Source organism: Gardnerella sp. c23Ub_4, from assembly GCF_055804115.1.
This window is the reverse complement of the sequence record NZ_JANUYO010000001.1, coordinates 402,822-518,164: the sequence shown is the minus strand read 5'-3', so window position 1 is coordinate 518,164 and position 115,343 is coordinate 402,822. Positions and strand designations below refer to the sequence as shown.

Here is a 115,343-nt window from a genome sequence, read left to right as displayed (position 1 = left end):
ATCGAATGTTCGTCTGCTTTACCGCCGTACAAGAATACTACACGCTTTTTAGTCATTTTTTTCCTTTTATATTTTGAATTATTTTAGTTATTTTGAATTATCTATATATTTTGAATTATCTAAGCGCACAACTTTCGTGCTTCACTACTCTTCGCAAACATCGTTATCAAAAAGCATTGCAAGCATCTCTTGGCAAGAGATTCCTTCTTCCAGCACGCGAGCCATTGCGCTTGCAAGCGGAGTTGCAACTCCCAAACGCTTGCCCATTGCTACAACCGCGCTAGTAGTTGGAACGCCTTCCGCAACGCCATTACTCACAGCAGTTGCTTCTTCAACGCTCATGCCTTTTCCAAGATTTGATCCAAAAGTGTAGTTGCGGCTTAGAGGAGATCCGCAAGTTGCCACTAAATCGCCAAAGCCTGCAAGTCCTGCAAAAGTGCGAGAATCCGCGCCTTCCGCAACGCCCAATGCCGTCAACTCCGCAAGACCGCGCGTTTCAATCATCGCTGCTGTATTTTCGCCATAACCCGCTCCTCGAGCCATGCCAACTGCGAGCGCAACAACGTTTTTAAGCGATCCGCACATTTCTACGCCAATCACATCTGTTGAAACAAACGCCTTAAAGTAGCTGTTTGAGCAAGCTTTTGCAACCACTTCGGCATTTGCGCGATTCTCGCACGCCACAACCGCCGCAGCATGCTGCCTTAATGCCACTTCTTTGCTTAAGTTTGGCCCAGATAGTGCCGCAAAACGGTTGCGAGGTAAGTTCAAGGCCTCACACACAACTTCGTCCATACGCTTTCCTGTTGTGCGCTCAATGCCTTTCATAAGCGAAACAACAATCGCATTTTGCGGAATCTTGCCAGCAAATTCTTCGAGCGCAACGCGCGCAAACTGTGCTGCAATCGCAACTACTACAATGTCTGCGTTTGCTACAGCTTCTGCGCGATCCCCCGTAGCTGTAATGTTTTCTGGCAAACGCTCTACGATTGGCAGCCTAACTTCGTTGCGGTGATTGCTACGAATGCCTTCAACAATTTGCGGCTCTATAGCCCACATTGTCACTTGATTTCCCGCGTCTGCAAGCACCTGCCCAAACGCCGTACCCCAAGCTCCAGCACCCAACACCGTAACGTTCATGTTTACGCCTAGCCTTTCGATTTATGAGTTTGTAAACTACTTTGGTCGTAAGCCATTTGTAGCGATTTACAACTAGTCAAGTTATAGTCAACTTAGTCAACTCGTAGCAAACTTAGTTAATTTGTAGTCAACTTAGTCAACTTTTAATCACACTATTACATAATTCTACACAGTGCGCTTTACGGGCATTTTGTGAAAACTTTATTAGTGATTTATTAGTGATTTGCTTACGATTTTCTAATGATTTATCACTGATTCATCAACGATTTATCGCTTATCGAATCGCAAATTTACAATCGCTATTCTTTCACTCTTTTCATAAGCTTGTAATCGAAGTATCCAGCTGGCGATTTTTCGCCGCGAATCTCTTCCATAATTTCCGTCATGCGCACGCGTACGCGACGAGCCAGCTCTGCAGCAGACTCCATAGGCGGCAAATCGCCCCAATGCTCCATATCTTCAAGAAGATCCGAATAATCAAGACGCGCATCGTAGCACATTACAACGTTTTTCTTTGGCCACGGCCACCAATGATTAATGCTTGCAGCACCCCACGTAACAGCGCAAAATAGCGGAATTTGATGCCCAAGTCTGCGCGATGCTTCGAGCGCAATAATGCCGATTCCTGGCTTCATGCTCATAGGCCATTTTTGAGGGTCGCGCGTAACTGTTCCTTCTGGCCATACGCTAAGCGGCCTGCCATTTGTTAGGATTTTAATCGATTCTTCTTCGATTTCGCGCGCTTTTCCGCTTCTGCGCGGAACTGGTTGCATGCCAACAAGCTGGAACCATTTTCCCATGATTGGCCAATTCGCAAGCTCTGCTTTTGCCATGTATCGCGGACGGCGGCCTTGGTGGAATAGAGAAGTCATTGGCACAAAAACGTCGAACATTGTAACGTGCGTGCAAGCGGTTATAAACACGCCTTCTTCTGGCACATTCTCTAATCCCCATGCGCGCACTTTGCAACGAGATCTAAGCACGCGAGATGTTCCTTCAAGCAATCGTTCGGTTGCCTTTGGATTTTGCGCGTTGATTTCTGCCGTATTTGGCGTCCGCGCGCCCGTTGGGTAGTAATAAGTAGGGTCAACTAACTTGTGTGCGCGCGCTAAGCGTTCTACTTGCTCATCGCTGAGCGGCTTAACTGCGCTTCTAGGCGAAGGTTTTCCTTTAGATACCATACGTCTATTGTGCCGCAAACTATAAACCGCAAAATCTTCCATAAGCACACTACATGATTACGCCAGGTGCTGTAGAGATTCGAGATTTTTCGCAGCGGATGAAGCGTTTCGTTCGCGCGGTCTGAGCGCGCGAACGTCTTCGCCGCACGTAAAGTCCACTGGACTTTACGTTTGAGCGGCTCAGCGAATCGAAGTGCATTCGCGCGCTACGCTTTAAGCGCTCATGCAAGTCGATTCGCAGTCCTCCGATGGTGATTCGCTGAAGCAGCAAGAAAAATCGAGAATCTCGGTGATAAAAGCCACGCAAAAGTCCTAGATATCCAGAAGGTTTGATGTATTTCTCTACGAGCAATAAATAGCGCCGTACTAAAACCTAAAACCTTAGAATATTAACGTTCATAAGCTATACGCAAAAGTGTTTCGTTCGCGCGGTCTGAGCGCGCGAACGTCTTCGCCGCACGTAAAGTCCACTGGACTTTACGTTTGAGCGGCTCAGCGCGCCAAATTGCCTTCTCGCGCTACGCTCTAAGCTCGAAGGCAGGTTGGCGCGCCTGCGAGGAGAGAAATACTCAAACCTCGCGCAACAGCAAATAGAGAAAATCGCTCGCGCGGATTAGCCGCGCTCACGTCTTCGCCGCGCAGAAGCAATGCTTCTGCCTTGAGCGGCTCAGCGAATCGAAGGAGCTTGAAATGCATTATGCAATTTCAAGCTCAGTCAAATCGTGCAACAACTGATCGTAGTTTTGGCACAATCCTCGCTACCAACCCGTGTTTAGGCGAGCACACCCACGCTAGAACAAACATAAAAGTCGCAACCAAAACGATTGTTCCGCCAGTGGCAGTGTCTAAACTCCAAGACAAGTACATTCCAAGAATCGAAGAAGCGCACCCAATAGCAGGCGCTAAAATCATCATCTTTCCAAGTCGGTCAGTAAGCAATCGCGCAGTCGCCGCAGGCGTAATCAAAAGCGCTAAAACAAGCACGTTTCCAATTATTTGCACAGATACCACTACAGCAATCGCAACTAAAACGTATAGCATTCCATCCAACCACGCTACTGGCAACCCCATTGCGCGGCTTGTTTCGCGGTCCATCGAAACGCATACTAGCTCTTTGTGGAACATCATTAAAAGCGTTACGATTATTAGCCCTGTTATTGCTACTACAGCAATGTCGGAGTCTGGGATTCCTGTAATGGAGCCAAATAGGAACGATTCCAGGGATCCTGCATAGCCCGAAGCTTTTGATATTACTACGATTCCAAGTGCAAAGGCAGACACAAAAAATACGCCTATAAACGAGTCTTCGCGAAGCCTGCGATTTTGGCTAAATATTGATACGATTAGCGCGGTTGCAACTCCTGCTAGCGCGCCGCCAAATAGCAAGTTTCCTTGCAAAACAAACGCGATTGCGAGTCCTGGGAACACGGAGTGCGCTACTGCGTCTCCAATAAACGCCATTCCGCGCAGCACTACGTAGCATCCTACAACTCCGCATATTACGCTAGAAAGGCACGCCACTATAAGCGCTTTGAGTAAGAACCAAAGGTCTGGGTTTGTAAGGTCTTGTATAAAGTCGATTGGAGATAGCATTATTTTTCTACCACACTTTCATGCGCCATAACGCGCTCAACTGCTTTGATTAGTGGATTTTGCGGAGCTACGTGGAAGGTTCGTACCCACTGTTCTGTTTGCAAATTTTGCGGCTCATCGTCGCCCACAATAGTGCCATCAAATAGCATTATTCTCGAACATGAGTTAATTGAGCCAATAATGTCGTGCGAGCTCATCAAAATCGCTTCTCCCGACTTTGCTAAGTCCAAAAAAAGACTCGTGAGTAGCTCTTGAGTAGGCATATCTAAGCCTGTAAATGGCTCGTCTAAAAGCATTAATCGCGGCTGCCCTGCAAGAGCGCGCGCAACGAGTACGCGCTGCCTTTGTCCTCCTGAAAGCTCGCCGATTGTGCGATCTCTAAAATCCGCCATTCCTGTGCGCTCAAGAGAAGCAAGCGCTATCTCGTAGTCCTCTGTTTTTGCGCGACGAACGTAGCCAATATGACGAATGCGACCCATCATTACTACATCTAGTACAGAAAGCGGGAAATCCCACGCAATATCGTGGCGTTGCGGCACGTATCCAACGTTGCTTACTCGCGGATTAATCAAAGATTCACCGCTTTTATTAGCGTGTACTTCCAGCTTTCCAGAATGCGGTATTAGCCCCATAATCGCGCGGAAAAGCGTTGTTTTCCCAGCTCCATTTGCGCCAAGAAGCCCCACAAATTCGCCACTTTTAATCGTAAACGAAACGTCTTTTACAACAGTGCGGCTGCCGTAACTTACGCTTAAGTTTTGCGCATTTATAACAGTATTCGCGTCCATATTCGCATCCATATTTCCCTCATCAATACTCATCGCTTAAATCTCACTTAAATCCAACTTAAATCTCACTTAAATCCACCATCAATCTCACTTCAAACACTTTGCTAAAGAATCCGCATTCGCTCGCATCATATCCGCATAAGTTCGCACTTTAGAATCGAAAGCGTCTCCATAAATCGGGCAAACTTTTACGTGCGCTTGCGCCGCAAGCTCTTTAAGCACAGACGAACGCGAGATCAAATTCGGCTCCAAAAACACAGCTGGAATCTCTAAATCGCGCAAAATCTGCTGCAATCTACGCCTATCTTGCACACTCGGCTCGCTCGAAGGATTAATCGTTACAAATCCTGCAATATTCACGCCGTAAGTCTTACCCAAGTACGCAAAAGCGTCGTGCGTTGTAACCAAATTGCGCTTCTCTTTTGGTATTGACGCCAATTTTTTCCGCATATACGCGTCTACATCTAACAACTTGTTAATGTATCGGTCCGCATTTTCGCGATATTTACGAGCATTTTTAGGGTCCACTTCGCAAAGGCGATCTGCGATTGTTCGCACGTATGCTATGCCATTTTTTACGGATTGCCACAAATGCGGGTCAATATCTCCGTGAACGTGCTTTCCTAAAACTGCTTGCGGCAGCTGATAAATCTTCTGCCTTGCAGCTCCCAAAAACCTGTATCCCTGCTCGGCTGGTATCTCTTTTAGCGCGTTAGTCGGAACTTCTACAACAACATCGCGCGGCGCATAATACACGCGTTTTTGCGCAGCGGAGCGTTTTTCTTGCAAAGTATCTACGCGGTACACAAATCCGCGTTTTGCTAAGTCGTAAGCTAAATCTGCATGACCTTTGTTCAGCACTACGCTAGCTCCACGCTTTTTGGCTATTTTTTGCGCGTTTACGCCTACAGCAAATCGCATTTTGGTGTTTCCAAGGCTAGAAACTACCTCGTTTTGCGCGTTTAGCATGTCGGCGTGCAAGTCAAGTGTGTATTCGCCTGGCTTGCTAAATGCCCAGCTTAAATGCGTGTGCGCGTCTGCTGGCAAGTCTACGTGGTCGTTTGCGCTTATTCCGTTTGCGCTGTTAAAGTATGTTTCTACGCTTCCAAAAGTGCCAGTCAAATATGCAAATAGCGCGCCAGGCCCTTTTACTTTTGTTGCTGTTAAGCGTATTCTGTCGGACCTTTTCATGCTGTATGCGTTTGGCTTTATTACAGTTGCGCGACCTTCTTTTGTTGCGGTAGATGGCGCGTTTGATTGTGAAGATTGACCTGACTTTTCTAGTTGGCTAGCTTGTTTTGAATTTGTTTTTGTTTTATTGAGATTGTTTAGCGAAGCTAGTCCACCAGCCGCCGCCGAGGGCGATTCTTCCGCACGCTTTTGCGTATTTTCACTTGTAGCGCCTTGCGCGCTATGCGCTTCCTCGCTCGGCTGCGCAGCCATGCGTTCTGTAGCAAGCCCTAGCCAAATCGTGTCTAAAGACACGTCTTCTATCATCGGAATAATATCTGCCGCGTGCTTAACACTTTCTTCCGCAAGTTGCACATTTGGCACACCTTTTCGCAAATTCGCATCTAAAGCTGTAATTACGCCGTGTTCTTCCAGCATCATGTAGTTGCTAAAAGCTACATCCGCGTACACAACATCTCTAATTGAGCGCAAACGCGGCTCGTACGAATGTGGATCCGCGTTGTCTGGCACAATCGCGCTCACATTTGCCGCGTCTCCTGCCACATTCGCAACCATATCTCGCAAAACGCCTGTAGTTGTAACTACATTAATGCGACCATCGCGATGTACTGCACGATTCCCATTAGCACTACCACAAGCAGAAAGCGGCAAAATAAGCGCAACGGCTGCAATTGCAGCAAGCGAAGAGAACAAAGTTTGCTTTACTTTTTTGGGCTTACGAATCACCCTTACACACTCCTACTACTAATAGCGCAACAACCAGTTGAAGCTAACAAGTCCACGCTTGTGTAGATACCAAATTCCTGCACCCAAAACGCCAAGCACAGCAATAATTCCACCAGCAAGAAGCGAATAAGCAAGTGAAGGATTTCGCTTAAATAATCCTGTTACACCTTTTGCTTCAGACTTCACAACATCGTCATTATCGTTCAACTTCTGTCGGTACAAACTTTTAGCAAGTCTCTTGTTACTAATTTTTGAAACAAGACCTTTATGCTTTTTAGCTTTTCTTGGCAATTGTTTTCCAGAGTGTGAATTATTTGATCCAAAACCACGACCACCAACAAAAGAATTTCCACCACCAACGGCACCTATTCCATGGCCGCCATTATTTCCGCCGGAACGAGGCAAATTAGCAGGTTTTGGTGGATTATAAGGTGCAGAAGGATCAACCTTTTTGCCTTGTGTATCCTTTCTTTCATTACCTTCGCCGCCGTCAGCATACCCCATTGGTGTTTCTTGTGGATCTACACCGACAGCAACATGAATATTGCGAGTTACTGTAGAATTCCCGTCAGAAGCTTGGAATTGCAATGTGTAATATCCCGGTTCGTCGAAATCCCAATTCGCATGAGCATGCGTATTTGCAGGTATCGTATAATCTGTTGCTCCTTGAGTGGAGAAAATCTCTTGATCTCCACCGCCCAAGCCGCCAAACATCCAGACACGTACATTTCCAGGACCTTCAACTCCTGTTAGGCTCAATTGAGTTGGCTTATGCGGATTCATAGACTGATTATTCCAACCCATCCATGGCACACCATCAATTTGTGTTTGCGGTATACGATACACGCCGTTAGTTTTACCAGCATCACCAACTGCGAATACAACTGTATCCGGGTCTCTAAAGACGTGGCTTCCTGTCACATCTTCTTGCACAGCCATATCAACTTTATTTGAATCGCCCGTATATACAGCGATATCAACGTGACCATGATCTATAACAAGTTTGTCGCCCTTGATGTCTTTGAACTTTGTCACAGCAGATTGCTGACTTTGAGAAACTTGCTTTCCGTTTTTAGCGTTATGTTCCCCATTAATAAGACCACCATTATTACTTCCAAAAAGTCCTTGTTGCTGCATTTTTGCTCCAGGCCATGGAGTCACATACACAGTGTTGTTGTTACCGTTAATGAAGAAAGATCCGTTACTTTGTTGCACATTAATGCTGTGATCCTCACTTTGAGAATCATCATTATCATCTGAATCTTCTTCGCCATCTTCGCCACCGTCAAAAGATGCGCCATCATAATCAGCAAAATCCCCAGCTGTTACATCATGATTAGTGACGTGGAATGTATAGACTTGCTCAGAACTTTGCTCCTCGTCACCAACGGTAGTAGTAGCCTTCATTTTTAGCTTGTACACACCAGGACGGTTAAAAGACCAATACATGTGCGAATGCTTTCCACTACCACCATCATCAGTAATGTCAACATCTTTCGGCCAGTTTTCAGCAGAGCCGAGCATTTTCTCATAATCGTCACCGCTGCGACTGTACATAAAAACTTCGCCGTTGTGGGGTGCTTCGATACCAGTTAATGACAGTTTGACTGTTGGATTAATTTTTGTAGAACCAGCTCCCTCATATAACGGTCTAGTATCTAAACCAGGCCATAATGCACCAGTATTTCCAGCTCCAGATTGATCAAAGAACCAGACTACACCTTCGCGAGTTGTTGCGTAGATTTCTTTTATTATCGGATCGTTCTCATCTTTGGAAAACTGCATGATATTTTTAGAGCCGACTTCAAAAATAAGTCGATTCGTATCATACCGAGTGCCATTATGATCTTCACTTTCAAACGCATCGCCCAAGGTACCTAATACCATGCGCTTGCTTGTAGCATCAAAGAAAGTTGCAAAAACGTCAGTATGACCTTTATACGCGTGGCATATTGTAGCTTTACTATCAGCCGCAGGTTGCGAAGCAGTTTTATCTAAGCGAGCAGCGGCACACGCCTCACAATTAGCTTTCTTTATTTCGGCAAAATCTTTAGAAGATTTCTTTCCGCTTACAACAGTTGCGTCACTACCATTGTCAGCAAAAGCCGTGGGAGTTCCCATCATCATGCCACACAAGCACACGCCCACAAACAAAGCGCGAGATAATTTCTTTATACTATTACGAACCATTTTCGTCACACCATTATTTCCACTGAGTACCATCAGATTGCATATTGTCTGATTGAGAATATTGAGAATTATTAATTGGTGACATTATTGTCGTTTCTTGATCACTCACTAGATTTGACAAAGTATTGTCACCATTTGCATTATTCACAGAATTTGCATTATTTGCATACTGTTGATTAGCTTGTGCAGAAACTTGCTTAGCAAGCGCAAGATTTCGTGCTTTCTTGCTTTTAACTACAGCTATTAGTACAAAAATCACAATAATTACGGCAATAATAGCCACGAAAATACCTACGATTTGAAGAACTAAAGCTGTATCGTCACTTTTTTCAGATACTTTGTGAGAATGCTTATGCTTGTTGTGAAGGAGTTCGTGATGATGATTAGCTTCATCTTTTTCGGATTCATCGTTATCTTCTTCATCTTGACCCTCTTCATCGCCCTCGTTGCCACTTGCTCCAGCAGCACTCGCACCTAAAGCAGCATTAGGATCGGTATTATCTCCAACCGCAAAATTAAGAACACGCGTATCGCTTACTGCGCGTCCATTTTTAAGCTTTCCTGAAAAAGTAAGCTTCACATGATAAATTCCAGGCTTAGAAAACACCCAATTCACGTGAGTATGAGCGTTGGCTTCAATCCAGCTGTTTTGCGGATATCCTTTAGTACTATCCCAAAGTTGCTGTGGATTGTTGTTGCCATTTTCTAAGTAAACATGCAGTTTACCTGGGCCGCTTACTCCTTCAAGAGAAAGGTTTGCACCGCGATCGAGCTCGTTAAGCACGCCACCTTCCTGCGTATTCCAACCAAGCCACGGCACATCAGGATTTTGAGTTTGTGGAATTACGTAAAGCTTGGTTCCAGGCTTTTCGCCAATAAAACTGTAGGCAGCATCATCAGGCATAGGAATTATTGAATTGCTACCTAATTTAAATACCACATTTTCTGGGTCTCGCCACACTGGTTCGTCACCAGTATCATCGCGAATCTTCAATTTCCATTTGCCGTCGATTAGCGTTGGTCCAAAATCAGCATGACCTGCTTGAATCATAACTGGCTGATTGCCTTCATTAGCATAAGCAGTTTCCTGCATTGGATTTGGTACACATAAAGATGCAACCAAAGTTACTAAAGAAAATATGAGTGCAAGCAACGCAGTAGAATATACATGCTTTCGTTTTACTTGCAATGTTTCATTTTGTTTGTAATTCATTATTTAAACTTTCTAGTAATAATACGAATATTATTTACAACAATTTCAATTTAGAACGTATCAATGCTCCGCATGCGCCAGTTATTGTGCATAAGCCGACGCTCGCACCTGAAGCTGCAACCGCAACCCACTTAGTCGAGGAACCATCACCTTTTGTATCATCTGAATCATCTTCATACGCTTCATCAGATTCTTCGTTGTATTGCCTTGCACCTTGCAAAGCATGACGTTCAGTATTCTTAACAAAATCAGAGTTATTGACAGAACTATTTTTAGACTTATTGCCAGAATTATTATCTGTTCTTACGAAATTACGAATAGTCTGTCCACTTTTCTTAGAGCTCTTGTTCTTAGTATGAGTTCCGCTTGAATTTTCTGTTCTTGTAAAAGAACTAGAATCAGAACTAGCACCACTTTGCGTATTATTTTTAGAATTATTCTTACGATTAGTGCGGTTAATCTTATTGCGATTCTTCTTTGTGCGCTTGAATTTTCTGTTGGATTTCTTAAAGAAATTAGATTCGAATTGGAATCCACCATTAGAACTAGATCCAAATAGTCCCGAATTTGCAGTGCCGCCGAATACACCTTTCAAAAAGTTCTTTCCACCAACAAAATGCTTAGTCTTATTTTTGCGCTTATTATGACGCTTCTCATGGTGCTTTTTCCCGTGAGGGTTCTCATCATCTTCAGAATCAGAACCGCTTTGATTATCATCGCCATCATTGTTATGAGAGTGAGGAACGCCCTTCATCTCAATAACATAATCGCAAAACTCATCAAACATTTTATTGCGGTAAAGTTCACCGTTCTTTAAAACTAAGGAAGGACGAATCGTTGCACCTTGCATTGACGCATCAAGTTTTAGCTCCAACTTGCTGTTCACGGCACCAGGAATGCGCTTAAATTCGCTTTCTCCTTCCTTTTTTATCAACCAAACATAATCTTTAACAATGGAAGTTACTGGACTTGTCGGATCGTCAATTGGCGCACCGGTAACACCGTCGGTTGCAACATGAGGGTTAAGCAATAATGTTTTCGCGTGTAAAGTATCCCCTGGTTTGAAACGCTTATAAGGAGCAATTGCTTTTACTACAGGATGTCCGTCAGCACCGTGATCTTCAACGGCGATGGTTGCAGACGCAGTATCTTTGCCAACTTGCGTTTCACCTTCAGTTGCGTGAGCATACACTTTCATCTTGTTCATTGCAGGCTCAGCTGGAAGCTGCAATCTCTCAGCAAAAAGAGTGGTTCCATACGCGTCAGGACCTTCGTCAGCACGCACATATCTCCACTCAATACGAGCGCCCTTTGGTTTGTTAACTACTTTTAAGTCTAAACCACCATAACCTTCGTATGAATGATAATGCGGATGAGGTCCGGAATCACGAATATTGCCGATGCGCATATCGCCGCCATCGTCTTTATCCGTGTCTTTATGATCTTTGGAAGCTTCGTGCGCTTCTTCATCATCGTCAGGATTAATAAAATCACCGCGACGGTGCAAATCAAGCGTTTCCGTAATGCCAGAAGCAGGTACTTCGCCTGAATATGTATCTTCTACTTCAAAAGTGTATTCTGCAGGTTCGGTTGTGATCTGCTTCTTAGTGTTCTTATTTGTAATAGTTGCTGCTACTTTTAGTTTGTAAACGCCAGGCTGCGTAAATCCCCAGTTTGCATGCACGTGGCCAGCAGTATGTTGGTGAATTACGCCAGGTAGCATAAATCGACTGCCATCAGTATCAGGTTCGTCGTCTAAATCGTTCTCTTCAAACGATAATTTCTTCGAATTTTTACCAGCACCATCGGTAGTCCAAAGCAGAATGCGCCCGTTCATTGGTCCAGTAACTTGCTGAATTGCAATATCTGCTGTTGCGTCATCTGCGTGAGGTGCGCCAACTAAAGTTGCAGCATAACCTGTGTCCCAACCCGGGAAGAGAGGATTTCCTTTTTGATTTCCGGAGCTATCGAGATAGTAGTATTCAGTAGCGAGCGCAGGAAGCTGCGATTTTGTAGTATACGTGTTTTTTGCTACGTGCAAAGTAGTGTTTTCAGGCTTTAAGAAAGTGGCACCGTCTTTTTCGACGGCCATAATGAACTTACCATTGTATTGAATTGGGTAAAATACGTCCGTATGGCCGTGACTTAGCACTTCCTTTTTTGTAGGATCGTATTTTTCACCAGGATTACTATTTTCTAATGCAACTGCCGGTAAAGCTGCACTAAATCCTGATGCGAGCACGGCAATGGCAAGTATTGCAACACTTGCCATTGCAAAAGCACGTTTCACAATATTCCTAATGACCTTAGTCATAATTATTATTTCGCTCTCTACACTTCATCTTCTCTATTTCGCCTATTCGCGCTCTTCTTTCACGAATGACTATGGAAGACATCTTTACAACGTCTATCAATAATAATAATGATTCTCATTAATAGTCAAGTCGACACTCCGAATAAACAAAAACGCTGGCAGCTCAAAGCAACCAGCGTCGATTATTTTTAATAACTATTTATTAATTATTTAAATAGTTTGTAGCTAAAATTCTCAGCCTTCTACAATATCTGCATTAAGACAAGTCTTAAAGTGACGCAAAGCCCACTCGTGACCTTGTGGATCAAAGCTTGCAACTGCATCTTTGTGAACCACAATCTTGAAGCCAAGATTATACGCATCAACAGCAGTGTGGAGTACGCAAATATCCGTGCAAACTCCCACCAAATGCAGCTCCTCAATATGACGTTCGCGCAGCTTAATCAGCAAATCCGTGCCATTAAACGAAGAGTAGCGAGTTTTATGAATGTAATACACGTTGCTTTTATCTTTATTTGCCTCATAAAAATCACCAAGAGTTCCATAGAGCTCCTGACCATGAGTTCCAGCAATATTGTGAGGTGGGAAAAGCTTAGTTTCTGGATGATACGGGTCGTTTAGATGATGCGTGTCGATTGCAAAAACCACGAACTCTCCAGCGTCAAGAAATTCCTGCGAAATCTCAGTAATACGCTTCTCAAGCTTTTGCGCAGGTTCTCCTACTGTAAGCGAGCCGTCACTTGCAACGAAATCATTCGTGTAATCAATGTTGATAAGAGCCTTTTTCATACATACTTCCGTTTAATTGTGTTAAAGCTACACTTACACATTACTCTTTAGACTAACAAGATTCTTTACACTAACATGTTTTGATACAATCGCACTATGGCAGCTTTTCGCTTTTTGTTGCTCTAAACCGCAGAATCAGGAACAAAACGCGGAAAACAAAAAAGCGGGGAACAATCAAGTTCCCCGCTAGAAAGAATAATGCGGCAGCGTGTTAGTCTCCCACACCCTATCGAGTGCAGTACCCTCACCGTGTCAGGCCTTAGCTTCCGGGTTCGGAATGGGACCGGGCGTCTCACCTGAGCCATGACCACCGCAAAACTAGATTATACACTCACTATAAGCGAGCGGCAAGCTGGCGGTTTGGGAACCGGACATGAACGCGAGCAACAAGAAGAAACAATCATCAAAATCAACAACTTAACCATAATCATGACCGCTTAACACTCCCTAATGTTAAGAGAATTAAACGATAAGCAATACAAGTAGTATCACAATCGCCCATTAGTACTGGTCAGCTCCACCCCTTACAGGGCTTCCACATCCAGCCTATCAACCACGTGTTCTACATGGGGGCTCACACACAAAGTGCAAGGAATGCTAATCTTGGAGCAGGCTTCCCGCTTAGATGCTTTCAGCGGTTATCCCTTCCAAACGTAGCTAACCGGCAGCGCCACTGGCGTGACGACCGGCATACCAGAGGTTCGTCCACCCAGGTCCTCTCGTACTATGGGCAGGTCTCCTCAACATTCCAACGAGCGCAGAGGATAGAGACCAAACTGTCTCACGACGTTCTGAACCCAGCTCGCGTGCCGCTTTAATCGGCGAACAGCCGAACCCTTGGGACCTGCTCCAGCCCCAGGATGCGACGAGCCGACATCGAGGTGCCAAACCATCCCGTCGATATGGACTCTTGGGAATGATCAGCCTGTTATCCCCGGGGTACCTTTTATCCGTTGAGCGATGCCACGTCCGTACGCCGGCACCGGATCACTATCTCCGACTTTCGTCCCTGCTCGACCCGTCAGTCTCACAGTCAAGCCCGCTTGTGCGATTACACTCAAAACCCGATTGCCAACCGGGCTGAGCGGACCATTGAGCGCCTCCGTTACTCTTTAGGAGGCAACCGCCCCAGTTAAACTACCCGCCAGGCACTGTCCCTAACACGGATAACGTGTCGAGGTTAGACGCCAGATATGGAAAGAGCGGTATTTCACTTGTTGACTCCACGCAAGCTAGCGCCCACGCTTCAAAGCCTCCCGCCTATGCTACACGATCCACACCTAACGACAATACCAAGGTATAGTAAAGGTCCCGGGGTCTTTTCGTCCTTCTGCGCTTAACGAGCATCTTTACTCGTACTGCAATTTCGCCGGGCTCCTGGCCGAGACAGTGGGGAAGTCGTTACGCCATTCGTGCAGGTCGGAACTTACCCGACAAGGAATTTCGCTACCTTAGGATGGTTATAGTTACCACCGCCGTTTACCGGGGCTTAAATTCACCGCTTCACCGAAGCTAACGGATCCTCTTAACCTTCCGGCACCGGGCAGGCGTCAGAGCGTATACAGCGGCTTACGCCTTCGCACGCTCCTGTGTTTTTGGTAAACAGTCGCTACCCCCTAGCTTGTGCCACCCCCAACAGCTCCGCATGTAAAAAACATCACCATCAGGGGTCTCCCTTATGCCGAAGGCACGGGAGTAATTTGCCGAGTTCCTTGGCCAGGATTCGCCCGATCGCTTCGGTATACTCTACCAGACCACCAGTGTCGGTTTAGGGTACGAGCGGAATCACACCTCACGTCGAAGCTTTTCTCGGCAAGCAGGATCACCGGAATCAGCCATACGGCCTACCCATCACGCCTCAGCTTAAACATCCCCCGGATTTACCTAGGAGACAGCCCACACGCTTAGCCACGGAAAACCACCTCCGCAGCCGGCTACCTACCCGCGTCACTCCCACGCTAACCTACTACCGATACGCTCCCAACACTAAACCAGAAGAAAACCCCGAAAGGCAATCAACCAGAATAACGAAGGTTAGTACTCTCAGATTCAGTTCGAACGGTGTAACACCGGTACGGGAATATCAACCCGTTCATCCATTCGACTACGCCTGTCGGCCTCGCCTTAGGACTCGACTCACCCGGGGACGACGAACGTGGCCCCGGAACCCTTAGTCATTCAGCGGACAGGATTCACACCTGTCTCTCGCTACTCATGTCTGCATTCTCACTCCCGTATAGTCCACGACAAGTTCACACTGCCGCTTCACCCCATACAGGACGCTCTCCTACCCCGCGTGAAATAAATCACGCAGTCGCGTCTTCGGTGGCGTGCTTAAGCCCCGCTACATTGTCGGCGCGGAACCACTAGACCAGTGAGCTGTTACGCACTCTTTCAAGGATGGCTGCTTCTGAGCCAACCTCCTGGCTGTCTATGCGACTCCACATCCTTTCCCACTTAGCACGCGCTTCGGGACCTTAGACGACGATCAGGGCTGTTTCCCTTTTGACGACGGAGCTTATCCCCCGCCGACTCACTGCCATGATAAACCTAACAGGTATTCGGAGTTTGGCTGCTATTAGTACCCGGTATGGGCCCGCAAGCATCCAGTAGCTCTACCCCCTGTAAGCAATAACATGACGCTGCACCTAAATGCATTTCGGAGAGAACCAGCTATCACGGAATTTGATTGGCCTTTCACCCCTAACCCCAAGTCATCCCCCCAGTTTTCAACCTAGGTGGGTTCGGTCCTCCACACGGTCTTACCCGCGCTTCAACCTGCTCAGGGCTAGATCATCCCGCTTCGGGTCCAGGACATGCGACTAAAACGCCTTTTAAAACTCGCTTTCGCTACGGCTCCCCCACCCGGGTTAGCCTCGCCACATACCACTGACTCGCAGACTCATTTTTCGATAGGCACGCCGTCACCCCACAAGAAGGCTCCGACGGATTGTAAGCGCACGGTTTCAGGAACTATTTCACTCCCCTCCCGGGGTGCTTTTCACCTTTCCCTCACGGTACTAGTACACTATCGGTCAGACAGGAATACTTAGGCTTACCCAACGGTCTGGGCAGATTCACGCGGGATTCCACGAGGCCCGCGCTACTTGGGAATAAACATAAAGAGACATCGCACGACCTGCTACGGGGCCATCACCCTCTACGGCTGGGAATTCAATCCCATTCACATAACACGATGTTTTATCACTCTCCTCAACCCCGTCAGAGGCTGAACAGTCAATCCCACGACCCCGAATACGCAACACCTGACGGTTATCACACGTACTCGGTTTAGCCTGATCCGCTTTCGCTCGCCACTACTCACGGAGTATCCTTTCCTGCAGGTACTGAGATGTTTCACTTCCCTGCGTACCCCCCACAAAACTGTGGTGACCACCCATAACAGTGGCCGGGTCTCCCCATTCGGAAATCCTCGGATCAAAGCCCACTCGGCAGCTCCCCGAGGCATATCGCAGCCCGTCACGTCCTTCATCGGTCCTGTCTACCAAGGCATCCACCATACGCCCTTACCAGTGATACACCAGTAAAAAGCCTATCGCTTAACTCTCTAGACAATAAATCATCACACTAAACGATCACAAAACGATCAAGCGACTCCACCAAAATGGAGCCGGTTGAAATTGATAAAAGTAAAAACAAGCAAAACCAAAAAATAGTCTCACTATTCTTACTCGCGTCCACTATCCAGTTCTCAAACCACCAAACACCAAGAACACAAGCCAAAACCAAAAAGCCTCAACCTGTAATCCAAGGGCTAGGACCGCAACCCCAAACAAAAAAGGGGGGTGGCAATCCGGGAACCCAAAAGCATGCCCAACATACTCACACAAAAAACGTTAACTATTGTTTTCCACACCAGTAACCACACTCAAACCGAGCGTGCACAAAAACTCCGTAGAAAGGAGGTGATCCAGCCGCACCTTCCGGTACGGCTACCTTGTTACGACTTAGTCCCAATCACGAGCCTCACCTTAGACGGCTCCATCCCAAAAGGGTTAGGCCACCGGCTTCGGGTGCTGCCCACTTTCATGACTTGACGGGCGGTGTGTACAAGGCCCGGGAACGCATTCACCGCGACGTTGCTGATTCGCGATTACTAGCGACTCCGCCTTCACGTAGTCGAGTTGCAGACTACGATCCGAACTGAGACCGGTTTTAAGGGATCCGCTCCATGTCACCATGTCGCATCCCGTTGTACCGGCCATTGTAGCATGCGTGAAGCCCTGGACGTAAGGGGCATGATGATCTGACGTCATCCCCACCTTCCTCCGAGTTAACCCCGGCGGTCCCCCGTGAGTTCCCGGCATAACCCGCTGGCAACACAGGGCGAGGGTTGCGCTCGTTGCGGGACTTAACCCAACATCTCACGACACGAGCTGACGACGACCATGCACCACCTGTGAACCTGCCCCGAAGGGAAACCACATCTCTGCAGTCATCAGGCACATGTCAAGCCCAGGTAAGGTTCTTCGCGTTGCATCGAATTAATCCGCATGCTCCGCCGCTTGTGCGGGCCCCCGTCAATTTCTTTGAGTTTTAGCCTTGCGGCCGTACTCCCCAGGCGGGACGCTTAACGCGTTAGCTCCGACACAGAACCCGTGGAATGGGCCCCACATCCAGCGTCCACCGTTTACGGCGTGGACTACCAGGGTATCTAATCCTGTTCGCTCCCCACGCTTTCGCTTCTCAGCGTCAGTAACAGCCCAGAGACCTGCCTTCGCCATTGGTGTTCTTCCCGATATCTACACATTCCACCGTTACACCGAGAATTCCAGTCTCCCCTACTGCACTCTAGCCCGCCCGTACCCGGCGCAAACCCACCGTTAAGCGATGGGCTTTCACACCAGACGCGACGAACCGCCTACAAGCTCTTTACGCCCAATAATTCCGGATAACGCTTGCGCCCTACGTATTACCGCGGCTGCTGGCACGTAGTTAGCCGGCGCTTATTCGAAAGGTACACTCACCCGAAAGCTTGCTCCCAATCAAAAGCGGTTTACAACCCGAAGGCCTTCATCCCGCACGCGGCGTCGCTGCGTCAGGGTTTCCCCCATTGCGCAATATTCCCCACTGCTGCCTCCCGTAGGAGTCTGGGCCGTATCTCAGTCCCAATGTGGCCGTCCGCCCTCTCAGGCCGGCTACCCGTCGAAGCCTAGGTGGGCCATTACCCCGCCTACAAGCTGATAGGACGCGACCCCATCCCATGCCACTAAACACTTTCCCAACAAGACATGCGTCAAGTTGGAGCATCCAGCATTACCACCCGTTTCCAAGAGCTATTCTGGAGCATGGGGCAGGTTGGTCACGCATTACTCACCCGTTCGCCACTCTCACCAACCAGCAAGCTGGTCGGATCCCGTTCGACTTGCATGTGTTAAGCACGCCGCCAGCGTTCATCCTGAGCCAGAATCGAACCCTCCACGAAAAACTTCAATGAAGAGCCAACATAAGGCTCCAATATAAAAGAAAAAGACGAGACATTCTTTAAGGAAAGAACATCCCAACAAAAAACCTCACCATCATTTAACCATCTCTCAGGCACCCCACAATCTGTGAGGCTGACAATGAACTGGCAATAATTAACTAAATAAGTAGTACAGACACGCTCTTGAGTTCTCAAACCACCACCACACCAGCCGGCTCATCAACCTCAACCGAGGAGAACCAGCCGCGCTGAGCAGCAAGAGATAAACTTACACCAAAGCAAGCCCAAAAGCAAATCACACCCAAACCAACAAGCCAAAACCATTGAAACAAAGCCAAAACATCGGCGTGTTGAAAACACGATAAAAACACGCAAAAACGCCACGCAACCACACACCAACAAAAACACAACAAAAATAATCCAAAAAAACAAGAAAAACACCCCCAAAAACCAAAACACGGGAGTGTCGCAAACAAAAATAGATGGGCAATTAACACATAACTGCCCATCTATACAATCTTTATCTATTTTTTACCTATTTTACCTATTTTTACCTTAGATATTTTCTACTTACTTTGACTATTTTTTAGTCACATGGCCACCAAACTGCGCACGCAACGATGAAACTACTCGCAAAGTGTCATCTCCACCTCCGCGAGATACTTGGCGAGCCCACAATGAGCATGCGGTAACTGGGGTTGGAACACCAAGTTCAAGTGCAGCTTCAACCATCCACTTTGCTTCACCAGACTCATTAGCAACAGGAGGCATAGATTCTAATGTAGGATCGTCTTTTGCAGCGCGTGCGAATAAGTCAAGCAGCCAAGACTGAACAACAGAACCTTGACGCCATGAAGACATAACCTTAGCTGGATCATCTATTAATTCTGAACGCATCATTGTTGCAAAGCCTTCACCAAAAGCCTGCATCATGCCGTATTCGATTCCATTGTGAACCATCTTGGCAAAATGACCACCACCAACAGCACCAGCATGAACTAGTCCGTCAGGACCTTCAGGCTTCAAAGTCTCGAAAATTGGTAACATTCTCTGATAATCTTCATCGTAGCCGCCAGCCATCAATGCGTAACCACGAGTAGATCCCCAAACTCCGCCTGAAACTCCAACATCCATAAAATGGATTCCTTTTGTTTTTAATTCAGAAGAATGACGCTGATCATCAACATACCTAGTATTGCCTCCATCAATTACTAGGTCATTATCTTCAAGAAGATTGCTTAATTTTTCGATAGTTGTGTCTGTAGGAGAACCAGCTGGAACCATAACCCATACAATACGCGGACTAGAAAGTCTTTGTACCAATTTTTCTAAAGAGTCAACATCTCGATTTGATTCGGCACTAACGTCGTATCCAACAACTTCATGACCTCCTTCGCGCAAGCGCTTAACCATGTTTCCGCCCATGCGCCCTAAACCGATAACACCTAATTGCATAATAAATTCCTTCTTTCAAATTTTTTAATAACTTTTAATAACTTTTAATAACTTTTAATAACTTTTAATAACTTTTGCAAAACTGTCACAAAACTTATTCAGACAATCTTTTTAATTTCATATGAACACAGGAACAACAGCAGAAACTAGCATAATAATTGCAAGTCCAACAACAGACAATACTGTTTCCATCAATGACCATGTTTTAAACGTTTGCCCTACGCTCATACCGAAATATTCTTTAACCAACCAGAATCCAGCATCATTTACATGAGATAAGAAGATTGATCCAGCACCAATAGCTAGTACGAGTAACGCTAATTGTACTTGATTTAGATTTGCAGCCAAAGGTGCAACAATTCCAGATGCTGTTACGGTTGCAACGGTTGCAGATCCAGTCGCTAATCTAATTAGTACAGCAACAATCCATCCAGCCAGAAGAGGATTAAGATTTGCCTGAACAATGTCAGTAGCAATAACTTTACCAATTCCAGAATCTACAAGGGTTTGCTTGAATCCACCCCCAGCAGCAACTATCAACAAGATACTTGCAATTGAGGAGAACGAAAGACCTACCAGAGAATTCAATGTATCTCTACTCCATTTTGCGCGAATAGCAAATAATATCATCGCAAAAATAGTAGTGATTGTAAGAGCTTCAAGTGGTGTTCCAATCCATGCGATTACACTACCAAATGTAGATTTTGATTGCCCCGTAATATCAACAACACTGGCTGCAAGCATAAGAATTACTGGAAGTAAAATTACGCTAGACGCTTCCGCGAATGTAGGACGATTTTGTGGCTTATCTTCCTTCTTATTGTCTTCTTCTTGCTTAGCTTGAATAGGAACCATTTTTACCATCCAATGAACCATTAGAGGCCCTGCGATTGCTACAGTTGGTATGGCGATAATCAAACCAAAAGCCAAAGTCAATCCAATGTTTGCATGCAAAGCATCAATAGCAACAAGTGGTCCAGGATGTGGCGGTACAAAAGCATGCAAAGCCGATAAGCCTGCGAGCGCTGGTATGCCGAGAGCAATTACTGGCATTTTTGTACGACGCGCAACAAGAAGAATAATTGGTATAAGTATCACTACACCAACTTCAAAGAACAGTGGAATTCCAACAATAAATGCGCTCAGAGCCATGGCCCATGGAAGCTTATGTTCTGGAGCTTTCTTCAGTATGGTGTCACAAATCACGTCTGCTCCACCTGAACGTGTAAGAAGAATTCCAATAATTCCGCCTAAAGCAATGAGTAATCCAACTCCTGATGCTGTGGAACCAACTCCATTAGTAAAGCTTGTAAGACTTTTATCATATGGAACTCCTGCAATGATTGCAGTTGCAATCGAACCAATCATTAACGATAGGAAAGGATGTACTTTTACCACTGCAATAAGTACGACAATAAGCGCTATACCTAATATTGCCGCAAGAATTAACCCACTCATAAATCCTCCATGATTTTGTGAATTGTTTTAATTATTGTGATGCTTTGTTTATAATTCCTTGTGATCTTTTGTTTACGATCAATGCGCTAACAACTTTGTTATTTGCGTTAGTAATTTTTGAATGTATATTTTTGTGCTGCTTTACAATTGTTATGCTTTACAATTGCGACTATTTTTACATTTACAATTGTTTTTGCAGCTGCGATTGTTCATATGTTTTCACTGCTTTGATAGCTCTATGAACCATATCTTCAACAGAACCTTCAATCGATATAACGGTTCCGTTTTCTTCTTTACCTAGAGGCTCCAAAATTGCGAACTGACTTGGCAATAAAGATGGTGGCATAAAGTGTCCTTTACGATCTTTTAGCCTCTGCGCTATTAACTCATGGCTTCCGTTTAAATGCAAGAAGTACACGTTTAGATTTTTAGAAAGAACTTCGCGATATGACCGTTTTAATGCAGAGCTTGAAACAACTGTGTTTTCTCCAAGACTTTCACGCGCAACCATCCATTTGTTAATAAGATCCAACCAAGGCCAACGATCTTCATCTGTTAGCGCAATTCCTGCGGACATTTTATCTATATTAGCTTTTGGATGAAAATCATCACCTTCTGCCAGAGTGTAACCAAGTTGATCACGAATTGCCTCAGAAACAGTAGACTTGCCGCAACCAGCAACGCCCATCACTACAATGTGAATCGCCATAATAGCTCCTTTGTTATTGACAACACTATAAGAATACCACACAAAGACTCTTTGTCAAAGAATTAAGAGTCTTTAATGTGTTATTTTTTGAGCATAACTATATTTTCATTTTCTATTTGCTAGGATGAAACCATAAATATACATAAAACTGCGAGGCAAATATGGTGTCTAATACCACACAAAGTCAAATTTCTAGTGACTTAGTGACCGAAAACGCTCCTTTACATCTATCTATATCAGATTCTCTCGCAGATGAAATAGTAAATAACAAATGGGAGCCAAAAACTAATCGAAAACTAGAAGATATTCAAAAACAATATGGAATATCTAGAACAGTAGCTCGAGAAGCAACAAGACTATTAGCATCTTTGGGTTGCGTACAATTTCAACGCGGAACAGGCGTAATAGCTTGCAATCCAGAAAATTGGGACGATTTAAATACACGAGTAATCACATGGAAACTACATTCACCATACAGAGAAAATGAACTACGAGCATTAACAGAACTTCGTCTTGTTGTAGAACCTGCCGCAGCAGCTGGATGTGCATTACGCGGAGATGTAGAAATACGCTATAAATTGGGCGTAATTGGTCACGATATGGTAAAAGCGGTAGAAGAAAATAGACTGGCAGATTTTCATGAATTAGATATCCAGTTCCATACTCTTTTGCTTGCAAATAGCGGTAACCCGATTTTTGCAAAACTTAGTTCAATAGTCGAAAGCGTATTACGAGGCAGAGTTGAACTTAATCTTTATCCACAAAAACCAAACAAAGAAGCGATATTAAACCATAAAAAGGTAACACAGGCAATTATGGAAGGTGACGCAGCTGCAGCAAGCGCTGCTATGCACGATATTGTAGCCGAAGTAAACACTGCACTTGGATTAGCGGCTTTATAGCCATAAAAGCAAAGCTTAATCAACCTTGCTTAATCAACCTTGCTTAATCAACCTTAAGCCCAAAGAAATCTGCAAGCTTGCAAACACTCGGCCTGCCGTATTTATTAACCAAGCACATCCATCGCTTTGCGTTCTCTTCACCAAAGCGCGCAGCCTTACGCCTATACGTATCTACAGTTAAAAATCGCGGCGGAATCGACTTACTGTTGTATTTATCAGCAACCATCACAATTTCTTGCTCAACTGTACGCGGAACATAATCGCCAGCAGGAAGCGGCAAATTTTGCGCAACAACTTGCTCGCGAGTTAGTCCAACGCCCGTATGATTACGCGCAAATTGCGCAGTATCTTCGCTAAAGCCGTTATCAATCAAATAGTTGTAGCCGCGCAAACCGTGCAAAATATAATTCGGCCCGTCAAACTCCAACTTGCCATTCGCTGCTTTTGAACCGTCTTTAGCTAAAACAAAATACGTTCCAATATCGTGCAACAATCCGCCAGCAAACGCCGCATACTCGTCTACATAATCTTTCGGCGCGATTCCGCCACTAACTTTAGGAAGCTCAAGCAGATTTGCGTCAATCAACTTTTTAAGACACGACTTTGCTAAATCACACCTGTTTTTTAAATCTTCATTGATTTTAGACATTTGACTAAGCATAATTTGCTCAACATCTGCTTGCGACTTATCCGCAAAATCAGCAAAATCCGCAAAATTCTCAAAATCATTATTCAAATTAAGCTGCTTAAAAGCCAACATCTGATTTTGGTGTCTTGCGATCATCCAAGAAATCGTAGCAATAACAACACAATGGCAATGAATAAGATTATAAGCGTCTTCGCTAGGCGAGGCAGCGCGATGCAACTTTTCAATCGTATTAAAATCAGGAATATTTGCAAGCATAACAATCGCACTCCTTAAATCCCATCAATCACAAAACGGCCGTTATTGCAAGCAAGCACACAAGCAAACATAAGCACATGCGCAAGCCAACGCAAACGGCCGATTAGCAATAAAGCAATAATATGGATTTTAGCTATTTTTTAACTGCTTTAATCTGACCAGTATCTATTCTAGCGATTTTGCCAGTATTAGATATTTTAGTCTCCTTATTTTCGGACTTGCTTCCAGACTTATTTTCAGACTTTACTTCTGCAGAAACATTCGCTGCAGCAATATCTCTAGCGTTCATAATCGCAGTTTGCTCGGCATCAACCGAAGCTTGTGCAGCAACATCGTTGCCTTGCAAAGACTGAACAGCTCTAGAAGAAGCAACCTCTTCTCGCTTTAATCGAGGAGGTCTACGAGTGGAAACAAACAACGGCTGAACTTCTACAACAGGATTATACGGAGCTAAGCCAAACCACTTAACTGGCGTTCCAGCAATATGGCGAATCGCATACTTCATTTTTAGCGACAATGCGCCACGCAAAGAAATATTCGACTCCGGCATTAACGCCTTGTGCAAAAGAACGTAACGAATTGGGCCAATATCTGGATCCGCATCTACCTTAGGATACACAGACTGCTGCTGCGGAAGCTCGCCCGTATGCGACAAATCGTGCATAATTTGATGCAAATATGCAGGAATCGAAGGAGAAACCTTAAATCCAAGCTTGATTTTAACGCGGAACAAATAATCCGTTCCAAAATTCTCCACGCAATATTCGCGAGTAAACGGAGCATCATCCGTTTCTACAGAAACAGCCCACCACGCGCGAGCGCGCTTAGGATGATCCGCAAAAATCGAGAAGAAAATGCCAGTATCTAGGCGCTTCATCTCCTTATCGGAAGTCAAATAAACAATATTGTCTGCAAAATAAGGGATTCTAAAATCACTGTGCAACTTATCTAGAACAGGCAAAAAGTCCTTAGGCTTCATGTGCAAACGCTGCGAGCGCTCAATCTTAGTGCCATCTTTCCAAGTGAGCATAATAATCAAAATCGAAGCGCCAAGAAGCATGGTAAACCAGCCGCCGTGCATAAACTTTGCCATAGAAGCTATAAAGAACAAAATCTCAATAATCAGGAATACTGTGGCAAATACCAGAGCGCCAACCTTCTTCTTTTGATACCACATGTGAACCGTAAGAAGTATTGTTGTTGCAATCATGGTAAGCGTAAGCGCAAGACCGTACGCTCCAGATATATGCTCAGAATCCTTAAACACAGCTAAAACTGTAAGAGTTGCAAGACAGAGCACAAAATTAACAACAGGAATATAAAGCTGACCGCGAGTTCGCGCAGGGTATCGCACTTGAAGATGAGGCATCCAGTTAAGGCTGGTAGCTTCCGAAACCATAGTATAAGCACCAGTAATCAAAGCCTGGGATGCAATAATGCCAGCTGTTACAGAAAGCACAACGGCAACGTAACGTAAATTCGGGCTTAGCATCTGGAAGAACGGGTTTAAGCCTTCTATAGACCACAATGCTTTATTGTTTTGATGCTGAAGCATCCAGCTGCCTTGACCGAAGTAGTTTAGAATAAGCGCCACTTTAATAAACGGCCACGTAACATAAACGTTTCCGCGACCAACGTGACCCATATCGGAATACAGCGCTTCTGCACCAGTTGTAGAAAGGAAGATAATGCCCATTAAGGCCATTCCTTGCATATTGTGCGAACTAAACAAGAACTTTAGGCCGTAAATCGGGTTCAAAGCCTCAAAAATCGCCAGATTTTCGCCAATATTCATGATTCCAACAAGCGCTAGGAATCCGAACCAAATCATAACGACTATGCCGAAAACTTTTCCAATTCTTTCAGTTCCGCGCTGTTGAACAGAAAACAGAATCACAATAATAATTACCGTGATCATTAAAGAAAGATTGTCGTTTTCTAAGAAGATAGGCCTAAACGCAGATATTGTGCGCAAGCCTTCTACTGCAGAAGATATTGAAACTGCTGGAGTTAGAACAGAATCCGCAAGGAACGCCGCACCACCAATCATTGCTGGAATCGCAAGCCATGCGCCTTTTCGCCTAATAAGCGAGTAGAGTGCAAAAATTCCGCCTTCGCCCTTGTTGTCTGTTCGCATTGCAACAAACACGTATTTTACTGTTGTGATTAGCGTAATCGACCAAAACACAAGGGAAAGCATGCCATAAACCGCTTCGCGACTAATGTTTTGCAATCCGCCTTGACCTGCCAAGAATGTTTGAGCAGTGTACAAAGGAGACGTTCCAATATCTCCATAAACAACGCCCAATGCCACAATTGACATGCCCAAAGTGAATTTATCGGAGCTGGTTTGTATCTTTGCCCACAATCTTCCAAGCGGGCCTCTAACAGCACTATCCGCAAGCTTTTCGGCCTCTTTAACCTCTTTTGCTTGCTGATACGCCAGCGCCTCTCGTTCTTCGCGAGTGGTGGTTTTCTGAGAAACTTTTGGCGCTTTTGTAAAAGAAGCGGCTTTTAGAATCGCCTCTTTAGGGTTCGTTACTCCCTTAGCAGCCTTCTCAGACTCCTTCGCCCCGTTGCGAAGATCCTTAGCGTTATCGCCAGATAACGCTGAAACGCGTGACTTAGTCATGCTTGATTTTTCCTCCAAAAAGTAAGACCTCTTCTTTGCAATAATCTGCCATAATAAGAAGTCGCATACGGTCTTACTGCTTACAGTTTTATTTATTTGTACCTAAATATTGTATACAACAACAGATATATAAAGCAAAATAAGCGTAGAATCCTTGGAAAATAAGGCTTAATCAAAGAAAGAATATAAGACTAAATCGTCTAAAAACCATAGATTTCTTTCGTTGTTTTTAAGGTTGACTTTGCTACCTCCATCAAAGAACAATCAAGCGCGGTTGCTAACGATTCAAGAGTGTAAGGCACCATATACGGCGCGTTAGGCCGCCCGCGGTAAGGCATCGGCGTAAGGTACGGCGCATCCGTTTCAACAGTTATGTGGTCTTTGCCAATGATTCGCGCAGACTCTTGCAAATCCTCATTTCCCTTATAGCTAATCGTTCCAGAAAAGCTTGCGTACCATCCGTTTTCTTTTAGCACTTGAGCTAAGTCTTTTCCGCCAGAATAGCTGTGAAACACTGTTCGCTCTGGCGCTCCGTCTTTTAGCAAAATTTCTACAACATCGCTATGCGCATCTCTATCGTGAATTTGAAGCGGCAAATTAAGCTCTTTTGCAAGCGCTATATGCGCGCGGAACGAGTCGCGTTGGTAAATTCTTGCGCGTTCACCTGTGCGGAAATAGTCTAATCCCGTTTCGCCAATCGCAACTACTTCTTTTGAGTTATGTACAACCAGCGAGCGCAAGTGTTGCATTGCTTCGTCAAATGGAATATCGTGGTACGGCTTATAAACTACTGGCAAGCCGTCTGGCCCTTCTGCTCCCCTATGACCATGTAAAGGCGCTTCGTTTGGGTGAATCGCTATTGCAGCATGCACGCAATCTGCATGAGCTGCCGCAAAGTCTATTGTTGGCTGCCAATCTGGGTATTCGCAGCCCACTTCAATCATTTTAGAAACGCCTGATGCTTTTGCGCTATTTACTAAATCGCTTGCATTAGGCTCAGCTATTAAATCTCGACCTTTTTGCGCTAATTCTTGATTAAGATTTTTTGCAAAATCCACTACGCTTAGCATATGCGTGTGGTCGTCTGCGATTGTTATGCCTTCTTTAATTAGATTCTGCCATATTTCAGACTGCTCTGTTAAAGAAGGCGCCCAATTGTGCTCACGATGATGCTTACTCATGATTTACAAGTGTAGTCGCAGATTTAACGTGACTTAAAACGTGACTTAAAACGCGGATTAATACAACACATAAAACGCGACTTAAAACGCGACTATTTCGCCTCTTAAACACCACTTTGCGCTTACGCAATCGCCGCACTAATCGCAGCGTATTGCGATTCCACAAGTCTGTAATACGCACCTTTTTGCGCCATAAGTTGCTCATGGCTTCCGCGCTCCACGATTTGCCCATGGTCAATCACGCAAATCAAATCCGCATTCTCGATTGTAGAAAGCCTGTGTGCAATCACAAAAGAAGTGCGATTCTTAAGTAATTGAGCTAATCCCGCTTGCAACGCCTCTTCTGTACGCGTATCAATATTGCTTGTTGCTTCGTCTAGGATCAAAATTCGCGGGTCTGCTAAAAGCACGCGCGCAAACGATATAAGCTGCCTTTGGCCTGCAGAAAGAGTAGCTCCTCGCTCCTCAATCTCCGTATTGTAGCCATTTGGCAATTCTTCAATAAACTCGTGCGCGTGAACAACTCGAGCTGCAGCCTCGATCTCCTCGTCCGTTGCATCAAGCTTGCCGTAGCGAATGTTTTCTTTAACAGTTCCGCTAAATATAAAGCTATCTTGAAGCATAACGCCCATTTGCTTTCGCAAAGATGCTAACGTTACCGAGCGCACATCGTAGCCGTCAATGGTGATTGAGCCTTCGGAAACGTCGTAGAATCTAGAAAGAAGACTTACAAGCGTTGTTTTACCTGCTCCAGTAGGGCCAACAAGCGCAACTGTTGTTCCAGGCTCAATGTGTAAGTCAACTAAATTCAAAATCGGCTTTCCGCCCTCTTCGTAGCGAAAAACAACATCGTTTACGTCAACCTTGCCTTTAATTTTCGGCAATTCTTTTGCATCTGGCTTATCTACAATATTTGGCTTAATGCTTAGAGTCTCAAAAATACGCTCCAAATACACTGAGCATGTTATAAGTTGCGTGTAGAAGTTACCAATGTTTACAACTGGCTCCCAGAAAGTGCTTGAATACCACACAAATGCTATAAGCGTACCCGTGCTTATGTTCATACTGCTCGCGTTTGTTATGCCAACGTAGTAGAGCAGCGAAATTGCTGCGCTTTCAATAATCGAAGCTCCAGGCCAAAGCAGCATTTGCACTCTAACATTTTGCATCCAGGCTTTTCTAACTCCCGACTGCTGCTCCTGGAATGTAGCGTATTGCTCCGATTCGCGCGCAAAAGTCTGAGTTGTTTTTACGCCTGCGATTGATTCGTGCAAATATGCGTTAAGATTGCTTTGCTTATTTGATAGTTTTTTAGACGCTTTTCGTTGCAAAATTTGCAAAGTGCGAGTCCAGATTATAAAAACTGGGAATAATACAAGACTCCACAACGCCATTCGCCAATCTATAGCAAACATTGCGATTAGCGTAATGATTAGCACAAAAACATCGGAAAACACGTTGATTAAACCAGAAGAAAGCGTGTCGGAAAGCGTGTTTATGTAGTTTACTATGCGAATCAAAATCTTGCCGTGCGGACGCGAATCAAAGTAGTCAAACGACAACGATTGCACATGCGTAAAAATATCGCGCCGCATATCTTTAATTATCATTTGGCCGAGTCGCGTAATTGCAAGCGTTCTGTAGGCTAACCCAAGCTCATACAGCACAATAAGCACGCCAAACAATGCAATAAGCACGTACAAATAAGAAACGTTTTTATTAGGCAAAACTACGTCTATAAGTGTTTTTGTAATCATTGGCGTTGCTGTCATAATACAGCTTCCGCTAATAACAACTAAAACTATTTTGACTAATTGCCATGCGTACGGCTTTATGTATTTGCGAACGCGCATAAGCTCGTGCAAATTTACGTGCTCTTCTTGGCTTTCGTCTTCTCTATAAGTGTTGCGCTGCGCCATTCTACTCCCCCTTAGCCTCGTGTGAATCTTCAAATCCCAAAGCTTTGCCCGTTTGCATACCAAGCTGCTTTTTGTAGATTTCCCAATATCTTCCATGCGACGCAACAAGCTGCTCATGTGTTCCGCGCTCTACGATTTTGCCGTGATCTAGCACAACAATCATGTCTGCATCTTTAACAGACGAGATTCTATGCGCAATTGTGATTACTGTGCGCAAGCCGTCTAACCTTTTTAGCTCTTTTTGAATATGCTCCTCAGTTTCCATGTCTACTGCAGAAGTTGTATCGTCCATAATCAAGATTGCAGGATTGTTTGCTAGCGCGCGAGCAAGACTTAAACGCTGCTTTTGACCGCCCGAAAGGCCGACTCCTCGCTCGCCTACAACAGTTTCGTAGCCTTCTGGCATGCTCATAATAAAATCGTCTGCATCTGCGATTCTTGCCATACGCCTAATCGTGTTATCTAATTCTTTGCAATTTTCCTCGTTTTGAGGCAATCCAAAGCTAATATTTCCTGCAATCGTATCGGAAAACAGGAATGTTTCTTGCGCGACTATGCTAACTTGATTCCTAACAGTTTCTAGAGGCCATTCGCGCACGTCTTTTCCATCAATCAAAACGCGGCCGCGCGTAGGATCATAAAAACGCGCTATAAGACTTACAAGAGTTGACTTTCCAGATCCCGTTTCGCCTAAGATTCCAAGCTTTGTGCCTGCTGGAACATCTAAATCAATATCGCTTAAAACTGGGGAATCAAGATCATCTGGGAATGCAAAATCAACGTGTTCAAAAGTTACGCGACCCTTAACTTTAACGTTTTTCTTGGCAGCGCTTGGCAAATCAATATGCGATTCTTGCGTAAGAAGCTTACGAATATTCACGCATCCTGCATTGAATCGCTGCCAATCGTTAATAAGCCACCCAACCATTCTTACTGGCATGTGGAGCATCCAAAGAAAACTGTTAAACGTTACAAACGCGCCCAAAGTCATGCTTCCATTAAGCACAAGCCATCCGCCAAATCCTACTGTTACAAGCTCCAACGCAAAGCCCATGCCGTCAAGCCATGGCATGTATTTTTGCGTGTTTTTTGCAAGCGTAATATTGCGATTAAAGTAGTCTTCATTGCATTTATCGAATTTCTGGGTTTCAAAAGGCTCGCGAACAAAAGCTTTTACAACGCGATTGCCTTCAATGTTTTCTTCTACCATTGAGTTCATGCGTGCAAACGATTCTCGAATCGCAAGGAACTTTGGCCTAGCATTCTTGCCCATAAGCTTTGCAAGCCAGAACAAAAATGGCGTAATCGCCATAAGCGCTAGAGCTAGCTGCCATTGGATTGAAAACATTATAATTAGCGCAAACACAAACATCACTACGCAATCCAGCGCCATATAAGATACCCAGCTTAAAATGTGGCGAATCGCATCCGTATCCGAAGTCATGCGGCTCATAATGTCGCCTGTGCGCGTGTGATTAAAGTACGTAAAGTCAAGTGAATGTAGCTTCTCGTATTCGTCGCTTACAAGGCGATACACGGCGTTTTGGCCGAATCTTTCCATTTGAAGCTGGTAAATATATCTTGAACCTACGCGAACAATCATCATTGCAACCATTAGCACGCATACGTTAAGAAGCAAGTCATGCTGTTTTCCAATAATGACTTTGTCTACAATAAAGCCAGAAAGCAGAGGCATTGTCATTGCCATTGTGTCGTTGATAGTAAAAAGAACTAGCGATACGCCTACTCTCCACATATCTGGCTTACAATATTGTAAAACCCAGCGCACATTGCTCGCGTCTTTGCGTTTACTTGGATTTACATACATGCGCTAGATTCTCCCTTATTTTTGACTTTGCGATTTATTTTTTTTATTAAGTTTTATTAAGTTTATACTATTTTTCTGAGTTTATTTTTGCGCGACTATTTTTGCGCGATTATTTGCTGCGGATTACACGCACGCGACTACGCGCAAAAGCATGTGGCGTGCAGCCCAAAGACCACACGCCACATGCTATAAGTTAAGCAATCAGCTTAGTAAACTTGCGCGAGTTATCGCTACAAATTTACTCACTTCTGCCAACCAATGTTTTCAACAAAAACGTTAGCATATCCAGCAGGACCGCCGTTAGCGAAGCCCTTCTTGTATGCCTGATAGGTTGGAGGAGCAGAAACTGGGAGTGTACCATACTCGGCGAAAGCCATGGACTCACCCTTGTTGGCCAATGCAGTCTGTTCCTTGTAATCGTAGGTCTTGCCAATCTTGGCTAGAACGGCATCAATCTTCTTGCTGCCAGTGCCAGTAAAGTTGGAATCGCTCTTAGAATCGTATACCTGGGAAGCGGATGCCAAGAAGCTCAATGGAGATTGGGAAACCCAAGCCATTGGAAGAACCTGGAAGTCGAAGGAAGCAACAGTCTTAGAGAACTTAGATGCAGGCTTGTTTACAGTCTTGCACTTCATTCCAGCCTTCTTCATCATGGCCTGGAATGCGTTAGCAAGAGCTGCCTGAGTGGAGTCATCGCCGAAGAAGGTAAATGTGAACTGAACGGTCTTACCATTCTTAGCGTAGTAACCGTCTTTGCCCATCTTGTAGCCAGCGGCCTCAAGAGTCTTCTTAGCGTTTTCTACGTTGAACTTACCATCAGCTGGGAGGTTGTTCTTGTAGCCAGCCTGGAACATGGAGAGAAGCTCCGAACCTGGCTGCTCGCTCTTCCAGTTCATACCCTGGAACTGAATCTTGTTGTAGGTGGCAACGTCGAATGCCTGGACAACGGCCTTACGCACGGCCTTGTCTTTGAATGCGCCAGCCTTTGCGTTTAAGTTAATAACACGAATCTTGGTGCTGTAGCCGTAACGGAGCTGAGCGCCCTTAACGCTACGAGCAGCCTTAACCTTATCCTTGGTGGAGATGGAATCCACGGAATCGATTTCGCCGTTCTGGAAGGCGTTCATTGCAGCGGTATCTTCCATACGCTTTACAACAACCTTGTCAAGCTTTGCCTTCTTGCCCCACCACTTTGGATTGCGCACGAAAACAACCTGATCTTCGGTTGCGGACTGAATCTCGAATGGACCTGCGCCCCACTCGTTGTGAGGATTACCTACCCAACCCTGGTTGAACACGGTTGGATCGGTTGCCTTTGGATGAACCAATGGAGCGAAAAGCAATTCCCAAGTTGCGCATGGCTTATTGTACTTAACGATTACTTGCTTAGGATTTGCGCCCTGCTCAACGGACTCAATGCAGTCGTAGCCCTCGTGAGATGGAACGGAGTAGGCTTCGTTCTTGCCATTCATAACTTCCCAAGTGGCCTTAAAAGCAGTGTAATCAATGTCTGTGCCGTCGTTCCACTTAGCCTTTGGATTCAAATCGTACTGAACTACGAGTGGCTTGTCGCTAACCTTCTTAACAGAAGTAATGTAATCAGGGTTGTACTTAACCTTCTCGCCCTTAACGGTATCGTAATAAGGAAGCGATGGCTGGTAGAAGCCCCACAAAGTGGCCATATAAGCGGTGTTACCGTCGTTAGAAGCGTAGTTCCAGTTTGGACCCATGTCGGAAAGCGAGAACGTGTAAGTACCGCCATCCTTAACATTGTCACGAGGCTGTGGATTGTCGTAACGCTTGTCAACCTTAGGCATTGGAAGAGCGCCAGTGTAGGAAGTATCCACACCTGCGGCTGGCTCTTCGGTCATTCCGCCCTTAGCTTTATCTGCCGTAGTGGCGGTTGTACCACCACAAGCGCCGAGCAGCATTGCAACAGAAAGTGCAGCTGCGGCGAATACAGTTAATTTACCTGCATTAGTTTTTTTCATGATTCCTCTCATTCCCCAGAAATGATGTCCACTTTCTGGTATGTGTGTAGAGTATATCTAATCTTTTGACATTTTGTGTTACGACTTTTTTAACAAATGCTGAATTTAAGCTTTTGTTACTTAAGATTTAATCCAGAAAAAAGAAAATTAAATGCAGAAAACCACAAAACAGAAAATTTTTTAGTTTATTTTGATTAAAAAACAAAATATATTACTTTTTTTAGAATTTATGTGCTTGTAACAAAAAATCGCGTGTGTCTTGCATAACACACGCGATCAAAATTGCCCTAAACAAAAGTTTAGGCGTATTCACAAAAGATTAGAATCAGACGCTTGCAACGTCATCAAACGAATCTTCTTCGTTGAGAATAATACGCTTGCGATTCTTCTCAATAACAGGATCTGGAATTGGCACAGCGCTAATCAAAGCCTTAGTGTACGGATGCTTAGGATTATCGAATACCTCATCCGTTTCGCCAGATTCAACAATGCGTCCGTGGTACATAACAGCAATTCGGCTAGAAATATGACGAACAACCGCCATGTTGTGAGCCACAAACAAGTAGGCAACGCCCAGCTTATCTTGCAAATCTTCAAGCAAGTTGATAATTCCAGCCTGAATAGAAACATCCAAAGCCGAAACAGGCTCATCAAGAAGAAGAAGCTTAGGGTTTACAGCCAAAGCGCGAGCAATAGCAATACGCTGACGCTGACCACCAGAGAACTGCGTTGGGAAGCGATCAACCTGATCTGGATTCAGCTCAACAAGCTGCATAAGCTCCGCAATACGCTGACGAATCTCTTCCTTCGACTTCTTTTGAACATGAAGAGGCTCTGCCAAAATATCGTAAACAAGCATACGAGGATCAAGAGAGCTCATAGGATCCTGGAACACGTATTGAATCTTAGAACGAAGCTCGCGACGCTGCTCTTTAGTCAACTTATCGTTAAGCTCGGTGCCGAAGACGGTAATAGAGCCAGCTTCTGGCTTCTTTAAGCTCATGATTTCCATCAAAGTAGTTGACTTACCAGAACCAGATTCGCCAACAAGAGCCACAGTTTCGCCTTCGCGAATCTCAAGGTCAATGCCATCAACAGCGCGAACTTCGCCAACCTTGCGTCGCAAGAAACCGCCACCTGTAATTGGGAATGTTTTAACTAAGCCCTTAACATCCAAAACAACCTTGCGATCCTCGCGAGGAATGCCTTCAAACATTGGCTTAATCGTTTTTTCGGTTTCTGCATGAAGCATCGCGCGAACAGTTTCGCTTTCTGCCTCAAGGCCCATCATATCGCTGGTATCTCCACTCTTTTCTTCTGCAATCAACATATCCATTGTTGGCTTAGAGATTGGAGTTAAGCGGCGAGTACGCTTTTGATCAACGCGCGGAACAGCGCCAAGCAAGCCGATTGTGTATGGCTGAGTTGGGTGAGCAAAAATCTCCTCAACGCTATTATGCTCAACCAAATGACCCGCATACATAACAATAACTTCGTCTGCAACGCCAGCAATAACGCCCAAATCGTGAGTAATGAAGATCATTGCGGCGCCAGTTTCTTTCTGAGCCTTCTTCAAAACATCCAAAACCTGAGCCTGAATCGTAACATCCAAAGCGGTAGTAGGCTCATCAGCAATAATAATATCTGGGTTATTCGCGATTGCCATTGCAATCATAACGCGCTGACGCATGCCACCAGAAAACTCATGAGGGAACGCCTTTAAGCGCTCAGCTGGCTTAGTAATACCAACCAAGTTAAGAAGCTCAATAGAGCGATCACGAATCTGATCTTCGGTCATATTTGGATTATGAATAACCAAAGCTTCCTTAAGCTGATCTCCAATAGAGAACACTGGAGTTAAAGCAGAAAGAGGATCCTGGAACACCATTGCAATGTTCTTACCGCGAATCTTACTCATCTCTGCATCAGACTTTGTTAAAAGCTCTTCGCCCTTATAAACAACAGAACCCTTAACAGAAGCATTCTTATCTAGCAAGCCCATAACAGCCAAAGAAGTAACAGACTTACCAGATCCAGATTCGCCAACAATACCAATTGTTTTGCCGCGATACAAATCAAAGTTCATATTGCGAACAGCGTGAACTGTACCAGCTTCCGAAGCAAAGCTAATTTGCAAGTTGCGTACAGAAAGAAGTGGTTCGTTGTTCTGATTTTCCATTGCAAAGTCTTCCTTATTTGCGTTATTACCCATATCAGTCATGTTTAAACCTCCACAAGCCTTACTCGGCCTTACCAACAGACCTAGAATATGGATCAATCGCATCGCGCAAGCCATCTCCAATAAGCTGAACGGAGAAAGTCAAAACAACCAAAACCGCAGAAGGAACCAAAAGAACCCAAGGAGATGTCATAACGCTACTTTGACCAACGTTAAGAAGAGTACCCAAAGAAGTATCTGGAGCCTTAATACCAAGACCCAAGAAGCTCAATGCTGTTTCGCCATTGATTGCGCCGATAACACCAAGAACCGTGTTAATAATCAAAACGGAACCAAGATTTGGAACAAGATGGCGAACAATAATGCGGAACGAAGAAACGCCTTCAAACTTAGCGGCACGCACATATTCGCGTTCGCGCAAGCTCAAAGTCAAAGTTCTAAGCGTACGAGCGTAACCAATCCAGCCAAAGGAAGTCATGCCAAATGCAAGCCACAACCAATCGTTGCCGCCAGTAGCAGAGCTAACAATCAAAGCAATAAGCAAGAAGGATGGAACAATCAAAAGCATGTCTAGAAGCCACATGCCAACCTGCTCAAACCAACCTTCAAAGTAAGAGATAGCAGTACCAACCAAAGCAGCAATAATCGTAATCGAAATGGAGCTTACAATACCAATAGAAAGCGAGCGACCAAGTCCGCGAACAACCATTGCATACATGTCTGATCCGCCAGGCGTTGTGCCAAGCCAATGTTCGGCGCTAGGAGGAGTTGCAAGAGCTGTAAAATCAGGCTCGTCGTAGCCCCACTTGCTAATCTTAGAGCCAAACAAAGCAAGAAGAATCAAGAGAACAAGTAAAACTAAGCCAACAACAGCGGATGGACGCCTAAAGAAGCGGCGCGTATAAAGCGTTATTTTGCCTGTGCGCTTAAAATTACCCCAAGAATTAGCAGTTGCCTTCTTATCAGCAGCAGACTCTTGAGCCTTTGAAGATACATCTTTTTTACTCATATCAATACACCTACACTATTGCGCAATTAGCTCAAACGAATACGAGGATCAAGCCAAGCGGAGAAGATATCTGCCAACAAGGCCCCGGCCAAAGTACACACGGCTCCGAACGCAGCAATAGCAACAGAACCATTAATGTCGTTATTAGAAATAGTTTGTACGAAGTAGCTACCCAAACCGTTAATTGCAAACACGGTTTCGGTAATCACAGCGCCCGTAAACACGCCTGCAATAGAGAAGGCAACGTCTACGGCAGTAGGAATCAAAGAAGTACGCAAAGCGTGACGACGAATAGCCACATTTAGAGGCAAACCCTTAGCGCGAGCAGTACGAACGTAATCAGCATTCATAGTGTCGAGCAAATAGGTGCGCTGCGTAAGATGGTAGCCAACCATGCCAGGAACAGTCATAACAATTGTTGGCAAAATCAAATGTTGCAAGAAGTCAAGAATAAAAGCAACAGGATTAGAACCCTGGTAGGAATGTAATCCAGTAACAAAGAATAAACGAGAACCAGCAGCGTTGTTAATGCTAATCGCAGCTAAAACAATAAGTAATCCAAACACGGCGGCTGGAACAACAAGCAAGAACGTAGCAATAGAGTTAAGAACCCTGTCTTGCCACTTATATTGGCGAATAGCAGTATAAACGCCAACGCTAACGCCTAAAACAATGCCAAGAACAGTTGCGCAAGTAACCAGCTGCACCGATGCGCCGATTCGCGCTGCAATCGCAGGACCAACAGGTGCTTGTTCTGGGCTTAATCCCCAATCCCAACGAGTAAGAACACCAGTAATCCAACGCAAATACCTTGTAATAACTGGAGTTTGGTCATTAATGTTTGCCAAATCCAAAGAACGGTTAATTGAAGGAATTGGTGGATGCGGATGCCTAGACATATAGTTCGATCTCGGATCCATAAATGCACTTGCCAAGAAATACGTCATGGATACGGATACAAACAGCATCACAACATAATTCAGGCATCGTTTAACGATGTATCGTATCATTGTGACTCTTTTCTACGTCTAAACATTGTTACCTCCATCTGGTAACTGCAAACTTACGCTTGCACACTGCCATCATTTAATCACTAATTAAAAAGGCAAATCATAAGCGTTTAAGGCACACTTAAGCAAGCCCTAATAATTTGGACGTGTAATTAGTATATTTTTAGCTAACCTATGTACATTGCTTAAAATAAACATGTAATAACACGTAATAAATAGTAATCTTAACCAAAATTAATACATAAAATTAGCAAAATATCAAAATATTTAACGAAATTACTTAAAATTTACGAAAATTAGTCGCGCAAATCGCCATAAACGCATAAAAATAGCATGTTTTACATAAACGAAACGCGAAAACTCACGAAAACTAGCGAACACTCACAAACACTCGCGAACAATTGGAGCCGCGCAAAACGCGACTCGTGCATTGAGCAAGCTACAATAACGCTTATTCACTGTTTTTAACAAAATAAAGGAGATATATGTCTGAAAACGTAAAAGCCGTTACACTAAACGACGTGCGCGAATATTCTAAGCATTTTAACGAACAGCGCGCAAATCGAGTAGCAGCAAACGCTTCGGTATCGAGCGGCGTTCTTAAAGCAGCAACAAGCTACCAGGGTCAGCGCGAGCTTCCACGCGAATTTTCTGTAGAACTAAAGCAAGGAACAATAACAAACCAACAGCATTCTGGACGTTGCTGGATGTTTGCATCGCTTAACACTTTGCGCTACGAGCTTATGCATAAGTGGAATCTAGAAGACTTTGAGTTTTCCGAAAGCTACTTGTTCTTCTGGGACAAGATTGAAAAAGCAAACGCATACTTGGAAAACGTTTTGGCGACTTTAGATGAGACATTAGATAGCCGAATTTTTGAGAGCATTAACTACAGTCCGATTGACGACGGCGGATGGTGGCAGATGTTCGTTAACTTGGTAAACAAGTACGGACTTATGCCAAAGAGCGCATACCCAGATTCGCAAAACGCTACCGATTCCGAAGCCTTCGTGCAATACATTAACAGCAAGCTTCGCGAGTTTGCATGCGAGTTGCGCGAAGCACACAAGAATGGCACTTCTATGGAAGAGTTGCGAAAGATGAAGATTCGCGACTTGGAAACCGTGTACCGCATGACTGCAATCGCGCTTGGCGAGCCACCAGAGCGTTTTGACTTCTTTGCGCGCACTAAAGATGACGACGATAAGAAGGACGATAAGAAGAGCGGCGAAAATAGCGAATCTAAGGGCGGCGAAAAGAAGGATGATAAGCCAAAGAGCGGCAAAGACGATCGCCCAATGATTTGCGAATACGGCATTACGCCACTCGAGTTTGCAAAGAAGTACGTGCCGGTAGACGTAAACGACTTTGTAAGCTTGTGCAACTCCCCAATGGAACGCACTCCGTTCAACAAACTCTATCAACTTAAGTACACAACAAACGTTGCAGAGACTAAGGAAATGGAGTTTGCGAACGTTGCGCTAGAAGTGTTCCGCAAAGCCGCTGTTGACCAGCTAAAAGACGGACACCCAATTTGGTTTGCTTGTGATTGCACGCAATTCTCACTAAGGCAAGAGGGCTTCTTTGACCCAGCAGTTGTGCGCGTAGACGAGCTATTCGACGTAAAGTTTACATTCGACAAAGCTAAAGGTTTGGAGTACATGGATTGCCCAGGCAACCACGCAATGACCTTTACTGGCGTAAATCTTAATAAAGATGGCGAGCCAGACCGCTGGAAGATTGAAAACAGCTGGGGCAAAGATAACGGCGAAGATGGATACTACGTTGGATCCGCGCAGTGGTTTGACCGCTACGTTACAGAAATCATTATTAACAAGAAGTATCTTGATGAAGCAACGCGAGCCATACTGGATCAAGAGCCTGTAATGCTTGACCCATGGACGCCACTTACAAAGCGCTGCCGCTAAACTTTATTTAGCACACGCTGATTTACAAACGTAGATTGCATTCGCAAATTACAAATGCAGTCTGCGTTTTTTGTTACTGAATGCATGCTATTTAGCGTTGCGAGATTTCCTATTTAGCGTTGCGCGACTTCCTATTTGGTGTGTAGGAGGGCTGGGTGTTTCTACGCTCGCGCGATTGGCCGCGCTCACTCCTTCGCCGCATGTAAAGTCCACTGGACTTTACATTTGAGCGGCTCAGCGAATCGAGGTGACTTCTCGCGCGCTATGCAGCTCGAAGTCGTCGATTCGCACAACGCTTCGCCTCTTACTTGTTTTTTGTTGTTGCGGTTGTTCCGATTTGGCTTTGATTTTGTTTTTGGTTTGAAGTTTGTTTATAGGCGTGAGTCATTGGATTATTTGGTATCGGCTGCCGCTCTTATACTGTTCGACCAAGAATCACCCAGCCCTCTTACGTGCTTGAACAATTGCGTATTGCTTAATCACCGAGATTCTCGAGTTTATGTAGTGCGATTGTACCGAATTTCCGTATTTTTTGATACAAACGCACTACACAAACAAACAGAACTGTAGTGCGATTGTATTTGATTTTGGTGTTTTTTGATACAAACACACTACACAAACAAGCAAAACTGTAGTGCGATTGTATGGCGACACGCCGTATTTTAGGTACAAACGCACTACAAAATGCACAACAGAAAGAGAAAAATGACACATTTTGCAGATTGAAGTCATGAGTAAGCGGCGAACACTTGAAAAAGATAAAAGATAAAAAGAAGCCCGGTGGGAAAGAGAAAACCCACCGGGGCAGAGAGAAAGAGAGAAGAAGGTTTCAGTTATGGGGTTCGCGAACGAACCTCACTGGTGGAAGAACCATCAGCAATATTCATTATAACCACATTTTTCTCGCAAAACACGCATATAAACTAAAAATTTCCTGAAAATTTTTTCGTATTCCTGACAGTATGCCAATTTTTTGTTACATGCGTCACTATGACTTAAAATTTTTCGCTAAAATCACTCAGATTCCAACGATTTTTTTGCAGCAGCCAATCTTTCTTCGTCAGCTTTACGACGAGCAGCAAGTGCAGACTCAAAACGCTCAAGCTCCTCATCAATCGCCTCTTTAGGAATCTTGGCAAAAATCGGAGTTGGCTTAGCAACAGGAGTGCCAGTAACCAATTCCTCACTTTCCCATGGATGAACAGTTTTTCCAAGCTCATAGTCGCCAGTAATAATCGGGTACTTAAAATCTGGATTATCTAAGTCGCTCACCTCTTCGATTCTTGGAAGCGGCGAGAACACTCCCGTTCCACCAAGAGCTTCCCAAACTTTTTGCGCAGAATGAGGCAAGAATGGAGCAAGCAAATGATTAGCGTCCGAAACAGCTTGTGCAGCAACATGCAAAACCGTTCCAAGACGAGACTCGTCATCCTTAATCTTCCAAGGCTCCGTAGCAGAAATATACTTGTTGATATCCGACACAACGCGCATAGCCTCATTAAGAGCATTCTTTTGATGATGACGCTCAATCAAACCACCAACAATCTCAAAAGCATTAGAAGTTTGATCCAAAAGCGCACGGTCCATATCTGTCATTGAATTTTCATCCAACGGCGGAATCTCTCCAAAATTCTTATTAATCAAATTTGCAACACGATTAACAAGATTGCCCCAACTTGCTGCAAGCTCCTCGTTATTGTGACGAACGAACTCTGCCCAAGTAAAGTCGGCGTCAGAATTTTCTGGACCCGCAACGGAAATGTAGTAGCGCACAGCATCCACTGGGTAGCGCGCCAAAATGTCTTTAACATAAATCACGATTCCGCGCGAAGAGCTGAACTTCTTGCCTTCCATGGTCATAAACTCGGAAGCAACAACCTGCTCTGGCATGTTAAGTGGGCCATAAACGCCAGCCTCGCCACCTTTAGAGCCAGCGCCGTTATACGCAAGCATCTCTGAAGGCCAAATTTGAGAATGGAAAGTAATGTTATCTTTGCCCATAAAGTAGTAGCCAGGAGACTTAGGATCGCACCACCAATCGCGCCAAGCGTCTGGCTTGCCCTGCCTACGCGCCCACTCAATGGATGCAGACAAGTAGCCAATAACGGCGTCAAACCACACGTACAAGCGCTTATTTGGGTTATCAATCCAGCCTTCTACAGGAACTGGAATGCCCCAATCAATGTCTCGCGTAATTGCTCGAGGCTTAACTTCCTTAAACAGACCAATTGAGAAGTTAATAACATTTGTACGCCAACCATCCCTGGAATTAAGCCACTCCAAGTTTGCGTTTGCTAAAGCAGGCAAATCGAGGAAGTAATGCTCTGTTTCTTCAAATCGCGGAGTTTCGCCGTTAATCTTAGAAACAGGATTAATAAGCTCGTCTGGGTCCAGCTCGTTTCCACAAGCATCGCACTGGTCGCCTCGCGCGCCGTCAGCGCCGCAAATCGGGCATGTGCCCTCAATGTAGCGGTCTGGAAGAGTGCGGCCTGTAGAAGGCGAAATCGCAACCTTTTGAGTTCCCTTGTAAATATAACCATTCTTAAGGCACTGGCGGAACATCTCTTGAACAACATGCTCATGATTTGCTGTTGTTGTGCGCGTAAACAAATCGTAGCTTAAACCCAAATCGCACAAATCTTTAGTAATCACGCGATTATAGCGGTTTGCAAGCTCTTGCGCGCTCACGCCTTCTTTATCTGCCTCAACTAAAATCGGCGTACCGTGTTCGTCTGTTCCAGAAACCATAAGCACGCTGTTTCCCTTCATGCGCTCGTAACGCGCGTACACGTCGGAAGGTACACCAAATCCTGCAACGTGACCAATATGACGAGGGCCATTTGCGTAAGGCCATGCAACATTCACCAAAATATGACTCATAGCCAAATATTATCTTGTTCAGCGAGGACACATTAAATAACACACCGAAAAATCACACTAAAAAATCACTATAAAAATCACTATAAAATCACATAGCAAAGTAGATAAATCAAGCATAATCGCGTGTAATCAAGCGCAATCGTACACGACCACATTTAGTCACATATGATTTAGTCACATATAATCACATTTTTTGATGTAAAAAACTAAAAATCCACTTTTCCACAATTACGAAAAATCGCGTAGACAAAAAAGTAAAACACGATATTGTGTATAAAACTTAGAAGATTAAAACCTAGAACAGCAGAACATTACAGAATTACAGCACTAAAACATTACAACACTAAAACATTACAGCACTAAAAAGTTGTCGTATTAAGCACATTACGCAGAAAGGAGAAACATGAGCACTTCAACGTTGAACAAAAAACGCACAATACACAATGACGAAAAAAATAAAAAAGCAATAAAAGACTACAAAAGACGCAAAGAATACAAAACTCGCGAAGAATACGAAGAATACAAAAACTATAAAGAATACGAAAACTACAAAAACGAAGAGATGATTTTATTTTCGGAAAAACAAAACGAGGAGCTGCCTATTCTTATAGACACAAAACACCTACCAGGGCCACTAAGCATGAAGAAACTATGCAATTTTGGAGCATTCAACAACGTTTCAATACGCACTGGATTTACGCAATCTACCGCAAAAACCCCAGAAGGACGATGCAACGTGCTAAAAAATCTGCTTCCAAACGGAACAGTTGCATGCGCATTTACAGCATCTTGGATTTGGCTTGGCGGAAAAATCCCAAACATACTAGAGATAATATCCAAAAGTCATTATCGAATAAAGCCGTACGATCACCGACTACAAGTGTTTAGAAGAAAACTAATGAAAAAAGAACAAAGGGTGATTAAAGACTTGCACGTAACTTCTCCAGCGCGAACTATTTGCGACATTGCACTAACGCCATCAAAAAACATTTACGAAGAAATAAGAAGAGTAGATACTGTGTGCGAATTGGCGCAAAAATACAACACCAGTTTTAAAGATTGCGAAAAAATCATAGACAGCAATCCTTATTTTCCAGGAGCTGCGAAGGCAAAAGAATGGATTAAATACATAATAGACAAGGATGACGTTCTTTATGACTATTAAAGAAAATATTAAGAATTATAGAGCGAGCGCAATGCCGCCCGCAATGCCGCCAAAACCGCCAATTGTGCTTACTGCGCAAGTAGCGTGCTGCGAAAACACAAGCAAAGACGTGCTATGGCATATTGCTAAGAACGTGCCTGCATTAAGAAAATGGGTTGTTGCAAACCCAGTCGCGGACGCAAAAATGCTGGAATACATATCTCAACAAGGCGGGCCAGGCGTTAAACAAAGTCTAGATGTGCTTTTAGAAGCATACGAATATGCAAAAAATGGTGGTTAATTGCTGCTTAATTTTCCACATTTGAACATTTTTCGCTTTTATTGCTGCAACTTTTCCACATTTGCACATTTTTGGCTTAATTTACTACTTAGTTGTCCACATTTTCCTTGATTTTTAAGCAAGCTGCATAAACTTCTTTGCGATTAGCAAAAGAGCCATCATCAAGCGGATTACTGGAAACAACTCGAGTTATAGCGTCTTTGATTCGCAAGCCCTCGTTTTGTGAAAGATCGCAAGCCATTTTAGCAAGCTGATCCACACTTAAATCAACGCTTTGTTGCACAACATCACTTTCGCTAGCGCCCGAAAGTACAAGCACAATCTCGCCACGAGGAGGATCATTTTCTACGCTTTTTGCAATCTGCTCAATAGTTCCGCGACGCACTTCTTCAAAATCCTTAGTAAGCTCGCGGCATAACGCCATTTTGCGATCTGCTCCAAAAACTGCAAGAAGAGCTTCCATTGACTCCGCAATCCTGTGCGGAGCCTCGTAAAACACGATTGTTCGCCTCTCTAAAAGAAGCGAGCGCAAATGCTGCATGCGCTCCCCCGACTTGCGTGGCAAGAAGCCTTCGTAGCAAAAACGGTCTGTTGGCAGGCCAGAAAGCGCCAAAGCATCCAATACGGCACTCGGTCCAGGTGCGCAAGTAACAGGCAAGTCGCGCTCTATTGCGCGGCGAACAATCGCAAGCCCTGGGTCGTTAATTGTAGGCATGCCAGCGTCGGAAACAACAAGAACAGTGCTTCCTTGCTCAACCTTGTCTAGTAAACCATCTGCCTTATTGCGCTCATTGTGATCGTGATACGCAACAACTTGCCCAGAAACGTGCACGCCAAGGCGATTTGCAAGGTCGTAAAGCCTGCGCGTGTCTTCTGCTGCAACAATATCCGCGGTTTCTAGAAGATTAATCAAGCGCGCAGAAGCATCTCCCATATTCCCAATCGGAGTGGCCGCAAGAACAACTTTGCCTAAACTATCTTCACTACTCATCTTAAATCTCCTTATAAAACCTCTTAAGACTCTACACGAATTTATAAAATAACGCACATAATGCACTTAACGCACATTAAAAACAAGGTATTTGATTAGAATTATGCTTAAGTTTATGCTTAATAATGCTTAAGTTTATGCTTAGTAATTATGCTTAACATAAATTGCAATCGCGCAAAACGAAAAGAGATACTATGAAGATTATAGAACGCCAAATTAAAGGTATTGACGGCAGCAACGCGCTTCTAACTGCATATGTTTTAGATGATAATTTAGATAGCGAAGGCGATCAAACGCGACCAGCAGTGCTGATTTTGCCAGGCGGCGGATTCTTGCGCGTTTCTAATCGAGAAGCAGAGCCTATTGCTATGAAGTTTGCTGCCGCTGGATTCCACGCTTTTGTTTTGCGATACTCGCTTGTGCCTAGTGCACACCCTACTCAGCTTTTGGAAGCCGCAGAAGCTATGAGCTTAATTCGCGAAAACGCAAAAGAATGGCATGTAGATGCGCAAAAAGTGGCGATTATTGGATTCTCTGCAGGAGGCCATGTTGCCGCGAATCTTGCGACTAGCGTTAGCGACGATGTTGAAGAAGCAAATGGATACAACGCAAATGATGTTCGACCAAATGCTCTTATGCTTGCTTACCCAGTGATCTCCGCTGGCGAATACGCGCATAAGCCAACTTTCGATCGTCTTTTTGGAGACGTAGATTCTAGTACTCGCGAGCAACTAGTGGAGCAGCTTTCGTTGGAAAATCACGTGGATTCTAAGACTCCGCCTGTGTTCGTTTGGCAAACAATTACGGACCAGACGGTTCCAGTTCAAAACTCGATTATGTTTGTAGATGCGTGCGTTAAAGCTGGCGTAAGCGTGGAAGCGCATTTGTTCCCTAAGGGTCCGCACGGCTTGGCTTTGGCGGTTAAAGAAACAGCTAAGCGCGATGAGAATGGCGCAGTAATTCCTGAATTTGTGCAGCCAGAAGTTCAACAGTGGATTGATCTTGCTTGCGATTGGCTGAATCGCACTTTTGCATAATCTAACTTCGATGCGCGCTTAGACCGCGCAAACGATTACCTGCCATGTAGTGCGTTTGTACCTAATTTACGGCGTGTCGCAATACAAACACACTACACAAACACACAAAACTGTAGTGTGTTTGTATTTGATTTTGATGTTTTTTGATACAAACGCACTACAGAAATTTTAATCACACGATTTTTGGCATAGGAGTTGTTAGTGAAGCTGTAAGGTTGACTTGCACAACCCCAGCTCCAGCGTGAACTTCTACTTTTTTAAGCGTTACAGTGCGAGAATCCGCAGGCGCGTGATCGTCATCTGTCATGGTTGCTGGCGACTTTACAGCAACAAGAGCCAAGCTATCAAAATCAACACCAGCCTTATTGCACAAATCCTGCGCTTCCTTCAACGAATCAGCAAAACCTGCTTTGTCGATTACGCGCTCAACAGGCACACCATACGCCTCGGAGCAAAGCAGATTAATACGCTCGCGAAGCGACTTTCCGCGGCGGCTTTGCGGAACTTTCGTTTCAGCATCCGCAGTGATTACAGACACAAAATCGTCTAGCTGATCTGCCAATCCATCTCCGCCGTCTCGGAAAAGATTGCCAACAATCGGCTTACGGAATCCTAAAGTCTTAGCTTGCTCAAGCAAATCTGGAACCTGCTCATCTTCGCCTTCCCACAAATTAATAAGAGGGAACGTAGGAATATTAAGCGACTCAAGGCGCGAAACGTGGAACGGGTAACGCCATGCAAGAGTTTCGTCATCTTGCCAAGTAGTGGCTCGAGTAACAACAACCGCAGCAGCAGGCCACTTTGCCCCAAACTCGCGAGCAGCAATATCTAGCCACTTTTGCGCGCCGGCATCCGTTCCATACCCTGCTTCCACAACAACAACATCGTGCAACGCGCAAGCCATCTCAACGCTCACAAGGCTTGGAATACCAAGCGAAACGTTGGCAAATGGCCCGCAATGAACGTAAATCGGAGAACCATTAATCGTCTCAGTTTTTGCAGGCTTTACAGCATCTGCAAGAATATTTGTGATTCGCCACAAGTCAACAAAATCGCCAAATTTAACAGGATTCCCGTCTTTTGTACCAGCAATCATAGAAGATACGCGATTTGCTATTTCTTCCATGCTTCGCGAAAGAACTACGATTTGCATAAGCTCACAAGTTGGCGTTAACACAACGCGCTCCGCAACCGTGCCCTTGCCAAAATCAACAGCAATGCTACGTAAAGATCGCGAAGGCACTTCGCTTACACGCGGCACTAAAATCGTGTCTAAAATACCCTCGTCAATCGCCTTTTCTGCAAAAGAAACAAGCAAATTTTGCGCGCATTCAATAGCCGCCATTTCTCCGCACAATCCCCAGTCAATCAACTCTGGGTGCGAAAGCGAGGACTTTCCGCCGCCGCTAGCGCCGCCTTTTGAACCAGCTGCAGTAATTCCCATGCTTGGCTGCCTCAAAACAGCCGCAGCATCTACTCCACGTTCGCGCAACGCGTCTACAAGCGCAATAGTGGTGGTTGTTTTGCCCTCTCCTCTAGAAGCCTTAAGAGGAGTATCAGCTGTAACAAGTAGCACTTTACCGTGCTTTTTTTGCTCGCTTGGATTCCTCTTTAGATAATCCATAAATCCAAAAGCGTCGATTTTTTTAACCAATCCAAATTGTGCAGTAAACGAATCAAGAATGCTCATATTCCCCACTTTCATAAGCGAAAAGCCTAGTTGATGCTGATAGTGTTCAATAACAGACGTTCAATAATAAAACGCGCATAGCTAATGTAAATGAACAATTTTTATACTATACGATTGCATAGGCGTGGTATAGCAATATTACATTAAAACTATGCGCGTTATTAGTAACGTCTATAACAGTTTGCGATTAGTGATCGGATCAATTAAAACCATTCTTCATACGCATGCTAGTTATGTACAGAACTGTATCGAGCAAAGAATCGGTTTCTTTCTTCAACTTTGCAGACATATCTTCATTTGCTTTAGCCAAAGCCGCGCGCACGTCTTCGTTTCTAAGCTCTGCAATAATAGCTTCAGGATCGCGAACTAAATCATCGCAATCTTTGCCTTCACAACCTTCGCGCTCTGGCTCGTAATCAGCCAAATCAACGCCAAGAAGCTCTGCTACAGCAGCATCCGTAGCCTTAACCATTGCGTGACCAAGCGAACCAACAACTTCTTGGTAGCGCTCAATCGCGTTTGCAGTATCGTTAAATGCGGCATCCGCAAGAGCTGCAATAATGCGATTTTCCCAATAGAAGTTTTCGCTTGTTACGCGAGTAGTTGTATCTTCCAAATACTTTGGAGTTTCGTTTACATTTGGATAGAACGGCACAAGCGCATTAAACGGGTTAGAGCCATACGCCATCCACTGAATTGCGCGCATTGGCTCTGGCATGTAAGGGCGGATTTGCATAACAGCAAGCTGGCTTTGGCGATTGATGCCGATTGGTCGGAAAAGATGACGCGTATGCTCATCGCCAAGCTTGCCGTAAGGATCGTACTCAGTTCCCTGATAGTGCGAGCTTAAAACGTACTTAATATCTTCAACAGTCACTTTGCGCTCAGGCTGACGCGCCCACGGAATATCGTTGCTATCTGGCTTGTGATCCGCATCTTTACCATCCCACACTTCGTCATAAGGATTCAAGAAACGCTCCATAAACCACGCGCGCGGCGTGTTGTACACATGATCGGCGTCCGAATGAGAGCCGAAAGCATCTCGAGGATTAAACGGCGAAGCGTTTTCCACAGACAAATCTAAGTGGTTTTCTTCAATAAACTCAAGCAAATCAGCCGAGCACATGTGCTCTTCTTGGTCTCCCAAAGCATCTTCCAAATCGAACTCGTCAATTCCAAGCTGGTTTGGCATAACAACATACGCCTCGTCTGGAACGCGCTTAGCAATCCAGTGGTGTCCGCCAACAGTTTCCATCCACCAAATCTCGTTTACATCCGAGAACGCAACGCCGTTCATCTCGTAAGTGCCGTACTTTTCTAGCAACGCGCCCAAACGTTCAACGCCTTCGCGAGCGCTACGAATATAAGGCAAAACAAGCGTTAAGAAGTCTTCTTCGCCAATTCCGCCAGACACTTCTGGCTTATAATCAGCGTCACCTTCTTTGCCTTGCGCTTTTTGAAGCTCCACCATTGGGTCTGCGCCCAGCACGCGCTCGTTGGATGTAAGCGTTTCGGTAGCGCTCATTGCCACGTTTGCTTCGTTAACGCCAGCTTCTCCCCAAATTCCTTCGCGCAAGTCTGCGTTTGGAACGCTTGTGTATTGCATTGGATTATCTGGAAGCTCTACTGTTACGTGGCTAAGCACGGACTTATAAACGCGAGGCTGGTCTTGTGGCTTTACTACCACTAAGCGCTTTGGGTTAAACTCTCCATTTGCGGAGTCTTCGTTACGCGCAATAAGCGTGGAGCCGTCGTAGCTCGCTTTGCGTCCTACTAAAATTGTTGTGCATGCCATATTTGCATCCTCATTTTTCTAATTTTTGATTATTTTGGTTATTTGATTATTTTAGATAATTTTGTTTGTTTAGATTAGTTTTGCTTAGTTTTGACTATTTTACACACGCGCATCTAGTCGTAAGCTGCTTGCGATTTGCCAGCGCGAAGTCATATAAAGCCTAAACCTAAAGCCTAAATCCTATACTCTAAACTCTAAATCCTAAACTCTAAATCTTAAACTCTAAGCTTTTCCTCGCAAATATAATCCGTTAACGTCTACATACGAATCATAATGCCTGATTTCATTCATCATTTCGTTAAGGTAGAAGCCCTCTTTAAGATTTGCAAGAGGCTTTTGCGTGCCGAACACTTCTAGCATGTAGTCGTGATCCTTGTCTGGCGGCTGCGGGCCATTGTAGCGCATTGTAATCGCAGGGTCCGTGCATCCAACAAATCGGCTAGCTTGCGAGTTTCGCCCTTGTACAACTTCTGGAATCATGGTTGGCATTGTGCGAGAAAAGTCTTGCGGAATTTGCAAAGCGCGCGAGTCGTTAAAGTCAAACATAAGCGCTTCCACTGGAACATTTGCTACAACCCAATGAATCCACTGGAATCCGCACACTGGTATAGCGTCGTCGTCTACAAATCGCCAATGCAAGTAGTGCACAAAATCAGGCAACTTGTCTACATAAAATGGAAAAGATACGACTGGAACGCCGTTAATCTTGTTTTCTTCCGGCGCAGCTTTTGCAAAGTTGTCTGGAATAGTGGTGAAATCTGCAGAAATATTCATAATTTAAGTATCTACTACCGCTGTGACTATACGAAAAAGCAGATCATGTCGCTCGCGCGGTCTATGCACTAAAAAGCGCGTAGAAAAAACTTCCGCACTTTGTACCAAATTTGACCTAAAAATGGTACAAAACCCGGAATTATTTTCCGCACTTTGTACCAAAATCCACACAAATTTGGTACAAAACCCGGAAAATCGTTCGAGCGCGGTTACGCCAAGCTAGGTAGAGATTCGAGATTTTTTGCAGCGGATGAAGCGAACCTCAGCGCCGAAGGTGGTGATTCGCTGAAGTAGCAAGAAAAATCGAGAATCTCGGCGATAAAAGCTACGCAAAAGTCCTAGATATCCAGAAGGTTTGATGTATTTCTCTACGAGCAATAAATAGCGCCGTACTAAAACCTAAAACCTTAGAATATTAACGTTCATAAACTATACGCAAAAGTGCGCGTCACTTGCGAGGAGAGAAATACTCAAACCTCGCGCAACACCAAATAGGAGAATCACTCGCGCGCGTTACAGCGAGCATAAAAGCGCTTCAAAAACAAGCGTTGCGTTTCCATTGCCAGCAAGCCGCTTTTTTGCCACCGCAAGCGCATCAAGGCATTTAAGCGCGCGCTCTGCTGTAATTTTTTTAGAAAGCTGAATAATCTCTGCTTTAAATTCTTGATTCACAAGTGGCGTTTGTAATTGCGCATTGTTTAGCACAACAAGCACATCTCTGTACACGCTGCAAATCGCGTCTATTGCGCGGTTTAGAACATCTCTTCTTACGCGAGTGACTTTGCGCTTAACGTCGTCTTTTTTGCCAATCGCATTGTATGCGCTACGAATTTTAGGCGGAATTTTATCTGTTGGCTTAATGCCATTTATGCGCAAAAACTCGCTTTGCTCTTCTTCCACGCACTTTTGCACTTCGTCTTCTGCCTGCGCTTTAGCATCTTCGATTAGCGTTTGCGCAAGCATAATCGCATCTATTGCGCTGCTAAGACGCAAAACACTTGCAACAAGCTCTTCCCGCCCGCTTCTAGCACGCTCGCTTGTAGCATAAAGCATTGCCAAATCAACGTTTCCTTGCGCAATTCGTGCAACGCTCTCCGCTGTTTTTGCATCAACGTTCGAGCGTTTTTGCACGTATTCTTGCACATCTTTGTCGCTTGGTTGCACCAAATTCACTATTTGAGACCTGGAACGAATTGTTGGCAAAACATCTGCCGCGCTTGCAGCGCAAAGAATCCATATTGTGCGAGGTGCTGGCTCTTCGATTTCTTTTAGCAAAACGTTTGTTGTTCGCTCAAGCATGCGCCCAACGTCTTCGATTATTATGATTCGCCACGGTGCAACACTTGGCATTTGCTCGGAAATTGACACAATTTCGCGCACTTCGTCAATGCTTACTGTAACTTTGTCTGTGCTTAAAATGTTTACGTCTGGGCTTGTTCCAGCTAATACTTCACTTGCGATTTTATCTGTATTTATTTGAGTATTTGTATTTATTTGAGCCTTTATTTGAGTTGCGGAGTCTTCAGCGGCGCGGAAGCTTGCGACTTTTCCGCGCGATTGCAATGCTGCTGCAAAAGCTCTTGCTACTTTTGCGCACCCAAATCCCGAAGCGCCACAAATAAGCCACGATTGCGCAATTTTGCTTGAATCGCCTTGCGCTACTTTTTTAAGACGCTCAACAACTTGCGCTTGACCAACTACCGATTCCCAAACGTCCATTGCTAAAATCCTAGAGTCCTAAAATCCTTGATTTTCTTGCGATTCTGGCGATTTTTCGCAACAGTAACGCACACCAGCATCATCCATCAACTCGCACACGTCTTTAGCAATCAACTTCGATAAGTCGCAAGCTGGCAAAGTGGCGTCTAAAACGCAAAATCTTTGCGCGTTTTGTTTAGCAAGATCCAAAAACGCTTCACGCGTGCGGCGTGCAAAATCAAGCCCTGCACTTTCCATGCGATCCGCCTGCCCATGCAATCGCACAGCAGCATCTTTCTCGCTCATATCTAGCAAATACGTGCGATTTGGCCAAAGGCAATTAGACGCCCACTCGCTTAAATCACGCACGTCTTGCATAGTGAGTTCGCGCCCACCCGATTGGTACGCTAGCGAAGAATCAATGTAGCGATCCGTTATAACAACCGCACCGCGCTGCAACGCTGGAATAATGATTTGCGCAGCATGTTGAGCGCGATCCGCCGCAAAAAGCAGCGCCTCTGCACGCGCAGAAATCGCTCCGCCGTGCAAAAGAATCTCTCGCAACTGTTTTCCTAATTGCGTGCCGCCAGGCTCTCTAGTAACAACAACCTCGAGTCCGCGCGCGTGCAAAAAATCGCGCAAAGCTTCAACCTGCGTGGTTTTTCCAACGCCATCTATGCCTTCAAAAGATATAAAAATACCCTTAAGACCATTGTTTAAGCCGCTAATCCCGCTGTTTTTAACACATATAGCCATTTTGCATACCTCTACCAGGTTTACTCGGCTTTAGACGTGGACTTTTTTGCTGTGCTCTTTTTTGCAGCAGGCTTTTTAGCTGCAGTTTTCTTAGCAGCCGTCTTCTTTGTTGCCGTTTTCTTAGCGGCCGTTCTCTTGCGCTTTACAGGCCCTGCCGCGCGTTTTTGCGCCAAAAGCTCAAACGCAACTTGCGGCTCAATCGACTCAGGCGTGTATTGCTTTGGAAGCGTGCGATTCGTAACGCCATCCGTAATATAAGCTCCGTAGAAGCCGTCTTTAATTACAACTGGCTTGCCGCTTTCTGGGTCTTCTCCAAGCTCCCTAAGTGGCGGTTTTGCAGCTCCACGCGTGCGCTTGCCGTACTTTGGTTGCGCAAAAAGCTCCTTAGCTTCGTCTAAAGTCACGCTAAAAATCGCGTCTTCGCTTGCAAGTGAGCAGTTATCTGGCTTAGAATCCGCAGCTGAATCGCCAGAATCCGTTCGCTCGTAAGTCTTAGTCAAATACGGGCCGTATCGCCCATTATTCGCCTCAATCCTTGCGCGCTTAACCTCGCCCTGCTCGTCAACTTCTTCTACAACGCCAACTAATCGCGGCAAATTCAAAAGTTTCAAAGCGTCTTGCAAAGTTATTGTTGCAGGGTCCATTGTTTTGAACAAAGACGCCATTTTTGGCTTAGCTTTAGCAGTCTTCTTGGATTTTGCAGATGACTTTGCAGAAGACTTTGCGCCAGTCTTAGCGGAATCGTCGGTTGCTTGCGACTTACCCTCGCCCGAAGCCTCATCCGCAGCCTCAACAAGCGCAACGTACGCTCCAAAACGCCCGTTCCTAACTTCTACACTGCCGCCAGTTTGCGGATCTGTTCCCAAAACGCGCGGGCCGTCGGAGTTGTTCTCAATCAAATCTCGCGCAACCTGCTCACTCAACTCGTCTGGAGCTAAAGTGCTTGGAATCGAAGCTCTGCGCGCATTGCCCTCTTCGTCTAGATTCTTAGTATCTTCCAAATACGGGCCGTATCTGCCTACGCGCACGTGCAATCCGCCGCCAATATCAATCGTGTTAATCTCTCGAGCGTCAATCTCGCCAAGCTGATCAACCTGCTTTTGCAAGCCTTCACGCATTGCAAAGTCGCCAGCCGCCGCAGAATCGCCAGCAACCGCCGCCTCGTCATCTCCAAAGTAAAACTTGTAAAGCCAATCTTTACCAGCTTCCTCGCCATGCGCAATGCGGTCCAAGCCATTTTCCATGTCTGCCGTAAACGCGTAGTCAACGTAAGTTGGGAAATTAGATTCCAAAAGCTTAATAACCGCAAAAGCAAGCCAGCTTGGAATCAACGCGCGCCCACGCTCATACACATATCCGCGGTCAATAATCGTAGAAATAATGCTAGCGTAAGTCGACGGCCTACCAATCTCTTTAGCTTCAAGCGTTTTAACTAAAGACGCTTCCGTATAGCGAGCTGGCGGCTGAGTTTCATGACCATCCGCGCTAACTTGCAAAGCTTTAAGAACATCGCCATTAGCCATAGGCGGCAAAGCCTTAGACTGCTCGTCTTCGCTAAATCCGCCAAACACCTTCATAAATCCAGCAAACTCGATAACGGTTCCAGAAGCTTGGAAATTAGCCGTTCCAAAGCTGCCAGCTAAAGCGTCTAGCTTAACTGTAGCTGTAAAACCAGTGGCATCCGCCATTTGAGACGCAAGCGTGCGCTGCCAAATAAGCGTGTAAAGCTTAAGCTGATCGGCAGGAAGCACGCCAGCCAAATCCGCAGGATTCCTAAAAGTAGATCCAGCAGGACGAATACACTCGTGCGCTTCTTGAGCGCCTGCAGAAGTCGTAGCATACTGCTTTGGCGAATCCGCTAAATACTCGCTGCCAAAACTAGACTTAACGCAATCTCGAGCCGCAAAAATCGCCTCTTTAGAAAGCGTTACAGAATCCGTACGCATGTAGGTTATATAACCGTTTTCGTACAAAGATTGAGCCGCGCGCATAGTTTGGCGAGAGCTCATAGACAAGCGGTTTCCAGCAGTTTGCTGAAGAGTAGACGTTGTAAACGGAGGCAACGGGCGGCGGCGATACGGCTTAGTGTCCATTGAGTTTACAACAAAATCGGCCGCGCCAAGGATTTGTGCAATCGCGCAAGCGTCTGCCTCGCTTAAATAGTGCGCTAAAGCAGATTCGCCCTTGGCTTTTTGAAGCTCTCCAAGCGAGTTAAAATCTTTAGAACCAGCCAAACGCGCTCCGTTTAGAGCCGTCATTCGCGCCGTAAAATCAACGCCGTTTGCACTCAAATCCGCGCAAACATCCCAGTAGCTTGCTTTTCTAAACGCCATTCGCTCGCGCTCGCGCTCAACAATCAAACGCGTTGCAACAGATTGCACTCGACCAGCCGAAAGACCTGGCCCAACTTTACGCCACAAAACTGGCGAAAGCTCGTAGCCGTACAATCTATCCAACACGCGGCGAGTCTCTTGCGCGTCAACCATATGATTGTCAACGTCTCGCGTGTTAGCAAGCGAAGCTTGAATCGCGGGCTTTGTAATCTCGTGAAACACCATGCGCTTTACTGGCACTTTTGGCTTAAGCGCTTGCACAAGATGCCAAGCAATCGCCTCTCCTTCGCGATCCTCATCAGTCGCAAGGAACAACTCGCCCGACTTTGCGAGCGCAGCCTTTAAGTCCGAAACTGTTTTCTTTTTATCTGCACCAACAACGTAGTATGGCTCAAAACCATTGTTTACATCTACGCCAAACTTGCCAAATTCCGCCTTTTTAGCAGCTGGCACCTGACTTGGCTGCGCTAAATCTCGAATATGGCCTACAGACGCCATAACCGTGTATCCGCTTCCAAGATATCCGCCTATTTTACGCGCTTTAGTGGGAGACTCCACAATGACAAGCTTATTCTGCTCTGTCATACTCTCTCCTTTCATTCATATGCATTCTATATGCAATTCCGCGCTTTTATTACTAAATCCACGCCAACTCTAACGCAATATGCGCTGCAAATTCTGCAAAATCAACAAAATCAAACTTTGCGAAATATCAGCATATACTCCTATATATACCACTTTACTTATTTTTTATTCAATTTTAATTATTTTTTTATTCAATTAGACGATAGTTTTTATTTAATTAGACGATAGAATCTTCAACAAATCGCTTTCATCAGGCTGACTTTGCTCATCGCTTTTTGCTGAAGATGCAGGCGCTGAAGATGTAGGAGGCATAGGAGGCGCGCCGACTAATCCGAGTCTACTTAAAGGAGCAGCCGCGCATTGCTTAATAACCATTAAAACGCCGAAGGTTAGGCTACACGCACCTGCAACAGCCCAATATGTTAAAACGTGCGAAACGCCAATCGCCCATTTTGCGCCCAGCTCAATGCCTGGCATGATTTGATAAAACATGTATGCAAAATACGCTATGCAAATAACGCCCATTGTGATCATTGCAGTTCCAACAATTTGCACGCTTATAGACGACTTTCTGCGACCAGGCAAATCCATTGCAGAACCGCGCGTAAAAGCCATTACAGCACAAGAGATTGCGCCCACTATTAGTACCGACATTACAACGTCTGCAGGCCTATGCCAGCGGCCTCCCATAAGTGCCACAGCCAGCAAAAACGTTATTAACGCTGCTCCAGCTGCAGCCCATGCTCTAAACGCGCGAGACGCCGCGCAAACAAGTATTGCGCAAGCAGCCGCCATTAAAAGAGTGTGGCCAGAAGGTGCGGAATTTTTTGCAAGAGTAGCAATGTTTACAAGCATTTGCCTAGGAAGAACGCGTTTTAACGGCTCCGCAGCAAGCGATAGCGCGAATATTGCGCAGCATTGCGCAAGCAGCAACCATCGTTTTCTTATGATTGATATTATTAATGCCGCAACGCAAATTAGTGCAGATAAAACTATAACGATTATGGAACTTCTAAGCGGCGCTAAAATTGCGGCGAATGTTGGCGGAATGGCACTATATCCAAAAGTGCTGATTACCATTTCTTCGTACGATTGGCCGATTGGTGTTCTAACAGCTAGAAGCCACACAAGAGCAGCAGATGCAGCAAAAATCAATGCGAATATAGCGCATAACACGATTGTTGATATTCTAGGGCGATTCATCAATGGATCGAGCTTAGAAATATCTTGGTTAGCTGCGCTGCTTTGAGAGTTTTGGCTATTTTGGATATTTTCGCTAATATCGCTAATCTGGCTGCCTTCTAATAGACTCATACCAAGCATTTTATCAAACAACACTCCATGCGCTCCATAGCGCTATTCCTCACGACTATTAAGCCGTGAGGAATAGCACGCTCTAAGCGCACAGACAGGTCATGTCGCTCGCGCGGATTAGCCGCGCTCACGTCTTCGCCGCGCGTAAAGTCCACTGGACTTTACGCTTAAGCGGCTCAGCGCTTTGAAGGAGCTTGAAATGCGTTATGCAATTTCAAGCTCAGTCAAAGCGCCGAGCGTCTACAGCGTCGAAGTTGTAATCAAATGTAAAGTCACTTGGCGTTGCGTTTGAATCAGAATCATTAGCTGGAGCTTCATCAAAACTTGGCGAGAAATCGAAATCAGACGAAGTCTCAGTATCCTCCGAAGGAGTCACATCAAAGCTTGGCGTGAAATCGAAGTCCGAAGGAGTATCCTCACTTGGCGTTACATCAAACGAAGGAGTGAAGTCAAAATCAGAAGGAGTATAAGTATCCTCACTTGGCGTCACATCAAAACTTGGCGTGAAATCAAAGTCAGACGGAGTATAAGTATCCTCAGACGGAGTCACATCAAACGAAGGAGTGAAGTCGAAATCAGACGGAGTCTCATCCGAAGGTGTCACATCAAAGCTTGGAGAGAAGTCAAAGTCAGACGGAGTATAAGTATCCTCAGAAGGCGTCACATCAAAACTTGGCGTAAAGTCAAAATCAGAAGGAGTATAAGTATCCTCAGAAGGCGTCACATCAAAACTTGGCGTAACGTCGAATGAAGGAGTAACGTCATGCTCAACACCTGGCTCCTCCGAAGGCGTCACGTCCGAAGCGTCAGGCGCAGCAATCGCAGCGCCACGCGAAATATCACCAACGCTCTCGCCCTCTTTATCAACATTTATTGTGGTCCATCCAAGCTGCCTTCCGTTCTCACCTACAAGCAAAAGCGTATATAAGCCGTGGCAGCCTTCTGGAATTGAAACATCAAAGGCCAGATCGTCATTATTAGGATTGCCTGAATAGTCCTTAGCAATAAGGATATCGTCATCTTTATAACTTGACGAAGTCAGCAGCACTGGTTTCTCGCCGTACGCATCCCCAAAATCGTCTACACTGCCCTTATAGAGGTATGCGCGAGATAGAACCAAAAGAGGATCACTTATAATCTTGTTCATATCTGCGTTAGGATATATTCTTCTTGTTTTAATCCTAACATAGCTAGGCATTCCAGCTTCTGCACCAATGCTTTTATCTAAGACTAAGTTGCCTTTTAAGTTTGGATCAACGTCACTCAACGATGCAGGCGCTGGAGCATGCGGATAGGAATCGTCTCTAGAGACTACTGGCGAAAAGTTATCTAAGTACGAAAGATCATAATTGCCAAACTTAGATTTTGTAGGAGTTGGGTCTACAAAACTATTTGACTTTGGATTTTGCATGCCATTCGTAACATTATTTAAACCATAATGAGCACTGTAATTCCTAATAGAAAAGCGCATAGCCTCTGCAAGATCTTTGTATGCTTTCTTCAACTCTTCTTTGCTTTTAGCTGCATCAATACGCTTCCAGTGTTTTTCAAGCAAATACGAATCTTCGCCATCTTCCTTAGTAAAAGAATGAAAATGATATTCGTATCTTCTAATTTCCTCTTTTATTGAATTAAGAAGCTTTTCGCTAGCAGCATCAAGCTTGCCAGTTTTACTTGCCATTCGCGTATTGTTAGACGCCATTAACATGTCGTAATACAGCTGAAATGCGAATTTGCCTTCTCCAGTTGGATTTTTGCCCAAGTCATAATGACTATAGATAAGACCAACGCCATCCGTTGTGCCATAAAGCTTTGCAAGGTTAACATTCGTGCTTCTTTGAACGCTTGCGTACGAGTCAGCAAACGCAGGCGCGCCCGCAATAAAGCAAGGAGCCGCCATCGAAAGACCTGCTACCACTAACGCAATCTTTTTTGCGACTAAAGTTTTATTTTTCATAATATTCTTCCTTTTTCTTACTTACGATTTTTGATACGATAACGCTTTTGCGCTCCGAATTGGAAAGTCGTTAGCGCGGTCTAAGCGCGCTAACGTCTTCGCCGCACGTAAAGTCCACTGGACTTTACGCTTAAGCGGCTCAGCGCTTTGAAGGAGCTTGAAATGCGTTATGCAATTTCAAGCTCAGTCAAAGCGCCGAGCGTCTACAGCGTCGAAGTTGTAATCAAACGTAAAGTCACTTGGCGTTACATTTGAATCAGCGTTTGAATCAGAATCACTAGCTGGCGCTTCATCAAAACTTGGCGAGAAATCGAAATCAGACGAAGTCTCAGTATCCTCCGAAGGAGTCACATCAAAGCTTGGCGTGAAATCAAAATCAGAAGGAGTATAAGTATCCTCACTTGGCGTCACATCAAAGCTTGGCGAGAAGTCAAAATCTGGCGTCACATCCTCAGAAGGCGTCACATCAAAACTTGGAGTGAAATCGAAGTCCGAAGGAGTATAAGTATCCTCACTTGGCGTAACGTCGAATGAAGGCGAGAAGTCAAAGTCCGAAGGAGTATCCTCACTTGGCGTCACGTCGAATGAAGGCGTGAAGTCAAAATCAGAAGGAGTATAAGTATCCTCAGACGGAGTCACGTCAAAACTTGGAGTGAAGTCGAAGTCAGAAGGCGTCACATCAGGTGTCACGTCAGGAGTCACGTCAGGAGTCACATCCGAAGGCGTCTCCTCCGAAGGAACAGGCGCAGGCGCAGGCGTAACATCACTTGGCGTTACGTCCGAAGGCGTCTCCACACTTGGAGTCACATCATAAGGCTGCCCATTAACGTATGCATTAATAAGCTTTTGATACTCGTCCAGTGTAAATGGCGCCTTATTGCCTTCCAAGTAGCTAGCTGGAACAGCTTCCCAAGATATAACAGTGCCGTACTGGTCGCTAATGTTTCCGCTAGTAAGACCCATTGCCGTAAGCGCTGGATGTATAAAGTTTAGGTAGTGGCCAACTTTAAGATAATATTTCGAGTTTATTTCTTCATCAGACACGCCCTTAGCTATAAAGTCATCGTACTTGGCTTTTTCGTCCGTAATCCACAGTTTCATTGCACCAGTCATGGTATCCGTGGTGTTTCCGCCGTCGTAGATTCCGCTATCGTATGAACCCCAAGCCAAATTCTCAAAAGTCTTATAGTGCTTTGCGTGGCCAAAAACATTGGCAGAATAGAACGCGTCATTTATTGCTACTGCCGTCGTATAAAGACTTACGCCAAGAGGCTTAAGCCCACGACTCTTGCGATACTCGTTAATCGCGCGCATATACGATATTGAATTATTCAAGCGCGTAATGTTATCTGGAGAGTCTTCGCCGCTATTAAGCTTTACCTTTGAATCGTACCAGTCTGGCTTTTCTGTAAAACCATGCAATATGTCAAAAGCTTTAGCTGCATCATCGCGCTGAGCACGCGTAAAGGATTCATTATCCATTACGCTTGCAAAAAGCCCGCTAGCAGTGCTTTTTGCGCTGGTGCTATCGTAACTGGTTGCTGGGTGCGCGTAGTTAGATACTGTTACATCGCTAGCAAAAGCGGTGTTTGCAGTAGCTCCAAACATAGAAACCGCTGAACCAGCCAGAATTGCGGCTACGGTTGCAGCGGTGAATTTTTTAGAAAATGAACTGAAAGAGTTGTTAGAAAATGAATTGAAAGCCATTTTTTCGGCAGATTTTGGAGTTTGCTTTTTCATGGATTCTCTCTTTTACTATAGGGGTTTACTATAGGCCTTTGCTATAAGACCTCCGCTATAGGCTTTTACTATAAGCCTTTGCTACAGAGACAAATAACAAAAAAGCTTTCGGCTTTGAATGCCCCTAGTAGCAAACAAAACCGAAAGCAACACGCTCAACACCTAAAACACACTATCTAACGTTAAAACTCCAAGAAGAAAGAAAATTAATAGCAAATCAGAGTTTAAGCAATTAGTAAGCACGCAATTGGCATATCAGCAAGGCGCTTCCCTACAAAACCCCTTACCAACCGTTGAGCGCAAGTATAAACGCTCTTAAATTTCGAGCCGAGGGTATTTATCTAGCTGCGCAATTAGCAACGCGATTAATAATGCGATAAAGCGATTTAAGAAATTATGCGCATCAATCGCAATGCTTAAACTACGCAGCTAGACAAATTTAGTTTTTACGCTTTTAGCTTAGTGACGAGCCTTGCGAACAGCAGCACCCATGCCAGCGAGCATGGTGGCAGCCAAAGCGGTCAAAGTTACGCCAACACCAGTACCAGGCAACTTCTTACCGCCATCCTTCTTCTTCTCAACCACAGTGGTCTTAGCACCAGCAGCAGCACCATTAGCACCAGCCTGGCCTGGCTTAGCAGCACCTGGCTTGCCAGCATAGCCTGGCTTTACAGAACCTGGGGTAACGTGAGAAACGCCTGGCTGGTAGTTAGCAGCAAGTGGCTCTAAGTCATCTGGCAAAGCGTAGCCAGCAACCAATCCGGCGTCCTTAGCCTTAGCAGCCTTGAATGCACCCTTGTAAGCAGCCCAAGCCTTCTTAGCACCAGTAAAGGCCTTAGTAAACTCGGTCTTAGCATCGTTGAAAGCCTTAACAGCGTCGGCCAAATCTTCCTTAGCGTCCTTAACAGCCTTCTCAAGCTGAGCAAGCTCAACCTTATCAGCCTTGGTAAGCTCGTCATGAGCAGTCTTGAAACTTGCAAGAGCAGCATTTGCGCCATCAAGCTTTGCCTGAGCAGCCTTGGCTTCAGCGTACGCAGCATCGTACTTGGCGTAAGCCTTCTCGAGCTTGCCATTAGCTTCGTCGAAATCAGCGCTGGTCTTTACCAAAGCAGCCTTAAGAGTGGACTCAGCTACTTCAGCTTTTGGTGCTTCTGGCTTGTAGTCGCGAAGAGCAGCCTGAGCAGTAGCCAAGGCAGCCTCAGCGGTATCTACAGCCTTCTGAGCATTAGCAGCAGCTTCAGCTGTAGTCTTAACAGCAGCCTGCTTAGCCACGAACTCGTTAACCTTGTTTATCTCATCTTGATTCAACTTAGCAGTTCCATCCAAGGAGTATACGCCAGTCTTGTCGTCTTTCTTAGCACCAGTTGGAACAGTATTCTCAACAGCTTTCCAAGCATCGGAAGCATCCTTAGCCTTCTTATCAGCAGCAGTCTTAGCATCCTGAGCAGTCTTAAGACCCTCTTCAGCGGTCTTAACAGCAGCCTGCTTCTCCTCGAGAGGAGTAAGCTTCTTTTCAGCTTCCTTCTTAGGAGCTTCAGTCTTGTCAGCAGCGAATGCTGGGGTTGCCATTGCGAAGCCAGCAAGCAAAGTTGCGCCAGCAGCGAAAGCGGCGATAGCCTTCTTATTCATCATTTTATTTCCTTTCTTCTTCTCCCCCACTCGCAAAGCGAACAAATCGCAATGCGGCGAGGAAAATATAAAACGCGCGTTTACGCATTCCATCAACGGTTATCCACCGTGTGATGTTGCTATTAACATACCCCCCCCCCCGTTTGAAAAAGTCAAGCACCAGCCACACATGCTAAACCGAAAAAAATGATGTTATACACAAACTAATCCACAATAAAGGCCACATTGCCGTAAAATTTGTGGATAAACAACTCTTAAACCGTAAAAATACGCATTTCAAGGTTTTTGAAGAATTTTCCCAGCTTTTTTTAAGGAAAGACTTTTCGCGCGTGTCGTATACGCAAACAATCTTCCACACTTTGTTTCTGATTCCGCTTTTTGTACGTAATTTAGGTCAAAATTGGTACAAAGTGCGTCAACCGTTCGCGCGTTACAGCGCGCAAACGTCTTCGCCGCGCAGAAGCAATGCTTCTGCCTTAAGCGGCTCAGCGCTCCGAATTACCTTCTCGCGCGCTTTGGAATGAAAAACCTATTTTTTTGTTGCTTCTTATCTATAAAATCTTATAAAATGACATTTATGCGCTGATGCATGCTAGTTTTGCTAGTTGTTATATGTTATGTGTCTTGTGTTTGATTTTGGGGAATAACCCTGATTGCTTGTGATTCATGGGTTTTGTGTTAGAAATGTAGTTTTTGTTGCATGGCGCTAGGTTTACGCACATTTTTAGGAGGGTCTTATGGTAGATGGGAATAAAAATTTAACGATTGCGGAATCTAAAAACGCGTCTGTTGGAATGATAATAGATGCTAAATCAATAAAAGAGAAAATCTACAACATTCGCAATCAAAAAGTCATGCTTGATGTGGATTTAGCTGAAATATACGGATACAGTACAAGAGCGTTCAATCAACAAGTAAAAAATAACATAGAAAAATTTGATAACGACTTTATGTTTCAGCTAACCGCTGATGAGTTCAAAAACTTGATGTCAAAAAATTCTACATCAAGTTGGGGTGGTCGCAGAAAGCTTCCATATGCTTTTACTGAGCAAGGTATTTATATGCTCATGACAGTGTTAAGAGGCGAACTTGCCACAATGCAGTCGAAAGCGCTTATTAGAACTTTTAAGCAAATGAAGGATTATATTGTTGAAAATAAGGATTTTATTGGCGCGAACGAGTTAGCGCAGCTTGCGATTCAAACAAGCCGGAATACTAAAGACATAGCGGAAATAAAATCTAAAATGGCAACGAAGGAAGATTTTAATAAGGTAATGGATAATTTTATTAATCCAGATTCGTATAAACATTTTCTTCTTATGGACGGCAATAAAATAGAAGCGGATCTTGCGTATTGCAAAATATATAAGTCAGCTAAGAGAAGCATTTATGTTGTAGATAATTATATTGGTCTTAAAACGTTGGAATTATTACGCTTTGCTGGTGAAGGTGTTGAAATTGTAGTTTTTAGTGATAATGCTAGGAATAAGAATATGCTTACGGAAAGTATGTTGAGCGATTTTGTAAGCGATTATCCTAGTGTTGATTTGAAGTTTAAGACTGCTGGTAGGAAGTATCACGATAGGTATGTTGTTATAGATTATGGTACGGATGATGAGACTGTCTACCTTTGTGGCGCTTCGTCGAAAGATGCTGGCGGCAAAATCTCGACTATTATGCAAATAGAATCTTTTAATTTGTGCTTGTATCATGCGATGTTTGATGAGTTGTTAAAGAATCCCGAGTTGGAGTTCTAAGCGCGCGGGCAAGGCGCATGGCGCAATACAAAAAAGCCCTCTCCGTGGTCCGCATGTAAAATACATTAAGCGTGGAGAGATTCTGTTAATACGATTTTCCCATGGAATTTTTCAAGAGTCAATATAGACACGCCATATTTTAAGTACAAACACACTACGGTTTTGCGTGTTTATGTAGTGCTTTTGTATCAAAAAACGCCGAAATTCGGTACAAACGCACTACAAAAAATGAACAAAACATTGAACAAAAGTCAACATAAGCAACAAAAAGTGGGAAGCTGCTTGAGCGCTTAAAGCGTAGCGCTAAGGCAAGTCGTCGCGCAGAATACAGAAAACCCCCGCGCACCCACCAGAGGCCACTTACCCTTGCTGCATTCCTGCCCTGGGGGGATTGGGTGACGTAGTGCCACGCGGAGGCTCTACCTATATTACACGATTCTGTATAAAAGTCGAGCGCAAGCCAAGCGCGTGCCGAGCGCAAGTCGCAAGCAGCCGAAGATGGAGCGCGCAACAAGATGCATCGCTAGACGCAATCACAAGTCGCAAGTAACCGCAACATTAGACACGCCACTAAGCGCGCCACACGCTTTTACCGCTCTTCTTTGCATCCTCAACATCTGCATTAAGCTGCGACTCGTCTGCCTCAACATCTCCATTAATATAGCGCTCAACAAGCTCGCGCGCCTCACTATCTTCATGCTGAACAGCTGGCGACTTCATAAAGTAAGAGCTAGGAGCCAAAATAGGGCCCGAAAGCTTGCGATCCAGCGCAATCTTCGCCGCGCGCACAGCGTCTATAACAATACCTGCAGAATTAGGCGAATCCCACACCTCAAGCTTATACTCCAAGCTAAGCGGAACATCGCCAAAAGTGGTGCCCTCCAAGCGCACAAACGCAAACTTGCGGTCGTCAAGCCAAGCAACATAATCCGAAGGGCCAATGTGCACGTTGTGGTCATCCATATCGTGCGGAACAATCGAAGTAACCGCGCGCGTTTTAGAAATCTTCTTCGACTCAAGCCTAGAGCGCTGCAACATGTTCATAAAATCCATGTTTCCGCCAACATTAAGCTGGTAAGTGCGGTCCAAACGCACTCCTCTATCTTCAAAAAGTCGCGCCATAACTCGGTGCGTAATCGTAGCACCAACCTGGCTTTTAATATCGTCGCCAATAATCGGAACGCCTGCATCGCGGAATTTTTGCGCCCAAACTGGGTCGGAAGCAATAAAAACAGGAAGGCAATTTACAAACGCGCATCCAGCTTCCATAGCTGCCGTAGCATACGCCTTGTCTGCCTGCTCGGAGCCGACTGGCAAGTAAGACACAAGCACATCTACGTGCAAATCGCGCAAAACTTCGGCAACATTTACAGGCTCTTCTTTAGATTCGTCAATCATTTGCTTGTAGTAGTCGCCCAAACCATCGTAAGTAGGGCCGCGCTGCACAGTAACGCCAAGATTAGGCACATCCGCAAAGCGAATCGTGTTGTTTTGCGAAGCATAAATTGCCTCGCTTAAGTCATGGCCAACTTTTAACGAGTCAACATCGAAAGCGGCTACAAACTCAATATCTCGCACGCGATATTTCCCAAAAACGGCATGCATTAATCCTGGAATTTTATCGCCATCATTGGCATTTTTGTAGTATTCAACGCCTTGAACTAACGACGAAGCACAATTGCCAACACCGGCAATGGCAACGCGGATACTCATATAAACTCCTTAACAAAAATCATCGGCACAAAAACGCCGCACTAATACACTTTTATAATACTAGCTTTTACAAATATTACATACGATATTGCATATGATTGAAACGATATTACATATGGTTAAAATTCCTCGTTACGCATGATTAAGCACGATTACATATGGTTAAAATTCCTCGCCAAGCGCTAACTTGGATTGTATGGTTGCAAATAGTAATGGACGAAATTCGCACTCTTCTAGCCAAAGGCGCACTATAAGAAGCGCGGGCGATGGCACTGGAGCTGGCGCTGGCGCTGGCGCGCGCACAAGGCGACCATACAACCGACAATACAATCGCTCATACAATCGCAGAAGCCACAGAAGAATCCAAAAAAACTTTAGGACAAAACACCCGATTATTTTTTGGGCGCTAATCGTAGTTTTTACGCCAATAATCCTTGGAATTTTAACGGTTGCGTGGATGTACGTAACAACAGACATTCCGCAGCCAGACAAAATCGCAATGGCGGATAAAACAAAGGTGTACTACGCGGACGGAAAGACGGAAATCGGCAGCTTTGCGGAGCAAAATCGCGAAATCATAAATTGCTCCGTTCTAAAGCCGTATGTTGGAAACGCAATAATCGCAAGCGAAAACAGGTCTTTCTACAAAGACGGCGGAATTGATCTTAAGGGAATTGGTCGCGCAATAATCCACAACGTAACGTCTAAAGGCCGTTGGGGCGGCTCTACGATTACGCAACAATACGCGGAACGCTACTATCTTGGCGAAACAAAAACGTATTTAGGCAAGCTGCACGAGGCCATTCTTGCGCTAAAAATCGCGCAAACACAAGACAAAAGCACCGTGCTATGCAATTACATGAACACAATTTATCTGGGACGCGGAGCGTACGGAATCCAGGCGGCAGCAAAAGCGTACTTTGGCGTGGAAGCGAAGGATCTTACGCTATCTCAAGCGGCAATGCTTGCTGGAATAATCCCTGCGCCAAGCAGCTGGGACCCTGCAATCATGCCTAAAGAGGCGAATATGCGATTCAAGCGCGTGCTAAAAATCATGCTTAAAGACAAGTACATTACAAGCGAAGAATACAAAAACGCAAAAATGCCGCAAACCATTAATCAAACTAAGCAAAACATGTACGCGGGGCCGCAAGGATACCTATTGCAAATGGTTCGCAGCGAGCTTACAAGCAGCGGCGCGTTTACAAAAGAAGACCTAGATACGGGCGGATACCGTATTATTACAACAATCGACAAAGCTAAGCAAGATTTAATGTTTAACGTTGCAAGCCCGACGGCTGGCGCGCGCGGAATTACGCCGCAAGGAGTGCAAACGGGCGCAATGAGCGTAAATCCTAAAGATGGGTCGATTATATCTGTGTACGCAGGCGACGACTACCTTTCTAAGCCGCTAAATAACGCCACTCAAGCGCTTTACGAGCCTGGAAGTACCATGAAGCCGTTTGCGCTGATTGGCGCGATTCAGGCTGGCACGAATCTAAACACGCTGTTTAATGGAAATACGGGGCTAAAGTTTAAGGGAATCGAAAAGCCTGTAAACAACTTTGCAAACACAAATTGGGGAATGATCAACCTTTATAAAGCAACAGCAAACTCTGTGAACACGCCATTTATGGCTTTGCAAGAAAAGCTTGGGCAAAAAGGCGTGGCAAATACGGCTGTTATGGCTGGTCTAAATGCGCAGCGCGTTAACGGCAAGAATCCGTTTACTGTTCTTGGAAACGACCCCGTGCATATTAGTGAGATTGCGCGCGCGTATTCGACGATTGCAAACCAGGGGCGCAGGCCAGATTTGCACATTGTTTCTAGCGTTAAGAACCCAGACGGCAAAGAGTTTTATAGGGCGCCGACCGTTGGAAAACAGGTGTTTGCGGCTGCAGACATGGCGCTTGCTATTAAGGCCATGCAAGGCGTTGTGCAATACGGTACTTCGCCAGAGGTTAGAGGCGTTGGAAAGCCGATTGCTGGAAAGTCGGGAACCGCTAACGATGCTTCGGCGTGTAGTTTTGTTGGATTTACGCCGAGTGTTTTGACTGTGTTTGCTATTTGGAATCCAGATGCGCAAGGAAATCCTTTGCCTGTGCCAACTTTCCGCGGATACCCTGGAGGAATCGGATATTCGGCGCATTTGTTTACGCGATACATGCGCGCGGCTCTGGCTGGAACGGCTGCGGAAAAGTTCCCAGAAGCTAAAGATAACGGCAAAATTGGAGGTGTTGACGGCACTTGGGGGCTTGGCGGAAGCAAGCACGAATTTGCGGACGACGATAGCAGCGAAAATAAAGAAGATAGCAAAGATAAAGATAAAGCAGATAGTGCAAGTGGCGCAAGTGGCGCTAATAAGGAAGATAGTTCTAGTAGTGAAGATCGTGCGAATGGCGCAAATGGGTCGAATGGGTCTGGCGAGAATGGGCCGAATAACGGGAACGGCTCGGCTGGCGGCGGCACTACTAGTGGCGGAAGCGCAGGCGATGGGTCTGGCGCGGCATCATCTTCTGGAGAAAGCGGAACTACACAAACGCAAAGCGGCAGCGATTAATCGCGCTACAAACTTCCGCTTTTTGTAGCGATTCACAGCGTGTCGAACAACAAAAAGCGGAAATAGTTGACGTATATTACTGCGCAATGCGCTCAATAACGTAGCGCTCAAGCGCTTGCGGCGTAAGGTCTTTATATCCGTCTAAGTCCGCAAACTGAGGCCCGTCGCTAACGTCTAAGTTAGAGTACGCTCTTTGCGCAAGAGTCGTAGCTCCCGAAGCTGCAGCCGACTTTAGCCCTGCAAACGAATCCTCAATCGCAATGCAATACTTCATGTTTTGCGCGCTAATGCCAAGCAATCTGCCTGCCGCTAAATACGGCTCTGGGCTTGGCTTTGTAGGGTATCCGTCGTCTCCGCAAATAAAACCAGCGAAGGCACCTTTAGGCGCATGATCCACAATATTTTCAACAAGTCGCCTTGGCGAATTGCTCACTAAAATCGAAGGGATTTTTGCGTCGGCAAGCTTTTGCAAAAGATCTAGAACGTCTGGCACCCATGGAACTTCCACGCTCTCGCGCTCTGCAACGTAGTCCACCATAGCATTGCCGATTTCTTCAACGCCCATCTTTGTTCCGCGCGCAATCATAGCTTCGGCAACGTCTTTTAACGAGCCGCCCGAGTATTGCCACGCAAGCTCTTCGCTCCACTCGCCGCCATGTTCTTTTGCGATTTTAATCTCGGATTCATGCCAATACGGCTCGGAGTCGATTAGCGTTCCGTCCATATCCCAAAAAACTGCTGCCAGCTTGCGATTTGCCGCAGCTGCCATCTCAATTGCCGATTTTTCTGCAGCTAACTCTGTCAATGCATTTTCCTCGGTTGCGCTCGTTACCATTAATCCCCTTTATATTCTTATACACTTATGCACTTATACACTTAAGTGCTACTTAGATTACGCACTTATCCACTTATGCACTTATTGGCGCATATGATTTTGCGATTATCCACATATCCACCATCTATTTAAGCATTTGACTAGTATTTAGAAAAATCTAAACTAATGTTGGCGTATGCACTTGTTGATATAGGCGCAGGCGCTTGTTTACGTAGGCGCTATAGCCCAAACGCGCGCCACAAAACAATCGACTTATCGTCTTCTAAATCATTGCTTGCATAATCATTGTATTGCGAATAGCCATTCGCGCCTCTTGAATAAGAAGACGGCAACTCGCGCTGAGGCACACGAATATCTCGGCGCCAATCCTTTGCGCGCTGCGAGCGCTGAACTTCCACAATATTCCCGTCTGCACTCGCTGCAAAAATGTTTCGCTCCGCACTCGCCGCCTCGTCCACCAAGCGCCTCACTTGCCTTTTAAGCTGGCGATTTTCTTCTTGAAGCTCCAAAATCCGCATTATTCCAGCAAGATTCACGCCGTTTTCTTGGCTCAGCTTTTGCGTTTGCACAAGCCTATCTATGTCTCTAAGCGAGTATCTTCTGGCTCCGCCTTCTGTGCGCTGCGGCATAATCAATCGCAATCTATCGTATTGCCTAAGCGTTTGCGGATGCGTGTCGGTTAGGTTGGCTACGTAGCTTACTGTAAAAATCGGCATGTCGATTTTAAAGCCCACTTCGTCCGCGCCGTCAAGCGTTGCATTTCCGCGCACTAACGCCACTGCACACATCTCATACAGCGCCCTAATTTGGCGATCCAACCTAGCCATGACTTTCCTTTCTACACGCAAACGCTATTCTACGAGCAAACACAAAACGCAAACGCTAAGCGATTTGTTGCTATGCGCGCAAATCCTTCACTTCTTGCTCGTAATCTTCGCCACACGCCTTTTCAAACTCTTTTGCAGCATGTTTTACCGCCATTGTTGACTTTTTTGGAACATGTATTTGCGCAATTCCAACAAACGCGCCATCTTTTCCTGGCACGCCTGCTCCTTCTACGCGTATTCTGCTGCCGCCCGAAGTTCCAGATGGCACCTTAAACACAATCGGTTCGCCGTCTACGTTTTTAAGCGTGACTTTTGCTCCGTGCACAGCTTCGCTTAAAGTGAGCGGCAAAGTGGCCACTAAATCGCATCCTTCAATCGAGAATTGCTCCGACTTTTCCACTTGCACTTGCAAATACATGTCTCCAGAAGCGCCGCCAAACTTTCCTGGCTTTCCTTTTGACTTTAGGCGGATTTTTTGCCCATCTTTTACGCCTGCAGGAATATGAGTTTTGAACGACTCTCCGCCCGATCGAAGCGAAACAGTAGCGCCTTTGAACGCCTGCTTAAAGGTTAGTTTTATAGCCGTTGTAATGTCTTCGCCGCGTTCAGGCGTGTTTTGTGGAGCAGATTGAGCAGATTGAGCATACTGGCCATACTGACCATAGTCTGCACCGCCAAATCCTGCTGCCGATTGCGCGCCAGCGCCGCCCGTAAACATGGAGAATATGTTTTGTATGTCTGGACCCGCGCCGCCCGCGGAAAATCGCACGCGTGAGCCGCCGCCCATTGGCGATCCGCCAAACATCGATGAGAAAATGTCATTAACTCCGCTTGCGTCGAATCCGCCTGAGCCCGTTCCGCCAGCGAATCTTGCTCCGCCTGCACCAAACTGGCGAATCGCGTCGTAGCGAGCGCGCATCTGCTTATCTTTCAAAACGTCGTACGCTTCCGACACGTCTTTGAATTTTTCTTCTGCTTCTTTAGTTTTGTTTAAGTCTGGGTGATATTTTCTAGCGAGTTTTCTGTACGCTTTTGTAATTGTGGCTTCGTCGGCATCTTTGGAGACTCCGAGAACCTTGTAAAAATCTTTGGCTAGCCATTCATTCTCAGCCATTTAAGCTCCTTTTTCTTTGAGCCACTGGCATTTATCTAAACAACTTATATCTAAATAACCTACTCGCGCTGACTGTTTAGAATCTAAACCGACAACACGAGTAGGCATGGGATTTGCATAAGTAAACATTTGACGAAATGCGCGAGCTAAACAAGCGATGACATTAGCGATGACATTAGTGCTGACACTAGCGATGTTTCACGCATTGTTTCACGCTGTTTCATTCTGCGCACACTGCTATGCATTGCTTGGAGACGCCACTACGACTCTCGCCGCGCGTATAACGCGATCGCCAATCCTGTAGCCCGACTCCACAACAACGTCAACCGTTTCCTTCGTAGCATTTGCATCTGGCTTGTGTAGAATCGCATCGTGCTTTGTTGGGTCAAAGTCTTCACCCTTTTCGCCAAACTTTTCTACACCAAACTTTTCAAACGCCTTGTCTAATTTTGCGGCCACGGCTTTGAACGAATCGTCCATTGCGCCGTGTTCGCGAATCCTATCAATGTCGTCTAAAGCTGGCAATAAAGCCGTAAGCACGTCTGTTATTCCATGCTGCCTGAACCGATCTTGCTCCTTGGCTGCGCGGTTGCGGAAATTGATGAACTCTGCTCGCTCGCGCTGCAACGCTTCCAAATACTCCGCTGCCTCTTTTTTGGCTTTGCCAAGAGGCGTTAAGGAATCTTCTTCGCTGCTTTGAGCATCTGCAGAATTGTTATTTTCTTTAGATTTACGCGCGTTGGATTCATCTGCGGTTGCTTGCGATTTTTCAGTTGCGGCGTCTGCGCTAGCGGCCGCGTCTTGCGCAGCACAATCCGCAGAACAATCCGCCGCCGTATCACTAGCCGCATCACTCGCCGCGTTATTCACCGACGCATCGTTAGCAGCTGCAGCGTGCTTCGCTTCGTGCTTTGCCTCATGAGCTTCCTCATGCACTGCACCCTGCGCCGCAGCGCCATCTGCAGCGCTATAGGCCGCATTATCGGCCGCGCTAGCAGACGCCGCACGCGAATCGCCAGAATCCGAAGGCACGTCTTCCAAACCACTCAAGTAGTCGTTGGCGTTAAACTCGGACATTACTTATTATCCTTATCGTCCTTGTCGTCGTCCACCACTTCGGCGTCAACCACGTCGTCATCCTTAGAGGCACCTGCATTTGCATCAGATGCAGCACCAGCACCAGCCTGAGCTCCCGCAGCACCTGCAGCGCCAGCCGCACCCTGCTGAGCGTAAAGCTGCTGACCAATCTTTTGCGCAGACGTCATAAGCTCGCTTTGCGCGCTCTTAATCTTCTCAAGGTCATCACCCTTCAAAGCTTCCTTCAAAGCATTCACCTTGTCGGTAACTTCCTTAGAGATTTCGTCGGAGAGCTTATCCTTATTGTCGTTCACAAGCTTTTCAGTCTGGTAAGCAAAGGATTCTGCCTGGTTGCGAGTATCCGCTTCTTCCTTGCGCTTCTTATCTTCTGCTTCGTGAGCTTCCGCTTCCTTAACCATGCGGTCAATCTCGTCCTTTGGTAAACCAGAACCGCCCGTAATCGTCATGGACTGTTCCTTGCCTGTGCCCTTATCTTTAGCAGAAACGTGCACAATGCCGTTAGCATCAATGTCGAAAGTCACTTCGATTTGTGGAACGCCACGAGGAGCTGGAGCAATACCCGTCAACTCAAAAGTGCCAAGAGGCTTGTTATCGCGCGCAAACTCACGTTCGCCCTGATAAACCTGAATCAAAACGGATGGCTGATTGTCTTCTGCAGTAGAGAACACTTCGGATCGCTTAGTTGGGATTGCGGTGTTACGCTCAATAAGCTTTGTCATAATTCCGCCCTTGGTTTCAATGCCCAAAGAAAGTGGAGTTACATCAATAAGCAGAACGTCTTTACGGTCTCCCTTAATAACGCCCGACTGCACAGCTGCACCAACAGCCACAACCTCATCTGGATTCACGGACTGGTTCGCTTCCTTACCACCCGTAAGCTCCTTTACAAGTTCCTTGACGGCTGGCATACGAGTAGAACCACCAACAAGCACCACGTGATCAATCTGGCTTACGGAGATGCCAGCGTCGGAAAGCACGTTGTTAAATGGCGTACGGCAGCGACCGAGCAAGTCGGAAGTCATTTCCTCAAAGTGAGCACGAGTCAAAGTCTCATCCAAATGCACTGGAGTGCCGTCAGGAGTCATTGCCAAGTACTGCATAGAAATTGAGGTAGATGTTGAAGAGCTAAGCTCCTTCTTTGCCTGCTCAGCAGCCTCCTTCAAGCGCTGCAAAGCAATCTTATCCTTGCTCAAATCAACGCCGTACTTGTTCTTAACTTCGCCAACAAGCCAGTCAATAATCTTCTGATCCCAGTCATCGCCACCCAAGTGGTTATCGCCATTAGTGGCCTGCACCTGGATTGTGGAGAAGCCGTCGTCATCCTTACCAATCTCAAGAAGCGACACATCGAAAGTACCGCCGCCCAAGTCGAATACCAAAATGCGCTCATCTTCCTTGCCTTTTTCAAGGCCATAAGCCAATGCTGCAGCAGTTGGTTCGTTAATAATACGCAGCACGTTCAAGCCTGCAATCTTACCTGCATCCTTAGTTGCCTGACGCTGAGCATCGTTGAAGTATGCTGGGCATGTAATAACGGCATCGGTTACTGGCTCGCCAAGGTAGGCTTCAGCATCGCGCTTCAACTTCATCAAAACCTGAGCGGAAATCTCCTGAGGAGTCCACTTCTTGCCATCAATCTCAACAGACCAATCCGTACCCATATGGCGCTTTACGGAGCTAATCGTGCGGTCAACGTTAGTAACAGCCTGACGCTTAGCGACTTCGCCAACCAAGATTTCTCCCGACTTGCTGAAAGCCACCACGGACGGTGTTGTACGCGCACCTTCTGCGTTAACAATAACTGTTGGGCTGCCGCCTTCAAGCGTTGCAATGCAGGAGTTCGTTGTTCCTAAATCAATACCTACTGCGCGTCCCATAATATCTCCTAGCTATCTTATCTATGTACCTTTTAATCTATGTACTCAAATTCTTGGCAGCCAGCCTTGCGACTAGCCGCTTTTTCTTTTTACAAAACTTGAGTCTAACACACTCAAGTTATTAAAGTCAAGCATTTTTGTGCGCGTTTCGCAAAAACTTAACACTCTCCCACTCAAGTTTTAACCTATTTATATAAATTACGCCGAATGCAGCGGAGATTCGAGATTTTTCTTGTAGTGCGTTTGTATCAAAAAACACCAAAATTCAGTACAATCACACTACAGTTTTGCGTGTTTATGTAGTGCGTTTGTATGACGACACGCCGTAAATCAGGTACAATCGCACTACATAGGTTGCATGGATTACGCCAAACTGAGTAGAGATTCGAGATTTTTCGCCCTGAATGAGATGAACCTCAGCATCTTTGATGGTGATTCATCGAATGAAGAAGAAAAATCGAGAATCTCGGTGATGAAAGCTACGCAAAAGTCCTAGATATTCAGAAGGTTTGATGTATTTCTATACGAGCAATAAATAGCGCCAACCTAAAACATTAGAACATTAACGTTCACAAGATATCCGTAAAGGTGTTTCGCTCGCGCGGATTAGCCGCGCTCACGTCTTCGCCGCCGTAGAAGCACACTGTGCTTCTACGCTAAGCGGCTCAGCGCGCCAAATTGCCTTCGCGCGCTACGCTCTTTAGCGCTCAGGCAGGTTGGCGCGCCTGCGAGGAGAGAAATACTCAAACCTCGCGCAATACCAAGTAAAGACGCGAGCGCGGTCTAAGCGAAAAGGCAGGTCCTGTCGCTCGCGCGTTACAGCGCGCTCACGTCTTCGCTTGCGTTGAAAGCACACAGTGCTTTCAACCTTGAGCAAGCTCAGCGCTCCGAATTGCCTTTTCGCGCTACGCTTTAAGCGAAAAGGCAGGTCGGAGCGCAAGCCATTTTGTGCTATATCGGTTATTAGCTACTAACAGACATCAGCGCAAGCGCGCATCACAGCCAACTACCTAGCGTGCTTACGGCGCTTAGCAGACACTCCAAGTCCCGCCAGCCCAACAAACACGGCAGCAAACGCGCTTAACGTTGCGGAATCAACGCCAGTTTGCACTCCCATGTTTCCACGCGAGTTGCTGCCCTTGTTTGCCTTTGCTGCATTAAGCGCAGCACGAGCCGCACGAAGTCGCATAGTCGCAGCTTCAACCTGCTCCTGCGTAGCGTTAGGATCAGCGAGCACGCGGCGCGCGTTTTCTAGAGCATCATTAAACTCCTTGATCACGCTTGCGTCTACAAGTGCACCCTTAGAACCCTTAGCGCCATTGGCAACATCCGCAAGCGCGCCATTAACTTCTGCATGCAACATAGACTTATCAACCGCGTTCGCATTCGCATTCGCGTTGTTTGCGCCCGTGCTGCCGCCATCGGAATCGTCATCACTACCCGAACCAAGCGAGTTGTAGAAGTCAATTATCCTCTGCTTTATAGCTTGCAACTTTCTGAGCGCCTCATCAACCTGCGCCTGTGTAGCGTTTGGATCCGCGAGCACAGCATTCGCATCGTTCAGCGCCTTGTTGTACTCAGCTATATCCTTGCTATCTGCAATCAAGAACGGAATCGACTTGCGGAATGTAGGGGCATTGCCCGTCTCTTGGTAGAGCTTGTTCTTATCCGTCTTGTAGTCATCCGTAAGCTTAGACTTAGCATCCTGGAGTTTCTTCAAAGCATCATCAACCTGCTTCTGCGTAGCATTCTTATCGCCAAGAACCTTATTCGCATCCTCAAGCGCCTTCTTATAAGCCTCAAGATCCTTCTTAGATGCGTCATCACCCTTAGCTTGAGCGTTTACATACTCAGGCGTCTTGGTGAAGTCGCCATCTTTATCAGCTTCAGACTTCAACTTAGAAGGATCAGTCTTGTAGTCGTCAGTAATCTTCTTCTTGGCGGCTTGGAGATCCTTCAGAGCATCGTCAAGTTGCTTTTGAGTTGGGACTTTAGTACCATCTGGAAGATCAGTCTTTGGCTTTCCAGTAGTGCGATCAAACTTATCAAGAAGATCCTTGGCAGCCTTGAGCTTCTTGTTATAGTCGTCAAGATCTTTCTTAGACGCTTCATCACCCTTAGCATCGGCGTTCTTGAACTCAGGCGTATTCTCAAACGTGGTGTCACGCTGGTCGTCGTCGCCATCCTTTGACAGGTCAACTTCTTCTTGCAAGTCGTGAGGATTGGTCTTGTAGTTAGCAAGAATCTTGTCCTTGATTTCCTTAAGAGCCTTTTTAGCTGCGTCAACTTCTTGCTGAGTTGGGATTTGCTTTCCAGCTGGGATATCAGCCTTCGGGTTGCCATCATCACCGAACAGTTCAAGAAGCTCATTAGCTTTCTTTAGAGCATCTTTGTACGTTTGTACATCTTTTTTGCCGTCAGCATCAGTCTTTGCAGATGCATTCTTGTACTCGGTAGAGTTTTCGAACTTATCTTTGTCTTCCTTTGCTCCGCCGTCGTCCTTAAGCTCTTTTGTTTCTTTCTTAAGAGCATCAGCTTTGGTCTTGAAAGCATCGTCAATTGCCTTTTTAGCATTTTGCAAATCAGTCAGAGCCTGATCTACCTGCGCTTGCGTTGGCTTTGAGTCAGCTGCAGCATTTGGATCTGGTTTATTCACCTGATCGATAATCTTCTGCGCAGCCTTGAGCTTATCATTGTAATCCTTCAGCTTTGTAGTCGCATCATTATCGCCAGCATCAGCCTTTGCAAGCGCGTTCTTGTACGGAACCGATGCCTCGAACGGAGGTATTACATCCTTGCCATCCTTGTCCTTATCGCCAACTTCGTTCTTAAGCTTGTCGGCGTTGGTCGGGTAGCTGTCAGCAATCTTCTTCTGAGCGATATTGAGCTGCTTTACTAACGCATCAACCTCACGCTGAGTAAGCTTGCTTGTATCCTTAAGCTTTTCAGTAATCTTAGCAATCTGACCTTCAAAACCAGTTTGCTTAGTAGCATCTCCCAAATCCTTACCAGCCTGCTCATGCTTTGCATTATTAGTGTCATCCTTGATGGCAGTAGCATTCTTGTATTCAGGAGTCTTCTTAAATACATCTTCTGCGTATTGCTTGGCTTGCTTAAGCTTTTCTACGTCCGTCTTGTAGCCGTCAGTAATAGCTTGCTTAGCCTTCTTCAAGGCCTCAAGAGCATCATCAATCTGTTTCTGAGTTGGATGATCGCTGAGCGTATTGGATGTGTTATCTTGCGCCAACTTGCGTGCCTTTGCCAAAGCATCCTTGTACGCTTTCACATCATCATTGTCTACCTTCTTACCGTCAGCGCCATCCTTCTTCTTAGCATCAGCATTCTGGAACTCAGGCGTACTCTCGAAGTCGTGTTCAGTAGCAGCAGGAGCACCCTCCGCAGTAGACTTCTTAGTTTCTTCCTCAAGCTTAGAAGTATCAGTCTTATACTTCTCAATCTCAGTACGAGCATCATCGAGTGTCTTAAGCGCCTCGTTAATTTCTGTTTGAGTTGGCTTTGCATCTTGCGGCGTATCTTTATCGCCATGCTTCTTCAAAAGCTCCTGAGCTTTTGTCAAAGCTTCATCATACGCCTTCTTGGCTGCGGCGGCGTTCTTGTTCTTTTCTGTATCAGGAACAAGCTTGCCGTCCTGCTCCTTCATGAAGTGAGGATCAGACGCATTGCGATACGCGTCAGAAGTTTGCGTGCCTTCTGTAGGCGCAGTACCCTCTGTATCGCCATGCTTCTTTACGCTTTCCACAAGCTTGGCAGTATCGGTGTTGTACTTGTCAAGCTCCTTGCGAGCATTGTCGAGGGCGGTCTTAGCGTCGTTTACTTGCTTCTGCGTTGCAGCAGGATTCTTGAGCAATTCCTTTGCGGCATTAAGAGCAGCACCATAGGCATTTGCAGCAGCCGTAGCGTTATCATTCTTAGTCTTATCAGCAGTTGTGCCGTCAGCTTGCTTGAAAGCAGGTTGATTTGCATTCTTGAATGCAGGCGTCTGCTGAGTATTGTCATGCTCGTTAACAGACTTAAGCAAATCATCGGTCTTGGTTGCAAACTTGTTCAACTCAGCAGCTGCAGCGTTCATTTCCTTAAGGATAGTGTCAACATCCCTATCCAGAGGCTCGCCTTGCGCATGTGCCTGAATATTATCCAATGCATTCGCATTATTAACATCAATATTCGCATCAGGAGTATTAGAAGTTGGGATTTCTGTATTACCTTGCTTATCCTTAGGCATCTGTTTATTAAGCGCCTGGTTTAGCTTCTTTACGGCATCATCATACTTCTGCTTAGCAGCCTTTGCCGCTTCACTTGCATCATCTGCGGATACGTTCTTATACGCTGGGCTGTTTTGTATTGCAAGGTCATTAAACACAGCTGCCGAAAGCCTGCTGGTATTAGTTGCATACTTGTCGATAACTTTACGAGCATCTTCAAGAGCTTGCTTGGCTTCATCAATCTCTGTTTGAGTTGGAGCCTTTCCACCAGTCTTAACTGCATCTAACTTTGCCTTCAATGCCTTAGCTTTCTGATAGGCATCGTTGTAATCTTTGAATGCTTTCTTAGCATCTGCGTCGCCAGCTTGAGCCTTATCAAAAGCATTGAAGTAGGCTGGCATCAGATATCCGCTAAAGTTGTCTGCAAGAGCTTTCGTAAGATCGTTAGCATCGGACTTATAATTCTCATGCAGAGCGTTTTCGGCCTTAGTTAATGCATCTTTAGCAGCATCAACCTGTGCTTGCGTTGCATCCTTATTTGCAATAACCTTGCGCGCATTATCTAACGCGTTGTCATAGTTTTCAACAGCAGTTTTAGCAGCTTGTTTTTCTTGATCGTTAGCGCCGTTAGTCTTCTTATTAAGCGCATTCTTATAGAAGGTGCTTTGCTTGTTTGCATCATTCTTATCAGGATTATCGAAACTGATCTTTTCAGCGGCTATAAGCTTTGACTTATCCGTAGCTTTAGCATCAAGCGCTGTTTTAGCTTTTTGAAGCGCGTCAATAGCTGCGTTAACGTCCTTTTGGGAAGCGTTTGGATCGGCTGAAAGATCCTTTGCCTTCTTTACAGCAGCATCGTATGCTTTACGCTCATCATCAGTTGCGTTTTGATAGGCTGGGTCAGCGTTTGCAATCGTTTGAGCGCCTTGAGCATCCCTACCATCCTTCACCTTGCCATGCTCAGCGATGGCAGCGTTAAGCTTATCTTTGCTAGTGGTAAAGTCGTTAAGCTTTGCGCGCGCAGCGTCAAGCTTAGCTTTGGCAGCATCAACAGCCTTTTGCGTGGCGTTCTGGTCGTCCTTTAATGCCTTAGCCTCTTCAAGAGCCTTGTCGTAATCTTCCTTGGCTTTCTTAGCTGCTTCATTCTTCTTGGCATCAGGCTTTCCATCGTCGGTCTGGAATGCTTGATCAGTAACATTCTTATACCTATCAGTAGTTACAGTGCCAGGAGTTGCAGCAGTAGCGCCTTCTTTAGCCTTGCCGTTGGCATCAATCGACTGCTCAAGCTTGGTCTTATCTGTCTTAGCACCATCAAGAGCTTTGCGAGCTTTATCCAGCTTAATGGTTGCATTATCAACTTCAGCCTTAAGCTGTTCAGTTAACTGATCATCTGGTGTAGTTCCAACTTTTTCAAGCGTTTGTTTAGCAACCTTCAATGCATCTTCGTAGTCTTTCTTTACCTTGTCAGACGCGTTGTAATACTTCGACTGTGTTGGAACATCCTTGCCCTCAACGTTTTCGGTCTTGTGCTCGCCAATCGACTTCTGCAAATCGCTCGTCTTATGATTCGTCTGCGGCACAAAGATAACGTTAATTGCTTTTGCTGTATTGCCTGGATTGCGGCCTTGCTCCAGATAAACATGCTTATAGTATGTCATTGCATACGGCTCAACAAACAGACGCGCCTTGAAAATCTTGTCCTTTTTGCCAGCTACCGTTACAGAGCCAGCCTCTGTATCCCATGAATACGAACCAGCTATTGATAAATTATCACCGAGGTCTACGTCAGAATTAGAAACTTTCTGATTCCCAGACCAATAAGCGCCACCCATATTGCCAAGCGTAAGCTCGCCCGTTGGCTCGCCATCTTTATTAAGCGCATAGTTCATGTGCGACTTGCGCGAATGAGTACTTGTACCTTCATAGGCAAGCGTCTCGCCGCCTGTAAGGTCGCGCAAACCAGACTTTGGATCCTTTGGTTTAGCTTTCAGCAAACCAAGAATCTTTGTTGTATCAAATTCTTCTGCTTTAGTTGGATCGTAACGGTAGATGATAGTGGTCTTCTGATCATTACTCCAAGAAATACCTTCGTCGGTATCGCGACCATCAATCTTGGTTTTAGTCCAAGTAACGTCGTAATCCGTACGAATATTTGGAAGCTTGGTGAGCTTGCTCTCTTTTACATTAGATGTAAACTCAGCAACTGACTTGTCAGTCTTGATCTTAACGGTAATCTTGTTTTCCGCCTGACCATTAGAGATACCCTTATTAGCATCACCAGATGCAGTAAGATCGCCAGTAAGGTAGGAAAGCGTAATCTGATCTTTGCTGGTAAGACCAAGCTCTGTATTGTCTTTATTAGCTTCGTAAATAGCTGTCTTAATGCGGTCAATCTCGGCGCTTGAATATCCAAGTGGATTAGCCACAAAGACTGCTTTATCGCCAGTTGGAACAGTAACATCCTTTTCTTCAAGCTTCTTCAACACAAGGTCACGCAAAGCAATCTTAGGAGCGTCCGCAGCATCCACTCCGTCGAAATTGATTACAGCTTCGCCCTTATCGTTGAAGGTAACCTTGTCTTGCGGCACATGATTTAGCTGAGCAAGCTTCTTTGCGATTTCTTCCTTAACTTCAGTCGAAACATTAGTCGGGTCCTCAACAATCGGCTTTTCGATACGCGTGTCATAGCGCGCAACGGTAAGGGCGAGCGCCTCGGACTTGTAGCCGAGGTCAGAGACCAGGTAGGTCTTGAGGTTATTCACGCCCGTCACATATGTTGTTGGCTCGCCCGTCTTTGAAGTTACCTTGTTAATAACGGTAGCTAACTGATTAGCATCATAAGCTTGCTGATCGGTAATAATTACCTTGTTTTCAGCAGTATCTGGCGTCTGAACAAATGCGCCATTCTCTCCAGTGCGTCCACCCACGCCTTTAGCTGTGCTTGCAGCGTTAATCTGATCGCGAATTGATTTTTTACCAGTTGCTTCTGTAGGAGCATCTAAGGCAGCCTTAAGCTTATCTTGAATTTGTTGTGCGGTAAGTTCTTCGTTATACTTCAAAACAATTGAGCCAGCTGTTTTAGGCGGAATAAGTGTTGCTGCACGCACAATATTCGTTTTGTAAAGTACTACTGTGTTACCGTTTTTATCTGTACCGTACACATAAATGCAACGGTTTGCAGAGTAGCTTTCTCCACTCTTAAGATTGCCATCTCTATAAAGCTTGGTCATGGTAAGCGTAGCTGTACCATCAGTGTCTACTTTAAATTCGTATGTACCTGAATATGGCTGATGCTCGTTTACAGCAGCAGCATCGGAATAATATTCAAGGAACTTTCTACTTTTAGTATTATCAACAGTATTACCATCAGATGGGAAAATTGCTACTTTGGTAATGGTGCTACCGTCAGAAGGTTTTGCAAATTTAAAGGTAACGGATTGGTTTTGCCCCTTTTCAATGTACACATTGTCAGAAGATCCCCATGCGTACAAGTTAGGAAGCGTGTCTTTTTTATCTTGTGAAAGTTCGATTGTGCTGTTAACTTTTGGAGCTGGTGCAGGGTCAGCTTCACGCACCTGGCCATAATTTGGGCCAGCTAGAGCTCCTGCAGGAGTGCTACTAGGTGCAGGAGTGCTATCTGCAGCCTGCTTATCAGTCTTACCTTCAGCATTATCAGCGTTTACTACAGTCTGATTATCCTGCTTCTTAACCTCAGTCTGCTTATTCTGATTAGTCTCACCAGCCTTCTTCTTAGAATCATCATTCTTAGCAGTTAAATCCTGCGTATTTGCAGACGCAGAAGGATCAACAGGCGTAGAAGTAGCATCCGCCGCCATTGCAGGAGTTGCGCCAAAAGCAATCGCAGCGCCAGCAATCACGCCAGCAGCTCCAGCCGAAAGAGCGGCCACTTTGCGCATATCAACAGCCTTTGTAACACCATTGTTGGCTGCAGAATCAAATGCATTCTTTGCAATCTTGTTGGCGTGCTTACCAGATTTTGTAGTCATTTTCCTCTTCTTTCTATTAGAACAAATAGTCAAAAAGTTTTGAACGCTCTAACCATGAGTGACAAAAAGTCATAAGCTCTAAAGGTAGTTATTTAATTTTCAATAGCGTGCAACTATAAAGGAGTAGCAATCTTTAACAAGTCATTATAACATTTAGAGAATATTTTTGACACTACATAAACAAATGTTTATAGCTTTTGGGGATACATACCCCCCCCCCCAGGCCTTTTATTTCAAGGGTTTTCGCGAGATAATTTTTTAGACATTTCTGGCGATTTTAACACGCCAAGCGCCATTTTTAGCTTAATTATCTAAACATTTGTATATAAGACAACTCCAGTTTTATGTAGCGCGCAACACTAAATAGGAATATCGCTCGCGTTATATTTGCATCACGAGCGAGACAAATATAACGAAATTAAGCCAAAAAACGTTACAAATATCTCATCAATGATGCAAATATAACAAAAATCAGTCAAAAAACGTTACAAACGTCTCGCTCGTGAGACATTTGTAACAAATCTTGGTCAAATCTTTGTCAAAGCGCGCTGCGCAGCAAAATCTCCTCAAGCGCGCGCTTAACAGAATCAGGCAGCGTGCACTTCCATTGCGCCCACTTAGCAACCTCTGGGTGCTGCGGCGCGTGCGCGTTAGTCAAGTCAACGCTTTGCTGGTAGCGCTCAAACTCGCTCTCGCTAGTGTACTCAAGTGCGCAAAGCTCACTTATAGCACTCGCGCTACCACCAGCCTGGCGAATCGCGTCAAAAGCAATCTCCTTGCCGCGGTACGGCATTTGCGCTTGTAAAAGCAGCCTGTAGCAATCGCCAATCTTAGGGTCTTGCGCAATGCACAGTCCGCCATCCACAATCACGCGCACGCAATCACCAACAGGCACATTGCAAACAGAAACGCTAAGGCTTAAGTCGCCCTCTTCGCCTTCATATAAAACTTCCACAGCCTTAGATTCAAGCTGATTTTGCCCAACAAAAACGCGAATTTTGCCAAAGTCTGGGCAAGCAACGCCCTTAAACACCACGCTCCAATCGCGATTAGAAGGCAGCGAATCAACAGCACTACTGCAACCTGTTGCGGCATTGATCACAAATTGTGTAGACGCATTGCCGTCGCGCCAAATCAACTCCATACGCGTATCAGCAGTTTTCCCAGCGCACGCGTCTTCAAATCGGCCATTATCTTCGCGCATAACAAACTCGCCGTTCGCACCTGGGAATGCAAGAACGCGCAAAGATTGCGGATTTTCAACGCTATTCACAGACTTCGCAACATCTTCATTTCGAGCGCAATCCGCTTCACTCGGCAAAACTTGCATTGGAATAATGGCCCCAGCGCGCGCAAACGCTGGCACGCGGTCGATTCCTCGCCAAACCTCAAATCTGCGGCCCGCGCCGCCGCGCGAAACGTAGCGCCTTCCATCAAAGAAATCGTACCAATCGCCTTCTGGAAGCCAAACGGCAGTGCACCCGCGCTCAACTTGCGCGCACCCTTTGCTAACGATTGGCGCAACAACAAGCTGGCTGCCAAAACGGTACTCGTTCGGCATCTCGTATGCTGCAAGCGTTTCTGGCGATTGCCAATACATTGGCTCTACAATCGGCCTGCCGCAAACCGCCGCGCGATAGTTCATTGTGTACAAATAAGGCAGCATTTGCGCGCGAAGTCGCAGCATTTTAACCATCGCATTGCGCGTCTCATCTGGGAAATTCCACGGCTCTTTGCCCGCAAACGGCGAGCAGCTGGAGTGAAGGCGATTAATCGGGCTAAACGCGCCAAACGCATACCAACGCGCCTCCAACTCGTCGCATCGCACGCCAAGCATGTGGCCGCCAATATCGTGGCTCCACCAACCGTATCCAATGTTGGAAGCTGTGGCCGTAAAGTAGGTTTGAAAAGCCAGCGAATCCCAGGTTGTTACGCTATCTCCCGAGAATCCCACTGGGTATAGGTGCGATCCAGGCCCCGCATAGCGCGAGAACGTTAGCGGCCACGCGCCGCCGCGCCCCGAATCCTGGTAATGCACGTGGTTAAGCATCCAAAGCGGATCCAGCCCAGCCTGCTTTGTAACTCCGCCCTGCTGCCAGTCAATCCACCAGAATCTAACGCCCTCGCTCTCCATGCGCCGATGCAAGTTTAGGTATGCGTTCAAAAAGCGCGGATTTGTAAGGTCAAACTCAACTGTCTTGCCGCTTTGTGGGTCAATCCCCATATCGCGCGCAACTTGCGCATAGTCGTCTTCAAACGCGCGCACGCCGTCTCTCGGGTGCAAATTAAGCGTTGCAGAAAGCCCTTCGCTGGTAAGGCTGCGCAAAAACGCGCGATGATCTGGGAACAAATCGCGGTTCCACGTGTAGCCAGTCCATCCCGAACCATACTTTGGGTCCACATCCGTTACGTGCCAATCCATGTCGATTACGGCAGTAGAAAACGGTATGCCTTCGCGCTTAAATCGGCTCATCAGCTGCAAATATTCGTCTTGGCTATACCTGTAGTACCTGCTCCACCAATTGCTTAGTGCGAATCGCGGAAGAAGCGGCTGCGCGCCCGTAAGCTTGTAAAAGTCGCGAATTGCGCCTATATAGTTGTGACCGTAGCCAAAGAAGTATAGGTCTTTAGAGTTTTCTTCAGACTCCCCAGACACACTACCATCCGCCTTTGCACGCGGCTCCACCCATGCCCCGTATGGGTTTTCTTTTCCATCAACAGCAGCCGCATACGCGATTTTTGCCGAGCGCGAATCGTCTAAAACGGCCCACCCATCGCGAGATATTACGCCCGTTCCAAGCTTAACGGCTCCATCCGCCTCGTCCACTGTTCGCGCTGTGCCGAGCAAATTGCCGTGGCACTCGTCGCCGTAATGCCACGTGTTGAATTGCGAGCCTGGCACTCCGCGCACAACAATGCTCAAGCCCTCTTTGCTAAACGGCTGCTGGTTGTATGTAATCAACAGTTTTTCGGTTTCGACTTCTATCCAGCCATTTTCCAAGTTTTTTACACTATATTTTGGATTAATAGATTTTGGATTAAAAGCGCGCGATGCTTCATCTTCGGTTGCTTGCGATTTTTCCGCGGCAAACTGCGTGCTGCCCTCAAAGTTTCGCCTTACAACTGTTTGCGTAGGCGCGTCTACGAATTCGCCGTTTTCGCTCCACTCAAGGCGCACAAGCGAATCCGTGATTAACATAATTCGCCAATTTTTGCCGCTTATAACCTGCGATTCTTTTGCCTTAGACAGCGGATTTTTAGCATAATCGTAAAAAATGTGCGCGTCTTGCACACCCTGTGTTCCCCACGCTTCACGCGCATCTTGTAAAGTCATTCGACCCGCCCTTTTCTACTTACCGCTGCCGGTTGAAATTCCAGCAATAAACTGCTTCTGGAACACCAAGTACACTACTACTACAGGAATAATAGCAAGCGATGCCGCAGCAAACAAACCGCCGTAGTCAGTTCCAAATCTTCCGCTAAACGTCTTCAATCCAACTGCAAGAAGCTGCTTTTTCTCGTCTGTAATCATAAGGAATGGCCACAAATAGTCTTCCCAATTCCACAAGAACGTAAATATCGCGAGCGCAGCAATAGTATTGTGGCTCATTGGCAGAATTATTCTGTGGAATATTCTAGAATCCGAAGCTCCATCTAGTTTTGCTGCTTCAATCAATTCGTCGGATATTCCGCTTATTGATTGTCGGAATAAGAAGATTCCAAATGCGCTTATTAAGCCTGGAACTATAAGTGCACGATACGTATCTTGCCAACCAAAGCTAGTCATCATATCGTATTGAGGAATAATTGTTACTGCCCACGGTACCATCATCGTGCTTATTACTATTCCAAAAAGCAGATTTCTGCCACGGAACCTCATTTTTGCAAATACGTATCCAAGAACGGCACTCGTGTAAATGGCTATTACCGTTTTAACTACCGATATAAACAATGAGTTAAAGAATAGCCTCAAAAAGTCGAATTTCTCTTGAATCCCAACGTAATTACCAAATGTGCTTGGCTTTGGGAACAGCCCACCATCTATGCGCACAATGTCGCTATTTGGAGCAAAGGAAGATACAAACATCCAAATAAATGGCACAATTGTTAAGAAAGACAATAAGAATAGGAATATTGTTAGAAACCATCCAATAATGCTCTTTTTAAGATTTTGTTTTTTCATACTAACTCACTATCCTTAGACGCTTTAAACATTATGAATGTTAGGATTCCAGTGATTATAAACAGAATAACGCTCATTGCAGATGCAATTCCAAAGTTATACTTTTGGAACGCTTGATCAAAAATTAGGTAGCTGATTGTGTACGTTGATGTTCCTGGGCCGCCATTGGTCATAACAAGAATCTGAACATACGCTTGAATATAGCCAATCATAGATGTGATTACTATAAAAAGTGTTGTTGGCTTTAGCAATGGAACTGTTATTCTAAAGAATTTTTGAACACTATTAGCGCCGTCGATTTCTGCCGCTTCGTAAACATCTTTTGGCAGATTCATTAATCCAGCCAGATACAACACCGTTGCATAGCCAAAGTCTTTCCAAATTGTCATTATTATGATTGCTGGCATAGCCCAAGTCGAACTGTGCAACCAGTTGATATTTAAGCCTGTAACCCTATCGATCATGCCAAACTGCGAGTCAAACATCCACATCCACACAAAGCTCACTGCCACCAACGGCGTAATTGTTGGCATGTAGAAAAGACCTCGCAATGTGTCTTTGCACTTAACAAGCTTGGAGCTTAACAACATTGCAAAACCAATGCCAAGAATAACGCGGAATACAACAGATACAAACGTAAAGATTGCAGTGTTTGCAATGGACTTCCAGAATAACTTATCTACTAAAATCTGCTTAAAATTATCCAGCCCAACCCAATTGTATGTTCCAACAAGCGGATTCCATTCATGGAAGCTGCCTGCAAAAGCCTTATATATTGGATAGGCAAGAAAAATCACAAAATAAACAATCAGAAACACTACTGCTATATTCCGAAAGGAGAAGGTTCGAGAAAGAGCAGTGCTTATTTTTAACATACCACCATTATGTTTTCTCATTTTGCTCAAATGAGAATCCTGATTAACTTGTTTCATGATTTTCCTTGCCTTACCTACTGAGCACAGTGATTACGATTTACAACTATCTAACTAGTCTGCTTTGTTTTTACTTGTGCTCTTTGAAGAACTCATACTTACTTTCTGCAGACGTAAACTTAGAATTCTTCATATCTTTGACCATTGTTGCCTGAGCCTCTTTGATTGCATCATCAATAGACTCACCATTTTGCATAACGTTCTGGAAAGCAGCCTTGCTACTTGTTTCCACGGTAGAAGGCGTGATTCCTGGCCAGATTAGGCGATTTGCACGCGGCTGAATCGCAGCCATTACTGGAGCCTTTAGAATCTCAGGATCGTTTTGCAAAGACTTCTTTGCTGGGAACGAGTTCAAATGCTTTACTGCCGAGCGAATAAACGCGTCGTTAGCAAGAATGAACTTAATAAAGTCTTGAGCAACCTCTTGCTGCTCTTTCGACTGATGCGCGTTAATTCCGGGAGTGGATTCTCCATTGTAGCGATCGTACGCAAATGGCTTTTCTTTTGTGAATGTTGGAGTTGGGAAGATTCCATATTCAATATTTGGGTACTTTTCTTTTAGCACACCTTCGAGCCATCCCCAGGCATAAACCATTCCAGATTGGCCGTTTCCAAAGCTTTGCGTGTAATCCGTGCCAAAGTCAGTAGAAATAACCTTGTCTTTGTCGTACAAGTTCTTCAAGAACTTCATGTTTTCACGCGTGACTTTGTTGTCAAAATTAGGCTTCTTGCCACTTTCATCAAAAGCAAGTTCACCACGCTGATAGTTCAATCCTTGATTGATTGCAGCATAAGCATCGCCATTCACGTTGAATCCAGCCTGTTCCATCTTGGAACCATTCCACTTAGTGAGTTTCTTTGCCACTTCGCGCAACTCATCCCAAGTCGTAGGAATGTCTGCCTGAGTTAAACCAGCTTCCTTCCAAAGCTTCTTATTGTAGTAGATGTTTCCCGTGTTGATTACAGAATCAATGTACTTTACATTACCTTTAGCATCTTCATGCGCACTCGCCGTTGCGTAATCCGATTCCATAGCAGCTTTGTCAATCTTGTAGTCAGCAGCGTACGGGCGAATAAGTTCATCTTTGGAATTGTGAATATTAAACAAAGCTGGGCCTTTTGTTCCTTTTAGAGCAAGTGGAAGCTTTGTCCAATAATCATCCCAGGCAACGTTCTTAGTCTTAAACTTCACATTTGGATAAATCTTTTGATAATCCTTAATCATTTCGTAAATTGGATCGGTGGATGCATCTCCCCAGCTCCAATACTCGAGTTGGATTGGCTTTCCTTGATTTACTAAATGATTCGGGTCATACTTTAAAGCTTGACCCATAACAGCTAGGCCTTTGTCTTTCTTTGTATCGGTTACTCCTGCTGCACCACTATTCCCACATGCGGCAAGCGTAGAAATCATTCCTAAAACTGCTATGCAGGATATGCATATTTTTTTAATTTTCATTACTACTCCACTTCCTCGTGAAATTGATGGGTAACTTTATAATATTGCTTTACGTTTAGCTCGGTCAAACATTAAAAATGTAAATGTAAAGGTTTTCATTTTGAATCCTTAATACTAGGCTATTTTTGCATGAATAAATACTTTTTAGGCGGCGTGTCTAAAAATGTAAACCTTTTCATTTATGATAACTAAAAGCAGGGTGATTACAAGAGATGCGGTTAAAACGCTTCAGCTAAAACGCTTAAAAGAGGTGCGACTTGTCAAAAACTAGTATTTGCGATGTAGCAACACTGGCGGGAGTATCGATTGCAACAGTCTCCAGAACATTCGCACACCCAGAAAAAGTCTCCGCATCTACACGCGCCAAAGTCATGCGCGCAGCCGAACAAATGGATTTCACTGTTTCTAGAACCGCTGGAGAGCTTAAAACAGGCAAATCGTATCGCATAACGCTACTAATCGGAAGCAGTAAAATCGAATGGTTTAGCGCAGCAATTATAGAAGGATTAAATAGCGTACTTAACAAAAACGGCTACGACCTTGTAATACACCTTTTAGAGGGAGTTGAACAAAGGAAAAACTTCTTTAAAGAGCTGCCTTTACGCGCAAACACAGACGCAATAATCGTATCTTCATTTGACATAAGCAGCAACGAGGCCGAACAATTACAACGCATAAACGTACCAATTGTTGGAATAAACTGCACAGCTTCTAAAGTGCTTTCTGCATCAATCGGAATCGACGATGCTCTGGGTATAAAACTTGCGATTCGACACTTAGCAACATTAGGGCATAAGCGTCTTTTATACGTGTATGAGCATTTTTGTTCATCTTTCCGCTTTAGCTCGTCAAGAAGAATAACAAGCTTTGAAAACGTGTGCAACAATATTTATGGAATACAAGGGAAAGTACTGCCAATAGACATAAAAGATGACCCTATAGATGCCACTCTTTCTGAGCTTTTTACACAAGAAAATCCGCCTACTGCAATATGCTTCCACCAGGATTCAACAGCAATGCCCTTTCTGTTTAGATTGCAAAAACTAGGAATTCGCGTGCCTGAAGATTTATCGATTATAGGATTCGACAATGGCACTTATGCAAAAGAGGCTGGACTAACCACAATCCGTCAAAATCCTAAAACAATGGCAGAACAAGCTGGGAACATTGCGATATCTCTTATAGAAGGTAAAGCTGTAGCGCGAAGACATCTTACAGCTCCAGTGCAACTTATTATAAGAAATTCTACGGCTGCACCTAAAGCAGAATCGTGAACACGCTTGCGATTACAAGCATCAGCGGATACCACGCATACATAAGCCAGCGGAATTGCTTAGTTTGCTTAGGGCCGTCGCCATACGGACTGCGATAATGCAACACAGCCACGCCAACGCCTGGCGCCAAAAGCGACATAGCGCCGAAAGCGCCAGCAATCAGCTCCATGCGAATCTCGTGGTTTTCTAGGAACCTAAAAATCAAAACAAATCCTAAAAGTAAAGCTCCGCCCCAAAAAATATTCTGCCTAAAGCCGACTTTGCCGAAAAGATTCCACAATATTCCTGCAACCAGGATCACTGCGATTGACGCCACTTTTTGCGCGCCACTAAAACGCGCGCGAACCATGTCGATTCCCGAAAGCACAAAAAGCGCAATAACAAGCCCAAACACTGGATTTTGCGAGCGCATATCGAAAGCACATCCAAAGGTTGTAAAGTCGTACGGAACCTCGCAAATAAGAGCAAGCACAAGAAGGCGGAGCGTGTAAAGGTTGAGGTTATGCGTGTTTTGATATCCGCGAACGAGTAGCCACGCATACCATGGCAGGGCCGACCAGCTTACAACTTCGCACACTACGGCAGCGGTGAGGCTCCACATGTTGGATGCGGAAAGGCCGCCAAAAAGGTGCGGAATCACGGTTGTGCCGAACGCGCTGAGCATCATCATTACAGCGCCGAGCAGCTTGAACTTTTTGAGCGTAATCCCCATTTTTATGTTCTTGTCTGCACGGATCTTTGGTTTTAGCGCGTCCATAATTCACCTCTTGCTCGCACTCGTTGCGTTAAGTGCGTATAACGTTGAGTGCGTATAAGCTTTTGCCATTGTTGCATAATCATTGCAATTGTATCAAACTCCGCATTAAATCTATGTGGCGCGAAATCTATGTAGTGCGTTTGTATCAAAAAACACCAAAATCAAATACAAACACACTACAGTTTTGTGCGTTTATGCAGTGCGTTTGTATTAAAAAACGCTGAAATTCGGTACAAACACACTACAGTTTCGCGTGTTTATGTAGTGCGATTGTACAACAACAAACGATGAAACGGATTATAAAACAAACAGGGCAAAGGATTGCGCGCCGAGTTTAAGCGCAGAAGAATCGCAAGCAACCGCCCCAATCGAAAGCCGCGGCTGCAAAATCGCCTCTGGCGTAAGCCCTGCAAGCGCGCTAAGCGCAATCGTCTCCTCGTTTAATCCAGGATTCATAACCACAACGCATCGATTTATAGCCGCTTCTCCAGACTCAACCGCACACCGCTCGTACGCAAAACTGCGACCATCCACAGGCGCGTGCAACACTCGCCAAGTGGCATCCGCGTGCAACGCCGCGCACTCGTGCCGCAAAGAAATCAGCGCGCGCACCCAGTTAAGCAGCGAATCGCCATGCTGCTCCTGCCCCAAAACCGTTGGAATTTCGCCACTTTGCACGGCCTGCTTGCGCGAGTTTGCGCAAGTTCTTCCATCCGCGCGCGCCTCAACAGGCAGGTACAACTTCGACTTTGCGGCCGTGGAGAATCCAAAATTCTTAGAATCATCCCACTGCATTGGCGTACGCGTGCCCGTGCGCGCATAACCGCCCTCTTTTGTAGGAATATCGCGGTATTTCATGCCGATTTCGTCGCCGTAATACACAAACGGCACACCTGGCATTGTAAGAATCATGCCAAACGCAATCCGCCTTTCGCGCTCGCTTAATCGCGGAGCCAGGCGCGGAGTATCGTGATTGCACGTTATAAAACTAAAGTAGCCCTCGTTGCAAGTGGCCTCATACTGCGGGCAATAATCGTCTAAAAATGGGCAAATACTACCGCCACCGCGCGCATTAAAGTAGCTGCGGTCGTGCTCGGGATTGCTATCTAGCGCATTATCCACATCGCGAGCCAAGCGCGCGTAACCGTTAGGATTCCCATCCCAGCGCCAATTCAAATAGAAGTCCATGTCGAATCCAGCAGCAAGAGCCTGACGCGGCCTGCCCCACTCCGAAACGAAAGCAGCCTGCGGATACTCGGCTTTTACAGCGCCCAGCATTTCTTGCCATGCGCGAATCGTGTTGTCTTTGCCAAGGCTTCCCTCGCCATTGTTGTCGTCGTTTTTTACAAGCGAATCCGCCATGTCTACACGGAATCCGTCCGCGCCGAGCGCAAGCCAGAATCGCATAACATCAACCATCGCGGCGCGCGTTTGCGCAGCCTCAGCGGAATCTGGCGCAGATTGCCACGCGCGATCCCTATGCGCAAAGCCGTAATTTAGTGCTGGCTGGCATTTAAAGAAGTTAAGAATATACGTTGCATCTCGCTCGCTTTCTCCGCCAATAAACGGCATGGAATAGCCACTAAACGCACTGTCTGTCCAAATATATCGCTTGCTAAACTCGTTTTCTTGCGCGCGCGAGCTTTGCTTAAACCACTCGTGCTCTTCGCTTGTGTGACCTGGAACAAGGTCTAGCAAAATGCGCATTCCACGATTATGCGCTTCGCTAAAAAGACGTTGCAAATCCTCGTTTGTGCCGTAGCGCGCTGCCACTTTTTTGTAGTCGCGCACGTCGTAGCCCGCATCCTTAAATGGCGAATCGTAGCAAGGATTTAGCCAGATCGCGTTGCAACCAAGCGATTTTACATAGTCGAGTTTTTCGATTATGCCTGGAATATCGCCGATTCCGTCGCCGTTTGAATCATAGAAGCTTTGTGGGTAGATTTCGTAGAATACGGCGTCGCGCAGCCATTGCGCATGTTCGTTTTGCATGTTTCCCCCGTTTTGTTGGTTTTGTTGGCGTGACCTGTCTAATTTTATTTTACTATTCACATTTCCGCATTTTGTTGTTGATTTTGCCATTTTGAGCAACAAAATCAGGAAAACTTTCCGCTTTGACTGAGCTCAAAATCGTCGACTCGCATTCGACCAATCAATAATAAAATTCCGATAAATTTACTGATTTACAAAATAAAATATAACTTTTTATCAAGAATAAACAACTTTAGCGGAAATTTTTCCAATAGCGCGCAACATGATTTGCCAACTACAATATATACGTGTATACTACACATTGCTTATAAACAGATTTCAACAACAAATGTGACGCTGCAAAAACGCAGAGAAACGTCGAAGTTGCGTCACATGAAATTTGTTACTATGCCACCAAAGAACATGCCAAGCTGGCATGATATAGGAGGTCAAGGATGACGAATATGAAGAAAGTGCTGGGCGCAGGCCTCGCAATCGCCACTATGTTTGGATTTGCTGCATGCGGTTCTAGCACCAACGCTGGCTCCAGCAGCAAGTCGAACCCAGTAAAGCTCACCGTATGGTCTTCTTCCGAAGATCAGAAGGCTGGCGGCTGGATTCAGGCTATGGAGAAAGCCTTCCAGAAGGATCACCCAGAAGTTACTTTTAAGAACGCTGTTGTTGCACCACCAGATGCTGCTAAGACAGTTAAGCAGGATGCTAAGGCCGCTGCCGATGTTTACCTGTTCCCTAACGATCAGCTCGGCGACTTGGTAAAGGCAAACGCAATTGGCGAGTTGAGCGACGATGCTGCAAAGCAGGTTAAGGGAGACAACGATGAGACCATCATCCAGTCTGTAACCGCTCAAGATGGCAAGCTTTATGGCGTTCCATACATGGGCAACACTTGGTTCATGTACTACGATAAGTCCAAGTTCTCCGACGAAGACGTTAAGTCCCTCGATAAGATGCTCGAAAAGGGCAAGGTTGCTTTCGATATTAGCAACGCTTGGTACCTTCCAGGCTTCTACCTTGATGGCAACATGACCCTCTTCGGCGAGAAGAGCAACGATGGCAAGGCCGGCATCAAGATTGGTGATAAGGCTGCCGAAATCACTAAGTATGTTGCAAAGCTCATTCAGAACAAGAACTTTGTAATGGATGGCGATGGCGCTGGCTTGTCTGGCATTAAGAACCACACTGTTGACGCTTACTTCTCTGGCTCTTGGGATGCTGGCGACGTAAAGAAGGCTTTGGGCGACAACTACGCTGCTGCTCAGCTTCCAAAGTTTAAGTCCGAAGACGGCGAGCACCAGATGAAGTCCTTCGCTGGCTCTAAGGCTGTTGCTTACAACCCTAACTCCAAGGCTCCAGAGATGGCCGCTAAGTTCGCTGCATTCCTCGGTTCTAAGGAATCCCAGGAGCAGATGTACAAGCTTCACGGCGACATCCCAGTTGCTAAGGCTTTGAGCGATCTTGTTAAGGATAACCCAGCCGCTGTTGCTCAGATGAACACCATTGCTAAGACTTCTGTCTTGCAGCCAACCGTTCCAGAAATGGGTGCCTTCTGGGATCCAATGAAGACCTTCGGTACTGCATTGGCCAACAAGGAAGTCAACGACGGCAACGCCGCTGCAAAGATTGCAGACTTCCAGAAGGGCTTTGAGGAAGCTCTTAAGAAGTAAGTAATAACTTATGACTATTTTCTAAATATTAAATTCTTTTAAAAGAAAATAATATTTAGAAAAACACGGCAAGGACGCCCCGCTCCCCTAAGAACAGCAAATCGGGGCGGGGCGTTCTTTGCTTGTATAAGCCCCACAATTTTACGGAAAGGCATGTCATGACTGGCACGACATCCACCAAGCGAGGGAAGCGAAAGAAGGCACCTTCTGCCGATGAATTTGTGGCCCCTTCGCAATACTCACTACAGGAGGCTGCAAAGAACGCAGACGCACTGTCTTGGGTTTCGATAATTATCTTCGGTTTTGGTAACTTCGTTCGCAAACAGTACGTGAAAGGTCTCGTATTTCTTCTATGCGAGGCTGGAGTTCTTGCCTTCTTGGCCACAACTGGCGCGGAATATTTACCAAAATTCGGTACGCTCGGCACTAAAAAACAAGGCAGAGTAAAGATTAACGGCTTCTGGCACTACGTTGCTGGAGATAATTCTGTTGAGATTTTGCTGTATGGCGTTATGAGCATTGCAGCAATTATTGTTTTAGTTTATTTGGCTACTTTATCTTTGCGCAGCGCATACAAGGCTCAATCCTTTGTAAAGCGCGGAGAAAAGCCTATCACCTTTGTTAAAGATGTTGAATCTTTGCTCGACCGCCACGCACACGTTGGTTTTATGACTCTTCCAACCGCTGGAATTGTTCTGTTTACGGTATTGCCATTAGCATTCATGATTTCAATGGCGTTTACAAATTACGACCGTGATCACACACTCCTGTTCCATTGGGTTGGCTTAGACAACTTTGTTAAGATTCTTGGAAACACAACTGGAACCATTAATGCTGGAATCTTCTTCGATGTTTTGATTTGGACCCTTGTTTGGGCTTTCTTCGCTACATTCTTGAACTTCTTCTTCGGCATGTTTATGGCAATGATTATTAACAGGCGCACTACTCGCCTTAAGAGCTTGTGGCGCATCTGCTTCTCGCTTACAATCGCAGTTCCACAGTTTGTGTCTTTGCTTGTTATGCACAGCATGCTGCAAAGAGATGGCGCTATTAACCGTCTTCTCATCTCTTCTGGATGGATTCATTCTCCACTACCATTCTTCCAGGATGCTACTTGGGCAAGGGTTACCGTTATTCTCATCAACCTTTGGGTTGGTATTCCTTACACAATCATGCAAATCACTGGTATTTTGCAAAATGTTCCAGCAGAACTTTATGAGGCTGCAGAACTTGATGGTGCAAGCTGGTGGCAGCGCTTTATGAACGTTACTATGCCATACATCTTCTTTGTTATGACTCCATACTTAATTACAACGTTCACTGGCAATGTTAACAACTTCAACGTTATTTACCTCTTGTCTGGCGGCGAGCCAACACCAATCGGCTCTTCGGCAGGTAAGACTGATTTGCTCATCACATGGCTGTACAAGCTTACGGTTGATAAAGATAACTACAGCATGGGCGCGGTAATCGGCATTATGACATTCATTGTGCTTGCGATTGTTGCTTTGATAACATACCGCAACTCTGGCTCCTACAAGAATGAGGAGGGATTCCGGTGAGTAATAAGAAGGATCTTATGCAAAGCGAACAAACTGTGCATAGTACACGCAGCGTTCCATTCTGGCGCGATCAGCGCGTGCGCCGCATAATCGGAGATATCATCACTCATATCTTCCTGATTATTATGTCTATTATTTGGCTCGCGCCAATCGTATGGGTGTTCTTGGAAAGCTTTAACCAAAACACCGCTCCATACCAGACAACGTTCTTCCCAACTAAGTATACGTTTAATAATTACATTCAGCTGTTTACTGAGCGAGAAGTTCTTGACTTCCCACGAATGTTCTTGAACACCTTGATTGTGTCTATTTTCGTGTGCATTATCTCTCTGTTCTTCGTGCTTGTAGTAGCGTTCTGCATGTCTCGCTTGCGTTTCCGCGGTCGTAAGACATTTATGAATATTGCTTTGATTCTTGGCATGTTCCCAGGAATCATGGCAGTTATTGCTATCTACTTCATTTTGAAGGCTTTTGGATTAACGAATGGCTCCGTTGTTCTTATTTCCCTGATTATCGTTTACTCTGCTGGTAGCGGCATGGGTTTCTACGTTATGAAGGGCTACATGGATACGATTCCAAAGTCTTTGGACGAGGCCGCCTACTTGGATGGTTGCACAACTTGGCAAGTATTCTATAAGATTATTCTTCCAATATGCAAGCCTATGATTGTGTTCCAGGCTATTGTTAGCTTCTTGGGTCCATGGCTTGACTTCGTTCTTGTTAAGACGATTGCTCGTACTCAAGATAATTACACTGTGGCTTTGGGCTTGTACCAAATGTTGCAGAGAGAATACATCAATCACTGGTTCGCACGATTCTCCGCTGGAGCTGTGTGCGTTTCCATTCCAATCGCAATCCTGTTCATTGTTATGCAACGATTCTACGAAGAGTCGATGTCTGGCTCTGTTAAGGGATAGTAAGCTCTGCATTAATTGTAGAGTTTGGTGAAATATGGGGGTCGAGCGTTAAAAGCGTTTCGGCCTTCGTATTTTATGCTAAATAATTTAATAAAATACAAAAGGATATATTCATGACGTTCCCACCTTCAACACAATGGCCAGTTTATTCGGGGCAGCTCGGATTCTCGCTTAACGAAAGATCGACCACATTTACGCTTTGGGCGCCAACAGCATCGAGCGTAACACTGCGACTTTTTGAAACAGGAAACAACAGCGAACCTTTTAAAACACGTGATTTGAAGCCATTGCGCGACGGAGCATGGAGAACGTCAATCTTGCAAAGACTAGATGGCGTTTACTACGACTTTCTTGTGACTTTTGCAGATGGAAAAGTGAATCGCACAAGCGACCCTTGGGGTGTTGCTAGCGGCGTAAATGGCGAGCGCAGCCTTGTTATTGACGAAGATCGCGTGGCTCCTGCAGGGTGGCACAAAGACAAATCGCCAGAATTTGTGCGCCATGCAACGGTTGTTTGGGAAACGCACGTTGAAGACTTTAGCAGCAATGCAAATGGCGGATTTAAGCCAGAACACCGCGGTCAGTATCTTGCTTTTACAGATTCGCATACAACTTTAGATTCAGATAGCAACTTCCCTACTGGAATCGACTATCTTAAAAAACTTGGCGTAACTCACGTTCAACTAATGCCAATCTACGATTTTGCGACTGTGGATGAGGTTGCGATTTCGTCTGCACGCAAAGATGGAAAAAGTGTTGATTCGCTTTACAATTGGGGCTACGATCCTCACGCGTACAACGTGCCAGAAGGCGCATACTCCAGCAACCCGTACGACGGAACGGCAAGAATCCGCGAGTGCAAGGCGATGATTGGCGCTTTGCACAAGAATGGCATGCGCGTAGTTATGGATGTTGTTTATAATCACATGTTTGAAGCAGCATCGAACGCGTTTGAAAGCGTTGCTCCTGGCTATTTTTGCAGGCGCAAGGATGACGGCGGATTTGCAAACGGATCGGGTTGCGGAAACGAAATGGCTTCCGACCACCCAATGTTTAGACGTTTTATGATTGAGTCTATTTTGCATTGGGCGCGCTGCTACCACGTGGATGGTTTTAGGTTTGACCTTATGGGCTTAACGGATGCGCAAACTTTGAACATGATTCGTGCCGAACTAGATAAGCTTGATGGCGGCAAAGATATTCTTATGTACGGCGAGCCGTGGGGTGCGGATGCTGCAGCTGTAGCCGATGATTGCCCTATGGGAGATAAAGCTGGGCGCGACTTCCTTGATTCTAGAATCGGCTGGTTTAGTGATGAGTCTCGTGACACGATTAAGGGCAATGTTATGGATCATCGAGACCGCGGTTATGTAAACGGCAACGAGTTCTGGACGGCGGATCCTGTGCGAAACGCGTTTAATGGCTGGCGTGGTATGCCTTGTGCTGGTAAGAGTGTTGGTCAGATTGTGCAGTATGTTTCTGCTCACGACGATTTGACTTTGTGGGATAAGCTGTGTATTTCTATGCGCGACAATGCGTCTAACTGCGATTTTGACGCAAGCGATCCAAACAGCGTTGCAGACATCTTCAGCGCTAACATTCTTAGCGCTGGCATAATTTTGTGCTCCGCTGGAATGCCATTTATGCTTGGCGGCGAAGAGTTTGGCCGCACTAAGCATGGTTGCGATAACTCCTATAATCGCGGAGTTGCTATGAACCAGCTTGATTGGTCTAGAGCTAAGCGATTCCAACCGCTTGTAGACTGGTATAGCGCGCTTATAAAACTTCGCGCTAAGAATGCGGAGTTTTACGATGCTCAGCACACTCGTCTTAATGCATCCGATAATTCTGTTCTTGCGGAGCAAATTGAAAGCGACTTGATTGTGTGCGCTAATCCTATGAAAGATGCGTCTGCAACGGTTGATTTGCCTGAGCCTTGCGCAAGCCGCAAAAAATGGCGCTGTGTGCTGGACTCCAGCGAGTACTTTGATAGATGGATTGGCAGCGCTTCCGGCAGCCGCGCATCAATGCTTTGCGACGATAATGGCGATCCGCGCGCGGTTCATATTCCGCCGCGTACATTCGTTGTGTTAAGCAACAAGCGCGCTTGATTGCTCGAGTTTTTTTAGCGCTCGAATCGCATTTTATCCCGATTTTGTTCCCTTATTCTTGTGATTTGGAAACAAAGTCGGGATTATTTTTTGATTATTTTTGGATTATAGTTGAATATTATATTTTCGAATACTTAGTTGAATACTGAGTCAAATGCTAATATTTCAAGGCAAAACCTTGTAATTTCCTTAATTGTTCCTTATAAATTGCCAAAGTGAGCGAATTATTCCTGCTGTTCTGCTAGAATCATTTTTAGACTTTATACCCCCCTTGCGTATATTCGCGATGGTGGAGAGGAGAAAGTTCAGTAACAAGACAGAGACGCTATTAAAGCACACATTGCATGGCAGCGCTTTGATCTTACAACTTGATAATTAAACAAATATCCCCACCCCCAAACCTAAATGATTTGAAGAATGAGGTAAATATGAACGCTAAGATTGCAGCCGCTATCTCTTTAGGCGCTAGCTCTTTGGCTCTTATTGGAAGCATAAGCATTGCAAACGCAGCAAACGCCGCAGACACGACTACAACCTTGACGCAAGATGTGAAAACTACGCAGGTAACTCCAGTTTCTTCTGTTACACAAGCTGGCGAAGGCTTTGACCGCATGAGCGAAGTTGTTACTGTTGATCCGCAAGGCGATGCTGCTGGTGCTGGTACTAACGCTGGCAATCCACAGCAAGGTCAGACTCAAGGCAATCCTGGTGCTGGCGTTGGCGAAGCAGGTCAAGCAGGCAATAGCCAAACAGACTCCGACCCTAGCGCAAGCACACAAGGCAAATCTTCTGAAAAGAAAGAAGATCATGGCTCCGAAGGCAACACTGGTGCGCAAGCTGGTGGCAAGGATTCTAAAACACCGCCTGAAGAAGCACAAAAGAAGTTTGAAAAAGATGCAACAGAGAAGTTTAAAGATGCAAACAAATATCTAAACGAAGCAACTGCATCATACAATCCAGTAGAAGAAGAAGTAACTAAAACTCAAAACGAAGCCGATGAAGCTATCCAGAGCGTAAATAGCGCAATAGAAAAGAAAACACAAGCTGTAGCTGGAATCGAAAAAGCGAAGAAAGATATAGCAGCTAGAACTCAAGAGCTTAAAGACGCTCAAGGTGAAAATAAAAAAATTATTGAAGAAAATTTGCAAAATTCAAGGCGGGATTTAGAAAGAACAGCTAAAGACGCTTCAGATGCTATGAACCAGATTGCAGCAGCGTCTGAAAAAGTTGTTAAAGTTCAGAAAAAAATCCAAGATGCAGAATCTAAGGTTAACGATGCAACAGATAAAATCTCAGAAAAAAGCAATACTGTTTGGAATATGATTAAAGGTCTTGAGAGTAATCATGGAGATCTTTTTAAGAAAGACGAACATCGTAAAGGCGCATTTAAAATCGTCACAGATAATCTTACTACGTATATAAGCAAATTAAGCACATTGTCTAACAACCTTAACGGCCGCAAAGATTCGCTTGCTGCAGCTGCTAAGAGAGCAGAGGAAGCACTTAGCTCTGGTCTCCCATCTGCCGACGAGCCTGATGCGAATGCTCCGCAAGAGCAAATTCCACCAATGCAGAACCAGCAGAACGCTCCAGCTCCTGCTCCAGCAGAGCCAGAGCAGCAAGAGCAGAATCAAGCTCCAGCGCCGAACGCTCCACAAGGGAATCAACAGACTCCACAGGCTAATCCACAAAATCCTGCAGAGCCAGAGAAACAAACTCCTCCTACTCCTCCAGCGCCTCCAGCTGCCCAAAAACCACAGGCTAAGCAGCCAGAAAACAACGCGCAAGATAGCGATAGCTCTGCTCAAGGAAACTTTGCAGGAAGCCACGCGCAGCAAAACGGCGGCAATTTGAATGTTATTCCAGGCGCAGGCTCTATGGAAGCGGTTCCTTCTGCTCCAGAACCAAAAGAGCCAGCTCCATCTGTTCCAGAGGCAAAGGAATCGGCGCCTGCTCCTATTGAGCCACAATCCGCACCTAAGCACAGTGCTGCTCCAGCAAATCAAACGGAGCCTGCGAATACCGCTAAAGCTGCAGAAGAACTCGTAGAAAACGCTACTGCTATGTCGCAAGCAGCCGCAGAGACTCCTGCACGCACGCCTCGTGCTGCAGCTCCTGCTTCTGCCGCCTCTGCTGCTACTGCAGCAAGCTCCGCAAGCGCAGCAAAGAGCGAAGAGTCAAAGAACACATCTAACGATTCCGCAAAAGCCGAAAGCCAGAAGGAATCCGAAGACTCCAAGAGCGAAGAATCTAAAAACGAAGACTCAAAGAGTGAAGACTCTAAGAGCGAAGACAATAGCAGCGATAAGAGCGCTCAGGCAGCTGCCGCAAACAACGGTGAGCACGCTGCTGGCAACAACACAACGCTAATCGCAGCTGTTGCTGGCAGCATCACTGCTGGAATCGCAGCAATCGGCGCTGGCTGGCACTTTATGCGAATCCGCCGCAAGTAAGTAGCAACTAGCAGCAAACATGCACAAATAATCGCAAATAACAAAACCGCAGTTGGCATTTAGCTTTCTGCGGTTTTTGTTAAATACCACAAAAATCGCCAATATTGCAAACGATATCAATACTTAATATAATGGTTAGCTAGAGCGTGCCTCAATCCAGTGATGTGTTGAGAACCGCACCCTTTAGCATCGTTTGAAATCAATTCGATGCTCGTACATGTGCCACGATTAACAAAGGAGCATCATGAGCACAACAGACAATGGCACAACAACTAACGGCAAAACAAAGGCTGCCACAACTGTGCCCGTAGAAGAAAGCGCAGAAAGGCTTGCTCGCCCACTAGTTAAACTTGCAAAAGCATGCGGAGTTGCAACTTTCTACATAGACCAACTAGGTGACTATACGGAAATTACGGACGAAGCGCTTGTAGGCGTTCTAGACGCGCTGGGCTACCCTGCAACCACAAGCGAAAGCATTGAAAACTCACTAAAACGCGTTCAAGAAAAGCGCAATAGCGAGCTGCTGCCACCAACCGTGGTGTGCTTTATTGGAGCAAAAACGATTGTTCCTATTCACTCTGAAGAAGCTACAAGTAGTCCAGAAAAAATCCATATAACGCTTACGCTAGAAGATGGGTCGGAATACGAAGAGCCTCTTAACAACTTTGAAACAAGCGAAGAAGACGGATTAACTCTTGAACTTCCGCAAGACTTGCCAATGGGCTACCACACTCTTCTTGCAAAAGTCGAAGATAAAAATGGCAAAACTGTTGCACACGCGCAATCAACTTTGATTTGCGCGCCAGCAAAAATCCCACTTCCGCAAAGCGTTCAAGAACGCCATCGTTGGGGATACATGACTCAGCTTTATTCCGTTCGCTCAAAGGAATCTTGGGGCGTTGGCGATTATGGCGACTTGCGCAGACTGCTTAAAGACGCTGGCAGCATTGGCAAAGCCGACTTTATGCTTATAAACCCGATTCATGCGTGCGCACCAGTGGCACCTTTGGAGCCTTCTCCTTACTTGCCAGAATCGCGCAGGTTCTTAAACGTTACATACATTCGTCCGCAAGATATTCCAGAGTACGCGCAGCTTAGCGATAGCCAGCGCAAAGAGGTGGAGATTTTGCACGAGGGCGTGGAAGCGCTTAATAACAATCCAAATCCAATGGATATTAACGCCGCGTGGAACGCAAAACTTCCAGCCTTAAAGCTTATTTTTAAGCAGCCTAGAAGCGCCGAGCGCGAGCAGGATTTTGCAGACTTTAAGGCTCGCTCTGGAGAAGACTTAGACGCTTTTGCTACTTGGTGCGTAGCCTTTGAAGTTTGGGGTGCTCCTTGGGGAGATAATCTTTGGTTTGATACAACCGGCAAAGGCACGCCTCAGATCGACATGCTTAGACGCGAGCACGCTGATTTGCTTGAGTTCCACCGCTGGCTGCAATGGATTGCAGATGAGCAAGTTGCCGCTGCTCACGCCGAAGCTAAGGCTGCAGGAATGGCGATTGGTCTTATGCAAGACATGGCTGTTGGCGTGCACGGATACGGCGCAGACGTATGGTGGAGCCCAGAGCGCTTTGCTAACGGCGTTAGTGTTGGCGCGCCTCCAGACTTCTACAACCAGCAGGGTCAGGATTGGGGCCAGCCGCCATTTGACCCTAATTACTTAGACGAAACTGGCTACATTGCATACCGAGACATGGTTCACAACGTGTTCTTGCATGCTGGCGCAGTTCGCATTGACCATGTGCTTGGTCTTTTCCGCTTGTGGTGGATTCCGCGCGGCCAAGGCGCAAAGAACGGTGCTTACGTTTACTACAATGTGGACGCAATGCTTGCAGTTCTTAGTATTGAGGCCACTCGCGCAGGCGGATTGGTGATCGGCGAAGACCTTGGCACTGTTCCAGCGTACGTTTCTAAGGTGCTTGCTTCGCATGGCATTCTTGGAACTGTTGTTGAATGGTTTACGCACAATGACGAAGCCGAAAAAGCCGCTAAAAAGGCTGGAAAGAAGGAAATCATATTTGCAGATCCTTCTACATACCGCGAATACGCTTTGGCATCTGTTACTACTCACGACATGCCTCCTACAGCAGGCTATCTTGCGTTTGAGCACGTTAAGATTCGCGAAGAGCTGCACTTGCTTACCGATTCCGTAGAAAGCTTCCAAAAGGCTGCTAGCGCAGAGCGAGACGCCATGATGAAGATGCTTTTGGATGGTGGATGGATTAGCAAGGACGCTGCCGAGCATGTAGAAGACCATGTGCAAGAGATTGTAGAGGCCATGCATGCGATTATGCGCACTTCCCCATCTTTGCTTTTGCAAGTGGCACTTGTTGATGCAGTTGGAGAGAAGCGTTCGCAAAATCAGCCTGGAACCAGTACTGAGTATCCAAATTGGCGTATTCCTCTTGCAGATAAAGATGGAAACGTTGTTCATACAGGCGACGTTTTTAAGTCTCAACACGTACTCAATATGGCCGCCATTATGCGAGGCGAAAAAATTAGCTAACAAGCACAAATAACTGTAAAATTACCACCAAAAAATGTAAAAAGAAAGGTTAAAAATACTTGCAAACACTTGAATCAAGAGTATAATAAATATTGATTGTTACTCATGTAGTAACTTCTTTCTCTCTCGCATAGCGCGTAGGTCGCCTGTAGACACGGCTTACGCGCTATGTTTTTGATGTCCTAAGTGAGGCGAGCATCTATGGCGATGTTCGCCTCACTGCGTATTAGACGCAACGTACTTAGCAAACACGCGCTCCAAAAGCGGCGTGTGGAGCATAATTAAAGACCCCCACCCAAGCAAAATCAACAGCGGTAGTCCTTGCAAAAAATACCTTAGTGAAAGGTACACAAGCGCAAAGAACACGCAATCAAGCAAAAACATTATAAGCGTTGTACTAGCGTAACTAACGCCAAAAATCAGCGAATTAATAAGAGTTCTGCCAATCGAGTTTTCAAAGCGCGCTTGCAATGCAAACACCCACTGCGCAACAAGAATCCACAAAATGCTAATCGCAAACTTTATTATTAAAAGCGGAGTAAGTTGCACAAAAATCCAAGACCATATAATTACAACTAAAAGTGGCCCTAAAATAGCCCAAATAATAGTTGCCTTAACAAAATTATTCTTAAAAGACTTAAAGTAGATTGCTGTTGTGTGTGCCTCGCCACGTTCAATCCGTCTAGCTGTCTCGTGAGCGGCCGTAATAGACGCTCCAACCGTTACAAGCGGAATGCTGGTAATAATCATTAGAACAGTAAGCCAGACCGCATCTGCAAACGATTCCATTCCTTGAGCGAACTTAGAATCAGGGCTTCCAAAAGAGATCATTACAACTACTCCCGCCTAATTAAGCAAACTTAAACAAATCTAAAATAACAATACACTATAAGATACGCTTAAACACAAAGATACGCTTAAACACAAATGATGGTGGCTGCAAACACTTGCAACCACCATCATGCGTGCCGAGATTCGAAGGAGAAAAAACCTCAGCCCTTTACCGCACCTGCCATAACACCTTTAATTATGTACTTCTGGCAGATTAGGTAGAAGACTATTATTGGAACAATTGCCATAACCAGGCAGCCCATCATTGCACCCATTTCAACAGAGCCATAGCCGCCCTTCAAATATTGAACTGCAATAGAAACCGTCTTGTACTTGTTCAAATCCAAAGTGAGGTATGGAAGAAGGAAGTCGTTCCAAATCCACATTGTTTGCAAGATAGAAACGGATATAATTGCAGGCCTCATAATCGGCACAATAATCTGGAAGAATATGCGTGGCACAGAAGCGCCATCAATCATTGCAGACTCTTCCAACTCTTGAGGAATGCCCTTTACAACGCCTGTGAAAATAAACACAGCCAAACCTGCGCCGAATCCAAGGTAGATTATCCACAAGCCCCAAGGAGTGTTCAATCCAAGCTTTGTAGTGATGTTGGAAAGCGTGAACATAACCATCTGGAATGGCACAATCATGTTGAACAAGAACAACACGTAAAGAAGCTTTGCAGCCCAATTGTTTACGCGCACAATCCACCAAGCACACATAGAAGTGCAAAGCAGAATCAAAGCCACAGCGCCAATCGTTACAACAATTGTCCACCAGAAGCTCATCAACAAATTCGTGCGGTTAATGCCAAGAACGTAGTTATCAAAACCAATAAACGACTTTGGAGTAAGCGAAAATGGCTCGCTAGCAATATACACCTTTGACTTAAAGGAGTTCATAAACACTAACGCGATTGGGAAAATCCACAGCAAACTCACTACAGCAAAAAGCGTGGTCCAAAGCGCAGGATGCTTAGTCTTCTCGTTCATGCTGCCACCTCCTTAGAAGTTGTCAACCTGTTCTGAATCAAGGCAATAACGGCAACAATAATGAAGAATATAACTGCCTTTGCCTGACCGACGCCTTCACCATTGAGTCTTCCATAGAATGTGTTGAAGATGTTTAATGCAAGCATCTCCGACTTTCTAGAAGGAGCACCATTAGTCAACGCCAAGTTCTGATCGAATAGCTTGAATCCGTTTGTAACCGTTAAGAACGTGCAAACCGTAATAGACGGCATCATAAGCGGGATTGTAATCTTAAACAGCGTCTGCGTTGGGCTTGCACCATCAACGGCAGCTGCCTCAATAACGTCTCCTGGAAGCGCTTGTAAGCCAGCAATGTAAATAATCATCATGTAGCCGATTTGCTGCCAGCATATCAAAAGAACCATGCCCCAGAATCCGTACGTTGCAGAATACGTAATAGCACGGCCAAAGTAGCCCAAGATGCCATTAAGCACTACCTGCCAAACGTAGCCCAGAACAATGCCACCAATCAAATTCGGCATAAAGAATACCGTACGGAATAGGTTGGAGCCTTTAAACTTTTTTGTAAGCATGTAAGCGATTGCGAATGCAATAACATTAATAACAATTGTTGTTACAACCGTAAAAGCTGTTGTAAATACTAGCGAATGAAGGAAGTGTGGGTCGCGCAAAGCCTTGCGATAATTGCGGATTCCAACAAACTTTCCGTCAGTAACAGTATGGAACTTAGTAAAGCTAAGATACACGCCCATTACAAATGGCACTAAGAAGCCAATTACAAATGCAGCAAACGTTGGCAGAGCGAATAACGCCCACCATTTGCGTATTGCTTTTCCACTCATATTAATCATGATTCGTCACTTTCTCCTCCTTGAGTACGCGCCTGTGCGAGCGGCCGCGCTCGAACCAATACTTTTATCTTACTACATGCAACCACAATGTCAAACGTTGTCATTTTTTGCATGTCGCCACTTAAGAAGGCAAAAATCAAATGTGAAAAAAATCCCTATTTTTGGCGATTTTACGGCAAAACCTGCTATTATTGTTCGTATTGCAAACGTTTGTGTAATGAGCGCAAATAAGCACGTGAAAATTCTCATATGCAACACTGCTCATATACTAGCGTTGCATATGTTTTAACAATATTAATGAAGATATTGAGTAAACATTTTGCTGCGCGAATAAAGGAGTTCAAATGCCAGCTAATATTCAAGACGTGGCCGATCAGGCGCATGTATCTGTATCCACTGTTTCTAGATCTTTTACGCGCCCAGACTTGGTTTCCGCAGCAACGCGCAACAAAGTATTAGCTATTGCCGAAAAACTAAACTTTTCAATATCTAGATCCGCAGCGGCACTAAAATCTGGCAAAACACTAAGAGTTGCACTTCTTCTTAGCGACAGCATTCGACTATGGTTTAGCGCGTCGATTATACAAGGCCTAAATCAAGTTCTTCACCCCGCAGGCTACGACCTTTCAATCTTCCAAATATCCAGCAGCCAAGAGCGCGCAGAGTTCTTTAGCATGCTGCCAACTCGCCGAAACGCAGACGCTGTAATCGTTTGCTCCTTCGACGTAAACAAATCGGAAGTAGCTTCCTTAAAGGCCACTGGCGTGCCAGTCTTAGGTATAAACTGCTTGAATCCTATGGATTGCGATTTTGACGCAACGATTAACATAGACGACGATCAAGGCGCGCGACTTATGGCACGCCATCTTATTGGGCTAGGCCACAAAAACATTGCCTACATTCGCACAAACCGCGATATCTCACTGCATTTTAGCGTTTTGCAGCGCTACCACTCTTTTATTGACGAATGCAAAATCAACGGCATTACGCCTACAGAAATCGTTGCCCCCGAAGGATTAGACAGAATAAGCTCAATTGTCTCTTCGCTTTTAAGCAACGTAAATGTTCCTACGGCGATTGCTTGCCAAGAAGACGGCATAGCAATTCCGCTTATGTTCCAGCTTTCTAGAAGCGGATACAGCACACCTGGAGACGTTTCGATTATTGGTTTTGACGATAGTTTTTACGCTAGAGAAACAGGGCTTACGACTATTCGCCAAGACCCTGCAGAAATGGCAGTAGACGCAGCCAAAATAACTTTGTCTCTGATTAATGGCGATTATTTAAGCGAAGAATGCAAATATATTACCATTCCAGCACAGCTTATAGTTAGATCAAGCACAAGTCAACTTGAAAACAATTAAGACAATTATCAGACTAAGGTCATTCTTCCAATAAAGCTATATCTAACTCGATCCATACCTAACTCAAGCTATATCTCACTCAAGCCACACCTAACTCAAGACGCATCTCACTAAAGCCACAACTTACTAAAGATAATTCTTAAAATAAAAAGAGCCTCAAACCATTAGGCTTGAAGCTCTTTTACTTGTCACTAATGCACTGTGCTAATGCAATTACAAAAATGACATATATTAAATTATGAATTTAATAATCCAGTTTTAACCCAATTCTTAGGATTAATCGGATTAGTCCTGATCTTCGTGAGCTTGAGCAACTTCCTTAGCCCAATTGTCAACGAAGGCGCTCTTAACCTTATCCCACTTGCCAGTGCCCTGAGCATACTCAAGCAAAGCAGAGCCAAGATCGTTCTTCCAGTTGTCAGATGGCATCATAGTGAAGTTCCAGCTTACAGGAGTCTTGCCAGACTGAGCGTCTTCAACAGCAGCAGCAGTCAAAGGATTCTCAGACTTCATATCTGCAAAGCTCTTGAACGGAGTGGTGAAGCCCATCTTCTTAGACATAGCTTCCTTGCCGTAATCAGAGGTAAGAACCCACTTCAAGAAGTCCTTGGTTGCCTTCTTGTTAGCATCCGAAGTCTTCTCGTTAATGCACCAGTAGTTCTCGGAGCCAGTAGCCAAGCCTTGCTTCTCTTCGCCCTTAGCACCAATGTAGATTGGGAGCATGCCAAGATCTTCGGCCTTCATGCCAGCCTTCTGCAAGTCGGTCCAAGCCCAAGTACCATTCTGATAGAACACAGCCTTACCAAGCGAGAACTCGGAGTTTGCATCCTCGCCAGTCTTAGAGCTGAGCTGAGTTGCAGGAGTTGTGGAATCAGTAATGTAAAGATCGAAGATCTTCTTGTAGCCATCAAGGAACGTGCCCTTAATCTTTGCTGGCTGCTTGGTAACCTTGTCTGCCTTAAACTCGTAGTACAGAGGAATGTTTGCAAGGTGAGTCTTAAAGCGCCAATCAGAGCTGGAATCGAAGCCAGCAGAAGTGAATGCACCATCAACACCAAGCTCACCCTTACGAGCCTGAATATCGTCCGCAACAGCCTTGAGCTTATCGAAGGAATTAATCTCTTCAGCAGACTTTACCTTAGCATCCTTAAGCTCCGTGTACTTCTTTAACAAAGCCTTGTTGTAAATCAAGCCGTAAGTTTCCATTGCGTATGGAACGCCAACAACCTTGTCTCCATCCTTAAGAGCAATATCCTTGTTTTGAAGCTGCTTGTAAAGCTCGGTATCCTTAAGATCTGCAGTGTAATCCTTCCAGCTTGCGTAGCCAACAGGACCATTCACCTGGAACAGTGTAGGCGCTTCGTTGCCCTTGCTGATTTCGCTCTTAAGGGACTGCTCGTAAGTGCCAGAAGCAGCGTTCTGAACCTTTACAGGAATGCCAGTCTTCTTGGTGTATTCCTTAGCAACTTCCTTCCACTGATCAGCAGATTCTGGCTTAAAGTTAAGGAAGTAAACCTTGCCCTTATCGGAAGAATCCGAAGAACTGGAACCGCATGCAGCGAGCGCACCGAATGCCATTGCGGAGCAAGCTACAAGCGCAATTGTTGACTTAATTGTACGATTCATCATCGAACCTTTCTCCTATGCCGTCGGCCTACCTTTTGGCCGCCGCACCCCTAGGTGCCCTTTCGACATTTTTTATTATGCCTCAAATGCAAAAATATTGCAAACGATAGCAGCGTTGATATGGTGGCGTGTCGTATATCTAAAGCAAGCAAAAATCAGCAATTCCAGCGAACGATTACACGATCGCCCTTATAAGTTCCAAGAGCGCTGTAATGCGCGGTGTCTAGTCGAAGTAAGCGCGCGTAAGAAGCATCAACACCAAGCCATCTGGTTGCTAAAATCCTAAGAATGTGCGCGTGAGCTACAATAATCACATCCTTGCCGCTTTTAAGTTTTGGTAAAACAGAGTCGATTATTTTTTGAGTACGATTAGAAACTTCTTGTAAAGATTCGCCATTAGTACGCACGACTTTTACTGTTTCGCCACTTGGAAGAACCTCTTGGCAAGAATCCGACATAAAATCTGGAAGAGCTTTAGGGCCATCCTTCCAAACGTCCCACGACTCAACACCGCTTAGCGCGGACACATCTTTTCGAGTGCGCCCCTCTGCACAGCCGTAATCCCACTCGGCAGCATATTCTAGCGGCGTGCAATGCGCAAATCCTGCCAACTGAGCTGTTTGACGAGCACGAACAAGAGGGCTTACAAATTGGCAATCCTCGCTAAAACCGTTTGGAAAAGCTTGACGAATCCTGGCGCCTGCGCTTATAGCTTGATTGCGGCCAACTTGCGTTAGTGGAATATCGGTGCGGCCTGTATGCTGGCCAGATTCACTCCAAGCAGTTTGACCGTGGCGCAAAAGCACTAGTCGCCCTTCGGGCGCTCCCGAACATGTTGCTGGAACATCTTGAATCGCGTACGAATCCGTTGTATCTGTTGTATCCGTTGTGCACAAATCGCCATTAACTTTAATGTCAATATTGTTCAAACCGTTCAGCATACCCAACGCCGCCTTAGCACCACCATTTTTAGCTTGCGCTTGGTGCATTAACGCAAGCATTTATCAAGCGGCTTCGCTGCCAACTTGTTCACTCGTACATTTATAACACTTTTATAACACTTCTACATGCCAATTTCTAATTGGTATTTCGTTGCCATTAATATAAAAACATGACGTCAACTCAAAGCAACGCACAGAACAGCGAGCAAAACAATACGCAAAACAACGCGCAAAATGCATATGCGAATCAAACTATTCAAACGCTTCTTAATCGCAGATCTATACGCGCTTTCAAAAATGAGCCAATTAGCGAAGATATTGCAAAAACGTTGGAAGCAGCGGCACAGCGCGCAGCTTGCAGCCAGTTTTTGAACGATTGGTCGGCTATTAAAATCACTAGCAAAGATCTTAAACAAAAACTTTCTAAACTTGGAAATCAAACTTACATAGCAACAGCGCCACTTTTGTATGTTTTTATTATTGACCAGCACAGAAATGCTGCTATAGCGCGTAAAAACGGCATTGATGCAGACGGAAACGATTTTACTCTTAAAACAGGCTACAGATTCTCGCAGTCGCAAAACGACGCTGTTCTTGCACTACACGCAATGGAAACAGCCGCAGAATCGCTTGGACTCGGTTGCGTAATCCTTGGTTCAATTTTGAATAATATTCCAGATTTAATTGAACTTTTGAAGTTGCCAAAATACACGTATCCAGTTCTTGGGCTTGCAATTGGCAAGCCAGACCAAAGGCCAGAATTAAAGCCGTGCATGGACTCGAGTATGCAATTCTTTGAAAATGAATACCCTAGCAGCGATGATGTTTTGATTGAAAAACTTGCAGACTTCGACGAAAGAGTGCATAAATACTACGATTTACGTAATGCAGATAGGCCAGTGGACGCATTCAGTGCACAAATCGCAAAACTTGCTGTAGATTCTGGAGCTAAAAACCACAGTTGCGAATCGCAGCTTAATGCGCAAGGATTTACTTTCAAGTACTGATTTGCTGATTTGCTGATTTTTAGTGTTAATTATTTAACATCAATTATTTAGCGTATACGCGGCTTATATCCGCGTTTTCTAGACTTAGGTTTGGTTGTTTCAAACCGCGAGCGCATATCGCAATACTTACGAATCGCAGGATTTGAATGCGTTAAATGCCAACTTCCGCAATAATCGCATTTATAAACCCACAGCTTTGCTCCGCGTTCAGTAAAACTTTTATCCGCTGCCATAAGAGCCTGCCCTTTGTTGGCATACATTATTTTTTGAGTAGATTCACATCTGCGCGGAGTAAAGAAATACATGTAACCCATAGTATCACCGCAACAAACTGCGATGATTCGCAACTTTATGTAGTGCGATTATACCCAATTTAGGCACTTTTTAATACAAACACACTACAAGATTGCGGCTTGCGCAAAATCGTATTCCAGCAAATCAAAATAAGTTCAATTTAATGTCTTTTTAGTTCAATTCTTAATTATTGCTCAGCCAGAATTTGGTCAAAATTCAAAATAAATTCAACTTTATGCTTGCAAAATGAGTTTTGGCGCGTAAAATTGTCTTTTAATCGCCTCAAAGTTCAATTTATATCTTCTATTTTGAACTTTGTTGTAAGTTTGTTCAATTTAAGAATGCTGATTTTATAAGCTTCTATAAGAAAGACGGATTATGGCACAGAATTTTGCAAACGACCTTAAAAAGGCCATGAAAATCAAGGGATATAAGCAGATTGACGTAATCGAGCTTGCAGCAAAAGATGGCCATAAACTTGGCAAAAGCCAGTTAAGTCAATATTTAAGCGGAAAAACTGAGCCACGCAAAGACGTGCGAGATATGCTTGCACAAATTCTTGGAATTAGCAGCGACGGAATCAAAGGTGGGCATTCTTGCGCAAAAACCGCGCAAAACTGCCAGTCTGCAGAAGAATCACAATTAAATCAGCCACAGCTTACAGAAGAACAACTTTCCCAAACACTCAAACATAGATCTTTCAACAAATCCACCAAACTTGAGCACGTGCTTTACGATGTTCGCGGCCCAGTTGTTGAAGAAGCAAACCGCATGGAAGCAAACGGAACGCATATTCTAAAGCTCAACATTGGGAATCCTGCTCCTTTTGGTTTCCGCGCTCCAGACGAAGTAATTTACGACATGCAGCAGCAGCTTATTGACTGCGAAGGCTACTCGGATAGTCGCGGACTTTTCTCCGCGCGCAAGGCGATTATGCAATACGATCAGCTTAAGGGCATTCCAGGCGTACAAATGGAAGATATTTACACTGGAAACGGCGTTTCCGAGCTGATTAACCTTTCTATGCAAGCACTGCTTGATTGCGGCGACGAGATTCTTATTCCAAGCCCAGACTATCCGCTGTGGACTGCGTGCGCTAGCCTGGCTGGAGGTACTCCTGTGCACTACATGTGTGACGAAAAGTCGCATTGGTACCCAGATATTGCCGACATTCGCTCTAAAATCACCCCTCGCACTAAAGCAATCGTGATTATTAACCCGAATAATCCTACGGGTGTGCTGTATAGTCGCGAAGTTTTGGAAGAGATTGTTAAGATTGCGCGCGAGTTTAATCTGATTATTTTTGCGGACGAGATTTACGACCGTCTTGTTATGGATGGCAAGAAGCATATTTCGATTGCTTCTCTTGCTCCAGACGTATTCTGCGTAACTTTCAGCGGACTTTCTAAGTCACATATGATTGCTGGCTTCCGTATTGGTTGGATGAGTCTTTCGGGAGATAAATCCAAGGCTCGCGACTACATTATGGGACTTAACATGCTGTCTAATATGCGCTTGTGCTCGAACGTTCCTGCGCAGTCGATTATTCAGACTGCTTTGGGCGGATACCAGAGCGTTGAAAAGTATTTGGAGCCAGGCGGACGCGTGTATGAGCAGCGCGAGTATTGCTATAACGCACTTCAAGAGATGGATGGTGTAAGCGTTGAGCGGCCAGATGCTGCTTTCTACATGTTTGTAAAACTCGATCCTGCTCGCTACAACATTCACGACGATGAACAGTTTGCGCTTGATTTGCTGCGCGATCAGAAGTTGCTGATTGTGCACGGCAAAGGCTTTAATTGGCAGACTCCAGGCTACTTCCGCGTAGTTTACTTGCCGCGCTTGCAAACGCTTCGTGACGCAATGGGCAAACTCTCTAACTTCCTCTCCTACTATCGCCAGTAGAAAAAATAATTTTTATATAAAAAAATTATGAATATAGTGCCACGCTAAAAAAAATTTAACGTAGCACTATATTTTTCATAGGAGGAAGGAATCAAAGTATTTACTAAGCAACCTGTTATCTTATAGATGCTACTGGGCCAATCGACTCACGCAGCAGCACAGTAATAGGTAGACATACGTGACGGGATGATGCGCGTTCATACCCAGCATTCAAAGTTTCTACTATATATTCAGCAGCTAAACGTCCTTTAGCTGTAACAGGCTGTTTAACTGTTGTCAACGGTGGATTACTACATGCAGACTCATCTATATCATCAAATCCTGTAACAGAAATATCACGTGGAATTTGCAAACCAGACTGTCTAGCAGCGTCCATTACTCCAAACGCAATAACATCACTAAAACAGATGAATGCAGTTGGTAATACAGAATTATTTTGTTTTATTTGCGCAAAAGCTTCTTCTCCTCCAGTACGAGTACATGGCACTTCAATAACATTTTTCTTATCGACCAGTGGAGCTATTCCATTCTCTTCTAAAGCAGAAATCACACCATCAATACGGCGACGAATTGTTCCATGCCAAGAAAGATACCCATCATCATTGCCTGATTCTGGAGAAATCACCACAAAATTGCGATGACCTAATGAAATAAGATGCTCAGTTAATTCTTTCATAGCGCGCGACTCATCAATATTGATACTCGGAGCCTGGCTATGTACCTCACTGTCAACAATCACAAATGGCTTTCCTTGCTGCATAAGAGCTTCAACTTCACCACGATCTTCTTCTAAACCAGTTACTATAAAACCGTCAACTGCAGCATAAGGAATTGCTTTTAACATAGAATTACGAAGTGGAGGCACTAAAAGAAGCGTCAATCCCTCTCGCTCACAGATTTGCCCAATACCCTGAATAAATTCCGAATAGTATGGATTTTCTAGCACTCGCCCTAATTGCTGCGGTAGTAACAATCCCAAACTATTTGTCTTTTGAGTTCTCAGCATATAAGCAACAGGATTACGCACATATCCTAGTTCCTTTGCAACTGAAAATATGTGTTCTACAGTTTCTGACGATAAGCGATCAGGAGTATTATACGCAAAGGAGACAGCAGATTTAGAGACACGCGCTGCATCAGCAATATCCTGCATTGTAATTTTCTTTCCCATGCTTCACACTTCTTACTTCTACATTATTTTTACTGTTGAGCCTGCAATACGATCATAGAATTATCTTTATTAGGGCGCCAACTATCTCCAACAGTTACACCATTTATAATTCGCCAATTATGATTTTGCAATTGTTGAGGTAGCTTCGATGAATTATATTCTACCAAATTATTACGTGAAATAATCATCAAAAGAGATTCTTCCTTATGCTCTCGCGAAATAATGACAGTA

The 115,343-nt window shown here is 45.3% G+C and carries 73 protein-coding genes, 3 rRNA genes and 1 other RNA gene (2 of these 77 cut by a window edge); 17 read left to right on the top strand and 60 right to left on the bottom strand.

The features are described 5' to 3' along the window. The 17 genes from NYP67_RS02135 to NYP67_RS02055 all read right to left on the bottom strand — a co-directional run. Window positions 1-56, bottom strand: partial view of a D-alanine--D-alanine ligase family protein gene (locus NYP67_RS02135; RefSeq protein ID WP_004132995.1) — the beginning only. The gene continues 1,090 nt to the left of window position 1, outside the view; 56 of the gene's 1,146 nt are visible here — the first part of the coding sequence; the start codon lies at window positions 54-56; its stop codon lies beyond the left edge, outside the window. A gap of 88 nt (window positions 57-144) precedes the next feature. Continuing rightward, the gene (locus NYP67_RS02130; RefSeq protein ID WP_004129811.1) at window positions 145-1,140 is read right to left on the bottom strand and encodes an NAD(P)H-dependent glycerol-3-phosphate dehydrogenase; all 996 of its coding nucleotides are present in this window, start codon (window positions 1,138-1,140) and stop codon (window positions 145-147) included. 299 nt (window positions 1,141-1,439) lie between these two features. Beyond that, window positions 1,440-2,321, bottom strand: coding sequence for a lysophospholipid acyltransferase family protein (locus tag NYP67_RS02125; protein ID WP_032835836.1), 882 nt, complete (start codon window positions 2,319-2,321; stop codon window positions 1,440-1,442). A 711-nt stretch (window positions 2,322-3,032) separates the two neighbouring features. Continuing rightward, window positions 3,033-3,914: an anchored repeat-type ABC transporter permease subunit gene (locus NYP67_RS02120; protein ID WP_004129803.1), complete on the bottom strand. Its 882-nt coding sequence runs from the start codon at window positions 3,912-3,914 to the stop codon at window positions 3,033-3,035. After that, a complete protein-coding gene (locus NYP67_RS02115) occupies window positions 3,914-4,735 on the bottom strand; it encodes an anchored repeat-type ABC transporter ATP-binding subunit (protein ID WP_415695070.1) in 822 nt (273 codons plus the stop codon). The genes NYP67_RS02120 and NYP67_RS02115 overlap by 1 nt, the downstream gene beginning before the upstream one ends. Before the next feature lie 54 nt (window positions 4,736-4,789). Further along, entirely contained in the window at window positions 4,790-6,619 is a 1,830-nt protein-coding gene (locus tag NYP67_RS02110; protein ID WP_415695068.1) for an anchored repeat ABC transporter, substrate-binding protein, read from the bottom strand. Window positions 6,620-6,637: 18 nt separating this feature from the next. Beyond that, window positions 6,638-8,809, bottom strand: coding sequence for a choice-of-anchor M domain-containing protein (locus NYP67_RS02105; protein ID WP_180963206.1), 2,172 nt, complete (start codon window positions 8,807-8,809; stop codon window positions 6,638-6,640). Window positions 8,810-8,822: 13 nt separating this feature from the next. Further along, a complete protein-coding gene (locus NYP67_RS02100) occupies window positions 8,823-10,022 on the bottom strand; it encodes a TIGR03773 family transporter-associated surface protein (RefSeq protein WP_004129792.1) in 1,200 nt (399 codons plus the stop codon). A gap of 34 nt (window positions 10,023-10,056) precedes the next feature. Beyond that, window positions 10,057-12,336 (bottom strand): choice-of-anchor M domain-containing protein, encoded by a 2,280-nt coding sequence (locus NYP67_RS02095; protein WP_102704895.1) that lies wholly within the window; start codon window positions 12,334-12,336, stop codon window positions 10,057-10,059. Window positions 12,337-12,570: 234 nt separating this feature from the next. After that, window positions 12,571-13,125, bottom strand: a complete 555-nt coding sequence (locus NYP67_RS02090; protein WP_004125197.1) for a cysteine hydrolase family protein — start codon at window positions 13,123-13,125, stop codon at window positions 12,571-12,573. Window positions 13,126-13,323: 198 nt separating this feature from the next. After that, window positions 13,324-13,440: ribosomal RNA gene (gene rrf, locus NYP67_RS02085) — 5S ribosomal RNA — on the bottom strand. Between the two features lie 167 nt (window positions 13,441-13,607). Then, window positions 13,608-16,666: ribosomal RNA gene (locus NYP67_RS02080) — 23S ribosomal RNA — on the bottom strand. A 378-nt stretch (window positions 16,667-17,044) separates the two neighbouring features. Further along, window positions 17,045-18,571 (bottom strand): 16S ribosomal RNA (locus NYP67_RS02075). Together the 16S, 23S and 5S rRNA genes form the textbook arrangement of a ribosomal RNA operon. Window positions 18,572-18,762: 191 nt before the next feature. Beyond that, window positions 18,763-19,080, bottom strand: a complete 318-nt coding sequence (locus NYP67_RS02070; protein ID WP_473411126.1) for a hypothetical protein — start codon at window positions 19,078-19,080, stop codon at window positions 18,763-18,765. A 70-nt stretch (window positions 19,081-19,150) separates the two neighbouring features. Next, window positions 19,151-20,026 carry a phosphogluconate dehydrogenase (NAD(+)-dependent, decarboxylating) gene (gene gnd / locus NYP67_RS02065; protein ID WP_473411125.1) on the bottom strand — a complete coding sequence of 292 codons (876 nt, stop codon included), beginning with the start codon at window positions 20,024-20,026 and terminating at the stop codon, window positions 19,151-19,153. Between the two features lie 117 nt (window positions 20,027-20,143). Beyond that, on the bottom strand, window positions 20,144-21,484 hold the full coding sequence (locus NYP67_RS02060; RefSeq protein WP_473411124.1) for a GntP family permease: 1,341 nt from the start codon (window positions 21,482-21,484) through the stop codon (window positions 20,144-20,146). A 181-nt stretch (window positions 21,485-21,665) separates the two neighbouring features. Further along, window positions 21,666-22,193, bottom strand: coding sequence for a gluconokinase (locus NYP67_RS02055; protein ID WP_004132207.1), 528 nt, complete (start codon window positions 22,191-22,193; stop codon window positions 21,666-21,668). Between the two features lie 161 nt (window positions 22,194-22,354). Here NYP67_RS02055 and NYP67_RS02050 point away from each other — a divergent pair, with 161 nt between their 5' ends. After that, window positions 22,355-23,095, top strand: a complete 741-nt coding sequence (locus tag NYP67_RS02050) for a FadR/GntR family transcriptional regulator (RefSeq protein WP_004132206.1) — start codon at window positions 22,355-22,357, stop codon at window positions 23,093-23,095. Window positions 23,096-23,138: 43 nt separating this feature from the next. Here NYP67_RS02050 and NYP67_RS02045 read toward each other — a convergent pair whose 3' ends face one another. The 9 genes from NYP67_RS02045 to NYP67_RS02005 all read right to left on the bottom strand — a co-directional run bounded on the left by NYP67_RS02045 (window position 23,139) and on the right by NYP67_RS02005 (window position 37,748). After that, window positions 23,139-23,999, bottom strand: coding sequence for an HD domain-containing protein (locus NYP67_RS02045; protein WP_415694893.1), 861 nt, complete (start codon window positions 23,997-23,999; stop codon window positions 23,139-23,141). Window positions 24,000-24,132: 133 nt separating this feature from the next. Further along, entirely contained in the window at window positions 24,133-26,631 is a 2,499-nt protein-coding gene (locus NYP67_RS02040) for a KUP/HAK/KT family potassium transporter (protein WP_415694892.1), read from the bottom strand. Between the two features lie 200 nt (window positions 26,632-26,831). After that, a complete protein-coding gene (locus tag NYP67_RS02035; protein WP_415694891.1) occupies window positions 26,832-27,812 on the bottom strand; it encodes a TatD family hydrolase in 981 nt (326 codons plus the stop codon). 122 nt (window positions 27,813-27,934) lie between these two features. Beyond that, entirely contained in the window at window positions 27,935-29,731 is a 1,797-nt protein-coding gene (locus NYP67_RS02030; protein WP_415694889.1) for an ABC transporter ATP-binding protein, read from the bottom strand. Window position 29,732: 1 nt separating this feature from the next. Next, entirely contained in the window at window positions 29,733-31,559 is a 1,827-nt protein-coding gene (locus NYP67_RS02025; RefSeq protein WP_415694888.1) for an ABC transporter ATP-binding protein, read from the bottom strand. 242 nt (window positions 31,560-31,801) lie between these two features. After that, window positions 31,802-33,550 (bottom strand): ABC transporter family substrate-binding protein, encoded by a 1,749-nt coding sequence (locus NYP67_RS02020; RefSeq protein ID WP_415694887.1) that lies wholly within the window; start codon window positions 33,548-33,550, stop codon window positions 31,802-31,804. Between the two features lie 325 nt (window positions 33,551-33,875). Beyond that, window positions 33,876-35,771 carry an ABC transporter ATP-binding protein gene (locus tag NYP67_RS02015; RefSeq protein ID WP_016795340.1) on the bottom strand — a complete coding sequence of 632 codons (1,896 nt, stop codon included), beginning with the start codon at window positions 35,769-35,771 and terminating at the stop codon, window positions 33,876-33,878. 19 nt (window positions 35,772-35,790) lie between these two features. Then, window positions 35,791-36,738 (bottom strand): ABC transporter permease, encoded by a 948-nt coding sequence (locus NYP67_RS02010; protein ID WP_004132192.1) that lies wholly within the window; start codon window positions 36,736-36,738, stop codon window positions 35,791-35,793. Window positions 36,739-36,764: 26 nt separating this feature from the next. Next, window positions 36,765-37,748 (bottom strand): ABC transporter permease, encoded by a 984-nt coding sequence (locus NYP67_RS02005; protein WP_415694886.1) that lies wholly within the window; start codon window positions 37,746-37,748, stop codon window positions 36,765-36,767. Between the two features lie 485 nt (window positions 37,749-38,233). Between NYP67_RS02005 and NYP67_RS02000 the strand changes: the two genes are divergently transcribed. After that, complete coding sequence (locus NYP67_RS02000; protein ID WP_415694885.1) at window positions 38,234-39,676, top strand: C1 family peptidase; 1,443 nt, start codon at window positions 38,234-38,236, stop codon at window positions 39,674-39,676. A 1,014-nt stretch (window positions 39,677-40,690) separates the two neighbouring features. Here the strand turns inward: NYP67_RS02000 and metG are convergent. Continuing rightward, window positions 40,691-42,556, bottom strand: a complete 1,866-nt coding sequence (gene metG, locus NYP67_RS01995; protein ID WP_172540204.1) for a methionine--tRNA ligase — start codon at window positions 42,554-42,556, stop codon at window positions 40,691-40,693. Between the two features lie 403 nt (window positions 42,557-42,959). Here metG and NYP67_RS01990 point away from each other — a divergent pair, with 403 nt between their 5' ends. Further along, on the top strand, window positions 42,960-43,721 hold the full coding sequence (locus NYP67_RS01990; RefSeq protein ID WP_018635289.1) for a hypothetical protein: 762 nt from the start codon (window positions 42,960-42,962) through the stop codon (window positions 43,719-43,721). After that, a complete protein-coding gene (locus tag NYP67_RS01985; RefSeq protein ID WP_020759236.1) occupies window positions 43,711-44,001 on the top strand; it encodes a variant leucine-rich repeat-containing protein in 291 nt (96 codons plus the stop codon). The genes NYP67_RS01990 and NYP67_RS01985 overlap by 11 nt, the downstream gene beginning before the upstream one ends. Window positions 44,002-44,089: 88 nt before the next feature. Here NYP67_RS01985 and rsmI read toward each other — a convergent pair whose 3' ends face one another. After that, window positions 44,090-44,992: a 16S rRNA (cytidine(1402)-2'-O)-methyltransferase gene (gene rsmI, locus NYP67_RS01980; protein ID WP_020759237.1), complete on the bottom strand. Its 903-nt coding sequence runs from the start codon at window positions 44,990-44,992 to the stop codon at window positions 44,090-44,092. A 194-nt stretch (window positions 44,993-45,186) separates the two neighbouring features. Between rsmI and NYP67_RS01975 the strand changes: the two genes are divergently transcribed. Continuing rightward, window positions 45,187-46,029: an alpha/beta hydrolase gene (locus NYP67_RS01975; protein WP_020759238.1), complete on the top strand. Its 843-nt coding sequence runs from the start codon at window positions 45,187-45,189 to the stop codon at window positions 46,027-46,029. 172 nt (window positions 46,030-46,201) lie between these two features. On the opposite strand, the gene NYP67_RS01970 is transcribed toward NYP67_RS01975, so the two are convergent. The 10 genes from NYP67_RS01970 to NYP67_RS01925 all read right to left on the bottom strand — a co-directional run bounded on the left by NYP67_RS01970 (window position 46,202) and on the right by NYP67_RS01925 (window position 62,303). Further along, window positions 46,202-47,719, bottom strand: a complete 1,518-nt coding sequence (locus tag NYP67_RS01970; protein ID WP_172540206.1) for a formate--tetrahydrofolate ligase — start codon at window positions 47,717-47,719, stop codon at window positions 46,202-46,204. Between the two features lie 199 nt (window positions 47,720-47,918). After that, complete coding sequence (locus NYP67_RS01965; RefSeq protein ID WP_473411123.1) at window positions 47,919-49,514, bottom strand: C69 family dipeptidase; 1,596 nt, start codon at window positions 49,512-49,514, stop codon at window positions 47,919-47,921. 222 nt (window positions 49,515-49,736) lie between these two features. Beyond that, entirely contained in the window at window positions 49,737-50,288 is a 552-nt protein-coding gene (locus NYP67_RS01960; RefSeq protein ID WP_009994261.1) for a YbhB/YbcL family Raf kinase inhibitor-like protein, read from the bottom strand. Window positions 50,289-50,801: 513 nt separating this feature from the next. Then, complete coding sequence (locus NYP67_RS01955) at window positions 50,802-52,007, bottom strand: DNA polymerase III subunit delta' (protein ID WP_415694883.1); 1,206 nt, start codon at window positions 52,005-52,007, stop codon at window positions 50,802-50,804. Between the two features lie 18 nt (window positions 52,008-52,025). After that, complete coding sequence (gene tmk / locus NYP67_RS01950) at window positions 52,026-52,742, bottom strand: dTMP kinase (protein WP_415694882.1); 717 nt, start codon at window positions 52,740-52,742, stop codon at window positions 52,026-52,028. Between the two features lie 20 nt (window positions 52,743-52,762). After that, window positions 52,763-55,660 (bottom strand): type I DNA topoisomerase, encoded by a 2,898-nt coding sequence (gene topA / locus NYP67_RS01945; RefSeq protein ID WP_473411122.1) that lies wholly within the window; start codon window positions 55,658-55,660, stop codon window positions 52,763-52,765. Between the two features lie 213 nt (window positions 55,661-55,873). After that, window positions 55,874-56,983 carry a phosphatase PAP2 family protein gene (locus NYP67_RS01940; RefSeq protein WP_115757722.1) on the bottom strand — a complete coding sequence of 370 codons (1,110 nt, stop codon included), beginning with the start codon at window positions 56,981-56,983 and terminating at the stop codon, window positions 55,874-55,876. A gap of 211 nt (window positions 56,984-57,194) precedes the next feature. Then, window positions 57,195-58,931, bottom strand: coding sequence for a cellulosome anchor protein (locus tag NYP67_RS01935; protein WP_473411121.1), 1,737 nt, complete (start codon window positions 58,929-58,931; stop codon window positions 57,195-57,197). Window positions 58,932-59,114: 183 nt separating this feature from the next. Next, window positions 59,115-60,671, bottom strand: coding sequence for a CAP domain-containing protein (locus NYP67_RS01930; protein WP_473411120.1), 1,557 nt, complete (start codon window positions 60,669-60,671; stop codon window positions 59,115-59,117). 459 nt (window positions 60,672-61,130) lie between these two features. Next, the gene (locus NYP67_RS01925; protein ID WP_219722746.1) at window positions 61,131-62,303 is read right to left on the bottom strand and encodes a hypothetical protein; all 1,173 of its coding nucleotides are present in this window, start codon (window positions 62,301-62,303) and stop codon (window positions 61,131-61,133) included. 734 nt (window positions 62,304-63,037) lie between these two features. Between NYP67_RS01925 and NYP67_RS01920 the strand changes: the two genes are divergently transcribed. After that, window positions 63,038-64,057: an ORF6N domain-containing protein gene (locus tag NYP67_RS01920; RefSeq protein WP_346284461.1), complete on the top strand. Its 1,020-nt coding sequence runs from the start codon at window positions 63,038-63,040 to the stop codon at window positions 64,055-64,057. Between the two features lie 326 nt (window positions 64,058-64,383). Here NYP67_RS01920 and ffs read toward each other — a convergent pair. Beyond that, window positions 64,384-64,480, bottom strand: an RNA gene (gene ffs / locus NYP67_RS01915) — signal recognition particle sRNA small type. Window positions 64,481-64,627: 147 nt separating this feature from the next. Further along, window positions 64,628-65,770, bottom strand: a complete 1,143-nt coding sequence (locus NYP67_RS01910; RefSeq protein WP_101896682.1) for an inositol-3-phosphate synthase — start codon at window positions 65,768-65,770, stop codon at window positions 64,628-64,630. A 196-nt stretch (window positions 65,771-65,966) separates the two neighbouring features. On the opposite strand from NYP67_RS01910, the gene NYP67_RS01905 reads away from it, so the two are divergent. Further along, window positions 65,967-68,330, top strand: coding sequence for a transglycosylase domain-containing protein (locus NYP67_RS01905; protein ID WP_415694874.1), 2,364 nt, complete (start codon window positions 65,967-65,969; stop codon window positions 68,328-68,330). 76 nt (window positions 68,331-68,406) lie between these two features. On the opposite strand, the gene NYP67_RS01900 is transcribed toward NYP67_RS01905, so the two are convergent. The 10 genes from NYP67_RS01900 to NYP67_RS01855 all read right to left on the bottom strand — a co-directional run bounded on the left by NYP67_RS01900 (window position 68,407) and on the right by NYP67_RS01855 (window position 88,885). Further along, the gene (locus tag NYP67_RS01900; protein ID WP_032843127.1) at window positions 68,407-69,099 is read right to left on the bottom strand and encodes an HAD family hydrolase; all 693 of its coding nucleotides are present in this window, start codon (window positions 69,097-69,099) and stop codon (window positions 68,407-68,409) included. A 284-nt stretch (window positions 69,100-69,383) separates the two neighbouring features. Beyond that, window positions 69,384-69,992, bottom strand: coding sequence for a heat shock protein transcriptional repressor HspR (locus NYP67_RS01895; RefSeq protein ID WP_004133347.1), 609 nt, complete (start codon window positions 69,990-69,992; stop codon window positions 69,384-69,386). 70 nt (window positions 69,993-70,062) lie between these two features. Continuing rightward, window positions 70,063-71,106, bottom strand: a complete 1,044-nt coding sequence (locus NYP67_RS01890) for a DnaJ C-terminal domain-containing protein (protein WP_415694873.1) — start codon at window positions 71,104-71,106, stop codon at window positions 70,063-70,065. Between the two features lie 237 nt (window positions 71,107-71,343). Then, a complete protein-coding gene (gene grpE, locus NYP67_RS01885; protein WP_415694872.1) occupies window positions 71,344-72,183 on the bottom strand; it encodes a nucleotide exchange factor GrpE in 840 nt (279 codons plus the stop codon). Continuing rightward, window positions 72,183-74,081 (bottom strand): molecular chaperone DnaK, encoded by a 1,899-nt coding sequence (gene dnaK / locus NYP67_RS01880; RefSeq protein ID WP_415680570.1) that lies wholly within the window; start codon window positions 74,079-74,081, stop codon window positions 72,183-72,185. Before dnaK ends, grpE begins: the two co-directional genes overlap by 1 nt. A gap of 1,006 nt (window positions 74,082-75,087) precedes the next feature. After that, entirely contained in the window at window positions 75,088-82,311 is a 7,224-nt protein-coding gene (locus NYP67_RS01875) for a peptidase (protein WP_473411119.1), read from the bottom strand. 538 nt (window positions 82,312-82,849) lie between these two features. Next, window positions 82,850-85,645, bottom strand: a complete 2,796-nt coding sequence (locus tag NYP67_RS01870; protein ID WP_473411118.1) for a glycoside hydrolase family 31 protein — start codon at window positions 85,643-85,645, stop codon at window positions 82,850-82,852. Between the two features lie 15 nt (window positions 85,646-85,660). Then, window positions 85,661-86,494 carry a carbohydrate ABC transporter permease gene (locus NYP67_RS01865; protein WP_004113800.1) on the bottom strand — a complete coding sequence of 278 codons (834 nt, stop codon included), beginning with the start codon at window positions 86,492-86,494 and terminating at the stop codon, window positions 85,661-85,663. After that, complete coding sequence (locus NYP67_RS01860; RefSeq protein ID WP_415691567.1) at window positions 86,491-87,426, bottom strand: carbohydrate ABC transporter permease; 936 nt, start codon at window positions 87,424-87,426, stop codon at window positions 86,491-86,493. Before NYP67_RS01860 ends, NYP67_RS01865 begins: the two co-directional genes overlap by 4 nt. Window positions 87,427-87,496: 70 nt before the next feature. Continuing rightward, a complete protein-coding gene (locus tag NYP67_RS01855; RefSeq protein WP_101889827.1) occupies window positions 87,497-88,885 on the bottom strand; it encodes an extracellular solute-binding protein in 1,389 nt (462 codons plus the stop codon). A 257-nt stretch (window positions 88,886-89,142) separates the two neighbouring features. Between NYP67_RS01855 and NYP67_RS01850 the strand changes: the two genes are divergently transcribed. After that, on the top strand, window positions 89,143-90,159 hold the full coding sequence (locus tag NYP67_RS01850) for a LacI family DNA-binding transcriptional regulator (protein ID WP_119529574.1): 1,017 nt from the start codon (window positions 89,143-89,145) through the stop codon (window positions 90,157-90,159). Here the strand turns inward: NYP67_RS01850 and NYP67_RS01845 are convergent. Together NYP67_RS01845 and NYP67_RS01840 are read right to left on the bottom strand one after the other, a co-directional pair. Continuing rightward, window positions 90,143-90,916, bottom strand: a complete 774-nt coding sequence (locus NYP67_RS01845) for a TraX family protein (protein WP_415691565.1) — start codon at window positions 90,914-90,916, stop codon at window positions 90,143-90,145. The genes NYP67_RS01850 and NYP67_RS01845 overlap by 17 nt on opposite strands. A gap of 297 nt (window positions 90,917-91,213) precedes the next feature. Next, window positions 91,214-92,908: an alpha-amylase family glycosyl hydrolase gene (locus tag NYP67_RS01840; RefSeq protein ID WP_415694910.1), complete on the bottom strand. Its 1,695-nt coding sequence runs from the start codon at window positions 92,906-92,908 to the stop codon at window positions 91,214-91,216. A gap of 434 nt (window positions 92,909-93,342) precedes the next feature. On the opposite strand from NYP67_RS01840, the gene NYP67_RS01835 reads away from it, so the two are divergent. The 6 genes from NYP67_RS01835 to malQ all read left to right on the top strand — a co-directional run bounded on the left by NYP67_RS01835 (window position 93,343) and on the right by malQ (window position 104,127). Further along, on the top strand, window positions 93,343-94,572 hold the full coding sequence (locus tag NYP67_RS01835; RefSeq protein WP_016798848.1) for an extracellular solute-binding protein: 1,230 nt from the start codon (window positions 93,343-93,345) through the stop codon (window positions 94,570-94,572). Between the two features lie 158 nt (window positions 94,573-94,730). Then, window positions 94,731-96,134, top strand: coding sequence for a carbohydrate ABC transporter permease (locus NYP67_RS01830; protein WP_353938653.1), 1,404 nt, complete (start codon window positions 94,731-94,733; stop codon window positions 96,132-96,134). After that, complete coding sequence (locus tag NYP67_RS01825) at window positions 96,131-97,051, top strand: sugar ABC transporter permease (protein ID WP_004131368.1); 921 nt, start codon at window positions 96,131-96,133, stop codon at window positions 97,049-97,051. Before NYP67_RS01830 ends, NYP67_RS01825 begins: the two co-directional genes overlap by 4 nt. A gap of 113 nt (window positions 97,052-97,164) precedes the next feature. After that, the gene (gene pulA / locus NYP67_RS01820) at window positions 97,165-99,162 is read left to right on the top strand and encodes a type I pullulanase (protein WP_415694912.1); all 1,998 of its coding nucleotides are present in this window, start codon (window positions 97,165-97,167) and stop codon (window positions 99,160-99,162) included. A gap of 428 nt (window positions 99,163-99,590) precedes the next feature. After that, on the top strand, window positions 99,591-101,615 hold the full coding sequence (locus tag NYP67_RS01815) for a hypothetical protein (protein WP_415694913.1): 2,025 nt from the start codon (window positions 99,591-99,593) through the stop codon (window positions 101,613-101,615). 244 nt (window positions 101,616-101,859) lie between these two features. Beyond that, window positions 101,860-104,127 carry a 4-alpha-glucanotransferase gene (gene malQ, locus NYP67_RS01810; RefSeq protein ID WP_415694914.1) on the top strand — a complete coding sequence of 756 codons (2,268 nt, stop codon included), beginning with the start codon at window positions 101,860-101,862 and terminating at the stop codon, window positions 104,125-104,127. A 216-nt stretch (window positions 104,128-104,343) separates the two neighbouring features. Here malQ and NYP67_RS01805 read toward each other — a convergent pair whose 3' ends face one another. From NYP67_RS01805 to NYP67_RS01795, 3 genes are all read right to left on the bottom strand, one after another. Further along, window positions 104,344-104,958 (bottom strand): DUF624 domain-containing protein, encoded by a 615-nt coding sequence (locus tag NYP67_RS01805; protein ID WP_415694915.1) that lies wholly within the window; start codon window positions 104,956-104,958, stop codon window positions 104,344-104,346. A gap of 161 nt (window positions 104,959-105,119) precedes the next feature. After that, a complete protein-coding gene (locus NYP67_RS01800) occupies window positions 105,120-105,953 on the bottom strand; it encodes a carbohydrate ABC transporter permease (RefSeq protein ID WP_004131359.1) in 834 nt (277 codons plus the stop codon). Beyond that, complete coding sequence (locus tag NYP67_RS01795; protein ID WP_004131357.1) at window positions 105,950-106,804, bottom strand: carbohydrate ABC transporter permease; 855 nt, start codon at window positions 106,802-106,804, stop codon at window positions 105,950-105,952. The genes NYP67_RS01800 and NYP67_RS01795 overlap by 4 nt, the downstream gene beginning before the upstream one ends. Window positions 106,805-107,148: 344 nt before the next feature. On the opposite strand from NYP67_RS01795, the gene NYP67_RS01790 reads away from it, so the two are divergent. Then, on the top strand, window positions 107,149-108,168 hold the full coding sequence (locus NYP67_RS01790) for a LacI family DNA-binding transcriptional regulator (RefSeq protein WP_102705114.1): 1,020 nt from the start codon (window positions 107,149-107,151) through the stop codon (window positions 108,166-108,168). 285 nt (window positions 108,169-108,453) lie between these two features. On the opposite strand, the gene NYP67_RS01785 is transcribed toward NYP67_RS01790, so the two are convergent. Together NYP67_RS01785 and NYP67_RS01780 are read right to left on the bottom strand one after the other, a co-directional pair. Then, window positions 108,454-109,797 (bottom strand): ABC transporter substrate-binding protein, encoded by a 1,344-nt coding sequence (locus tag NYP67_RS01785; protein WP_004131351.1) that lies wholly within the window; start codon window positions 109,795-109,797, stop codon window positions 108,454-108,456. Window positions 109,798-109,949: 152 nt separating this feature from the next. Continuing rightward, entirely contained in the window at window positions 109,950-110,735 is a 786-nt protein-coding gene (locus NYP67_RS01780) for a histidine phosphatase family protein (protein WP_473411209.1), read from the bottom strand. Between the two features lie 170 nt (window positions 110,736-110,905). Here NYP67_RS01780 and NYP67_RS01775 point away from each other — a divergent pair, with 170 nt between their 5' ends. Further along, window positions 110,906-111,742, top strand: coding sequence for a nitroreductase family protein (locus tag NYP67_RS01775; RefSeq protein WP_473411117.1), 837 nt, complete (start codon window positions 110,906-110,908; stop codon window positions 111,740-111,742). Between the two features lie 47 nt (window positions 111,743-111,789). On the opposite strand, the gene NYP67_RS01770 is transcribed toward NYP67_RS01775, so the two are convergent. Then, window positions 111,790-112,056, bottom strand: a complete 267-nt coding sequence (locus NYP67_RS01770) for a hypothetical protein (RefSeq protein ID WP_016636345.1) — start codon at window positions 112,054-112,056, stop codon at window positions 111,790-111,792. A 358-nt stretch (window positions 112,057-112,414) separates the two neighbouring features. Here NYP67_RS01770 and NYP67_RS01765 point away from each other — a divergent pair, with 358 nt between their 5' ends. Beyond that, window positions 112,415-113,941, top strand: a complete 1,527-nt coding sequence (locus NYP67_RS01765) for an aminotransferase class I/II-fold pyridoxal phosphate-dependent enzyme (protein WP_415702261.1) — start codon at window positions 112,415-112,417, stop codon at window positions 113,939-113,941. A gap of 115 nt (window positions 113,942-114,056) precedes the next feature. Here the strand turns inward: NYP67_RS01765 and NYP67_RS01760 are convergent, their stop codons facing one another. Beyond that, window positions 114,057-115,112, bottom strand: a complete 1,056-nt coding sequence (locus tag NYP67_RS01760) for a LacI family DNA-binding transcriptional regulator (protein ID WP_004131343.1) — start codon at window positions 115,110-115,112, stop codon at window positions 114,057-114,059. Window positions 115,113-115,141: 29 nt separating this feature from the next. Continuing rightward, on the bottom strand, window positions 115,142-115,343 hold the final stretch of the coding sequence (locus NYP67_RS01755) for a glycoside hydrolase family 13 protein (protein WP_410294424.1). It continues 1,178 nt past the right edge of the window; 202 of the gene's 1,380 nt are visible here — the last part of the coding sequence; the start codon falls outside the window, past its right edge — the gene reads right to left on this strand; it ends in the stop codon at window positions 115,142-115,144.

Excerpts from the sequence above, each read along its gene's own strand:
- NYP67_RS01765 (WP_415702261.1), top strand. The coding sequence starts at position 112,415 with ATGGCACAGAATTTTGCAAACGACCTTAAAAAGGCCATGAAAATCAAG.
- NYP67_RS01895 (WP_004133347.1), bottom strand. The coding sequence starts at position 69,992 with ATGGCTAGGTTGGATCGCCAAATTAGGGCGCTGTATGAGATGTGTGCA.
- NYP67_RS02060 (WP_473411124.1), bottom strand. The coding sequence starts at position 21,484 with ATGAGTGGGTTAATTCTTGCGGCAATATTAGGTATAGCGCTTATTGTC.
- gnd (WP_473411125.1), bottom strand. The coding sequence starts at position 20,026 with ATGCAATTAGGTGTTATCGGTTTAGGGCGCATGGGCGGAAACATGGTT.
- NYP67_RS02100 (WP_004129792.1), bottom strand. The coding sequence starts at position 10,022 with ATGAATTACAAACAAAATGAAACATTGCAAGTAAAACGAAAGCATGTA.
- NYP67_RS01955 (WP_415694883.1), bottom strand. The coding sequence starts at position 52,007 with ATGGACGTTTGGGAATCGGTAGTTGGTCAAGCGCAAGTTGTTGAGCGT.
- NYP67_RS01790 (WP_102705114.1), top strand. The coding sequence starts at position 107,149 with ATGCCAGCTAATATTCAAGACGTGGCCGATCAGGCGCATGTATCTGTA.
- NYP67_RS01775 (WP_473411117.1), top strand. The coding sequence starts at position 110,906 with ATGACGTCAACTCAAAGCAACGCACAGAACAGCGAGCAAAACAATACG.
- NYP67_RS01935 (WP_473411121.1), bottom strand. The coding sequence starts at position 58,931 with ATGAAAAATAAAACTTTAGTCGCAAAAAAGATTGCGTTAGTGGTAGCA.
- NYP67_RS01785 (WP_004131351.1), bottom strand. The coding sequence starts at position 109,797 with ATGATGAATCGTACAATTAAGTCAACAATTGCGCTTGTAGCTTGCTCC.
- NYP67_RS01800 (WP_004131359.1), bottom strand. The coding sequence starts at position 105,953 with ATGAACGAGAAGACTAAGCATCCTGCGCTTTGGACCACGCTTTTTGCT.
- NYP67_RS02070 (WP_473411126.1), bottom strand. The coding sequence starts at position 19,080 with ATGGGCAGTTATGTGTTAATTGCCCATCTATTTTTGTTTGCGACACTC.
- NYP67_RS01930 (WP_473411120.1), bottom strand. The coding sequence starts at position 60,671 with ATGAAAAAGCAAACTCCAAAATCTGCCGAAAAAATGGCTTTCAATTCA.
- NYP67_RS02105 (WP_180963206.1), bottom strand. The coding sequence starts at position 8,809 with ATGGTTCGTAATAGTATAAAGAAATTATCTCGCGCTTTGTTTGTGGGC.
- NYP67_RS02030 (WP_415694889.1), bottom strand. The coding sequence starts at position 29,731 with ATGGCGCAGCGCAACACTTATAGAGAAGACGAAAGCCAAGAAGAGCAC.
- NYP67_RS01795 (WP_004131357.1), bottom strand. The coding sequence starts at position 106,804 with ATGATTAATATGAGTGGAAAAGCAATACGCAAATGGTGGGCGTTATTC.
- NYP67_RS01830 (WP_353938653.1), top strand. The coding sequence starts at position 94,731 with ATGACTGGCACGACATCCACCAAGCGAGGGAAGCGAAAGAAGGCACCT.
- malQ (WP_415694914.1), top strand. The coding sequence starts at position 101,860 with ATGAGCACAACAGACAATGGCACAACAACTAACGGCAAAACAAAGGCT.
- NYP67_RS02050 (WP_004132206.1), top strand. The coding sequence starts at position 22,355 with ATGGTGTCTAATACCACACAAAGTCAAATTTCTAGTGACTTAGTGACC.
- NYP67_RS02010 (WP_004132192.1), bottom strand. The coding sequence starts at position 36,738 with ATGAGTAAAAAAGATGTATCTTCAAAGGCTCAAGAGTCTGCTGCTGAT.
- NYP67_RS01985 (WP_020759236.1), top strand. The coding sequence starts at position 43,711 with ATGACTATTAAAGAAAATATTAAGAATTATAGAGCGAGCGCAATGCCG.
- NYP67_RS01770 (WP_016636345.1), bottom strand. The coding sequence starts at position 112,056 with ATGGGTTACATGTATTTCTTTACTCCGCGCAGATGTGAATCTACTCAA.
- NYP67_RS01925 (WP_219722746.1), bottom strand. The coding sequence starts at position 62,303 with ATGATGAATAAGAAGGCTATCGCCGCTTTCGCTGCTGGCGCAACTTTG.
- NYP67_RS02015 (WP_016795340.1), bottom strand. The coding sequence starts at position 35,771 with ATGACTGATATGGGTAATAACGCAAATAAGGAAGACTTTGCAATGGAA.
- NYP67_RS02020 (WP_415694887.1), bottom strand. The coding sequence starts at position 33,550 with ATGAAAAAAACTAATGCAGGTAAATTAACTGTATTCGCCGCAGCTGCA.
- NYP67_RS01990 (WP_018635289.1), top strand. The coding sequence starts at position 42,960 with ATGAGCACTTCAACGTTGAACAAAAAACGCACAATACACAATGACGAA.
- NYP67_RS01965 (WP_473411123.1), bottom strand. The coding sequence starts at position 49,514 with ATGGCATGCACAACAATTTTAGTAGGACGCAAAGCGAGCTACGACGGC.
- NYP67_RS01805 (WP_415694915.1), bottom strand. The coding sequence starts at position 104,958 with ATGATCTCTTTTGGAAGCCCTGATTCTAAGTTCGCTCAAGGAATGGAA.
- NYP67_RS01780 (WP_473411209.1), bottom strand. The coding sequence starts at position 110,735 with ATGCTGAACGGTTTGAACAATATTGACATTAAAGTTAATGGCGATTTG.
- NYP67_RS01840 (WP_415694910.1), bottom strand. The coding sequence starts at position 92,908 with ATGCAAAACGAACATGCGCAATGGCTGCGCGACGCCGTATTCTACGAA.
- NYP67_RS01890 (WP_415694873.1), bottom strand. The coding sequence starts at position 71,106 with ATGGCTGAGAATGAATGGCTAGCCAAAGATTTTTACAAGGTTCTCGGA.
- NYP67_RS01815 (WP_415694913.1), top strand. The coding sequence starts at position 99,591 with ATGAACGCTAAGATTGCAGCCGCTATCTCTTTAGGCGCTAGCTCTTTG.
- NYP67_RS02025 (WP_415694888.1), bottom strand. The coding sequence starts at position 31,559 with ATGTATGTAAATCCAAGTAAACGCAAAGACGCGAGCAATGTGCGCTGG.
- NYP67_RS02115 (WP_415695070.1), bottom strand. The coding sequence starts at position 4,735 with ATGAGTATTGATGAGGGAAATATGGATGCGAATATGGACGCGAATACT.
- NYP67_RS02035 (WP_415694891.1), bottom strand. The coding sequence starts at position 27,812 with ATGAGTAAGCATCATCGTGAGCACAATTGGGCGCCTTCTTTAACAGAG.
- NYP67_RS02120 (WP_004129803.1), bottom strand. The coding sequence starts at position 3,914 with ATGCTATCTCCAATCGACTTTATACAAGACCTTACAAACCCAGACCTT.
- NYP67_RS01860 (WP_415691567.1), bottom strand. The coding sequence starts at position 87,426 with ATGAAACAAGTTAATCAGGATTCTCATTTGAGCAAAATGAGAAAACAT.
- NYP67_RS02000 (WP_415694885.1), top strand. The coding sequence starts at position 38,234 with ATGTCTGAAAACGTAAAAGCCGTTACACTAAACGACGTGCGCGAATAT.
- NYP67_RS01865 (WP_004113800.1), bottom strand. The coding sequence starts at position 86,494 with ATGAAAAAACAAAATCTTAAAAAGAGCATTATTGGATGGTTTCTAACA.
- NYP67_RS01835 (WP_016798848.1), top strand. The coding sequence starts at position 93,343 with ATGACGAATATGAAGAAAGTGCTGGGCGCAGGCCTCGCAATCGCCACT.
- NYP67_RS01910 (WP_101896682.1), bottom strand. The coding sequence starts at position 65,770 with ATGAGTATCCGCGTTGCCATTGCCGGTGTTGGCAATTGTGCTTCGTCG.
- NYP67_RS01875 (WP_473411119.1), bottom strand. The coding sequence starts at position 82,311 with ATGACTACAAAATCTGGTAAGCACGCCAACAAGATTGCAAAGAATGCA.
- NYP67_RS01940 (WP_115757722.1), bottom strand. The coding sequence starts at position 56,983 with ATGCTTGGTATGAGTCTATTAGAAGGCAGCCAGATTAGCGATATTAGC.
- NYP67_RS01900 (WP_032843127.1), bottom strand. The coding sequence starts at position 69,099 with ATGGCAGCTGCGGCAAATCGCAAGCTGGCAGCAGTTTTTTGGGATATG.
- NYP67_RS02095 (WP_102704895.1), bottom strand. The coding sequence starts at position 12,336 with ATGACTAAGGTCATTAGGAATATTGTGAAACGTGCTTTTGCAATGGCA.
- NYP67_RS01855 (WP_101889827.1), bottom strand. The coding sequence starts at position 88,885 with ATGAAAATTAAAAAAATATGCATATCCTGCATAGCAGTTTTAGGAATG.
- NYP67_RS02005 (WP_415694886.1), bottom strand. The coding sequence starts at position 37,748 with ATGATACGATACATCGTTAAACGATGCCTGAATTATGTTGTGATGCTG.
- NYP67_RS01970 (WP_172540206.1), bottom strand. The coding sequence starts at position 47,719 with ATGAGCATTCTTGATTCGTTTACTGCACAATTTGGATTGGTTAAAAAA.
- NYP67_RS02125 (WP_032835836.1), bottom strand. The coding sequence starts at position 2,321 with ATGGTATCTAAAGGAAAACCTTCGCCTAGAAGCGCAGTTAAGCCGCTC.
- NYP67_RS01760 (WP_004131343.1), bottom strand. The coding sequence starts at position 115,112 with ATGGGAAAGAAAATTACAATGCAGGATATTGCTGATGCAGCGCGTGTC.
- NYP67_RS01870 (WP_473411118.1), bottom strand. The coding sequence starts at position 85,645 with ATGACTTTACAAGATGCGCGTGAAGCGTGGGGAACACAGGGTGTGCAA.
- dnaK (WP_415680570.1), bottom strand. The coding sequence starts at position 74,081 with ATGGGACGCGCAGTAGGTATTGATTTAGGAACAACGAACTCCTGCATT.
- tmk (WP_415694882.1), bottom strand. The coding sequence starts at position 52,742 with ATGGCTATATGTGTTAAAAACAGCGGGATTAGCGGCTTAAACAATGGT.
- NYP67_RS01920 (WP_346284461.1), top strand. The coding sequence starts at position 63,038 with ATGGTAGATGGGAATAAAAATTTAACGATTGCGGAATCTAAAAACGCG.
- NYP67_RS02040 (WP_415694892.1), bottom strand. The coding sequence starts at position 26,631 with ATGACTAAGTCACGCGTTTCAGCGTTATCTGGCGATAACGCTAAGGAT.
- NYP67_RS02055 (WP_004132207.1), bottom strand. The coding sequence starts at position 22,193 with ATGGCGATTCACATTGTAGTGATGGGCGTTGCTGGTTGCGGCAAGTCT.
- NYP67_RS02130 (WP_004129811.1), bottom strand. The coding sequence starts at position 1,140 with ATGAACGTTACGGTGTTGGGTGCTGGAGCTTGGGGTACGGCGTTTGGG.
- pulA (WP_415694912.1), top strand. The coding sequence starts at position 97,165 with ATGACGTTCCCACCTTCAACACAATGGCCAGTTTATTCGGGGCAGCTC.
- topA (WP_473411122.1), bottom strand. The coding sequence starts at position 55,660 with ATGACAGAGCAGAATAAGCTTGTCATTGTGGAGTCTCCCACTAAAGCG.
- NYP67_RS01975 (WP_020759238.1), top strand. The coding sequence starts at position 45,187 with ATGAAGATTATAGAACGCCAAATTAAAGGTATTGACGGCAGCAACGCG.
- grpE (WP_415694872.1), bottom strand. The coding sequence starts at position 72,183 with ATGTCCGAGTTTAACGCCAACGACTACTTGAGTGGTTTGGAAGACGTG.
- NYP67_RS01845 (WP_415691565.1), bottom strand. The coding sequence starts at position 90,916 with ATGGACGCGCTAAAACCAAAGATCCGTGCAGACAAGAACATAAAAATG.
- NYP67_RS02090 (WP_004125197.1), bottom strand. The coding sequence starts at position 13,125 with ATGAAAAAGGCTCTTATCAACATTGATTACACGAATGATTTCGTTGCA.
- rsmI (WP_020759237.1), bottom strand. The coding sequence starts at position 44,992 with ATGAGTAGTGAAGATAGTTTAGGCAAAGTTGTTCTTGCGGCCACTCCG.
- metG (WP_172540204.1), bottom strand. The coding sequence starts at position 42,556 with ATGAGTCATATTTTGGTGAATGTTGCATGGCCTTACGCAAATGGCCCT.
- NYP67_RS02045 (WP_415694893.1), bottom strand. The coding sequence starts at position 23,999 with ATGCTTGCAAATATTCCTGATTTTAATACGATTGAAAAGTTGCATCGC.
- NYP67_RS01905 (WP_415694874.1), top strand. The coding sequence starts at position 65,967 with ATGGTTGCAAATAGTAATGGACGAAATTCGCACTCTTCTAGCCAAAGG.
- NYP67_RS01960 (WP_009994261.1), bottom strand. The coding sequence starts at position 50,288 with ATGAATATTTCTGCAGATTTCACCACTATTCCAGACAACTTTGCAAAA.